A 115,343-nucleotide genomic window follows, 5' to 3' on the forward strand; every position below is an offset into this window, starting at 1 on the left:
CCAGGGTCTGATCTCGGTACTGGATACGGTAAGATGGCTTAAACGTTCTGCATGAACCGCCGTGGTACGGAACCGTACGTACGGTGGTGTGGGAGGGCGCCGGGGGTGACCCCGGCCCCTACCCGATGCTCAAGGTTTGGCAGGTGGCATTTGCGGTGGCGCAGAGGTAGCTTCAACCGACCGGCGTTTCAGCCTCCGCTGGCTGATCCAACATTGCGGTGCAGTGACCACAGTGGGTCGCTTTGATCGGCACCATAATTAAACAGTAAGGGCACGGCTGCTCCATAGGGATTATCAGTAGGACTTGTCGTCGCTAAGGGATCTCTGCGGCCACTTCCAACGCCGTCCTTGCCTCATGCTTTGCCGAGCAGCCGATAGGCCACGCTGCGGCCATTGATGGTATGAAAGGCCATGCTACCTCCGTTAAACGCGTTCAATCAGCGTGGCAACACCCTGACCCACACCTACGCACATGGTACACAGTGCGTAGCGCTTGCCGCTGTTTTTCAACTCATGGGCGGCGGTCAACAATAGGCGGGCTCCAGACATGCCCAGCGGGTGCCCCAGAGCAATCGCACCGCCGTTCGGGTTGACGCGAGGGTCGTCGTCGGCCAGTCCCAGGTCGCGCATGCAGGCTAACGCCTGGGCGGCGAACGCTTCGTTGAACTCAAACACATCGATCTCATCCATCGAGATCCCCGTGCGCTTGAGTAGTTTCTGCACTGCCGGTACCGGCCCGTAGCCCATAATCCGCGGCTCTACGCCGGCCGTGGCCATGCCGATAATTTTCGCCATCGGTGTCAAGCCATGCTGTTTAACCGCCGCTTCGCTGGCCACCAGCATCGCCGCCGCGCCGTCGTTGACGCCCGACGCATTGCCTGCGGTAACGCTGCCGCCTTCACGGAAGGGCGTAGGCAAACCTGCCAGTTTTTCCAGTGTGGTTTCCCGCAGATGCTCATCCTGGTCAAAGGTCAGCGGCTCCTGCTTGCGGCGCGGGATCTCGATTGCCGAGATCTCCTGGGCAAAGCGCCCCGCTTTTTGAGCGGCAGCGGCTTTCTGCTGGGAGCGCAGGGCAAAAGCGTCCTGATCTTCGCGAGAGATATTGAACTGCTCGGCGACGTTCTCTGCGGTCTCCGGCATGGATTCGACGCCGTAGGCGTTCTTCATCAGCGGGTTGATAAATCGCCAGCCAATGGTGGTGTCCTCAATCTTCTGCCCGCGTGCGAAGGCGCTATCGGCCTTGCCCATCACGTAAGGCGCGCGGGACATGGACTCCACGCCGCCTGCCAGCGCCAGCTCCATCTCACCCGCTTTAATGGCGCGAAACGCAGTCCCGACTGCGTCCATACCCGAGCCGCACAGGCGGTTCATGGTCGTGCCGGGCACTGAGGTAGGAATGCCCGCCAGCAGCGACGACATGCGCGCCACATTACGGTTATCTTCCCCGGCCTGATTGGCGCAGCCCATAAAGACTTCTTCAATGGCAGCAGGGTCAAGATCCGGCGCCTCCGCCAGCACGGCTTTAAAAATCGTTGCAGCAAAATCATCCGGACGCACGCTGGCCAGGGTACCGCCAAAGCGCCCAACGGCCGTGCGGCGAGGATGACAAAGATAGACATCACTCATAACAGACTCCTTATTCGCCAGCGTGGGCACGCTCGGTGCGCGCTTTGAGCTCACGTAAAATCGTCAACTCGTTTTCGCTGGGCTCTGGCGTGCTTTCGAGCTGTTCGGCAAAGCGAATCTCCCAGCCGGTCGCCTCAATCACGTCTTCGCGGCTGACACCTGGATGCAGTGACACCACCACCAGCTCTTTGCTGTCCGGGTCGGGCTTCATCACGCACAGGTCGGTAATCACGCGAGTGGGGCCTTTACCGATATTGGGAACATTGTCCCGACCTTTGCCGTCGCGGCCAAAGCCTAGCGTGGTGACAAAGTCGACATCTTTCACAAAGGCGCGCTTGGAGTGCTTCAGGGTGATAAACACTTCGCCGGCGTTGGTGGCGATTTCCGGCGCACCGCCGCCGCCCGGCAGGCGCACTTTAGGCGCTTTGTAATCGCCGATCAGCGTGGTATTCAGGTTAGCAAAACGGTCGATTTGCGCAGTGCCTAAAAAGCCCACATCCACTTTGCCGCCCTGGAGCCAGTAGCGGAACATCTCCGGCACCGCCACGGTAGTGAGCGCCGATTCGCACAGCTCACCATCGCCAATAGATAACGGCAGAATATCGGGTTTGGTCTGCAGCGTGCCGGACTCGTAAATCAGCACCACATCGGGGGCGTGGGTCAGCCGTGCCAGATTGGCGGCTTCCGAGGGCAGCCCGATACCCACAAAGCAGGTCATGCCATTTTCCAGCGCCCGCGCAGCGGTCACCGACATCATTTCAGAAGAGGTATATTCCAGACTCATTAGATGCTCTCCCCTGCATGATTTTGAACAGCGTTAAAGACGTTGTCGTCGAGCCACTGGGTGAAGGTGTCGCGATCGCGAGCGATGGCATCCCACTCTTTATAGAAGCTGTTGCTGCGGCCGTAATAGCCGTGAGTGTACGAAGGCAGAGCGCCCTTCTCGGCCACCGCAATGGCGCTGATGGCCCAGCCGGGAATTACGCAGGCATTGGGGTGGGCATTGAGGTCATCGACAATTTCCTCCACCGTCACGATACTGTGCTTGGCCGCCAGTACCGCCTCTTTCTGTACACCAACGATACCTTCCACCAGCACGTTACCCTGACGATCCGCCCGCTGGGCGTGGATGATCGAGACGTCCGGGCGCACCGAGGGCACGGCGGCCAGGCGCTCCCCGCTAAACGGGCACTCGATGAATTTGATTTGGTCGTTCACGCTGGGAAGCTCGCTGCCGATGTAGCCGCGAAAAACCGCCAGCGGTAGACCGGCGGCGCCCGCCTCAAAAGCGCAGGCCATGGCGGCGTGGCTGTGCTCAAGAATATCGACCTTATGCGGCCAGCCTTTCTCAACCGCATCGCGTAGGCGGTGCAGCGAGCCCACGCCGGGATTACCGCCCCAGGAGAAGATCACTTTTTGGGCGCAGCCCGCACCAATCAGTTGGTCGTAGACGATATCTGGGGTCATGCGAATTAGCGTCAGATCGCGCTTTTTCTGGCGGATCACTTCGTGACCCGCTGCAAACGGGATCAGATGGGTAAAGCCTTCCATGGCAACAGTGGCGCCGTCTTGAACGTAGCGCGCTACTGCGTCATGCAAGCTAAGAAACTCGGCCATGATGGGTGCCTCAACAAAATTTATAATTTGTTCGCAATACGAATATTGATTCAATGTACGAACAATAAAGTATGGAAAGAATGAACACCAGTCAATCCAAAACTGCGGTAAATTGAGGCTTTGCAAGCTAATCAATGTTCTTAAAAACCAATACTGATGTATTTTTATTATACTTTGGTATGAAGATTGACGGGTAAAACTCTTTTAAAACAAAGCTTTAAAAATTAGTTCGCAATGCGAACTCTAATTCTCTTGACGAACTGCACCTCTAAACACATTCTCGTATTCATTAAAGGGCTTTGCGAAGGCCTACAAAAGCTTTTATGTACTGTAAGGAGTTACTCTAATGTCTAATAAAGAAAATAAGAGCATTGCTTCAATTTTTGGTGAAGGAGGGCGACCAAAAAATAGTCAACGCGAAATTAAGATTATTGATACGACTTTTCGTGATGCACATCAGAGCCTATGGGCGACGCGAATGCGTACTGAACATATGATGGGTATTGCAAATTCAATGAATAGTGCTGGTTTTCATCACATAGATATGATGGCACCTATTCAGTTTGATGTGTCTGTGCGCTATTTAAAAGAAGATCCTTGGGAGCGTGTAAGAGAATTACACAAAGCAGCTCCCGAAACTAAGTTTCGTGCATTAATTCGTTCAAAAAATATCGCTTCATTCGACTTCCTTCCTGATGATGTAATTGATGGGTGGGTCGATCAGTTATACAACAATGGTTTCCGAGTTATTGGCGCATTTGATGGTTTAAATGATGTTTCCAACATAGTAGGTTGCTTAAAACGAGCCAAAGCATTAGGTGCATATACTTTTGGCGCTCTTTCTTTCTGTGAAAGCCCTGTACATACAGATGAACTTTTCGTAAAAACTGCTGTTGAATTGATTGAGCAAGCTGATGTAGATGCAATTATGCTTAAAGATGCAGGAGGATTACTTACCCCAGAGCGCATTCGCACTTTAGTTCCCGCTATAAAAAAAGTAATTGGGGATCGTCCTCTTGAACTTCATAGCCATTGTCTGACTTCATTATGCCCATTAGTATATTTAGAAGCTGTCGAGTTAGGCTGCGATCTTTTACATACCTCTATTGCACCTTTAGCCAACGGTGCTGGACAGCCAGCAACCCAAACCATCGTCAAGTCATTACGAGAGCTCGGGTATGTAGTAAATGTTGACGATGCAAAAATTGAAGAAGTTAGCAACTATTTTAAAAATATTTGTGAAGTAGAAGGAAAGCCAGAAGGTAAGCCCGCTGAATATAACCCATTACATTATAAACACCAACTGCCCGGGGGAATGCTGTCGAATTTTCATGCTCAGCTAGAAACAGCTGGCCTGGGTAATCGGTATGAAGAGCTCCTAGAAGAAATTGCCCTAGTTAGAAAAGAGCTCGCATGGCCTATTATGATTACTCCATTTGCTCAATTTGTTGGAACTCAAGCAGTAATGAACGTTATTTCTGGTGAGCGCTACGGGACGGTACCTAACGAAATTAAAAAGTACGTTTTGGGTTACTATGGCCGTCTATTAGGTCCTGTTGATACAGAAGTGTATAAAAAAATACTCGAAAATGGTTCCTCAGAAATAAGTGAGGAACCTACCACTCCTGAACCAATGATGAAAGACCTCGCTCAACAACATCCGAACGCTACAAAAGATGAGCTTTTGTTACGAGCAATGTTTGCAGGCAATCAAGTTGATGGGATGAAAGAAGCTATTGCCAACGGCGAATCTGGAGATGACTACAGTGGAGAGTTAGTCTCTTTTATCAAAGACCTCGCTAGCGGTAATGAAAAGCAAATCAAACTATCAACTGAAAACTTAAAAATTTCAATTTCACGCTAACCCTAACAAATACAGGAGAAGTAATAATGAAAGATTTTGATATCAGCTTGAATGACTTAAAACAACTTACTAAGTGGGTAAAAGAAAGTAGCGACATACGTGAGCTATCTTTATCTTATAATGGCCTTGAGCTTTTTATTAGTCGTAATGAAAACACGCAACGTACAGCACCTAATCAAGCTTCTTCAACGCCTGCAACGGTTGAATCAGCTGCCATTAATGATGTTAAAACTGAATTAAACAAACCAGCCAGCGTTGCAACTGAAAGCAAATCATCAAAGACACCTGACATATCAGTCGGCGAGGACGAGCATTTAATCACTGCTCCGATGGTTGGTACTTTCTACATGTCGCCAAAGCCTGGTGCACCTGCATTTGTTGAGGTTGGCCAACAAGTTGAGCCAAAATCCGTTGTATGCATTATCGAGGTTATGAAATTGATGAATAACCTCGAAGCTAAAGTTAATGGGCGTGTAAAAGAAATCTATGTGGAAGACCAACAGCCCGTAGAGTATGGGCAACCCATTATGCTTATTGAGAAAGAATGAGGTTCTTCTCGATCAAACGGGAGTTTTCATGTTAAATAAAATTAAAAGCGTAATGATTGCTAACCGGGGCGAAATATCGCTCCGCATTATTCGAGCTTGTCAAGAGTTGGGGGTGAAAAGCGTAGCTATCTACTCTGAAGCTGACAAAGATACATTACCTGTTAAGTTGGCTGATTCAGCTGTGTGTATTGGCCCTGCTCCCGCTCAAGCGAGCTACCAAAATCAAGAAGCTATCATTAGCGCGGCTTTGGCTTTTGGTGTAGATGCTATTCATCCAGGTTATGGGTTTCTTTCAGAAAAGGCAGACTTTGCAAAGAAGTGTGAAGATAATGGGATAATTTTTATCGGCCCTTCTGCTGACATCATCAGCAAGATGGGGGATAAAATTGAAGCTAGGAAAATAGCCGACTCAGCTTCAGTACCTACAATACCCGGCTCAGATGGGGTTGTTACTGAGTTCCAAAAAGCACTAGAAATAGCAGAAAACATTGGTTTCCCTCTTTTGATCAAAGCATCCGCGGGTGGCGGCGGCAGGGGCATGAGGGTTGTAGAGTCTAGAGATACCTTAGAACAAGACCTGAATGAGATTATGTCTGAGGCAGAAGTAGCATTTGGCGATTCATCTGTTTATATCGAGAAATATCTTACAGACATTCGCCACATAGAAGTGCAACTTCTTGCTGACGGTAATAATTGTATTCATCTTGGTGAGCGCGATTGCACTGCTCAACGACGCAATCAGAAGCTAGTTGAAGAGGCCCCTTCTCCTGCATTAAGCTCCACCCAGCGTAATGACTTGTGTCAATCAGCTGTACGTCTAGCTAAAAAAGTTAAGTATAAAAGTGCTGGAACAGTTGAATATGTTTACGACAATATTGATAAAAAATTTTATTTTATCGAAATGAACACTCGTGTTCAGGTTGAACACCCTGTATCTGAAATGATTACTGGCATCGATATTATAAAAGAACAAATTAAGATAGCAGATAATCAAGTTTTAAGCATTAAGCAGGAACACATAGTGCTCTCTGGCCATGCTATTGAGTGCCGACTCAATGCGGAAGATCCAGAAAATGGATTTTCTCCTTGCCCAGGCACAATCAGCTATTATCGTGCGCCTGGTGGTTTTGGCATTCGTATGGATAGCCATTTAGAAAGTGGCTATAAAATTCCACCATATTACGACTCGATGATCGGTAAGCTAATTTGTTGGGGAGCAGATCGTGACGAAGCCATCATTAGAATGACACGTGCGTTATCTGAAATGAAAGTTGAAGGCATTAAAACGACAGCTAAGTTTCACAGTAAATTGATTAACAGCGAACAGTTTAAATCTGGGAATTTTAACACTGTTTTTGTGGCCAGTTTACTTGAAAAGAAGCACTAACATAAAAACAAGGAGCATTACAATGAAATCACTAAAGAAAAGTATTAAGAGTTGCGCTATAGCTTTAGCAGTTGCAGGTACAGCTGGTACCGGTTTTTCTTCCGAGTTGGAAGCCCAAGAGCTTAATATGCTTGCTGGCTACCCTTCTAATTTTGCATGGTATAGAGAAATTGGCCCTCAATTTATCGACATGGTGCATGAAATGTCAGCCGGTGATATACAGATTAATGTGCAGGGTCCTGATGTAGTGCCAGCTTTTGAGCAATTACAGCCTGTTCAAGTAGGTGCATTTGACCTGCTTTTCACACACCCAGCATATCATTCTGGTACTACTGCGATAGGCCTCTCTCTTGATGCTATTGACGTTGATCCTATCAAGCGGCGTGAAGAAGGCCTGATCGATTATATTGATGAACATTACCAAGAACGCGGCCTAAAGCTGATTTCTGCACCATCCACAGGTACAAAAGGTTTTCGATTTTATCTCCGTGATCCTATTAACGGTGAACCAGGCTTAGATGGTCGACGTATCCGTGGAACAGTTTCTTATCAATCTATGATTGAAGAACTTGGTGGTGCTCAAGTGAATATGCCTGTAACTGATATTTATACAGCATTACAACGGGGTGTAATTGATGGTGCCGCCTGGGGTTTAACAGGTGCAAGCGATCTTCAATGGCATGAAATTATTGACTACATGACTGATCCAGAATTTGGTCAGGTTGGTGTAATGATTTATATGAACCTTGATCGCTGGAACGCGCTAGACAACGAAGCTCAGAAAGTACTTACCGAAGCAGGTAAACAGATTGAGATTGATTCTGTAGCTCACTTTGATGCCTTACAGGAGCAGGAGACTGCTTTCCTCAAGGAAAATGGCATGGAAATTACTTCATTCAGCCAGTCAGAGGCTGATGATCATGAGCGGCTTTGGGCAGAAGGTGTATGGAAAGTAGCTGAAGAGCAAAGTGGTGATGATGCTCGCCGATTACGAGAAATGGCAAAATCAGCTGGCATGACCTATTAGTAGCTGTCGTCATTTGGCTGGGGTATATACCCCAGCCATTCAAAGGTTTGCAAATATGTTTACAAAAATTATTGATGCTATAACAAGGGCCTTTTTTTTCTTAGCTTCGGTAGCTTTAGGGCTGATTGTTGTTATTTTCTCCATTGAAATTATAATGCGTTACTTTTTTGCAGCCCCTACTTCATGGGCTACTGATACGGTAACCTTTCTTTTCTGTGCATCATTAATGTTAGCTCTGCCTGAAGTCACAAGAACAGACGGAAATATCGCTGTATCTATCATTTTAGATTTTTCTGCACCAAGCGTTGCTAACAAGATTAAATTAGTTATCTATGCAGTATCTTTGTTAATAGTTTCTTACGTGACTTACATTACAGGTATGGAGTTTTTACGTTTATATGAAACCGGAATTAACACATTAGGCTCATTCCGTATCTCCAAATGGATAGTATTTGGTTTCATACCTCTTGGTTTTGGTTTATCTGTACTGCAATTGATGATCTTATTCAAAAAACAATTATTCGAAATTTCTTCAAATAGAAAAGGAGCTTAAAATGGAATGGTATTGGATACTTATATTTTCTTTTCTATTTTTACTCAGTTTGATGGCAACAGGAATGCCTGTTTTTATAGCCTTTTTGATTGCGAATGTGACTGGAGTATTAGTAACTTTAGGGGAAAGAGGTTTTGGCATGTTTAGTAATAGCATGTACGAAACTTTAACGTCAGAAAGTTTTATTACTATACCTTTATTTGTTCTTATGGGTGAGATTTTATTTAGATCTGGATCAGTAGACGTTTTATCGTCGGCACTTGATAAGTGGATTGGTAAGGTTAATGGACGTATGTACTATTTAGTTATCGCCTTATCAACTATTTTTGGAGCACTTTCGGGTGCTGCCGCAGCAGTCGCTGCAATGCTAGGACGCTCTATTTTACCTCAAATGCAAAAGCTTGGATATGATACTAACTTAACAAACTTTACGATCCTTGGCGGCGCGTCTCTTGCCCCCATTATTCCTCCTAGCTTACTTGTCATCGTAATCGGCTCATTAGTTCGTGATACTTCAATCGCAGGGTTACTTATAGCAGGTATTATTCCTGGCCTTCTTATATCAATAATTCTTTTCCTGTATATTTATATTCGTGTTTCAAGGAATCCTGAGCTTTCTCCAGATAATCATGAAAATGTAAAAATTTATCCTATGCAAGAGAAGCTAATCGAAATAATTAAAGTTTCGCCTTTTTTCATCGTTATTTTTTCTGTTATGGGTCTTATTTTACTTGGTGTTGCTACGCCCTCAGAAGCAGCAGCGACTGGTGTTCTAGGGGCTATAATTACTGCAGCAATCTATAAATCATTCCACCTAAAAATGCTATGGGAAAGCTTGCAATCATCAACCAAAATAAGTTTAATGATTGTTATAATTGTTGCTAGCTCTAAGCTATTCGGCCAACTGTTATCTTTTATGGGTGCTACTTCAGGTCTGATTGGCTTTGTGAGCACATTAGAACTTAGTGATTGGATGATGTTTTTTGTATTAATGTTAATACCTTTCGTGTTATGTATGTTTATTGATCAATTCGCTTTTATATTATTGGCAATACCCCTGTATGCGCCTGTTGTAAGTGCATATGATTTTGATCCTATTTGGTTCTGGACTATTTTCTTAATTAACTTAACTGTAGGTAGTTTAACTCCACCTTTCGGTTATACACTTTTTGCTCTAAAAGGCTCTGCAGACAATGTTTTGATATCTGATGTATACAGAAGCGCTTGGCCAGTTGTTTTACTTTTCATGTCTTCGATTTTGCTTTTCTATTTTTTCCCACAAATTATAACTTTTTTACCTAATGTTCTTTAAAATACGATAACGCTGTCATCAGTATGACTACAATTTTAACTACCTTGAATAAAGGCTTTTTATGATCGAAGAGTTTGTCTATGACTTTAGCGTTAGTGAGTCACAAAGCTTATGTGTCAAAGAATTTTTTTGTAAAACTTCATTTGACAAGAAAAAACATCCCATATTACTTATTCATGGAGCAACTATTGCTTCTGAACTTTGGGTCAACGACTGTAGAAAGCTATCATGGTGCCATAGATTAGCTGGCTTAGGGTACCATGTTTTCACTTGTGACTTACTTGGGTTTAGGGCATCTAGTAGAAATATCAATTTATTAAAAATATCAGACACTCGTGCTGATAAAGCTGCTAAACATATTTTAAAACTATTAGATCATATACTTTACACTACCTCACAGGATAAGGTAGATGTTATTGCTTGCTCTTGGGGAACAGTAGTTTTAACTAATGTTTTATCAGAAAACAATCACAACATTAGTAAAGCTGTTTTTTATGCTCCTATTAGCTATGATATAGATGCAGGCAATTATTGGAAGCCAAAGTATAATGCTATACCTATAAACAACGATGGTGAAAAATCGGGACATATTTTTGTCGACACAAATAGCTTTACCTCTAGATGGAATGAAGAGATTCCTGTTGACGACAAAACTGACTGGCGTAATCAAAGAGTTTTAATTTCGATCATTAAAAACACAATGTTAAACTCTGTAAAGCAAAATTCATCATTTCTTATTCCTTCTGGCCCACTGGCAGATTTATTTGATATTTTTTCTAACCAACTTATCCATCAGCCTGAAAGAATAAAAATACCTTCATTGGTTATTAGAGCGGATCATGATCAGACATCAACTGAAAAATCATCGTTAGAATTTTATCATTCGATCCATAGTTTTGAAAAAAATTATATCAAAATAAAAAACGGCACACATTTTGCTATTTTGGAAAAAAACATGGAAAAAATTTTTTTCGAAACCACGTCATTCCTTGAAAAGGAGTTTTAAACTTAAAAAATTAATACCCATATGGCTATTAAACTATTGATTAGGTAAAAAAATGAACGATGAAGATGCTATCCCTTATCAGCTTTCCCAACCTAGTTATATGAGTTCTGACCTTATTCTTCCTAATGTTCTCAATGAATGGGTGAAGGATGACAATTTATGGGTGCCTACTACAACCTCTGTTTCTTTTAAACCTTTATTGCTCCATGCTAGCAGTGGTTACTATATTAATTTATTAAGAGTTAGGAAGAGTGGGGTTCTCTCTCGCCATCGACACTCTGGAGATGTACATGCTCTTGTACTTAAAGGTAGGTGGTATTATCTTGAACATGAGTGGGTAGCAGAGGAAGGTTCTTTTGCCTATGAACCTCCCGGAGAAACGCATACCCTTTTTGTTCCTACTGATGTTAAAGAAATGATCACCTGGTTCAGTGTCAAAGGCGGCTATACCTATGTCGACAAAATGGGGAAAGCAATTGGTTATGAGGATGTTTTTACAAAAATTGAAGCTGCAAGCTCCCATTATAAAAAAATTGGCTTAGATGACGATTTTTTGAAAAAAATAATTAGATGATGACTAGCATATTGGATACCCCTACTATAAGCCACTGAAAAATTCTCTGTGGCTTATTGTTCTAACTATCGGACATAGATAAAATATAAAAGAACATTAATTTTTCTTTTTATTCATAAGCACCGGCATTGATAACTGCATTTAGTGCTATCTGATACCCTTGTGTTCCAAATCCAGCAATGATGCCATCTGCACGCAAAGATACATAAGAATGATGTCGAAAGCCTTCACGCTTATACACGTTCGAGATATGTACTTCTATGACCTTTCCTTCAAACGCATTAAGTGCATCTAAGATAGCAACTGACGTATGAGTATATGCGGCAGGATTAATTATAATCGCAAAGGAACCATCTAATCGTGCTGCATGAATCGCCTCTATCAACTCACCTTCATGATTGCTTTGAAAGCAACTAATATCCAAGCCCACCATCAATGCTGTTTCATGTAAAGAAGTATTGATATTGTCTAACGTCTCATATCCATAAACGTCTGGCTGTCGTACCCCTAAAAGATTCAAGTTTGGCCCATGAAGCACCGTTACTTTATGTTGATTCATTTCAAAGTTTCCTCATGCAGTGTAAGGTCACAATTTTTTAAGAATGCTTATAATAGCGTGTTGCTGTCTCATCGTCATACATTCATCAAACCTTATAAAACGCCCAATTGTTCGCCATTCGAACAATATGCTATATTTATGCTCAAATTTACGTCTATTTCGACGAGTGGACCCTTGTGGAAGAACAACTCCAAGATGAAATGTTAACCCCCGACGACCGCGACTTTGTGACTGCGCTAGCGAGTGGCCTGGAGGTTATTTTAGCGTTTGACGAGAACCATCCTCGTATGACGCTTAGCGAAGTGGCCTCGCGAACCGGCATGAACCGCGCCAAAGCGCGACGTTTTTTGCTGACATTGCACGCGTTAGGCTACGTACGCAAACAGCAGCGCTACTTTGAGTTAGCCCCACGCGTGCTGCAATTGGGTTACTCGTTTTTGTCCGCCAACAATTACCGCAGCGCTATTCAACAGTATCTAGAAGAGATCACCAACGAATGCGGGGAGTCTTCCTCCCTAGGTGTCCTTGATGGCGATGACGTCATTTATATCGCGCGTTCAGCAGCGCGTCACCGTTTAATGGCGATCACCTTGTCGATTGGCACCCGTTTACCTGCCGCTTATACTTCCATGGGCCGCGTATTACTCGCCCAATTACCAGAAGCCGAATTGGACGCTTTCCTAGAGCGGCTAACGTTGCAACGCTATACCGATAAAACCTTTGCAACAAAAGGTGAGCTTAAAAAGTGTATCGATAACGCGCGCCAGCAAAGCTATGCCGTTGCCGACCAGGAGCTCGACTCCGGCTTGCGCTCACTGGCAGTGCCAGCCTTTGATGCAAACGGCAAACTGCTGGGCGCTATCAATATTAGTACCAACGCGGCACGTATCGATCTAGACACGCTACTCAAACAGTACCTGCCCCTGCTCCAGTCAAAAGCGCGTCTTATCCGCACCACCATTAGCTGCTAACCCCCCAACAGTGCCAGCGCCTGTTCAAGCGATGCCTGCTGGCGCTGGGCATACAGCTCAACTTCGTCGACCACAGCCGTTCCCAGGGCCTGTTCAAACTGCTGTTGGCTTGCGCTGCTAGCGTACTGATCGTGGCTGCTCCCGCCCAGGTTGGATTGAAAAATACCGGCTGCGCTGACGGGCAAGAAATCTTCATAAATCATCGGCGTCACTCTGAGAGCGCCCTGCTCGATCAGTTTATCCACCTGCTCATGGGAAACACGCCCTTGCACGGGTGCCCCTTGCACCGCCTGATAGTAGAAAAACGCTAACCCATCGCGCCGCAGCGTGGCGTAATCATCGGGGAAGGCATTAAACACTTCTGCTAAATGCGCTTGATGAGCGTCATTATCCACGGCCTTTGGTGCGTTTTCCCGGGCAGCCGCGAGCAGGCGGTCATAAAGCGCGCGCCCCTTATGTGTTAGGGCGATACCGCGCTGTTCGATTTCGCCAAAGCGAGCGGTGTGCTTGCCCTCGGCTGCTTCAGCAAAAGTGATCGTCTCCTCCAGCGCTTTAAAGCTGGTCTGGCGCAGCAGTATCGGGCAATTCCGGCGCGGCGGGCCTTCAATGATGGCTTTGGGGTCAATGCCGACACTTGGCATACGACGCTGTACTTCATCAATATCCAGCGTTCTCGGCGTTAGGTGGTTAATGTGCGGGCCTCGGAAGCAGACCACATCGGCGATTAAGCGGTGCTCGTTATGCAAACGCTCATAGGTAGCCAACTCCACCGTGGCGTTGTCGTGCCAGCGGAACGTTTCCAATGCTTCCTGCACAAACTGTTTGGCATCGTCGGCACTTAGGCCGCCCTGCTGCTCAAAACGCTCAATAAGCGTTTTCACCTGGGCCGTAAAGATATCGCGGGCACTCAAAATTTCACTCGCCTGCTCTCTTAGTTCAGCTTTTTCGATCAGTTCAAGACGCAGTAACGAGGTAAAGACGCGGAAGGGATTACGCTTGAGTGCCCTGTCCGCTACGGGCCGAAACGCCGTGGAGTGAACCGGCACGCCCGCCGCAGCCAGGTCGTAATAGCCCACCGGCTCCATCCCCATGACCGCAAACATGCGCCGCAGCATGGCGAGCTCGGCTGGGCTGCCGACACGGATAGCGCCGTGGCGCTCGACGTTGATACGGGCTAACTCATCGCTATTTTGCAGTTCACTATTTAGCCCAGGGTTAGCGGCTAGCACCTCCTGGTTAACCGCCTCAACCAGCGACAGCAAAGTGCCGTATTGCGGCACCTCCTGCCGGTACATCGCCGACATCGCCTTGGAAAACTGGTCACGAATATCGTCGCTGCCAACGTAAGCTGAGCACATAGCGCAATCCTGATGTTTAATGAACGTGATTGCATAGTAGCGCTATTAGCGCCTGATGAATTTCATATTTTCATCGCCTTGCTACACATAAAAGCCATGCATAAACACCTTGCCAAAGCCGCTCTCACGCTTAGCGGACAGGCACCTTAGGCTGTTACATTAGTGGTTAATCTTATTCACATAGGCATGGCATCCATGACGCTTCCGCTTTACTTAGGTTTGCCCATGTGGGCCAATCAGGATTGGCTCGGCAGCCTTTACCCACGCCATGCCAAAACCGAGCTATTAAGCGATTACGCGGCGGTGTTTTCCAGCGTTGAGGGCAACACCACATTTTATAGCGGCACCCCCAAACCAGAAACGGTGGCCGCCTGGGCTCGCCAAGCGCCCTCGCATTTTCGTTTTTGTTTTAAATTACCCGCCGGTGTGACCCACGAACAACGGCTGACGCGGTTAGAGGATGCCTGGGCATTTTTAGCAGCGCTAGAACCGCTGCACGACCGCCTTGGGCCAACCATGGTGCAGTTGCCGCGAGATTTCGGCCCCCAAGAGCTTCCCCAGCTTGAAGCGCTGCTCGCCGCTTGGCCTGCCCATTTGCCTTGCGCAGTCGAGGTTCGTCACCCTGAGTTTTTCCACAAAGGGGCAGCCGAAACCGCTCTTAACCGCCTGTTGATAACTTATTCGGCCAACCGCGTGATGCTTGACGTGCGCCCGGTCTTCTCAACCTTGGCCGATGGCCATGCCGGGCTGGCCAACGCCCAGCAAGAAAAGCCCAAACTCCCATTACACGTACTTTCCACGGCAAATTTTCCGGTGATTCGCTTTATTGGCCATATTGACAAAACGATTAATAGCCGTTATTTCGACGCTTGGAAATTGCGCTTAAAGCTGTGGATAAATCAGGGGAAAACCCCTTTCTTATTTGTGCATACTGCGGATAACCGCGAGTCTCCCCACATGGCCCGATTACTCTATAACGCCTTGAGTGAAGTCACCCCGTTAACACCTCTTAACCCCTTCGCCGAAGAGAAGCAGCGCCTGCTATTTTAGCCGCCTTTTTGGAGAGCTAACTGGCATGCGCGGCGTTGATCATATAAATTGCGCTAGCTTTCGGAAAAGAACGCTAGTAATGGAGTGATTTTCCGAAAACTAGACTGACAATAATCGACTCAGTGGGGAATATATGGCAAAACTTGCACATGCGCAGTGGTCATCACGGATGACCTTTGTGCTGGCCGCCGCGGGTTCAGCGGTTGGCCTGGGAAATATTTGGCGCTTTTCTTATATGGTGGGCGATAGCGGCGGTGCGGCGTTCGTTCTTGTTTATTTAGCGTGTGTGGCGCTGGTGGGCTTACCCATTTTGGTCGCAGAGTGGATGATTGGCCGTCGCGGTCAGAAAAATCCAATCAATACCATGGCCGAGCTGGCCGCGAATCACGGTAAATCACCTGCTTGGGCATTAGTGGGCATTAGCGGTGTCTTAGCGGCCTTTTTAATACTCTCGTTTTACAGCGTTATTGGCGGCTGGTCGCTTAATTACACGCTAAGCTCGGTGATTGGTACCTTTAGCGGCCAAGATGCGGACGGTATTAACGCCTTATTTGGCAATATGCTGGGCAGCCCAATCACGCTGCTGTTGTGGCACACGGCCTTTATGGTGCTTGTGGTGGGCATTGTGGCTCGCGGCGTCACCAAAGGGTTAGAAAGCGCGGCGCGCCTAATGATGCCGGCGCTTATCGTGCTGATGTTAGTGTTGGTCGGCTATGGTGTCGCAAGCGGTTACTTCGGCGAAGCGTTAGCCTTTATGTTTCGTCCGGATTGGAGCGCGCTAACGGGCGGTGTGGTGCTGGCGGCAATGGGCCAAGCATTTTTCACCCTGTCGTTGGGCATGGGCATCATGATGGCCTACGGCTCCTACCTCGGTGAAGACGTTGACCTGATCAGCACCGCTCGTACCGTTATTATTTTAGACACCGTCATTGCATTGCTGGCGGGCTTGGCGATCTTCCCCATCGTGTTTGCTAACGGCTTAAGCCCAGGCGAAGGCCCAGGATTAATCTTTGTCACCCTGCCGCTGGCGTTCGGCAACATGGCCGGCGGTGCAATTCTGGCGCTGATGTTCTTCCTGCTGCTCACCTTTGCGGCGCTAACCTCGGCGATTTCACTGCTTGAACCGGTCGTGGAAACGCTCGAAGAACGCTCCCCGATGAGCCGTCTGGTGGCTACGCTGGTAAGCGGGATCGCCGTATGGTTATTAGGCGTGGCGGCGTTGCTGTCGTTCAATGTGTGGTCCGACGTGCTGTTCTTCGGTCTGAACATTTTCGACTTGTTAGACACCTTTACTAGCAAAATCCTGCTGCCGCTGACCGGCTTAGGCGCGATTGTGTTTGTAGCTTGGTGTTTGAAGCGCGAAACAGTGGAAGCCGAACTTGGGCTTTCAGCAACAGGCGTGAGCGTATGGAACATCATCGCACGCTATGTAGCGCCCGCTGGTGTTATCGCCGTCTTCGTGACAGGACTTATCTAAGCCAAGCTTACGCTAAAGCTAAGCTGTCATTGCCCTGCTAATCGGCAGGGCAATGTAATTTGCGTTTTTAGAACGAGTGCCCTTCTCGAACTAGTGCACTTCGCTCTCTTGCCGATTTTCATCGGGCAAGGGGGCGATGTCCCGCGATAACTTCTGAAACTCCCGATGAAGCTCAATACCCCGGCGCGCCCTTAAACTACGCTGGGCAGCGCTACGTTGGCGTTGCTCATGCTCATCGACTTGCAGGCTCATAAAAATATCGAGCAGTTCGCTCTTAACCGAGGTAATTCGTTCGACGTTTCTCATAATCGACGTTCCTCTAGGTGAATATGCCTTCGTCCACCTGCATCCGTGACGACTGATATGATGCAGTGCGGCACTTCAATTATTACTATAACCTACTTGACAAAATGATGACTAATCGAAAAAAGAACTGAATACCCGATAAATGCTAACCGCCTCGTGGGCTTTCCTTACCCATTTGCCCGATCAGTCAGGCATACTGTGGCCAATGTTGTAACAACCCCCATGCTACAAACACAGCGCAGCGGTTATTGGTTGGCGTCGATGACGGATAACCAAGAGTGTGCTGGAAGCCAAGGAGCTGAACGTGAGTCGCGCCCTGTTCGATGAAATGAGACGCCGCATGGAGCACTTTCGTCGCTCCGAGCAAAAAGTGGCGCGGTTTGTACTGCGCAACCCCGAAGAGGTCATCCACATGCGCATTGTGGATCTGGCCACCGAAGCCAAGGTCAGCGAACCTACCGTGGTACGTTTTTGCCGCGCGCTGGGCTGTAACGGCTTCCAAGACTTCAAGCTGCAGCTGGCACAAATGCTGGCCAGCGGTAGCCAGTTCGCGCAATTTTCCATGAACGACAGCGACTCGGTCGCTGAGTTTTCCCACAGCATCTTTGACTCGACCGTGGGCACGTTGCTGTCGGTCCGCGACCGGCTGGATAACGAGGCCCTGGGCCGTGCGGTTAACGCCTTGGCGGTCGCCAACCGAGTAGAGTTCTACGGCTTTGGCGCCTCCGGTGCGGTGGCCTTTGATGCCCAGCACAAGTTTTTCCGGCTGCAAATCTCCACCTCCGCCTATGCCGACCCGCATATGCAGAATATGTCAGCGGTGACACTCAACGAAGGCGATGTGGTGGTGGCGATTTCGCAAACCGGCCGCACCAAAGCGCTGGTCGCCAGCGTGCGCCTGGCACGTGAGGCGGGCGCGACGGTGATTGGCTTGTGCCCTAGCGGTTCACCGCTGGCCGATGAGGTAAGCCTGCCGCTGTATATTGATGTCCACGAAGACACCGAAATCTACACGCCGCTTAGCTCGCGCATTGCCCATCTGGTGTTGATCGACGTACTTGCCGTCGGTGTGGCCAAAACCCGCGGGCCAAAACTCGCCGAACAGCTGAAAGCGGTTAAAAAGAGCCTCAATACGCTGCGCTTTCCTGAAGAGCCCTAATCGTTAACCTGTATACACAGCCAGTTGGCTGGCTGTGCTAGACTAGCCGCCTATTTTTTGATCCGGCAGCGGCTACTATGGACGACGTCACGGCGATTCTCGATCAGCTAAACCCCGCTCAGCGCGAAGCAGTGAGCGCCCCTCAAGGCAACCTGTTGGTGCTCGCAGGGGCAGGCTCAGGCAAAACCCGCGTGCTGGTCCATCGCATCGCCTGGCTGATGCAGGCCGAAGGGCTGTCTCCCTACGCCCTGCTGGCGGTCACCTTTACCAACAAAGCCGCCAAAGAAATGCGCACGCGCCTTGAGACGCTGCTCAGCCTCTCGCTACGCCATGTCTGGGTAGGCACCTTTCACTCCATCGCCCACCGCCTGCTGCGCACCCACTGGCAAGACGCCAAGCTGCCGCAGCACTTCCAGATCATCGATTCTGACGATCAGCTACGCCTGGTCAAACGGCTGCTGAAAGATTACTCCATCGATGACGAACGTTACCCACCCCGCCAAGTGCAGCACTTTATCTCCGGCTGCAAAGAGGAGGGCCTGCGCCCGCATCAGGTCAACGTCGATGGCGATGCCTACCTGGGCCAGATGGTTGAGCTCTACGAGCGCTACCAACTAACATGCGAGCGCGGCGGACTGGTCGATTTCGGCGAGCTGCTGTTGCGCAGCCTGGAACTCCTACGCGACAACCCCGCACTGCTTAACCACTACCAGGAGCGCTTTGGTCACGTCTTGGTCGATGAGTTTCAAGATACCAATACTCTGCAATACGCCTGGCTAAAACTGCTCACCGGCATGAAGACACCGATGACCGCGGTGGGCGATGACGACCAATCGATCTACGGCTGGCGCGGCGCCAAAGTGGAGAATATCAGCCGCTTTGAGCAAGAGTTCCCAAACACCCACACTGTGCGGCTTGAACAAAACTATCGCTCCACCAGCGCGATCCTGGAAGCTGCTAATACGCTGATCAGCCACAACAGCGAGCGGATGGGTAAAAACCTGTGGACCGACGGCATCGAAGGCGAGCCGATCTCAATCTATGCCGGGTTTAACGACCTGGAAGAAGCCCGCTATATCGTCGATACGATCAAAGAGAAAGTCGACGAAGGCTTTAACCGCCAAGATATTGCGATTCTTTACCGCTCAAACGCCCAGTCTCGCTTGATGGAAGAGACGCTGATTCGCCAAGGCATGCCCTACCGTATTTACGGCGGGCACCGCTTTTACGAGCGCTTAGAGATCAAAAATGCGTTGGCCTACCTGCGCCTACTGCTCAACCGCGACGATGACGCCTCGCTTGAGCGGGTGATCAATGTACCCACCCGAGGTATCGGCACGCGCACGGTGGAGATTGTCCGCCTGCGCGCCCGTGAACAAGGCATTCAGCTGTGGCAGGCACTCCACGATGCGATTAACGACGGCACCTTGAAAGGCCGCGCGGCTAACGCGGTGCAAGCCTTCGCCAACCTGATTGAGCAGTTGGACAATGATTGCTCGGGCATGGCGCTGCACGAAATCATCGACCACGTGACGATCCACACCGGCCTAATTGAGCATCATAAAAGCGAGCGCGGCGAGAAAGGCCAGGCGCGGGTAGAAAACCTGGAAGAGCTGGTCAACGCTGCCCGCGCCTTCACCCAAGGCGATGTTTTCGAAGCCCCCGAAGCGGGCGAGGGCATGGCAGCGTTGGAAGCGTTTCTCTCCGAGGCGGCGCTTAACGCTGGCGACCACGAAGCCGAAGAGTTTGAGGACAGCGTCCAGCTAATGACGCTGCACTCGGCCAAAGGCCTGGAGTTCCCCGTGGTGTTTATTGCCGGTGTTGAAGAAGGTTTGTTTCCGCATAAGATGTCCCTTGAAGAACCGGGTAGGCTCGAAGAGGAACGTCGACTCTGTTACGTTGGCGTCACTCGCGCCATGCAGAAACTCTACCTGACGCACGCCGAAACCCGCCGCCTCCACGGCAAAGAGGTGTTCCCACGCCCGTCGCGCTTTCTCCGCGAGCTACCGCCGCACCTGCTCGAAGAGGTTCGCCTACGTGGGCATATTTCCCGCCCGGTTACGGCAGGGCGCACCTCCTTTGCTCAGCAAAGTGTCGAGAGCGACGGCGACCTGCCCACGTTGCACGTCGGCCAGGGGGTTGAGCACCCGGTATTTGGCGAAGGCATTATTCTTAACGCCGAAGGCGAAGGCGCACGTGCGCGGGTACAGGTCAGCTTTGAAGGCGAAGGCGTCAAATGGCTGGTACTCGGTTTTGCCAAGCTAACGCCGCTTTAACCTTTGATGCTTTAAGCCCTAAGCTTTAAGCCCTAACGCTCTAAGCCCTGAACAGGTAAATCCTCATGAAGCAACGCTTGAAACGCCTCTTTCCAGAAGTGTGTCACGGCTGGGATACGCTGAGCGGCTACCAGCGTTTCGAGCGCTTGGTATCGCTGGTGCTAACGCTGGCGATTGGCGGCGCGGTATTGGTGGCCATGTATTACCTGGTGATCCATGTCGTGCAGCTGCTGTTTATTCAAAGCCGCGACCCCTTCGATTATCGCGTTTTTCAGGCGGTTTTCGACATGATTCTCACCGTGTTGATCGCCATGGAGTTCAATAATTCTATCGTGCGCACCATGACCAGCGGTAAGGGCTTTATTCACGTCGAAATTGTGGTATTGATTGCGATTATGGCGCTGGTGCGTAAGTTTATGGTCTTGGAGGTCGACGCCGTCGATCCCTGGAAAATTGCCGCTCTGGCGGCGGCTGTTCTCGCGTTAGGCCTGTGCTACTGGCTAGTTCGTCACGGTAACAGCATTCAGGCATCTAAAGACGACTGAGTGGCGCTTGCTAGCCAAATCGGCTTTAACGCATACTGCACTAGCCAAACATGGTGCCGTCAGGTGCCCTCACATAAAAAAATTGTTTAATCCCCGGAGTTTTGCCCGCCATGCAACGTCGTCACTTTCTCAAAACCGTCGGCTATAGTGCCGCCGGTGTCGCTGCTGCCCCTTTTGTCACCCCTTCAAGCGCACGCGCACAAGACACTTATACCTGGGACATGGTGACGTCTTGGCCAAAAAACTTTCCCGCCTTGGGCACCGGGGCAAACGACTTTGCCCGCCGGGTCGAGCAGCTTTCCAACGGCCGCATGACAATACGCGTTCACGGCGCGGGGGAGTTGGTGCCCGCCCTGGAAGTCTTCGATGCGGTGGCTGCCGGCACCGCTGAAATGGGCCACTCAGCGTCTTACTATTGGCGCGGAAAAGTGGCGGCCTCGCAGTTTTTTACGGCCGTGCCGTACGGCATGACCACCACTGAAATGAACGCCTGGTTGTACCATGGGGGCGGTCAGGAACTGTGGGACGAGATCTACACCAATCACAACCTGAAACCCTTTGCCGTCGGCAATACCGGCCCTCAGATGGCTGGCTGGTTCAAGAAAGAGATTAACTCGCTCGACGATATGCAAGGTTTGAAGCTGCGCCTGCCAGGCTTGGCCGGGGAAGCCATGAACGGCATTGGTGTCAGCACCGTTAACATGCCGGGTTCGGAAATCTTTACCTCATTACAAACCGGGGCACTGGATGCCGCTGACTGGGTAGGCCCGTATAACGACATGGCTTTTGGTTTGCACCAAGTGGCGGACTACTACTACACGTCGGTGTGGAACGAGCCCTCTGCCGTGCTCGAAGGCACGATTAACCTGGACGCCTGGAACGCGCTGCCGGAAGACCTTCAAGATGTCATCCGCGAAGCCGCACGGGCGTCGAACCTCGCGATGAGCAGCGAATTCGCCTATCGCAACGCTCAAGCACTGGATACGCTGGTCGATGAACACGGCGTACAGCTGCGCACTTTCCCGGAAGAAGTGATGGCAGCGCTTTACACTTCCTCGCAGGACGCTATTCAGCGCCAGGTAGAAAACGACGAGGAGTCCCGTCGGGTGTACGAGTCATACGCCGCCTTCCAAAAACTGCTACGGCCGTTTAGCGATGTCGGTGAATACGCCTACTTGAAGAGCCGCGACAATGTGGCGGGTTAATTGAACATTCCGGCGCTAACGCTGCAGAGCGGCGGCTAGCATGGCACAAGGGCGCGTAAGGCGCCCTTGTGATTGAGGAATGACTAGGTGATGTAGTGGCTAGAGTAAGGTGTGGCCCGGCGTCGTCAATTACTCGCCATGCACCGCGCGAATACGCCCATTGTCGTCCAGCGCAACCATCACAAAACGCGCTTCGGTGACTTTTTGGCGCTCTTCTAAGCGCTGAACATGGGGCGCGCGCACCCACACTTCTACGTCTATTTTGATAGAGCTATGTCCGATCTCCTGAACCTGGGTATACACGCTGACCATGGAACCGATGCGCACCGGGCTTAAAAAGTCCATGGCTTCAATTGCCACGGTCGCCGTACGGCCGCCCGCTTCACGCCCAGCAGCCAATTCGGCCGCCTGATCCATTTGATTCACTAGCCAGCCGCCGGATATATCACCGTAAAGATTGGTATCTTGGCGTGATGCCAGTAATTTTAAGGTGAGCTGCCCCTGAGGGGCGGGTACGTCGTCCAAATCGGTTTCCAGAAGAGTCATGGTTTCGTCGCTTAGTCAGTTTATTGTTGTAAACGTTGCACAAAGAAAATTGTCGGTGGCTGTTGCTGCGCCGCAACACGTTGGCATGGATTAGTTAACCATAAGAGGACGCTCGTTTGAATACTCTTTTAAACGCTCGCCTAAATAATAGCGGCACACCGTTAGCCTTAAAAAACGTCCTAATGCGCGGCGCTATGATACTTCTGCTGCTGATCACGCCGTTAGCGTCGGCACAGTCGCAGACGATTAGCGGCACCTTAGGCGCTGTCGGCTCCGACACCATGGCGGGGCTGATGCTGCGCTGGGGCGAAGCGCTCACCACCCAACATCCCGACGTAAAGCTGCAGTTTCAAGCTAGCGGTTCCGCCAGTGCCCCAACGGCACTGGTGGCAGGCACTACCCGGCTTGGGCCGATGTCGCGACCAATGACAGCACAAGAGCGCGATAACTTTATTGAGCGCTATGGCTACCCGCCGCTGGAATTAACGGTGGCGCGCGATGCCTTGATCATTATCGTGCATCGCCATAACCCGTTGCGCGCGCTAACGCGCCAGCAGGTCGATGCGATTTTCTCGACTACGCGTGCTTGTGGTGCCGATTCGCCCATCAGGCGCTGGGAACAACTTCCTGCGACTCGTGATTGGTCGTTCGGTGATATTGCCCTGCATGGGCGTAACCTTGCCTCAGGTACCCACGGGCTGTTTCAAGAACGTGCCTTGTGCGACGGCCAGTTCCGCAACGATATCAGCGAGCACCCGGGCTCCTCTGCGGTGGTCGCCGCCGTGGGGGAATCCGCCAATGCGATGGGCTACGCTGGGTACAACCACCTGACGCCAGCGGTGCAGGCGTTAAGCCTTTACAACGATGAAGGTATTGCGGTGGCTCCTGATGAGGCCGCCATCAAAAACGGTGACTACCCCCTGGCGCGCGACCTTTATCTCTACGTCAACCTGCCCCCTGGCGAAAAGCTGCCTCCCGCTGAACAAGCCTTTCTGGAACTGATTATGTCTGACGAAGGCCAACAAATTATCCGCGCCTCAGGCTTTGTTGCCCTGCCTCAAAGCAGCTTGACCCGACAGCGGACACTCCAGGCCCCTGTCATTTAAATGTCACAAGAATGCCTTAGGGTAGGAAGTAATTCTATGCATTCTATGTCCCATAAAGGCGTTCTCACACGGCTCTGTTTTGCTACCCCCCGAGTTTTGCCATGATATCGACATGATCCCACCTCGATTAACCTCTACTCGGCAGCCACTGCGCCAGCTGCAGGATCGTGTCGCCACCGGTTTAATCACCGCGGGCGGCTTGGGCGTGTTGCTCGCCATCCTGGCTATCGGCGTTTTTTTAGTCTGGGAAACCCTTCCGCTGCTGGCAATGGGCGACACCTTAGCGCTAGCAAAGCTCTCTCCCCTGGCTTGGGGCACCCTCAAAGCCGCGCTTGCTGCGCTGCTGTTTGCGGTGCCTGTCGCCTTAGGCGCTGCCATTTACTCGGCAATGTTTATGTCACCGCGCCTGCGCAGCCGTATCAAGCCCGCGCTGGAAATGATGGAAGCGATTCCCGGCGTGGTGGTGGGCTTTATTGCTGGGCTTATTTTAGCCCCTTGGGTAGAGCGCCACCTGGCAAGCGCCTTGGTGCTGATTGTATGGCTACCACTGAGTGCCGCCCTTGCCGGTTTACTCTGGCAGTGGGCGCAAACCCGCCTGCGCGGCCGTTTGTCGTTCTCCTGGGCCGGGTTATGGTTGGTTCCCTGGTTAGTATTAATGGTGGCGATAGCACTCTGGTTAGCTCCTTGGATAGAACAACAGTGGCTAGGCGGCGACCTGCGTCAGCTGCTCGACCAGCGCTTTGGGGTCGATTACGCCACTCGTAACGCGATGATTGTCGGCATTGCCATGGGCTTTGCCGTTATCCCCAGCATCTACTCACTGGCAGACGATGCGCTTGCCGATGTGCCCTCATCGTTACTTGAAGGCGCTCAGGCGTTGGGTGCCAGCCGCTGGCAAGCACTATGGAAAGTCGCCCTAAAGGCAGCGGGCCCAGGCGTTTTCTCGGCGGTGATGATTGGGGCAGGACGCGCGGTGGGCGAAACCATGATTGTATTGATGGCCAGCGGCAACACCGCGCTGTTTAGCGTCAGCCCCTTTGAAGGTATGCGCTCGATGGCCGCTGCTATCGCTATCGAATTGCCAGAAGCTTCACCCGGCGGTCAGACGTATCACCTACTGATTTTAGCCGCGCTGGTACTGTTTATCTTCACGTTCCTGGTCAACACGCTCGCTGAAGTCGTCCGCCAGCGTTTGCGGCGCCGTTATCATCAGATGGAAGGCACGTCATGACCCCTGTGTCGGCTTCGTTCCGTCGTTTCCACTGGCTAAATGGCCTATGGCCCTGGCTATGCGCGGCCAGCGTTGCGCTTTCCCTGCTCATGCTCGGTGCGCTACTGTCACTACTGCTTGTGCGTGGGCTAGGCCACTTTTGGCCCGCGACGCTGGAAGAAGTCACTCTCCGCTCGGGGGATACCTTTGCAGGCCACGTCGTGCGCGAGGTGTCACTACCCCAGCAGGCCGGAGATGAACGCCTGTACTTCACCGGCAATCGCGATATTGAGGGGGTTCGTTGGCGCTGGGTAGCCATTGATGAGATTACCGAGCGTGCCCAGCCGGTAGATTTAATTCGCCTGGAGCGCAGCCCCTGGGGGGACTTTATCGGCCGTTTAGTGGCGCTTGAGCAACCCGATCAGCGTTGGGAAGGAAATGCTGCCTGGCAGCGCTTAACAGCGCTTTTGGCGCTCCCCGCCAATCAGCGCCAGGATAGCCAGTTGCTGCTGACGACTGCCGACGGCCAAACCGTGCGCCAACCGCTGGCCAATGTGGTGAGCGCACAGGCCCCGAACGCCATGTCGTGGTGGCAGAAAACCGTCGCCTGGAGCGAGGGCGTTTGGCTATTTTTGAGTGAAGGGCCACGAGCCGCCAATACCAGTGGCGGCGTGTGGCCAGCCATTTTTGGCACCGTGCTGATGGTGATTTTAATGTCCGTCATCGTCACCCCCTTTGGGGTGCTGGCCGCCATTTATCTCAATGAAATCGCTCACCAGGGGCGGTTGACGCACGTTGTCCGCGTCGGCGTGCGCAACCTTGCGGGCGTGCCGTCGATTGTGTATGGGGTATTTGGCTTGGGGGTGTTTGTTTATGGAATTGGCGGCTCGCTGGATACGTGGTTTTTCAGTGACACCTTGCCCTCGCCCACTTTTGGCACTGGCGGCCTGCTATGGGCATCGCTGACGCTCGCCCTGCTCACCCTACCGGTGGTCATTGTGGCCACCGAAGAGGGGCTAGCGCGGATACCCGATGACCAGCGCGAAGGCGCCGTCGCGCTAGGTGCCACGCGCTTAGAGATGCTAACCCGCATCGTGCTACCCACGGCGGCGCCAGCCATGCTGACGGGGGTCATTTTAGCCGTGGCCCGCGCCGCAGGTGAGGTGGCACCGCTAATGCTGGTTGGCGTCGCTAAGCTAGCACCGCAAATGCCTCTCGACGGCGAGTTTCCTTATCTACATTTAGAGCGCAAGTTTATGCACCTTGGCTATCATTTATTTGATACCGCGTTTCATGGCGAAGATGTTCAGGCCGCCATACCGCTGGTTTACGCCACGGCGCTGCTGCTAGTGTTAATTGTGTTGGGGCTTAATCTAACTGCCATATTTTTGCGTCATTATCTTAGGCGTCAACGGGGAAACGAATGCTAGCGTCATTACATTCAGCCAATAACTCTCAGGCACCAGTGGCGCACTTTTCGTCCGAGCAAAGCTGCCTGAGCATTGATCACTTTAGCCTCGCCTACGCGGGGAAAGTGGCGTTGCGCGAGTTAACCCTTAGCGTTCCCCGGCATCGTGTAACGGCTTTCATCGGCCCGTCAGGTTGCGGTAAGTCGACGCTGTTACGGGCGATTAACCGTTTGCACGATCTTAATGAGTCGGTCACCCACAGCGGCCAAGTCACACTGGAAGGTCAGGATATTCATGACCCGCAAATGAATGTGACCGAGCTGCGGCGGCGGGTTGGGATGGTATTTCAGACCCCAAACCCTTTCCCCATGTCGATTTATGAAAACGTTGCGTTTGGTCTGCGTTTGCAACATCGCCTGCCCAAGCGCAAAAGAGACGACATTATTGAGTGGGCGTTAACCTCCGCCGCACTGTGGGATGAAGTCAAAGATCGTTTGCACCGCTCCGCCTGGCAGCTTTCCGGGGGTCAGCAGCAGCGCTTGGTCATTGCCCGCACCTTAGCCGTCCAGCCCGACGTGCTGCTGCTTGATGAGCCCGCGTCAGCGCTAGACCCGATTTCCACGCTCAAAATTGAGGAGTTGATCCGCAATCTCAAGTCTGAACTGACTTTGGTACTGGTCACCCACAATATGCAACAAGCGGCGCGCGTATCCGATTACACCGCCTTTTTGCACCACGGCGAGCTGGTTGAATACGGACCCACCGACCAAGTTTTCACCAACCCCCGTTTGCAACATACCGAAAACTACATTACCGGCCGCGTCACCTAGGCCCTACCGACACAAACGTCAGGAGTGCTCCATGGATATTACGAGCGATACCCACAGCAAGCATATCTCTCGCCAGTTCAATCAGGAGCTGGAAGAGCTAAAAACCCACCTGATGGCCATGGGCGGTCTGGTGGAAAAGCAAGTCCAGGATGCCGTCTTTGCGCTACTGGAGGGCGATACCCGCTTGGCAGAGCAAGTGCGCGATAATGATCGTCAGGTCAACGACCTGCAGCTACAAATTGACGACGAATGTACCCGCGTCCTGGCACGCCGTCAGCCTGCCGCGTCTGATTTACGTCTGGTACTTGCCGTTATCCGCGCCACCTCTGACCTTGAGCGAATTGGTGATGAAGCCAGCAAAATCGCCCGTAACGCCATGCTGTTAGGCGAAAATGGCAGTGCCGTACGCGGCTTGGTTGAAGTAAGGCATATCAGCGAGCACGTGCGCAAAATGCTCCGCGATGCGCTCACTGCCTTTGCCCGCTTTGATACCGACCTGGCGATGCAGGTCGTGCGCGAAGACGAGCTGGTTGACGACGAATACAGCAGCGCTATGCGCTCGTTAATGACCTTTATGATGGAAGACTCGCGCTCTATTACCTCAGTCCTCAGCGTCATGTGGGTACTGCGCGCACTGGAGCGGGTAGGCGACCACGCCGACAATCTCGCCGAGTACGTGGTCTATCTGGTCAAAGGCCTGGATATTCGCCATAGTGACACCGACGCGCTTGAACCTAAGGTGCTAAAAAAGCCTTGACCTAACAGGGGTTTCCTCCTGCAATACGTCTGGGCGGCCTGGTGCCGTCTGGACGTTTGAACGACAAGGAGCAAACCCGCCATGCTGGATGCTGTCACTGCGCTTACCCGAGGCACACGCTGTGTGTATCAGTCGGGTATGCGTCGCTATATTTTTCTGCCTATTCTTATTAACTTGGTTGTCTACGTGAGCATGCTCAGCTTTGTGCTCAATCGCTTTGATGGCTGGCTGGCGCATTGGATGGCGATGGTGCCTGCTTGGCTTGAGTGGCTATCGTGGCTCATCTGGCCGCTCTTTGTTATCAGCCTGATCGTCGTTGTATTTTTTACCTTCACGCTAGTGACCAGCTTTATCGCCGCTCCTTTTTACGGCTTTTTGGCCGCCAAAGTGGAAGTCCAAGTCACCGGCCGAGAACCTTTGGATGACCGCGGCCTTGCCAAAACAGCCATTGATGCGATTGGTCGGGAGTTCGTCAAGCTCGCCTACATCCTACCTCGCACCGCCGTTCTGTTTGTGATTAGCTGGATTCCCGGCGTGAATTTAGTTGCCCCGCTACTCTGGGCGCTGTTTTCGGCCTGGGTAATGGCGATCACCTACTTGGATTATCCAATGGATAACAACAAGGTGACGTTTACCGATATGCGGCAGCGCTTGGCTAAACGCTGGTGGCCAAGCCTGACCTATGGCGGATTAATCACCCTCATTACCTGGATTCCACTGGCCAATTTATTCCTGATTCCCGGCGCGGTGGCGGGCGCTGTCCTTATGTGGGATGCCCACTACAGAAGCGCTCGTGAGACGACATCACCGTGACACCTCGCTTAACGTATAACGCTCGCCAAACCACGTTGCTACCTTTTGATTAACGCTTATCTACCGGGGAACAAACCTGTGTTAAAACCTCTATTAAAACCTGTGTTAAAACGTATCTCCTGGCTGGGCGGTGCACTCTTGATTGGGGCTATGTCGATTTCCCTGGCATCGATGGCGATGGCCCACGACGTGCAAACAGACACACTGCGTATCGCCCACCCCTTCGCCACACCGACGCCACCAGGCGCTATCAACGGTGCTGCCTATGTGGATATCACCGCCTTTTCAGTCCCTGTTACCCTGGTCAGCGCACATAGCCCTGTCAGTGCTGATGTAGAACTGCACGACATGCAGATGGATGGCGATATGATGCAGATGCGTCATGTCAATGAGCTGCGTATCGAGGCAGGTGACACTTACACCATGCGCCCTGGTGGGGGCTATCACTTAATGTTGATTGGATTAACCAAGCCGCTTAAAGAAGGTGCGCAGTTTCCTCTCACCCTAACTTTCGCGGAACAGGGTGATGTTGATATAGAGGTCTGGGTACAAAGCGCCCAAGAGGGTAGCGAAGCCGCTGACGGGCACCACCATTGATATGCTGGCAAAAATTAGGCCCTGCGTAACAGCAGGGCCTAAGGACACAACGTGTAGACAATAACTAAGGCTAGCTTCCTTTCCTTTTGCGGGGCTCCAACCTTGGATTTTAACCCTGACTAGCGTTTTGATTGCCGTCTGATTCATTCCATGAATCGCTATGTATCCCTATCAATGTGACATCCTTGAGCATTTTTCTTTGCCACTTAATAGTAGTGTATTTCGCGACAAATGCAAAGATTTGTTACCAAACGTTTCCGTCATGCTTGTCTTTCATTAAGCCAGCAGGCATCAGCGTAAGGAGCGAAAATAAGTAATCGCACAAAAATTAGGCCCCAACAATGTGGGGCCCGATATCAGAATAAGTATAGGTAGTAACTAACGCTAGCTTCCACTCCTTGTGCGGGGATCCAACCTTGGAATTAACCCTGACCAGCGTTTTGACCACCTACCGATTCATCCTTGAATCCTGTGACATCCTTGCCTTTCAACATCCTGTTGTTCGCTTCATCGTCCTATGGTGAAGCATTCTTTGATATCTTAACTGATTGAATAAGACTGTTTTTACAGTACTGTCTATTCACTTAACCATTATGCTGCAGAAGATATGCCAAGCAGCCAAAATAAAAAAATTATCTATTTAAAAACAGAGAGTTAATAAATAAAACAATACCTAAAGGAGTGCCTCAATGACACAATAAACCCTTTAGAAGTGTGTAAAAAAGGCACATGCGTAACACTGAACCACCCTTACATGTCAATATTACATACTTCTACAAATATCGTGCGGCGAGACATTTGCTAAATTAAAAGAGTCGCGAGGCGGGGAAGAGGCAGCGAAACAGCGCGCCTTTACCGGGGTGGGATTCAATCTGCAGTTGGGCATCGTGGCGTAACAACACATGCTTTACGATTGCCAGGCCTAAACCGGTGCCGCCGGTCGCTTTGCTGCGGCCCTTATCAACGCGGTAGAAACGTTCGGTTAAACGAGGTATATGCACCGGGTCAATCCCTTCACCGTCATCTTCGACATCGATGCAGCCGTCGCCGTTAGCAGTCGCTTTCCAGCGTAAGGTAATGTGACTGCCCGGTGGCGTGTAGCGCACGGCATTGAAGGCAAGGTTAGAAACGGCACTGCGGATTTCTTGTTCGCTACCCAGCAAACGGGCGTCGTTCTCAACCGCCACGCTGATGGTATGACGCTGGTGTGATAGTGCCAACGCATCGTCGCATACACTCTGGAGTAGCGGCCCAAGCGACAGAGGATGGTGGTCCTTTCCGCCTTGATCAATTTCCAAGCGTGACAGCAGCAATAGATCATTGACCAAATTTTGCATGCGCTGGGTTTGTTCCTGCATTTGCTGAATACTGCGCCCTAAACGTGGCGGCAGCTGATCGCTAATATCACTATAGGTTTCCAAATAGCCGGAAAGCACCGTTAATGGCGTACGCAGCTCATGCGACACATTGGCGACAAAGTCGCGGCGCATTTGCTCCAGGCGATGCAAACGGGTGATATCGCGAGCCATTACCAAACGCTCGTCGTCGCCGTACAGGGTGATTTGGTACTGCAGGATACGCCGCTCGTCTATCGGCGAGGTTAGCGTCAGCGGTTCGCTGTAATCGCGGGAATTAAAGTAGCGAATAAAGCTCGGGTCACGCAGAAGGTTGGTAATATGCTGGCCGCGATCATGGGCGGTTTGTAGCCCCAGCATGTTCGTCGCCGCGCTATTCCACCACTCTAAATCGCCGTGGCGATCGAGCATCACTACACTGTCGCGCATCGCTTCCGACGATTCTTGAATACGCGCTAAGGTCGCGCGCAGTCGACTTTGGGTGATGCGCTGGCTTTTTTGGTAGCGGTATAAACGGTCAAACAGCTCACCCCACATCCCGCGGGCGGCGGGTGGTTCATCGTGGGGTTGAAGGGTTAACCACAGGTAAAGCTCACGGAGCCGGCGCAAATGGTAAAAGAGACATACCGCAAGCCCTGCCGAAAGCCCCAGCCCAGCCGCGCCTAGCAGCCAGCCAATGCAAGTACCCAGCGTTGCCAGCCAGGCTAGTCGCCACAGTTCACGGCTCCATAAGCGCACATTTACACCCGTGCGGAGAAACGGTATCCGGTACCCCGAACCGTTTGAATCAGGTTTTGATGCACATCGCCCAGCGCCTTACGCAAGCGCCGAATATGCACGTCGACCGTGCGCTCTTCAACGTAAACGTTGCCGCCCCATACTTGGTCAAGCAACTGGCTACGCGTGTAAGCGCGCTCTTGGTGCGTCATAAAAAACTGCAGCAAACGGTACTCGGTGGGCCCCATTTCCAGCGCTTTGCCGTGAGCACTGACCCGATGGCTCACGGGGTCCAGCAGCAAGCCATTGATCTCGATGGGATCTTCAACGCCACGCGGTGTGGCACGACGCAGCACGGCTTTTAGACGCGCCACCAATTCCCGCGGCGAAAACGGCTTAGTAATATAGTCATCGGCACCGGCCTCAAGCCCCTGAATTTTATTATCCTCCTCGCCTTTGGCGGTCAGCATAATAATGGGTATCTCGGCGGTTGCCTCTTCACGCTTTAAGCGCCTAGCCAGCTCGATGCCGCTGGTGCCGGGCATCATCCAGTCAAGTAACAATAAATCAGGTTGATGGTCGACCACCATGGCATGGGCATCTTGGGCGTTATCCGCTTCCAACACGCGATAGTCAGCCATTTCCAGCGCCACCGCAATCATCTCGCGAATCGACGCTTCATCATCGACAATCAGAACGGTTTTGGCGGTCATACCAGAGCCTCACGGTGTTCAAAGAAAACTGGCTCAAAGAAATCTAGTTCAATGAAAACTAGCTCAGAGAAAAAAGTTTAATGACATGTCAGTGACGATCACACCATGACTTGATGACAGTTACATGACAACCATCACTATTAGCCCACCGCCGGCCACCAACTTAATATAATACCCGCAAAAATCAGCAGGCCCGACCAAAAATTATTCAGAAACGCTTGAAAGCACGCGCCTCGTTCGCGCCGGTAAATCAACCGCTGCTGATGTATAAACGTTGCCGCCATGGCAGCAAGCCCTAACCAAAAGAACCCGCCTAACGCTACCTGCCAGCCCACCCACGCCAGCAACCCTAACGTTGCCAGCTGGAGTAAACCAATTATCAAACGATCGGCGTTTCCAAACAGCACGGCCGTGGATTTAATGCCCACTTTTACATCATCGTCGCGATCCACCATGGCGTATTGGGTATCGTAGGCCACTGTCCACAGCACGTTGGCGCCAAACAGTAACCAAGCCTCCAGCGGAACATGGCCCTGCACGGCGCCGAAGGCCATCGGAATCGCCCAGGAGAAAGCCGCCCCTAGCACTACCTGCGGGAAGTGGGTGTAGCGCTTCATAAACGGATAAATAATCGCCAGCGCGACGCCGCCCAGCGAGAGCAAAACGGTAAACCAGTTGGTCAGTAAAACCAGTACAAAGGCAGCGGCCACCAAGGCGGCAAACAGCGACTGGGCTTCGGTTTCGCTAATCCGCCCCGTCGCCAGGGGGCGATTTTTAGTGCGCTTCACATGGCCATCAAAATGCCGATCGGCGTAGTCGTTGACCACGCATCCCGCCGCGCGCATGACATACACCCCGGCGATAAAAATCAGCAGCACATTGCGTTTGGGCACTCCATCCGCAGCAATCCACAGGGCCCACAGCGTCGGCCACATCAGCAGCCAGGTGCCAATGGGTCGGTCTAAGCGCATTAAGTGTAGAAAATCAGCCACGCGAGCAAATCCCTTCGGCCGCAGCAGTGAACGATCCATGCTTACCTCTCGAAATGAGACACTATAATTCAACGACTTTAGCGCGAAGGCAGACCAAGGTCATCCGTCATCGCCGGCAAAAAGAACTCCTGCACTAATAGTGACAGGCCACCGTGTTGATAGCCGTGCTTAGAGCCATGATAAAAAACGGAGCGACGGCCCCAAGCGCAGTCGTTTTGTATACCGCTAACGCTAGCAAACGAGGGAGAGTGAGTCGTTACTTCCAGCGGCCCGCGCACCACACCTGGCTGGCGAAATAGCCAGCTGCCTAGCGAGCGTTCGCCCAGGCGCTCCAAACGCTGGCCCTTTAGCTGCGCAAGCGGGGCGACCGAGCGAGCCACCACCCAAGGCGTTTCATCTAGGCACAGCGCTACTTCCCGTAGCCAGGCATAGCGGCGGGGCGCAAGACTAAGTGCTAACGCTTCGTCGCGCTGCGGCAAGCCGATGCATTGGCGTAACACCCGCACACGAAAAGATTTTCCATTCCCAGCGGCGATTAAGCGAGCGGTCAATGAGTCGGTTGAGGCCACCCACTGCCACCAAGCGCTGCTCATTGCTGGCCGCGCAGCGTGAATGGGGCGCCAACGCGGAAATAGCGGCGGTTGCCGAAAAGCAGCAGGCGTCACCGAGTTCTCCAAGACAATAAACGGAGCAGCTAGTGTAACATGGGGCATTGGTAGGCTTTTGTTCCCGCGCTTTTTTTAGCGTCCCTTTTTGGTGTCTGCATGTCAGCATCCTATACCCAGAAGACGTCAACGACCCAGAGAACGTCAACGAATAAGGTATCTTCAATGTCTCACGCTGCGCTGGTGATTATAGGCACGGGCATGGCGGGGGTCGGTCTTGCGCGCGCGCTTCGCCGACTGGGTGAGCAACGTACAATAACGCTGATTAGCGCCGACAGCGGTGACGATTACAGCAAACCACTGCTGTCCACCGGCTTTGCCAAGGACTTGAAACCCGACAAGCTGGCTCAACGAAATGCCGCTCAACTGGGCGAAGAGCTAGATGCCCGCGTTGTTATCCACGCCCAGGCAAACGCACTGGATGTGGATAACAAAACCGTTCTTCTTAGCGACAGCCAAGCGCTAGGCGGTGATCGCCTGCGCTACGACACCTTGGTACTAGCCACCGGCGCGGCGCCACGGGTGCCTTTCAGTATCGACCCTAGCGTGGCCCCACGTTGCTTTACCATCAACGATCTAGACGATTACCGCCGCTTTCATACCGCCTTAGGCGGCAACCCGGGTCGAGTGGCGATTATTGGCGCGGGTCTCGTTGGCTGTGAATTTGCCAACGACCTCAACACCGGCGGCCACCAGGTTAGCGTCGTTGCCCCTGAAGCGACGCTGCTTCCCCGCCTGCTACCGCCGCCATTGGGTAATGCCTTAGGCGATGCTTTCAGCGAGGCAGGCATCCGTCTCCACTTAGGCCGCACGATTGATTCAATAGCACCAAGCAGCGACGACGGTGTGGCATTAACGTTGGATAATGCCGATACGCTCGATGCTGACGTCGTGCTGATGGCCACCGGTCTAGCCCCGCGGACAGCGCTAGCCGAATCAGCAGGCTTAACGGTATCGGCAAGCGGCGTTGAGGTCGACCGTCAGCTACGCACATCGCACCCCGACATCTACGCCCTGGGCGATGTGGCCTGCGTGGACGGCGTGAATGCCATGTACGTACAGCCGCTACAAGCGAGTGCAAAGGCGCTGGCGGCTACCCTGGCTGGCACGCCAACCCCCGTCAACTTTGGCGCTTGGCCCGTTATCGTTAAAACCCCGCTGCTGCCAGTGGTCGCTTACCCGCCAAAAACCACGCCAGAACACTGGCGGATTGAAGGCGAAGACGGTAATTTCAGTGCCTTAGCCGAAGATAAATACGGACGTTTGATTGGTTTTGCGTTGACAGGCAGCTGCGTGAGAAGGAAAGTGGAGCTTTCCAGAGCGGCACCTGCGCTGCTAGGCTGATTTTCGCCGCGTTCACGACTAGGCTAGAGACGCTAACCTAATCGTGGTGTCGTGCCCAACAACATGCATGTGTTTAACGTTCGATAATTAATCAAGGGAGATTCCTTATGCGCAAACCTGAACTCGCTGCTGCTATCGCTGAAAGTGCCGACTTGTCCAAAGACAAAGCGGGCCAAGTGCTGAATGTTATTCTGGATGAAATCACTAATAGTGTTTCCAAGGGTGAAGACGTTGCTCTGATCGGCTTTGGCACTTTTACCGTGCGCGAGCGCGCGGCGCGCACTGGCAAAAACCCGCAAACCGGTGCCCCGCTACAAATTCCGGCCAGCAAAAACGTTGCCTTCAAGCCAGGCAAAGCACTTAAGGACGCCGTTTCCTAATGAAACTCAAGCTGACGCTGTGGCTGCTGGGCTTTTTGCTCAAACGTGCCTTGCGCCGCAAACCGCGCTTTCGTGAACAGTTAGAACGAATGCGCGGCCTGGACTGGGGGATTGCCACAGAAGATCTAAGTATTGCCCGCCACTACCGGATGACACCGAAAGGTATTAGCACTGGTAAAGGGCTGCCCGTCGACTTAGATCTTGAGCTGCGCTTCCGCGATCAGGATACCGCCTTGAAAGTCCTCAAAAAGCCAACCCAGCAGGCGTTTCTTGACGGTATGATGAACGGCAGCGTGCGGTTAGTGGGTGATTCCGCCGATATGAACAAGCTGCAACGGCTACTCAAGTATTTGTAGTCTCCACCCGCCACGACAGCGTGGCGGGGGATTCAACATGCTTTGCGTTTCACCCAATCTTCACGGCTTTCTTTCTAGCGTTACTTAAAGACAAACCAAGCCCAAACCCTCTATACTAAGCCCTTATACTAAAGTCTAATAATCACCTATAAGAGCTTCTATGCCCCTATCTTTGCCGCTGCGGCGCCTTTGGACCCTGGATAAATTCGCCTACAGCCTGCGCGTTTTTATCGCGTTCAGCGGTGCGTTGCTGTTTAGCGGCTTAATGGGCGATGTGGCGCTGGTCATTCCGCTATTTCTGGGCATTATCGCCTGCGCCCTGTCTGAAACTGACGACAGCTGGCAGGGGCGTTTGCAGGCCCTACTGGTAACACTGGTATGTTTTACCTCGGCGTCTTTTATTGTGCAGTGGCTGTTTCCATGGCCGTGGCTGTTTGTAGTGGGACTAGGGCTTTCGACCTTTTGCCTGATCATGCTCGGCGCTATCGGTCAGCGTTACGCCACTATCGCCTCTGGTACGCTGATTCTGTCGATCTATTCAATGATCAATATTGAACAACACGGCGGGGTGGATGAAGACGTGGCCGCGCGTCAGTTGTTGCTGCTGGCGGGGGCCGTCTGGTACGGGCTTATTTCAGTGCTGTGGTGCGCGCTATTTTCGCGCCAGCCAGTCAAACAGAGCATGGCGCGGGTATACAAGGCGCTGGGCGAGTTTCTGATTTTGAAATCAGCATTGTTTGAACCGGTGCGCGGTGTCGATGTGGAAGCACGCAGGGTGGCCCTAGCACGCCAGAACGGCAAGGTTGTGGCGGCGCTTAACCAAGCCAAAGAGATGATTTTCAGACGCCTGGAAGGCCAGCGCGGCGACCGCAAGCTCAACCGTTACCTGCGCATCTATTTTATTGCCCAGGATATTCATGAACGCGCCAGCTCTACCCATTACCCGTATAGCGCGCTCAGCAAAGCCTTTTTCCACCACGATGTGCTGTTCCGCTGCCAGCGACTATTGGATCAACAAGGGCGCTCCTGCCGCCAGCTGGCCAAATCCCTGCTGCTCAATCGCCCGTTTGATCACCAGCAGAGCGAAGAGGCGCTGGCCGACCTGCACGCCTCCATAGAGAACCTGCGTGACCGGGGCAAACCCGAGTGGCGCCCGCTGCTGTACCCGCTGAGCGCGCTGGCAGAGAATCTAGCCACCCTGGAAAGCCAGCTGGCCAGTGCCCACAATCCCAGCGTCAGCGATGAGCGGCGCGACAGCGCTCTTTTTGACCGTTCGCCATCGAATTTACTGGAAGCCTGGAAGCGGGTACGCCTGAACTTTACGCTTGGTTCCCCCACGTTTCGCCACGCAGTGCGACTTTCTATTGCGCTAATGACCGGCTACGGGATCATGCAGTGGATCGACCCCGCGCAGGGCTTTTGGATTCTGCTCACCACGTTGTTCGTTTGTCGCCCTAATTTTGCCACCACGCGGCGCTTTTTATCACAGCGGATTATGGGCACGGTATTGGGCTTGGTGGTGGGCTGGGCATCAATCAGCTTGTTTCCCCATCCGCTGGTACAAAGCATGATCGCCGTGGCCGCCGGGGTGTCGTTCTTTGCCAATCGTGAGAAACACTACGTGATCGCTACCGCGTCCATCACGCTGCTGGTGCTGTGTAGCTTTAACCAGGTGGGCGACGGCTATGACCTAATCTTACCCCGATTATTCGATACCCTGATTGGCTCGTTGATCGCGGGCTTAGCAGTGTTTTTTATTCTGCCCGACTGGCAGGGGCGCAGGCTATATCGCGAGGCATCCAACGCGCTGAACAACCATCGCCGCTATCTTGAAGAAATTATTCACCAATACGAGGAAGGCAAGCAAGATGACTTAGCCTACCGTTTGGCACGGCGTAATGCCCATAACGCCGACGCAGCGCTCTCTACGCTGCTGACCAATATGCTCCACGAGCCGGGGCACTACCGTAAGCAGGACGCCGACAATGGCCTGCGCTTTCTGGTGCTCTCAAACACTCTGCTAAGCCACCTTTCTGCGCTGGGCGCCCACCGTCACCAGCTGGCTGACGATGAAGACGATGCCACATTGATACCGGTAGCAAAACGCATTGGTGAGCTGTTGGGCCTAATCGCTGAACGGTTAAAACAGCGCCAGCCGGTTGAGCCGTTAACGGACCAAGCCACTCAACTATTGGTCCAGTTGGAAGGGCAGAACGCGGTAGCCGCGGACGACCCAATGATGACGCTCTACCGCCCTATCCAAAGTCAGCTGCGCCTGATTACCGAACAGCTAGCCCCGCTGGGCGAGGCCGCTAATCGGTTAGTCAGCACATCGCAAAATTTGACACCTGCGTTAGATAGACATCAGCATTCAGTTTAGCCAGTTAAACGCGCCCCTTTTCACAGCGCACACCACTTAAGCTACGTGTACAAGCCGCCTTTTTGTAAGCCATGGCTTAAAATCTTGTAAGCGACCTCTTACACGCGTAAGAGATCGCTGTCACTTGCCCTTCAGGCCTTGCTCTCTGGCCCCCGCTCGCTATTCTGACCGCTTCTCATTTACTGGCAATGGTCCAAGGAGCGGCGCGATGGCGGATAATACCGGCCTGCAATTTACCCTGACCCTACCCGGGGCCGATGACACCGCCGTGGTGCGCTTTACCCATCGTGAGGCCCTGTCTGAGCCGTTTGCGCTCTCGGTTGAGTTTGCCAGCCGCACCCACGACCTGTCGCCCAGCGACTGCTTGGATCAAAATGCCACCCTGACCATTTGGCAAGACGGCGAGCCGCTACGCCGCGTGCATGGCATTATAAGTGAGCTGCACCGCGGCGATAGGGGGCACCGTCGCAGCTTCTATCGGGTGGAGATTCGTCCCGCGCTGTGGCGGCTATCGCTGCGCCATAATTCGCGGATCTTTCAGGACACCTCGCCGTTTGACGCCATCAGTACCCTCGCTAATGAGCGCAGCCTCATCGATATCGGCTTTGCCACCATCCGCACGCCCCTTGATCGTGAGTATTTGGTGCAGTACCGGGAGACCGACTTAGCCTTTATCGAGCGTTTAGCCGCCGAAGAGGGCTGCTTCTATTTCCATGAGTTCGAGAACGCCGAGGGCGGCAAGCACCAGCTGGTGTTTGCCGATGCCACGGTGGTGCTGCCCAGCGTGGGTGAGCGCACCTACCACGGCCGCGCCGGGGGCACGCCGCCCCGACGCCACCTGCGTAAATTGCGTCAGGCCAGCCGCGTGCGCCCCGCCTCGGCGATGCTCAAAGACTACACCTTTAAAAACCCCGCTTACGCCCAACGACACGAACACCACGCTCCCAACCTGGGCGAACACGCCCAGCGAGAGGATTACGAGCACTTTGATTACCCCGGCCGTTATAAGAAGGACGCCTCCGGCAAGCCCTTCACCCGCCACCGGCTAGAGTCCCTGCGCGCCGACGCCACCACCGCTGAGGCCGAGAGTGACCTACCGGAACTCGCCCCCGGCATCTGCTTTACCCTCACCGACCACGATATCGATAGCCTTAACCGTGCCTGGCAGGTGGTCTCTGTGGTACACCACGGCGAGCAGCCCCAGGCCCTGGAAGAGGACGGCATGGCACGGGGAGGCTATGACAGTAACAATGGGGGGGCCAGCGCCGCGCAAGCAGGCGAGCTGATGACCCGCTACCATAACGAGGTGGTGATCATGCCCCGGGATCAGACCTTCCGCCCGGTGCCCAACCCCAAGCCGCGCGTCGATGGCCCCCAGGTGGCCTTTGTGGTCGGCCCCGAAGGCGAAGAGATCTACTGCGACGAACACGGCCGGGTCAAGGTGCAGTTTCCCTGGGATCGTTATGCCGAACCCAACGAGACGGCGAGCTGCTGGGTACGGGTCGCCCAGGGCTGGGCAGGCGGTGGCTACGGCAGCATGGCGATCCCCCGGATCGGCCATGAGGTCATTGTCTCGTTTTTAGAGGGCGACCCCGATCAGCCGCTGATTACCGGACGCACCTACCACGCGGTGAATACCCCGCCCTACCCGCTGCCGGCGCATAAGACCCGCACGGTGATCCGTACCCAAAGCCATAAGTCAGCAGGCTTTAACGAACTGCGCTTTGAGGACGCCACCGACCAGGAGCAGATCTGGCTGCATGCTCAGAAAGACCTGGAGCTACTGACGCTTAACGACCGCACCGAGGAGATCCGCCGGGACAGCCACCTCAAGCTGCATCGCAACCGCCTCAGTGAGATCGACAACGACGATCACCTGACGGTACACGGCAAGCGATACACCCAGATCAAGGGCGATGACCACCTCCAGGTGGATCAAACCCGCCATGAGGTCTACGGTGAAGCCCAACTGGTCGAGATCGGCCGCGAGCTGCACCACAAGGCGGGCAGCCAGATCGTGTTGGAAGCAGGCAGCGAGATCACCCTGAAAGCCGGGGGTAGCTTTATCAAGCTCGACCCTGGCGGGGTGACCATTGTCGGCCCCCAGGTCAAGATCAACTCCGGCGGCAGCCCCGGGCGCGGCCAGGGCCACGCCATTGTGCTGCCCCGCTTACCCGGGGAGGCCGAGCCCGAGGAGAGCGAGGACGTCACCCTCGAACCGCACCAGACCCCACTGCTCAGCAGCGATATCACCGCCGCCACGCCGTTAGCGCTGGACGATATCGATATCACCGACGGCTTAGCCGACGACTGCAGCGCCTGCCAACCCGCGGTGGGCAGCCCGGTTAATCCACTCTTGGGCGCCAAGCTGCTGCCCGCGGAGACCGATTTTGCGCTACCTGCGCCCCGACCCTTTGTGTTTAGCCGGGGTTATCTCTCCAGTGACGGGCGAATTGGGGTACTCGGTCAGGGCTGGTCGGTACCCGGCGAAAGCCTCTCCATCACCCTTAACGATGATGCCTGTATTGTCCACGATGCCCAGGGCCGTGCGATTACCTTTGGGCCACTGGCCCCCGGTCAGGCGCGCTTCTCGCCTACCGAACAGCTGTGGATCCGCCGTGGGGGCGCTTCAGCCGATGAAGAGAGTCACGCGCCCCGCTGGCAAGCACTGGATGAGGCGCTGCGCCAGGATCCCGAACGTATCGTGTTAAGCGACGCCAGCGGGCTTTACTATGTGTTTGCCAGCCCAGCCTCTCCCAATCCAGCAGATACGGCGACCACCTCGGGTACGCCTTCAGGTGATAGTTCAAGAGATAACCCTGCCCGCTGGCCCTTAATCGAAGAGCGCGACCGCAACGGCTATGCCACCCAGTACCGCTGGGAGGGTGAGCTATTGGTGCGGGTGATCGACAGCGCCCAGCGCCACTACCAGCTGGTCTACGATGCCCTGTTACCCGCCATGCAGGGCGATAACGGGCAACGCTTGACCGGCATTAAGCTGGTGCGAGCCCACGGCGGCGAAGCAGCGGACGACTGGCTGGTGCGCTACTCGTTTAGCCCCGCCGGTGACCTGATTGCAGTACGCCAACGCCACGGCGAGGTGGTGCGCGAGTTCGAGTGGCAAGACCATATGCTCACCGCCCACCGGGTATCTGGGGGTATGGAAGCCCACTACAGCTGGGATCGCCACGCCCCGGATGGCCGCGTGGTGGGCCAGCAGGAAGCCGGTGGCCTGGCGCGCTCTTATACGTATCATGTCGATCACACCCTGGTCACCGACAGTCTGGGCCGGGAGGAGCGCTACCACTTTGTGGGCAGCGGCCCCGGTCGCCGCTGGACGGCCCACACCCGCGCCGACGGCTCGTGTATTGAGTTCCGCTATGACCGTGCCGGTCTCAAAGTAGCCACCGTGGATCCGTTGGGTCACGAGGCATTGATTGAACGGAACGACCACGGCCAGGTGATCGCCCAGACCGGCCCGGACGGCACCCGCTGGGTCATTGAGCGGGATGCTCTCGGCCAGCCGGTGAGCATCGAAGGCCCTGACGATCAGCGCTGGCAGATCACACGTAACGACCTCGGCCATCCGCTGGCGGTCACCGGGCCGGAAGGCACCACCGCCTTCGCCTACGACAATACCGACCTGCCCGACCGTCCGACCACCGTCACCGATGCGGGCGGGGCTACCCACCAGCGTGAGTGGAACGCCCTGGGTCAGATTACCGCCCAGATCGATTGTTCTCAGCAGCGCACCGAGTACGCCTATGACAGCCACGGCTATCTGGCCAGTGTCACCAACGCCCTGAACGAGACCACCCGCACCCAGCATGACAAAATGGGCCGGCGCATTGCCACCCAGCTTCCCGACGGGCTCTACTGGCACCATCATGTAGATTCTTTAGGGCGGCTGGTAGAGCTGGAAGGCCCGCAAGGGTTTCGGCAGCAGTTCTTCTTTGATGACCACGGCCGCCCGGTGCAGCGCATCGAGGCCGATGGCAGCCAGCAGTTCACCGCCTATGATGACGTGGGCCGCCTCAGCGAACTCACCCTGGGCAACGGCGCCGTCTACCGCTTTGCTTACGATGAGATGGATCGCTTAGCCAGCGAGACCGGCCCCGACGGACGGGAGCAGCAGTACCGCTACGATGACGCCGGACGACTGATCGAACGCATTGAGGCCAACCGCACAGGCCCCGACGGCCAGCCGCTGGTGACCCGGTACGACTACGACGAAGCCGGTCGCCTCACCGCCCGGCACCTGCCCGCCACGGAACACGCCCCGGCCAGTAGTGAAAACTATCAGTGGGGTGCGAACGGCCAACTCATCAGCGTTACCAATGACCACGGCGAGGTCACATTCAGCTACGACGACGCCCAGCGGTTAATCGGCGAACAGCAGCAACATGCGGGCCTAACAGGTGAGAGTAGTTGGAGCTGGCAACACCAGCATAGCCTGACGGCGACCGGCGCGCCCCAGGCCAGCCAGTTCGGCGACCTCCCGGCGCTTAACTGGCACACCTACGGCAGCGGCCACCTGCACGGCCTAAGCGCCCCCGGCTTGGATCTTGAGATCGCCCTGGAACCTGATGCCCTACACCGGGAAACCCAACGCCGTCTCAGCACCAGCGCCAGTGCGCACAATCAGCCGCTGGTGCTGGAGCGCGGGTATACGAACCTGGGCCAGCTGGATCACCTCACGCTGCGCAGCCCGGACACCGCCAGCCAGCAGAGCTATCAATACGACGCCCTGGGCCGGATGAGCTTCCGCAGCATCGAAGGCGATCCGGGTTCCAAAGTCATTGCTTACAGTTACGATGCCGCCGGGCGTTTGATCGGCAGCCAGCACGGCGATCACGCCCACCGCTACAGCGTAGACGCGGCGGGCAATCGGTTAGAGCAGCAGCAGGCGTTGCCTGACAACCGCCTTACTCAGCTCAACGGGGCGCGCTACCGCTACGACGGCGCCGGTAACCTGATCGAACGCCAACAGCCAAACGGTGAACGCTTAACCCTGGGCTATGACGGCGCGAATCGCTTAGTGCACCTGATCCACGCCAGCGAGTTGGGCGCTACCCGCGAAGCCACCTACCGCTACGACGGCCTGGGCAGACGCATCAGCAAAACCGTGCGCCACACCAACGGCACCACGGCCACCACCCACTACGGCTGGGACGGCGACCGCATCGTGCGGGAAGAAACCGATAACCAGCGCACCACCGTGGTCTACGAGCCGGGTAGTTTTGTGCCCATGCTGCGTATTGATGACACCCAGCAAGGCCAGGTACTCAGCGCCTACGTCACCGACGCCCTGGGTACGCCGATGCAACTAGTCACCCCCAGCGGCCAACCCCGCTGGCTGGCCGAACCGGACGACTGGGCGGCAATCAAAAACCAACGCGCCGTGCGCAATGTCACCCAACCGATCCGATTCCAGGGCCAATGGCACGATGAAGAGTCAGGGCTCTACTACAACCGCCACCGCTACTACGATCCGCGGCAAGGGCGGTATATCAGTCAGGATCCGATTGGCCTCAACGGCGGCACGAATTTGTATGGCTATGTGACCAATCCAACGGGGATGGTGGATCCGTTGGGGTTGAGTGCTTGGGAAACTATCAAATTTCACTCAAGAATGATTCCACGCTTTATTCGGGATGAAGGTATGGATGTGCTCACACGTACAGCCACTGTCGTGGGTGGCGGCGGGCAGGTTTTATTGGGAGGAGCCCTCTGTGAAACTGTAGCAGGCTGTATAGTTGGCGCGCCTATTGCGGGTCTAGGCATTAGCAATATTCAGGAGGGTTATTCTGAGAGTGGAAAGGGATTTGCACGCGAAGCGGCTGTCAACCAGTTGGGAGAGCAGTGGGGCAATCTAGCTATCGATGGCGCGAATTTAGGCACTTCTGTCGGTGGATTGCTAAGGCCCATACAAAAGCCTGGAACCTTTCAGCTATTTAGAAGTTTACCTGAAGACTTTATTCCAGCTTATCAAAGTGCAACTGCGACAGGTCTAACAATTGAAGCTGGCTCAGCAGCAATAGGAACTTACAGCGGAGTTGATAGTTATGTAAAAAGTAATGAGGAGTGTCGAAAGTGATAGACCTGATATTAATAATAATTTCATTCTTGGTTTTTTTAGCGGCAAAACTTCTAAAAGAAAATGTAAAAACCCTGGGGAAGAGCATAACTTTGCTAGCTTACTCGGCAATGTTTTGTACCATATTTGTAATAGGGGGAACGGTAGATGAAGAGGTTTTTTTTAAAAAAACAGCTTTTTCTATCATTTTAATCTACGTGATGGTAATTACATGCGCAGTCTATGTTTGGAAGGCTGTCAGTAAACTACAGGATTTATAGAACAATCACTATATGGCCTACGCTCAATCAACAACATGGACATGTTCTATTCCTGGACTCAACCAATAAATGCAACACGGATGTTGCTCCATTCAACATTCGTCAGGGAAGGCGTATGCTGTTTTCTTTGGCGGTAGCGTGGCAGTGAGCGCCTTTCATAATGACTCACATCAATCTTAGACATATCGTCGATAGCGGCCAAGCAAACCCCGACGGCAGCCGCTGGCAGATTCAGCACAACGAGTTTGTCCATCCGCTGGAAGTCACCGGGCCGGAGGGCACCACCGCTTTTGCCTACGAAGACGATGCTTTGCCTGATCGCCCCACGACCATTACCGATGCGGTGGGGGCCACCCACCAGCGTGAGTGGAACGCCCTGGGCCAAGTTACCGCCCAGATCGACTGCTCTCAGCAGCGCACTGAATACGCGTTTGATCGCCACGGCTATCTGGCCAGCGTCACCAATGCGCTGAACGAGACCACCCGCACCCAGCACGACGAGATGGGCCGGCGCATTGCCACCCAGCTTCCCGACGGGCTCTATTGGCACCATCATGTGGATGCGCTTGGTCGCTTGGTAGAGCTGGAAGGCCCCCAAGGGTTTCGGCAGCAGTTCTTCTTTGATGACCACGGCCGCCCGGTGCAGCGTATCGAGGCCGACGGCAGCCAACAGTTCACCGCCTACGACGACATTGGCCGCTTGAGCGAGCTGACCCTGGGCAACGGCGCCGTCTACCGCTTTGCTTACGATGAGATGGATCGCTTAGCCAGCGAGACCGGCCCCGACGGACGGGAGCAGCAGTACCGCTACGATGACGCCGGGCGACTGACCGAACGCATTGAGGCCAACCGCCCTGGCCCTGACGGCCAGCCGCTGGTCACCCGTTACGATTACGATGAAGCCGGCCGCCTCACCGCCCGGCACTTGCCCGCCACCGAACACGCCCCGGCCAGCAGTGAACAATATCAATGGGGCGCCAATGGTCAGCTACTCAGCGTCACCAACGATCATGGCGAAGTGGCCTTCAGCTACGACCACGCCCAGCGCTTAATCGGCGAACAGCAGCAACATGCGGGCCTAGCAGGCGAGAGTGGTTGGCAGTGGCAACACCAGCACACGCTCACTGCCACCGGTGCGCCCCAGGCCAGTCAGTTCGGCGAGCTGCCGGCGTTTAACTGGCACACCTATGGCAGCGGCCACCTGCACGGTATGAGCGCCCCCGGCCTGGATCTGGAGGTCGCCCTGGAACCCGATGCCCTGCACCGGGAGACCCAGCGCCGCCTAAGCGGTAGCGAGCAATCACAGCCATTAATTTTAGAGCGCGGTTATACCCACCTCGGCCAGTTAGACCATCTCACCCTGCGCAGCCCAGACGCCGCCAGCCAGCAGGACTACCAGTACGACGCCCTGGGCCGGATGAGCTTCCGCAGCCTGCAAGGCGATCCAGCAGAAAAAGTCATCGCCTACAGTTTTGATGCCGCCGGACGCTTGATCGGCAGCCAGCACGGTGATCATGCCCACCGCTACAGCGTGGATGCGGCAGGCAATCGGTTAGAGTCTCAAGACAATCAGCAGGCGCTGCCTGATAACCGCCTCACCCAGCTCAACGGGGCGCGCTATCGCTACGACGGCGCAGGCAACCTGATCGAACGCCAACAGCCCAACGGTGAACGCTTAACCCTGGGTTTTGATGCCGCCAATCGCTTAGTGCACCTGATCCACGCCAGCGAGCTGGGGGCTACCCGCGAGGCCACTTACCGTTACGACGGCCTAGGCAGACGCATCAGCAAAACCGTGCGCCACACCAACGGCACCACGGCCACCACCCACTACGGCTGGGACGGTGACCGCATCGTGCGGGAAGAAACCGATAACCAGCGCACCACCGTGGTCTACGAGCCGAGCAGTTTTGTGCCCATGCTGCGTATTGATGATACTGAACAAGGCCAAGTGCTCAGCGCCTATATCACCGATGCCCTGGGCACCCCGATGCAGTTAGTCACCCCCAACGGCCAACCCCGCTGGCTGGCCGAACCGGACGACTGGGCGGCAATCAAAAACCAACGCGCCGTGCGCAACGTCAGCCAACCGATCCGGTTCCAGGGCCAGTGGCATGACGAAGAATCGGGCCTCTACTACAACCGCCACCGCTATTATGACCCGCAGCAGGGACGGTATATTAGCCAGGATCCGATTGGGTTGGCTGGAGGTGAAAACCTGTATCAATATGTGGCTGCGCCAAATTTAGAAGTAGACCCTCTTGGTCTCAGGGGAGTCTATGGGCTTGGCGGAGGACCTTATAGTCAGTCCAACATGGTTAGCAGATCAGCAATTTCTCAAGGACCAGAAAGCAAAGTCGTTGCTGCTGGATTGGAGGCAGGAGGAGAGATATTTGGGGGCGTTTTTGGAACCTCATTGTCTACAGGAACGCAACTAGATACCAATGGAAATGCATGTTTAGTCACAACTGCTTGTACAAAATTTGGTCTTGGTTCTTATGCAGGAGCGGGGGTCACAGGCGGAGCGTCGATTAATGATTCTGTTGAAACGGGCGTCTCGGATAGCTGGGGATTTTTTATGCAAGGCGGTAGTGGTCTAGCTTCCGGAGCCTCAGCTAATTTTGGCGAAGGCAGCTTAGGGGGCGCAAAAGGCTTTATGGGGGTAGGTGCAGGTGGGGCTGCAGGAGTTCAATTTTGCCGTATCTCTACCGTATGTGACGGGGAGTAAAAAAATGAATAGGAATATCAAAAAAGAGACCATCATCGCCGCTGTTGCTTTCATGGCTACGGCGCTTGGATTCAAACTAGCTGACTTCGGATTTGAAGCATCTGGTAAATTCATAATGCTTATAAGTATTTTAACTGGAATAGCTTTCATTACCATTGGAAATATAAAATTTTGGTTTGGTAAGGAGCCATCAGATCCCTTAAAGAATAATAGCGATCATAGTAAGCGATAAGTGGTGGGTGTAAAACTTTTAACCCAACCAATATGCTTTACCGAAAAAGTACCCGCAAAGGAAAGCTTTGCTGTTTTAGTTGAAAGCGCGACTGATTGTAACAGTACTCGAATGAATCGTGCGCGAAGAAACCGACAATCAGCGCACCACCGTGGTCTATGAGCCGGGCAGCTTTGTGCCCATGCTGCGCGATGATACCCAACAAGGCCAAGCGCTCAGCGCCTACATCACCGACGCTCTCGGCACGCCCATGCAATTAGTCACCCCCAACGGCCAACCCCGCTGGCTCGCCGAGCCCGACGACTGGACCACGGTCAATAACCAACGCGCCGTGCGCAACGTCACCCAACCGATCCGGTTCCAGGGTCAATGGCACGATGAAGAATCGGGGCTTTACTACAACCGCCACCGTTATTACGACCCGCAGCAGGGGCGGTATATTAGCCAGGATCCGATTGGGCTCAATGGCGGCACGAACTTGTATGGCTATGTGACCAATCCGACGGGGATGGTGGATCCACTGGGGTTGAGAGGTGGATTTTCTCGCACGGTGCCTTCCCCAAATGGCTCACCAAGACCCCCTCAAGTTGATGATGACAGCACCTTTTGGGGGCGTGTAGATGGAGATTTAAAGTGCAGAGTCTATGGTGACTGCTTACCGGATGACCATATCATGTGCACTAAAGCCACCTATGACAATGACGCAGGGGAAGGGGAAATTGAGTACTTAGATAGTTACCCACAATGGATTCCTTTGGATCAAGAGCCCTACCCACCGGCACCTGATGATATGCCTGAAGGATTAGAATGCACTGAGAGTGTGGTTCGCCCTTATCGCTGTACCCTTCATAGAGCAAGGGTTAAATAGGAGAATATCGTGACAATAACTAAAGTCATACTAATCCCAGCATTAATAGCTTTGCTATTAGGAAGGTGATCCCGCCTCCAATGTGATTGCTTACAGCCAGCATGGCGATAATGCCCACCGCTACTCTGTGGACGCGGCGGACAATCGGTTAGATGACCAACAAGCGCTATCCGATAACCGCCTCGGTCAATTAAACGGCACCCGTTACCGGTACGATGGCCAGGGTCGTCATATCGGCCTTTGCGCAATACCAACGGTACCACTGAAATCTTAAGGTCAATGGTAGCAACCCTTACATTATCTACACCTGCCCATAGCGTCCTGCCGCTTCGCCAAGCCAGCGGCGTACCAGAACGGCGGTGACGTCGGGGTTGCCCTGCAGCGTTTGCGCCATGGCGCTGACGCGTTCCAGTAAATCGGCATCGCGTTCCAGATCGGCAATTTTCATCTGCGCAAGGCCGGTTTGGCGGGTGCCGAGCACTTCGCCAGGGCCGCGGATTTCCAGGTCTTTCTCGGCGATGCGGAAGCCGTCGGTGGTTTCGCGCATGACCGCCAAACGCTGGCGGGAGCTTTTCGACAGCGGCGGATGGTAGAGCAACACACAGAAGCTTTCCGTGCTGCCGCGTCCTACCCGGCCGCGCAGCTGGTGAAGCTGGGAAAGTCCCAGGCGCTCGGGGTTTTCGATAATCATCAGGCTGGCGTTGGGTACATCCACCCCGACCTCGATCACCGTGGTAGCCACCAGCAAATCCAGCTCGCCCGCTTTGAAGGCGGTCATCACGTCGGCTTTCTCGCTCGACTTCATGCGCCCATGAACCAAGCCCACCGCCAGCTCGGGCAGCGCGACGGTTAGCTCATCACGGGTAACCTCGGCGGCCTGGCACTGTAGCACCTCGGATTCGTCAATCAGCGTGCACACCCAGTACGCCTGACGGCCTTCGCTGCAGGCCAGTCGAATGCGTTCAACCACTTCCGGTCGGCGTTCGTCGGGCACCACCACGGTTTTTACCGGTGTGCGGCCGGGGGGAAGCTCGTCGATCACGGAAACATCCAGATCCGCGTAGGCGCTCATGGCCAGGGTGCGCGGAATCGGCGTGGCGGTCATGATCAACTGGTGCGGGGTGAGCCCGCCCGCCTCGCCTTTCTCACGCAGCGCCAAGCGCTGGTGCACGCCGAAACGGTGCTGCTCGTCAATAATCGCTAACCCTAAACACTGGAAGTGCACATCATCCTGAAACAGCGCATGGGTGCCCACCACCATGCGCGCGCGGCCGTCGGCAATCGCCGCCTTGGCATCCAGCCGTGCCTTGCCTTTGAGCTTGCCCGCCAGCCACGCCACTTCGATACCCAGTGGCTCAAACCAGGCTTTAAACGAGCGGTAGTGCTGCTCGGCGAGGATTTCAGTGGGTGCCATGATCGCCGCCTGGCAATTGCCCGCCAGGGCGCTCAGCGCGGCCATGGCGGCGACCACGGTTTTCCCCGAGCCGACATCGCCTTGGATCAGCCGCAGCATCGGCGCCGGGCGACTTAAATCGTGGCTGATTTCCTCCAACACGCGGCGCTGGGCACCGGTTAAGGCAAACGGTAGTTGGGCCAAAAAGCGCGCCTGTAAACTGCGTCCGGAGGGTAACGTCGGTGCGCCATCCGCCTGAATACGCAAGCGAACTTCACGCAGGCTTAGTTGGTGGGCGAGCAGCTCCTCCAGCGCCAGCCGCCGCGTGGCCGGGTGCTGGCCGCTGGTCAACTGCTCTATATTCACATCGGGCGGCGGCTGGTGGAGCAAGTGCAGGCTAGCGTGCAAGCCCGGCAGCTGAAAGCGTTGAAGCAGGGCATCGGGTATTACATCGGGCAACGCCTCGGGGGCGTTGTCCAGTAACCCCAGCGCCTGCTGCGCCAGAGCGCGAAGCCGCGACTGGTTCAAGCCCTCGGTGGTGGGGTAAATGGGCGTGAAGTACTCCTCCACCGGGGTTTCACTGCCACCGCTGAGCCGGTATTCGGGATGATAAATCTCTAACCCCGTCGCCCCGGACCGCGCTTCGCCAAAGGCGCGCAATATTGCGCCGGGGCGCATCTGCTGTTGCTGGGCCGGTGAGAAGTGAAAAAAGCGCAGGCTCAAGATACCGCTGGCATCGCGCAGGCGCACCAGCAGGCTGCGGCGGCGCCCTTTCACTACGTCGCAGGCGGTCACTTCGCCCTCAATCACGGCTTCTTGCCCGGCACGCAGTAGGCCAATGGGCGTCAGCCGCGTGCGGTCCTGATAACGTAGCGGCAGGTGAAACAGCAGGTCGCTCACCCGCTCAATCCCCAACCGGCCAAGTTTTAGCGCCAGCGCTTCGCCCACGCCCTTCAGCGCGGTTATCGGCGCGGAGAGCTCGCTCATGGGGCGCTTTTCACGGCTTTGGCAGGTTGGCGACAGTGGCTGATCGCCTGAATCAGCGCCTCAATGGCTTTGGGCCGAGGAAAGCTCGCCCGCCAGGCGATTGCCACGGTGCGCGACGGCGCCGGGTCCACAAAGGGCCTGCTGACCAGCATCGCATTTTCGTATTGGTCGGTGCCCAGCGCCGACTGCGGCAGCACGGTGATACCCAGCCGCGAGGCCACCATATGGCGGATAGTTTCCAACGATCCACCTTCGGCAATCAACGTATTGTTGGGGCTATTGAGCTTTTGGATAATCGCCGGGCAGGCTTCCAGAATTTGATCCCGAAAGCAGTGGCCTTCGCCAAGCAGCAGAAGGCGCTCCTCCAGCAAATCCTCTTTATTGATCGCTTCGCGCTCCACCCAGCGGTGGTTGGCAGGCATTAACACTTCAAAGGCTTCGTCGTAGATCGGCTTGGTGACCACATCGGTTTCGGTAAACGGCAGCGCGACAATGATCACATCCAGCTCGCCGCTTCTTAATTTGGCGCGCAGCGTGCCGGTCATGCCTTCTTCAATATACAGCGGCATTTGCGGGGCCGCGGTCGCCAAAGCAGGCACAAGATGGGGAAATAGGTAGGGCCCAATCGTATAAATTGCGCCAATGCGCAGCGGGTTAGCCAACTGGTCTTTACCCGCACTAGCCAGTTCAAAAATCAGGCTGCTCTGCTCCAGTACACGCTGGGCCTGAGCAACGATTTTTTCGCCCAGCGGGGTAACCTGCACGGTGGACTTGGAACGCTCAAACAGCGGTGTCTCGAGCTCATCTTCCAGCTTTTTCACCGCCACCGAGAGCGTAGGCTGAGAGACATGACAACGCTCTGCCGCGCGGCCAAAGTGGCGTTCTTGGGCGAGGGTTACGATGTAGCGAAGTTCTGTTAAAGTCATAACGGTGCCAGTGGCATCCTCTCGTAGCTGCTTGTGACAGTGTTTTGTACGTAACTGGGGCTTGTACGAAGAACCCAGCATCATGACAGTCAGCGGGATGGAAAAGGACAAACGGGCTCTGCCGACGCTCATCTCAATTGACGTGTTCTAAACCGACAATGTCATATTTGGTAGAGACTATGTATCTAATAGGGAATATTAATCAAGAGGAGTGAGCACGGTGAAACTAACCGTACTGATTATCGGCTGTGGCGATATTGGGATCAACCTTGGGCGCGAATTGCTGGAAGAAGGGCACCATGTCATCGGATTACGTCGCAACGTGGAGCCCTTAGAGGGTACCGGCATCAAACCGCTAAAGCTGGATTTAAACGATCTTGACGACGCCGGCGCTGCCAGCCTTCCCCAAGCCGACTATGTGGTTTATACCGTCAGCGCTGATCATTTTGAAGAGAGCGCCTATCAAAGCGCTTACCCCGACGGCTTAAAGCGCGTGCTGAACGTGATGGAGCAGCACAAAACGCCGCCCCGGCGGGTGTTTTTTGTCTCTTCGACCAGCGTGCACGGCCAGCAGGAAGGCGAAGTGGTCAACGAAGAGAGCCCCACCGACCCCTCAAGCTTCTCGGGGAAACTGATGTGTGAAGCCGAGCAAGCGTTGATCAATCACCCGCTTCCCGGCACGGTTATTCGCTTCTCAGGGATTTATGGCCCGGGCCGTGATCGGCTAATTCATCAGGTTGCCGAAGGCCGCGTGGCTGCCATCACCCCGGTGATTTACTCCAACCGCATTCACCGCGATGATTGCACCGGTATTATCGCCCACTTGATCCGTTGCCAAGAGAGCGGCAAACCGCTGGCGGATATCTACCTGGGCAGCGATTGCGAACCCGTCACCATGCATAACGTCATGATGTGGTTAGCCCAGCAGCTGAAAGTAGACGCTACCGACACCATGCAATCGCCTTTACGTCGCCGTACCAGTAAGCGTTGCGATAACCAGCGCATCATTGACACTGGTTATCAATTCCGCTTCCCTACCTACCGCGAGGGGTATGCCCAGGTATTAAAAGCGGGAGGCTTTCTCGATGTTAATAAGGCTTAGTCGCCGATAACCATCACCGCTTCTGCTTCAACCTGACTGCCTTTGGGCAACGCTCTCACACCCACCGCAGCGCGAGCAGGGAAAGGGGCAGTGAAGAACTCCTCCATGACCTGGTTAACAATGGCAAAGTTATCCAAGTCCACCAGATACAGATTCAGCTTAACGACATCGCTGAGCGAGCCCGCCGCTTCTTCACACACCGCTTGCAGGTTGGTGAAGACTTGGCGGGCCTGGGCTTCAAAGTCCTCAGAGACAATCGCCATGGTCGCTGGGTCCAACGGTATCTGACCAGAGAGATACACCGTGTTACCTGCTTTAATCGCCTGGGAGTAGGGGCCAATCGCCGCGGGGGCTTTGCTGGTATTGATAACAGCCTTATTGCTCATGCGATGTCTCGCTCCTGCAGTGGGTGATAGTGTGTAGTATTAATTAGCGAGCCGGGTAATTTTGCCGACGTTGGGAAGATTACGGATACGTTTGATAATCCCCGCCAGGTGTACGCGCCCTTTGACTGCCAGGGTCAGATTCACCGTCGAAAGATGGGCGTCGCGCTCTTCAATGCCAATACGCTCGATATTGGCATCGGCATCGGTGACCAGACCGGCAAGCTCTGCGACCAACCCACGACGACTCTCGATCTCAATGCGCAGCGCGACCGGGAAATCTTCGTCAATGGTGTCTGACCATTCCAGCGCGAAGAGCTTATCGGGGTCGCTTTTATCGGCAAAGCTCTTATCAACAACGTTCTTACACTCGGCGCGATGCACCACCAGGCCTTTGCCCGTCGAAAGATGCCCCACCACGGCGTCGCCCGGCAACGGATGGCAGCAGCGGGCAAAGTTGATCACCATGCCTTCACTACCGCTAATCACTACCGCTTTGCTACCGTCGTCAGACGCCGAGTGTTCATAGGCATCTCCGTGCGCCGCCTCGACTAACCGACGTGCCACCACGTGAGTCATGCGGTTGCCAAGCCCCAGCGACTCCAGCAAAGAGTCTTCGGAAGACACATCCAACTCTTTAAAAGCGCGTTGAAGGGCGCTTTCATCAAGCTCTTCCAGGCTGGTATTAAAGGGCGCCAGCGCTTTGTTGAGCAAGCGACGCCCTAGCATGATCGCCTCGGTCTGCTGCTGATGTTTCAGCGCATGACGGATAGCCGAGCGCGCTTTGGCCGTGGATACAAAGTTAAGCCAAGCAAGATTAGGCTTCGCCCCGGGGGCGGTAATGATTTCCAGCGTCTGGCCGCTCTCTAAGCGCGTCGAGAGCGGCGCCAAATGGCGGTCAATACGGCAAGCGATGCAGTTATTACCGATATCCGTGTGCACGGTGTAAGCGAAATCGATGACGGTAGCACCCTGCGGCAGCTCCATAATGTCGCCTTTAGGCGTAAAAACGTAGATATCGTCGGGGAAAAGATCGTTTTTAACGTGTTCGATAAACTCTAACGAATCGCCAGCGTGGCGCTGCATTTCCAACAGCCCTTTCACCCAGGCGCGGGCGCGGGCGTGACTGCCCTCGGCAATCGGGTGCGAGGTCTGCCCCGCCTTGTAAAGCCAATGGGCGGCGATGCCGTTATTGGCCATGGCTTCCATTTCGCGGGTACGTATCTGCACTTCGATCGGCATACCGCGGGAACCAAACAGGGTGGTATGCAGGCTCTGGTAGCCATTGGCTTTGGGTATCGCAATATAGTCTTTAAAGCGACCCGGCACGGGCTTATAAAGATTATGTACAACACCCAAAATACGGTAACAGCTGGCCACGTCTTCGGTGATAATGCGAAACCCAAACACGTCCATGATTTCAGCAAAGGGCTTGCGCTGGTCGCGCATCTTTTTGTAGATCGACAAAAGATGCTTTTGCCGACCAATGACCGTGCCGTTGAGCCCGTCGTCGTCCAGGCTTTTTTGTAGCGAAGATTGAATTTGGCGCATAGCGCTGCGCCGATGCCCGCGTGCGCTAGCCACCGCGCGCTTAATACGCTCAGACCGCATGGGATGAATCGCGTGGAAGGAGAGATCTTCTAGCTCAACGCGGATAGTATTAATACCCAGCCGCCCAGCGATACGAGCGTAAATTTCCAGGGTTTCCCGAGCAATGCGGCGCTTTTTATCCGGGCGCAGCGCGCCAAGCGTACGCATGTTGTGTAGCCGGTCGGCAAGCTTGACGATGATGACGCGAATATCCCGCGACATCGCCAGCACCATTTTCTGAAAGTTCTCCGCCTGGGCGACGGCTTTGTCTTCAAAGGTGATTTGGGTCAGCTTCGACACCCCATCCACCAGCTCTGCCACTGGTTTACCGAACTGCATTTCCAAAGCGTGTTTGGAAACACCGGTATCTTCGATAACGTCATGCAGCATGGCGGCCATCAAGCTTTGATGGTCCATGTGCATATTGGCAAGTATGTTCGCCACCGCTAGTGGATGGGTGACATAAGGCTCGCCCGAACGACGCCGCTGGCCGTCGTGAGCCTGCTCGGCGTAGTAGAAAGCGCGTTTGACCTGCTGGATCTCATCCGAGGGTAAGTAGCCGCCAAGTCGATCGGCCAGGTCATCAATGGTGAACATCTACCGCGCCTCTATCGGTGCGTTGGAAACGTTAGTCGTCGATATGCGGCGCCATCGCCGGACGCGGACGCACAGCGGCTTCAACAGGCTCATCCAGCACGGTGTGATCGATCAAGCCGCCGGCGATTTCGCGCAGCGCCATCACGGTGGGCTTATCGTTTTCCCAAGGCAGCAGGGCATCGCGCGAGCCGCGGGCCAGCTGACGGGCGCGCTGGGTGGAAATCATCACCAGCTTGAAGCGGTTTTCAACGTTTTCTAGACAATCTTCAACGGTTACGCGAGCCATGGGAGCCTTCCTGTAATGACGGAACCGGGCCGACGCCGTTATAGAGTTGAAAACGGCGCCGACCCAGCGAAAAAACGTATTTAAAACTAACAGTACGACCAGATAGATTACTCGACCCTAGGCGCCTGTGACAAGAGCCCAGCCAACAGCGGCGCATGACTCTCGCTCATTCTCGCACAACTTAAGCGACGGCTGATCACCAATGACTGCAACTCTTGCAGCGCCGTGGTGAAGTCATCGTTGACAACGAGGTAATCATATTCGTGATAGTGGGACATCTCGCTTACCGCATCGCGCATGCGTCGGGCGATGACAGCATGCTCATCGGTGCCGCGGCTAGCCAGGCGGCGCTCTAGCTCGTCCCGCGAGGGCGGTAGAATAAAAATCGACATCGCTTCGGGCATTTGCTGGCGTACCTGCTGCGCGCCTTGCCAGTCGATTTCAAGGATCACATCCTGCCCTGCCGCCAGTAGAACCTCTACCGCCTGACGCGAGGTGCCGTAGTAATTATCAAATACTTTGGCATACTCAAAAAACTCACCTCGCGCGATCATCGCTTCAAACTCGGCTACATCGGTGAAATGATAATTGACGCCATTCACCTCACCCTCGCGCTTGGCACGCGTAGTGTGCGATACCGACACTTGAATCCCATCCAGGCTTTCGATTAGCTCGCGCACCAAGCTAGTCTTGCCAGCACCTGAGGGGGCAGAAACGATAAACAGCGTACCTTGGGACATGAAGTACTTTCCCTTCAGTTAGCGAAATAGGTAACAGAAAACGTAGTCAACACAAGTAAAACGACTGCAGCAGAGCAGCAAGGCTGCGCAGTATCGCACAACCATCGCTGCGACTGTAGCGTTGGCAGCGACATAGGTTGGCAACGACATAGAGAGAGGCAGGGATGCGCCGTACACTGTTTTTATTAAGCCTGATAGCGCTGGGCGTTGCGCTGCAAAAAGGCATCATCGAGATTCCCCGTCACTGGTCGCCTTGGGCGCCGCTGCACATTGACGACCCGATTACACCCGTTACACAACTCAAGCTAAGCCGCTTGGCGGATAACCGCGAAGGCTGCCTAGCAGCATTGGATACCGTGCCTAATGGCCAGTTACGCTACACGCCGATGGCCGATTACACTCCCACAGCAAGCTGCCCGCTCGAAAATGTGGTGCGAATGCACACAAGCAGCGTCGCCTTCAATCAGAGCTTCGTTGCCTCCTGCCCATTAGCACTAGCGTGGGTGATGTATGAACGCCACGCGTTACAACCTGCCGCCGAGGAGATTATGGGCAGCCAAGTGAGCCAGGTAAACCACGTGGGTAGCTTTGCCTGCCGTAATGTGTATGGCCGCGAAACCGGCAGGCATAGCGAACACGCCACCGCCGAAGCGCTGGACGTAGTAGGTTTTCGATTCGAAAACGGCGAGCAAATTTCATTCGCTAATGATTGGGATGATGACGGCAAGGCGGGAGAATTCTTACGTGCTGCGCGCGACGGCGCTTGCGATACCTTCGGTAACGTACTGGGCCCCGATTACAATGCCGCGCACGCCGATCACTTTCATCTGGGCATGCGCGGATTTAGGCTGTGTCGCTAATCAACGCTCATTGAAAACCTTCTGCTGTTTGAAAAGTATGTTTCTCCAACCAACGCCCAGCGGCAAAAATCACCAAGCCGCAGAGCGCCAACCCCGCACCGACCAAGCCCGTACTCGACCAGCTAAAGCCAGCGCTGATGGCCAGGCCAGCAAGCCACGCCCCTAAGGCATTGGCACCGTTAAAGGCGGCGTGGTTCAGTGAGGCCGCCATGGTTTGGGCGTCTTCCGCCACATCCATTAAGCGGGTTTGCAGCGAAGGCGCCAGCGCCATGCTGGTACCTACCAAGCCAACGAACAGCAGCCCCGTCCAAACGTTATTGGCGGCAAAATAAAACAGCCCCTGGATCACCCCACACCAGAGCAGGATGGTGGGTATGGCGCGCATCAGGTTTTTATCCGCCATGCGCCCACCGATTAAATTACCGGCAATGGAACCCAGTCCAAAAATGACCAGCACCAGCGGCCCCAGCGCTTCGCTCATGCCCGCCTGCTGGGTTAACGTCGGCATCACATAGCTAAAAATGGCGAACATACCGCCGCAGCCGATGCAAGCAAGGGCCAGGGTGACCAATACCCGCTGTTTAAGCAGCGCGGACAGTTCACGCACCGGGCTTGCGAGGGTATCAACGGGCTGCACCGGCACATAAAGCCGAATCAACAGGGCGGTAAGCAGCGCAATACCACCGACACCCGCAAACGCAATTTGCCATCCAAACAGGTTACCCGCCCAGGTACCCAGCGGCGCACCGATCAAAATCGCCACGGTTAAGCCCATCATTACCCGGGATATAGCTCGCGCCCGTTGGTCTATCGGCACGGCTCCCGCTGCTACCAGCGCAGCGATGCCAAAATAGGCCCCATGGGGCAAGCCCGCCAGAAAACGCAGGCCGACGAATGACCAGAACCCCGGCGCCATGGCACTGGCAATGTTGCCCACCGCAAAGACCAGCATCAGAATGATTAACAGTGGCCGCCTAGGCACCCGCGCGGCCAGCGCCGAAATCAGCGGCGCGCCGACCACCACGCCCAGGGCGTAGCTACTGATTGCGTAACCCACTTGCGGCACCGTTACCGCTAAATCTCCCGCCACGCGATTCATCAGGCCCATAATGACAAACTCGCTGGTGCCTATCCCAAAGCCACCCAGCGCCAACACAAATTCTGCCAAGCGCGGGTTACGCGCCAGCCCTTGAGACGACGATGCTGTCGAATCCTGCATGTTTGACTCCTAGGGATACCATCCCGTTGGTATCACGATGGCGCAAATGATCGCAGGATTAGACGAAAGTAGAAACATACTGCGTTTAAAAAGTTAGCGGGCGAACACAATCATTAAGTTGGGCTGAATAGGAAATGTTTGGATAAGGTGCTTGGCGGTCAGACGCTCGGGGGTTCCACTGAAAGCAAACGCTCACGCAGATGACGGTTACGCGGCACCAAGCCTGTTTGCAGACCTAGCGGGCGGAATACTTGGTTGAGCAGAGCCACGGTAGGGCTTGCCTTATCGGCTTCCAGATCAGACAAGGAGCGACGGCTGATACCCACCAACTCGGCATATTGTGTCTGCGACATTCCCAACACTTCGCGGCGTAGTTGGCGCAGCACCTGCCCTGAGCTGATCTCTTCACGCAGCAGTTGGGACAATAGCGCCATAAGCAGTGCCTCGCGCTCAATACTAGAGAGTTCTTTGCGTTTCATACCAGCCCCCAGCGGCGCAGCTTAGCGTCCAGATAATCCAACCCCAACGCATTCGATGCTAACAACGATTCGGGGACACCCCGAGCAGCAAGTCGTTCTTTTAGCCCGACTAACTGATTCCCCAGCGCTTTTAGCTCTGCCATCAATTGTTCGGGGGGCAGATAGACATTTAAGTTCTCCGCAATGGCTACCCAGTTGAATTCAGAACCCTCTTCAAACGGCGAGCCCCAAGTGGTGGTGCGAATAATGCCCTCTGGGTCAGCCTTCATGGGCGCAAAATCGTAGACTGGCGCCAGCCAGATCCCTTGAGGCGTTTTCAACAGCGCTGTATTGCGGCCATGGTTATCGCTATTAGCAAAAGCGATATTAAGCAGATCACGTTTCACCCACTCGCTCACGAAACGCGGCGTATCAAAATGATCTCCTAACTCGCGAACGCGGTATTGCTGACTCAACAGACCAACCAAAGCCTCAATCACGGCAAAATGGTTTAAGAAGCTTCCCGGCTGACACTCCATGACGGAATAAACCGACTCCAGCCCATACAGCGTTCGCTTCCCAGTGGGGTAATCAACATCAAAGCGGGGCAACCACAGCGATGGATAGCGCTCACCTTCTATTAACCGCATTCCTTGAGTGGCAATGGTCGCTACGCCCATTGACGCCAGCTCATGATAGAAATGGTATTCGGCGCGAAGGATATTGTTATCAAGCTCGGTGCGCTGACCGCGAGGAAATTTCACCAGATAGTGCTGGTCGGTATTCGCCGTATCATCCTGATAGGTATCGATCCAGGCCTGATCGTCTGGCGAACAGCGTAGCAGTAGCTTAGGCGCTTCGCCGCCAGCCCCGGTAGCTCCCCCTCCGGCGGCGCCCATCTGCTGTGCATAGGCAAGAAAATCACTATCCCGATCCACAACATCGCGTAAAGCAAAGCGCTGCTGCTCTAGCGTGCTGCCTGCGGGACGCTCGGGAAGCGCCTCTTTAATACGTAAATTACCCACCGGCGCAATCGTCCCTTTCGCCAATAGCGCGTAATCTTGTTCAGCCTCGGTAAGCGCCGATATTCCCAGCTGCGTGACCCAGTAACGACGGCTGGCCCCAGAAGGCATGATATCGTCTAAAAAAGCGAACCAGCGCGGCGATTGATGGGTATTCATTAGCTCAATGGGTAAACGCAGGCTGCAAGCATGCTCGTCATCGCGATCCAGCCATTCAAGGGCATAATCGGTGATATAGCCCAAGCGCGCAGGCCCTCGGCGACCTTGCGCTGGATGCTCAATCACCAGCTCGGCGGCATCGTGCCACTGGCCATGATGAAATGTCTGGATGGTTAGCAACATGGGCCACCTTAATTGAACAGTTAATAACTGAGTAGTTTAATGCTCAATAGTGTAGTTCAAGGCACCATAATGTGCATTTTAATGCACATAAATATATTAAAAACCAAATAGTGCGCAATATAATACTCATTTTAGCCAGGAGTCATAATGTCACCTGATAACCCATCCTTTAACACAATCGAGCACGCCATGGCGGCACTTGCCAAGGCCGACCCCGATATCGCCCGGGCTCTGCCGCTAGTGGGGGCGCCCTTGCCTCGGGAGCGCGATAAAGGCTTTGCGACGTTCTTCTCCACCATCGTTAGCCAGCAGATATCTACCGAAGCGGCCCGTGCGATTATGGGTCGAGTAAATACATTGTTGCCCGAACTGCACGCCAAGGCTGTGATGCAGGTAGAGGGCCAAGCGCTGCGCGATGCGGGGCTCTCCTGGCGTAAGATCGAGTATGCTAAAGGGCTGGCTGAAGCAGAGTTGGCAGGCACTTTTAGCGCCGAGGGGCTTGAGCAGCTAAGCGATGACGAAGCCATTGCCGCGATTACTGAGCTGCGCGGCTTTGGCCGCTGGAGTGCCGAAATCTACCTGATGTTTTCGCTGAAACGCCCGGATATCTTTCCCGCTGACGACCTCGCCCTGCGAGTGGCGCTTGGCCGCCTAAAAGGCATGGATGAAAAGCCCACACCCAAGCAGGCCCGTCAGTTGGTGGAACACTGGGCGCCCTGGCGCAGCGTGGGCTCGCTGTTTTTATGGCATTACTATCGGGGCGAACCACTGTAGTGAATGATCCCTTTGAGCACACAATGTCATCACCACCGTTATTTACAAGGAGTCATGATCAATGGCCAACCGAGCCCCAGCCTACCGCGCAAAACCAGGCTCTCCTCTTTTCGTTGACCCGGCTTTTTACAACCGGATTGCCAAAGCGACCGATCAGCGGAAGCTGGTAGAAACCATAGAGGTGCCGATTCGTGACGCCCGCGCCTGGAAAGTACCCGCTGGCCACGTAATGCGCCTGTGCACGCGTCAAGGCCCTCAGGTGGGAGATTTCAACCTGTGGTCTTTGCACAACCCGCGAGAACGCTTCTGGGCATCACGCACCCGCCAGCTACAGCGCGCTCATGTCAGCGTTCACGACCGGTTATGGTCTTCACTGCCCTATCTTCGACCCATGGCGACCATCACCGCCGATACCTTGGAGAACTACGGTGTCGATGAGGATGGCGGTCGTGTTCACGATCTCTTAGGTACGCGCTGTGATCCCTATGTGAATCATTTGTTGACCGGTGAGGATTTTGACTTCCACTGTCACTCCAACTTAACCCGTGCGGTGGCGCCTTTCGGGCTCACCGAGTTTGATGTCCACGATGTGCTTAACGTTTTTCAGTGCACCGGCCTGAATGAGCAGGACCAGTACTTCATGAAGGCTTGCCCCGCAAAAGAAGGCGACTATCTGGAGCTATTTGCCGAGATTGACTTACTTTGTGCCCTCTCCTGCTGTCCGGGTGGCGATCTATCGGTGGACCTATGGGGTACTGATGCCACCGATGACGACCTGCTGGCCACCTGTCACCCTATCGGCATCGAGATTTACGCGCTTGATGCATCACTTTTAGAGAGCTGGTCGCCGCCGACATCGCCTAACTATCGCGGCAACCATGGCTTGCGCCTGCCTGAAGAGGATTGGAACACCAAACGCAGTCGATGCTGCTGACGCTCATATCATGCGTCGAGTCCGCCAAATTTGCCGTTTTGATAATCCTCGACCGCCTGAACGACCTCTTCACGGGTATTCATCACGAAGGGGCCATGGGAGTAAACGGGCTCATCAATCACTTCGCCGTGACCAAACAGCAGCCGCGCATCGCTACTGGCTTCAATGTCGAGACTATCGCCATCGCGATCCACTTCAATTAGATGACGAGACTGAACGGGCTCACCGCCTACCTCAACGTCACCATCCACCACGTAAAGAAACACCTGCCGACCAGGCGCCACGGTTAACTGTTCGTGGCTATCGGCAGGCAGCCATAGCGTTGACATAAACACGCCGGTCAGCGAGTTGATAGGGCCAACGCTGCCCTGCCACTCACCGGCGATCAGGTTCAGCTCACCGCCACCCGGCAACGCGATAGCGGGAATGGATTCTTGTTGCAGCCCTACGTAGTGTGGCTCGGTCATTTTTAAATGCGCGGGCAGGTTGACCCACAGCTGCAGAATTTCCAACGGGCCGCCGTCGCGCAGAAACGCCTCCGGCGAAATTTCCGCATGCACAATGCCGCTGCCCGCGGTCATCCACTGCACACCCCCTGCGTTGATCACGCTTTGATGCTTAGCGCTATCGGCATGGGCCAATGAACCTTCCAGGATAAAGGTGACCGTTTCAAAGCCCCGGTGCGGGTGCGGACCGAACGGCAGGCCCCGGTTGTTAGGCGGGTACGTCTGTGGACCATGGTGGTTAAGAAACAGGAATGGGTCGAGCTGTTCAAGCTGCGGCCCCGGCAGCGGGCGCCGAGTGGTTAAATCGCCGATATCATCGCGCTTGGCTGGGTGCTGGGCAATCACGCGGCGTGCTGATGGGGTAATGTCTGATGGCATATTTTACTCCTTATCAATACTGCCCAGCGTAGAACCTACAGCCGCCAATGAGGAGCGAATAATTTGCCTCGTTTCATTGCAGGAAATTGTTATCTAACGCCTCAGCGGATTCCTTAAAACTCGGTCACCACCGTCACGCCCGCCCCTTCGAACTTATCCATGTTCATCAATGCATCAATGGACTGCTCCAGTGTGATCCGTTTACCGATCAGTTTTTCAGGCGCCAGCTTTCCCGACTCGATCATCGCCAACATGGCCTCGTAACGGTGCGCCTGCATACCGTGACTGCCGAGTATCTCAAGTTCATTGGCGATCACCTTATTCATGGGAATGGCCGGTGTGCTGTTCTCGGCCAGCATTAACCCGACCTGAATATGCTTGCCACGTTTACGCAGGTTGCTGATGGAGTTAAAACAGGTCGTCGGGTGCCCCAGCGCGTCCAGTGATACGTGAGCACCTCCTCGGGTTATTTCCGCCACCGCCTCAACCACATTGGCTACCTGGGCCGCGTTCACGGTGGCAGTGGCGCCCAATTGACGGGCCAGATGAAGCGCCTCTTCGGAAATATCAACGGCGACAACGTTAGCGCCGATGGCGTTGGCAATCATCACCGCCGATAGACCTACACCGCCACAACCATGGACGGCTACCCATTGGCCCGCCGTTGTTTTGCCCTGATCCACCACCGCCCGAAATGAAGTGGCGAAGCGGCAGCCCAAGCTGGCTGCCGTTGCGAAGTCGAGTGTCTCTGGCAGCGCGACCAAATTCACATCGGCGTAGTGAATGCCCACATACTCAGCAAAAGAACCCCAGTGCGTAAAACCAGGCTGAAACTGGCTATCGCATACCTGATGATTGCCAGAGTGACACTCTGGGCAAGTTCCGCAGCCGCCCACGAACGGCACTGTGACGCGATCGCCAATACGCCACTGTTTTACGTCTCTCCCCACGGCTTCGACAATGCCTGCCAGCTCATGGCCCGGCACGTGTGGGAGCTGGATATCAGTGTCATGCCCCACCCAGCCATGCCAGTCGCTGCGGCAAACCCCGTTCGCCGTTACCTTCACAATCACGCCATGTGGCTCAGGGGTAGGATCGGGCAGTTGCTGAATGGTCGGCGGGGCGGAAAACTGCTCAAAAACAACGGCTTTCATAAAGAAGTCCTAAGCTATATCGTTTTTTACTTTATAAAGCCCCATGCGGATAAGAAGCAAATTATTGACCGCTAACGCTTAAACGTCCCACGACCTGCAACGATTCGTTCTTTGGGCGCACCACGATCATCTCACCCGAGCCTACACCGCTACCTACCAATGCCGTGATATTCACCTGATGCGTGACCAGCAGCAAATTGCCCGGCCCTTGCCACGCGGTAATCTGCTCCTGAGCGGTTTGGGTAATTAACGCTCGATCACCGCGCCCGCGAAAGAACGAATCCAGCCAGGGCACCGGTTCAACACTACCAAGGGCCATCAACTCCGCAGTATCCAGCGCTCGGCACCAGCTTGATGAATACACCGCCGCAATAGGAATATCCCGCGCACGAAATGCACGACCAGCGGCTTGCGCCTGATTACGGCCAGCCGTTGAGAGATTGCGCTGAGTCTCGCATCGGCCACGCTCAAATCCCGGCGGGTCGCCAATCCCAGGGGCCAGTGAGTGGCGCATTAAAATTACCAAGCCGCCCTCTTTAAGCGCTTGCCAGGTTGCCTCGTTTGCTTGGGCAGTGGTCGAGAATATGCTTAATAAAACGAGCAGCAGGGTTAACGTATTGTGACGTAGGGAGGGCATAGGAAGGCATCCTCTATCAGTATGGGCAGACAACCGCGCTATGGGCTTCACAGCCTATCGATGCAGCTAATGTTAATCCGGCCATTTAAATCGGCAAAATTTGATATTTACCGAGCGTCTGGGAAAAGGCTTTGGTGTTACAAACTTGCGCAACAAATCCTTTCCACTACTCAATATTCTGAATCTGCTCCCGCATCTGTTCGATCAGCACCTTAAGCTCCACCGCGCAGCGGGTCGTCTCTGCCACCACGGATTTTGATGAAAGCGTATTGGCTTCGCGGTTAAGCTCCTGCATCAGGAAGTCCAGGCGGCGGCCTTTGGGGCCTTTCTGGGCGAGTTGGTGGCTCACTTCTTCGATATGCGCGGCCAGGCGGTCTAACTCTTCATCCACATCGGCTTTTTGCGCCACCAGCACCAATTCGGCCTCCAAGCGCTGGGGGTCGAGTTCGGTCTTGGCAACCTCCAGGCGTTCCAGCAGTTGAGCGCGCTGGCGCTCCAGAATCTGCGGGAGCAGGCTGCGCACGGTGGCGACCTGTTCGCTGACTGCCGCTAGGCGGGTAGTGATCATCTCGCCAAGCTTTTCGCCTTCTCTTGCGCGGGCATCAATCAGCTCATCCAGCGCTTGGTCAAACAGCGCTTTTGCGGCCACCTTGATGGCGTCCTGATCCAGGTGCTGGGTTTCCATCACGCCTGGCTGGTTGAGTAGCTCGAGCGTAGTAGGCGGCACGGCGCTAGGCACCTGATGCTGGATAATGGCGAGTGCCTCACTAATAGCGGTTAGCCTTGCGCTGTTAACAGCAGGAGCCTGAGCCGTTTCGGCGCTCTCGAAGCGCACGCTGCATTCGACCTTGCCCCTAGCCAAACGCCCACGCAGCGCATCACGCAGCAAAGGCTCCAGGTCGCGCAGACTATCAGGCAGGCGAAAATGTGGTTCTAAATAGCGCTGGTTCACCGAGCGCATTTCCACCTGCAGAGTGCCAAAAGGAGCGGCCTGCTCGGAGCGGGCAAAGGCGGTCATGCTGTGTACGCGAGATGCGGTGGCCATAAAGGCTCCTGTGGTCAATCGTAATGGGGGAAGTCTACCCAGTATCGCCGCTGCGCTGCGTTAACCCTATAACAGTGCTTAATGAGTTAAGAAAACAGCGATCTTAAGCCAAAACTTGCCTCCCTGCGGAATTGGCTACTACGTTTTTTAGTACAGGTTTTCAAGAGCCCTTTTCAACAGCAAATCAACGGTGAGCGATATGATGGAAGTAAGAGAGGTCATGACGACTCGTCCTCAATACCTTTCCGATGACGTGACCATTCGAGAAGTCGCACAAGCAATGCGCGAAAATCAAACTGGTTTTGAGCCACTTGCCAATGGCAATAAGGTTGTCGGTACACTCACTGACCGAGACATTGCGGTTCGCGGCGTTGCCGAGGGTAAAGGCCCTGACGACAAGGCAAGTTCAATTGCCACTGAAAACGTCCTTTATACCTTTCAGGATACCGATGTGAAGGACGCCCTGCAGAATATGCAGGAAAAAAATGTCCAACGCTTGATTGTGCTCAACAACCCGCAGGATAAGGATCTCGTCGGCGTTGTAACGGTGGGTGATGTGGCTGATAAGTGCCATGGCGAGAAAGAGATCGCTGAAATGTTAGTAACGGCCAGCCGCCACTACGGTTAATTCATCCGTTGAACAGTTAGAGCGCTTTAACAAGAAGCGTTTAAAAGACGCATGAGAACAACAAGCCTGCGATAAAAATTTCGCGGGCTTTTTTTATCATCCATTCACGCTCATCTCACCTCTATCGCCAAAGTCGGCGGCACAGACGTGTACAATACTCAGTCCCCCTATGTAGCGATCAACACTATCCATGATGAAGAGAGATACTATGCGTCCTGATGTTGTGCGCCCCAGTGGTCGTGAGGCTAACCAGCTTCGCGACATCCGCCTGACCCGCGATTTTACCCGCCATGCGGAAGGCTCGGTACTGGTGGAATTTGGCGATACCAAAGTGCTGTGTAATGCGAGCGTGGAAGCGGGCGTGCCGCGCTGGCTGCGTGGCAAAAATCAGGGCTGGGTCACCGCTGAGTACGGTATGTTGCCCCGGGCGACGCATTCGCGCAGCAACCGCGAAGCGACCCAGGGCAAGCAGGGCGGTCGCACATTAGAAATTCAGCGCTTAATTGGTCGCAGCCTACGCGCCGCAATGGATCTTAAGAAGCTCGGTGAGTTCACCATTACCGTGGATTGCGATGTCATTCAGGCGGATGGTGGTACCCGCACCGCGGCGATTACCGGTGGCTGCGTGGCACTCATTGATGCTGTCCGTTACCTGCAGCGCGAGAAGAAGATCAAAGGCGACCCCTTCAAGCAATTGGTCAGCGCGATTTCCGTCGGCATTTATAAAGGCATGCCGGTGCTGGATCTGGACTACCCGGAAGACAGCAAAGCCGATACCGACCTAAACGTAGTGATGACCGAAAGCGGCGGACTCATCGAAGTGCAAGGCACCGCCGAAGCAAGCCCGTTCAGCCGAGCCGAGCTAAATGCTATGCTCGATTTGGCCGAGAAAGCGGGTGACGAACTACGCGATCATCAGCGCGAGGCGCTGGGTGTTCGTGGGTAAACGCTGACGCGCCACAAAGCAATAAGCCGACCCAAAAGTCGGCTTATTGCTTATTACCACTACTAACAGACGGCGACGCGGGAAAAATTCGCTGCCTTGCGCCTAAAGCGCCAGGTCGTACTCAACGATTAGCGGTGCGAACTCGGAGAAGGTTGCATCGTAATCGATCCATGCGTCGACCACGTGGCGGCGGAAGTTGGGGCCGACTAGTTGATAGTCGATCCGCCAGCCTTCCTGGCGCTCACGGGGCACGTCTTGGTCAAGCTTCGGCCACCAGGTGTACTCACCTGCATCGCGGTTGATTTCGCGGAAGGTGTCGATAAACCCGGTGGGGCCAAGCACCTGATCCATCCAGGCGCGCTCTTCCGGGCGGAAGCCTGAGGTCAATTGATTATCCGACCAGTTAGCCAAATCGACGGTTTTATGGGCAATATGCCAAGTACCGCAGAGGATGTATTCGCGGCGTTTGCGCGACATCTTCGTCAGGTACTCTTGGTACTGCTCCATAAATGACTGTTTGGCTTTTTGGTCACTTCCGTCAGGCATCAGGAAGGAGACGATACTGAAGCGTTCATAATCCGCCTGCAGGAAACGTCCTTCATGGTCACACTGAGGAAACCCTAGGCCATACATAATTGCCTTGGGAATTTTACGGCAATAGAGTGCCACACCGGAGAAACCGTCCTCTTCGGCATCCAGGAAATAGCCTTCATAGCCTTCCGGATACAGAATATGGTCACCTAATTCAAAACTTTTTGCCTTGATGTTCTGCACGCAGACTACGTCGACATCCTGCTGAGCCAGCCAGTCCAGGAAGCCACGCTCGACGGCATCACGAATACCATTGACATTGATGCTGGCAATTTTCATAAATCGTCCCTTTTGCGTCGCTGCTGTATGATACCCGACGTTTAGACGTTTGGGTAAAGGCAGCGACTAAAACTTGCCATTTACCCTACTTTTATTGTTGCTTTCGTGTCGATTTAAACCTAACGCCTAGTGAGGAATGCCGTGGCCACCACCCTACAACCCTACCAGCGCGATTTCATTGCCTTTGCCATTGAGCAAGGCGTGCTTAAGTTTGGCGAGTTTACGCTTAAATCCGGCCGCGTTAGCCCCTACTTTTTCAACGCCGGGCTATTCCAAACCGGACGGGCGCTGGCCAAATTGGGGCGTTTTTATGCCCAGGCGATTGTCGATAGCGGCTTAAACGCCGATGTGCTGTTTGGGCCGGCATACAAAGGCATCCCACTGGCCGCAGTGACGGCGGCGGCGCTGGCCGATCATCACGACCACGATATGCCCTACGCCTTTAATCGCAAAGAGGCGAAAACTCACGGCGAAGGCGGCAACATCGTCGGGGCGCCGCTTGCCGGTGATATTTTGATCATTGATGACGTGATTACCGCGGGCACCGCGATTCGCGAAGTGATGACACTGATTGAGCAGAGCGATGCCCGCGCCGCCGGGGTGATCATTGCCCTTGATCGGCAGGAGCGCGGCCAGGGCGAGCAGAGCGCGATTCAGGAAGTGCAGGCTCAGTACGCCATGCCCGTGGTCAGCATCGTGACTCTTGAGCAAGTGCTCACTTACCTGGAAGAGCATGTTGGCGGGGATATGATCGCCTATGCCGAAGCCATTAGAGCTTATCGTGACCGTTACGGGATCGCCAACTGATCAAAGCGACCTGTTTATACTAACCCTGCGCCAGCAAACCCTTGCTGGCGCCACGCTTCGTAGCTCACAATAGCCACGGCGTTGGAAAGATTCAGGCTACGGTTATTGGGCTGCATGGGAAGGCGCAGTTTGTGTTCAGCGGTGAGCGCTGCGTGTACTTGCGGCGAGAGCCCTGCGGTTTCAGAGCCAAACAGCAGTACATCGCCTGGGGCAAAGTCAGCATCGCTGTAGGTGCGGGTTCCCTTGGTAGTAATCGCCCAGATACGCCGCCCCTGCATCGCCTGCTGAAAGGCGCTAAAATCCGCGTGGCGAGTGACGTTATCGAGATCGCGGTAATCCAGCCCGGCGCGACGCAGCTTTTTCTCTTCCAAGTCGAAGCCAAGCGGCTCAATCAGGTGTAATCGGCAGCCATTATTGGCCACTAAGCGCATAATATTGCCCGTATTGGGCGCCATACGCGGTTCAAAAAGCGCTACTTCAAACATCGCCACCTGCCTAGTTAATCATGCATTCGCCAAGCGGCCGATTGTAATCGAAAACGCCCGTGAAACCGCACTTGAAAACGTCTAGCAACACTCGCAGAGGATTGCCTTCGCCATGATGCCTGCCACGCCCAAGAGTATTCTTAGCCGCATCAAAGGGCTAAACCCGCGCCAGCAGGAAGCCGTGCGCTATATTGATGGCCCCTGCTTGGTACTGGCGGGCGCAGGTTCCGGTAAAACCAGCGTAATTACCACCAAAATTGCTTACCTGGTGCAAGAGTGCGGAATGAGCGCGCGCAAGATCGCCGCGGTGACGTTTACCAACAAAGCCGCTCGGGAAATGAAAGAGCGTGTAGGCCAGATGCTCCACGGCAAAGAGGGCCACGGGTTAACGGTCTCCACCTTCCACACCCTGGGGCTGAATATTATCCGCGGCGAGCTGAAAACCCTCGGCTATAAACCGGGCTTTTCGCTATTTGACCCGGAAGACGCCAAAGCGCTGCTACGTGATTTGATGAACAAGGACGCCCAGGTGGACGCCGAGCAGATCAATGCCGTGCAGAGCAAAATTTCCACCTGGAAGAACGATTTAGTGCTGCCCAGCGACGCACTCTCGTTTGCTGCGGATGACGATGAGCACTTTGCCGCCCGGGTCTACGAAGCCTACGTACGCCACCTTAAAGCCTACAACGCGGTGGATTTCGACGACCTGATTCTGCTGCCGGTGGTACTGCTCAAGAACGACCCGGAAGCGCTAGAGCGCTGGCGGCGCAAAATCCACTACATGCTCGTCGATGAGTACCAGGACACCAACGTTTCCCAGTACTTGCTGGTGAAACTGCTGATGGCGGAGCGCTCCACGTTCACCGTGGTCGGTGATGATGATCAGTCGATCTATGCCTGGCGCGGCGCACGTCCTGAAAACCTGATTACCCTGGGTGAAGATTTCCCGCGCCTGAAAGTCATCAAACTAGAGCAGAACTACCGCTCTACCGCCACGATACTACGCGCCGCCAACACACTGATCGCCAATAACCCCCACGTTTACGAGAAAACGCTGTGGTCGGATATGGGCGACGGCGCGCCTATTCGGGTGATTGTGAATCGCCATGAAGAGGCTGAGTCTGAGCGGGTCGCCAGCGAAATGCTCACCCGGCGTATCAAAGAAAAAGCCGAGTGGCGGGATTTTGCGGTCCTTTATCGGGGCAACTTCCAGGCCCGCTTGTTGGAGCTTAAACTGCAGCACTACCAAATTCCTTACAAGCTCTCCGGTGGTACGTCGTTTTTCTCGCGCAACGAAATTAAAGACACCATGGCTTACCTGCGCCTGCTGATTAATCCCGCTGACGACAACGCTTTTTTGCGTATTGTGAACGTGCCACGCCGTGAAGTGGGCCCCGGCACTGTCGAGAAGCTTGCCAACTACGCCACCGAGCGCTCAATTTCGCTGTTTGCCGCCTGCCATGAGCTGGGGTTGGAACAAGTATTACCGACCCGAGCTACGGAGCGGCTGTCACGCTTCACTCACTTTATCGACGGCGTGCGTAAGCGCATGGATCAAGGCGATGCGATTGCCGCCATTCGCGACATGCTGCGGGATATGGACTATGAGGCGTGGCTGTATCAAAACGCCAGCGCGCCCACCGTCGCCGAGCGGCGCATGGCCAATGTGTGGATTCTCATCGACCAGCTAGAAAAATCGCTCAATCGCGACCCAGAGGACGATACAGATTCTACCGAGACCGAAACCGACGGCGTTCAAGCGGCTATTTCACGCCTGGTACTGCGCGATATTCTCGAACAGCAGGCAGAAGAGGATGATTCTGATCGCGTGCAACTGCTCACCATGCACGCCTCTAAAGGCCTGGAATTCCCCCACGTCTATTTAATGGGCTTAGAGGAAGATCTACTGCCCCACCGCAACGCCATTGAGGTAGGCACCGTAGAAGAAGAGCGGCGGCTGGCCTATGTGGGCATTACCCGGGCACGACGCACGCTGACGTTAACACTCGCCCGCCAGCGCAAAGCCTACGGCGAACTAATGGACTGTGCGCCCAGCCGCTTTTTAGACGAATTGCCTGGAGAGGATTTAGAGTGGGAAGGCCGGGCCGACAAAGAGGATCCAGAGAAGAAGCAAGCCCGTGGCAAAGACGCCATTGCCGGATTGCGTTCGCTGTTGGGGTGATAAAACATGAGTGATAAAACGAGGCCTTTAAAATAAAAATACCCACAGGGCGAGTATTCAAACACCCTGTGGATAAATTTAACAAACTGAATCAGAGCCTGCTTGCCGCTACTGAGCTTCAGCCATCATGTAATCAACGATGGCCATAACCTCTTCGTCAGCAAGGTTGGGGTTACCGCCTTTGGCTGGCATAGCGCCGATGCCGTTAATAGCGCTGGAATAGAGCGCATCAGCCCCCTTGTCTAAACGCGCTGCCCAGGCTTCAGAATCGCCCAGCATCGGTGAACCGGCAACGCCGGAGGCATGGCAAGCCATACAGCCAGAGCTTGCGTAGAGGGCTTCACCATCTAGACCGTTGCCGCCACCGCTAGCTTCTTCGGATGCAGCCGCGTCTTCTTCACTCGCTGCACCGTCGTTTGAAGCCATTGCTTCTTCACTTGCCGCTTCTTCACCTTCAGCAGCGGTTGTCTCGTCGGTAGCAGCTTCGTCGCCACTACTCAACTCGGGTACTTCCATAACCGGCTCAACCATATAGGCAACCGCTGCTTCCATTTCCTCATCGGAAAGGTTGGGGTTACCGCCTTTCGCTGGCATGGCGCCGATACCATTGATAGCGTGGTCTAGCAGCGTGGCAAAGCCTTGTTCAGTACGTTCAGCCCAAGCCGCTTCATCACCGCGAATAGGCGCGCCCGCAGCGCCCGATTCGTGACAGGCGCTACACACATTGCCGTAGATACCCTCGCCGTCGATATCACTGCCGCTACTAGCGGCTGCCGCCGGTGCTGCCGCGGTGCCACAGTCTTGGCCTTGTAAACAGAGTTGCCCTACCGGCGCCAAACGCTCGGCAATCGCATTACGTGCGGCGTCATCTTGGGCATAAACACTCGATGTGCCCGCCATGAAACCAAGGGCCGCCAGCCCGCTCATGATCAGCTTAGCTTTCACTCTCACCACCTCTTGAGTATTGTCATCAAACGTTTGTTCTCAACTTCTGCCTTACTCCCTTTGCGCAGCAGCGCTAAAATCAACGATGCACCGCCGAGACGCCAAGACACGCGTTTAGAGCTAGTATAACGGCAACGCAAAGCGCAAGAAAATGCTACTAAGCGCGGCGATTCAACCGTTGACGACTATTGTCGCCTTATTTTGGCGATTAGCGCCTACCATCATTGCCTTTCCAAGCGAATAAGTGCTGCTGCGTATAGCGCATAAAACCTGCCTGCTGATACAACCGCTTGGCGGGTAAATTGACCGCGTCCACCGCTAATATGATCTCCCTCGCCCCAGCTTGCTGGGCGAGGTTCAGGGCTTTATTCAATAGCGCACGCCCCAAACCTTGACCCCGCCACTTAGGCTTCAGCCCCATTAGCATCAACTCCCACCGGCCTGATGCGGCATCGGGCGCCAACAACAGTACGCCCACGATAACCCCTCGATAGCCAACCGCGTACCAATGCTGTGGTGCCTGCAGGTCCTGTTGGTAAAAACCCGCTAATAGTTCTTCTACAGAGAGTATCTCGCGCAGGGGACGGCTATCTAGCGAATCGTGTCCTACCGCTGCCAATAGGGCAAGCTGTTCGGCATTGGAAAGCTCATCAAACGCTGTTAATGACAATGCCGTTGGTTGTTTTACCCATAACCGTTGGTCGCTGCTGCCGATTAAATGCTGCAAACAGGCCAACCGCTGCATCCCGTGTGCGAGCAGAATAGCAGCTGGAAAGGTCGCCTCTGGTGAAAGCACTACATGGCAGAGTCGAATATCTTGCTTTTTTACCCACTGATGAGCTGCGCGTAATAGGGCATCAACCTTTGGCGCTTCGGCTTTCGGTAGCCATAGCTGAGCAAACTTCATAGGTAAGCGCTGCACCCAGATAGCGCCGGTGAGCAGGCCTGCCTGCTGAGTTACCCACAGACCCTGCCACTCTTCATCCGACGCATTCGCCATGGGTGTTAATGCCGTGTTAAGCGCTTGTTGCATAGCGGGATCGTGGGCTGCCGCTAACTGTAACAGCGCGTCACGTCGCCGTAATGGTGGACAAGGAAAAACGCTTGAGTCGTGCTGATGCTGCATGGGGATTCAACCAAAGGCCGGACTGCCGAAACAGTGAGAAAGCGTGCTAGTTTATTATCGCACAGCCTATAACCGACATCCTGACGGTACGCGCCTTTCCACGCTAGCCTTTTCAGTGTTTAGTGGCGTTTTAGAGGAGGCCCGGTGATGCGTATATTATTAATAGAGGACGACCCCAGTTTGGCCTCAGGTATTCGCTTGGCGCTAAAACCCGAGCATTACACGGTGGATCACCTTAACGATGGCATCAGTGCACTGGCGGCGTTAAAAGAAGGAGAGCCCTTTGATGCTGTCATTCTCGACCTGGGCTTACCCCGTATGGATGGCATGCAGATGCTCGCAGCCGTTCGCCGACAAGGCAATCGCGTGCCGGTTTTAGTATTGACCGCGCGGGATGCCGTCGATGATCGCATCGCCGGGTTGGATGCGGGCGCCGATGACTATCTCACCAAGCCCTTTGAGGTTGCTGAGTTAAAAGCCCGCCTGCGCGCCCTGCTGCGGCGAAGTAATGGCCAGGTTAACAGCGCGCTGGAGTGCCGCGGGATTCGCCTTGATCCGTTAACCATGCGAGTCAGCTACCAGGGTCACGCCGTGGCGTTGTCGCGTCGGGAATTGACCCTCCTGCAAGAGTTTATGACCCACCCAGGGCGAGTATTCACCCGCGATACGCTAACGCGCTTGGTGTACGGCTGGGATGAAGACGTGGAAAGTAACGCTATTGAGGTGCATGTTCATCATCTGCGCCGCAAATTTTTTCCTCACCTTATTCGCACCCTGCGTGGCATCGGTTATGTCATGGATAAAACCGATCAGGATGGGCGCTCATGACGTCTATTCGTCGACGCACGCTGGGCCTAGCGCTACTGGTGTTTGGTCTTAGTATGCTGGTAATTGGGTTTATCAGCTACCGTTACGCCGCCCATGAAATCGAAACGCTCCACGATGCCAGCCTGACACAGAACGCGCGTTTATTGGAGGGCTTACTGCAGACCTCATTGCCCGACGGCTACCGCGACACGCTGCTCAACAGCCTGGAAAGCGCCTTAGCGCGTGCGGAAGTTCCTAATAATACACGCTTTGGTGGGCACCCCTATGAAAGCAGGTTGACCTTCCAGGTTTGGAAAGAGGACCGTTTGCTGGCCCGCTCCACCGGCGCCCCCGACGTGCCTTTGGCAGAATACCCTGCCGGTTTCACCAGCCAGCCTATTGGCGACCACGATTGGCGTATTTATGTCATGGAGGTGCCAAATACCCACCAGCGGATCGTGGTCAGCGAACGTGAGGATGTGCGCGGAGAAATCATCAAGGCCGTGGCGCTACGCACGCTGCTGCCCGATCTGGTCGGTCTTCCCCTACTCACCGCGCTGCTATGGTGGTCGATTGGCTGGGGCTTGGCCCCCCTGCTGCGCATGGCCGAGCAGATTCGCAATCGTGATCCGCATAACTTACAGCCTCTAACGCTTAGCCCTCTGCCCCGTGAGTTAGCCACTATCGCCGGGGCGCTTAACCGGCTGTTAGAACGAATCCGTATAATGCGCGTGCGCGAAAAACGCTTTATCGCCGATGCCGCCCATGAGCTGCGCACCCCCTTAGCAGTGCTTGATTTACATGCGCAAAATGCCCTGACCGCTGATAATGTCGAGGATCGCCAGGAAGCGTTAGGCCATTTACGCAGTGGCGTTGCCCGTTCGACGCGCCTGGTTACGCAGCTACTGACGCTCGCTCGCTTGGACCCCGAAGAAGATTCACTACCCGAATACCGCCGTACCCACTTGCTCAGCGAAGTACGTGAAAGCTTGGCCAAACTGTCGCCATTGGCGGCAGAACGCGACCAACAGCTGATATTAAACGCCGATGAGCTGACCGCTTGGTCAATGCTAGAAGAACCCGGCACCATTGAAACCTTGGTACAAAATTTGGTCGGCAATGCCATGCAACACTCCCCGGAGCAAAGCGTGATCAGCATTATGCTGGTAGCGACTGCGCAGGGGTTCGAGTTAATTGTCGATGACCAGGGCCCTGGCATACCCTTCGATGAGCGAAAAAAAGTCGTTGAGCGCTTTCAACGCGCCGGCCCGAGCGCGGGCTCAGGGTTGGGGCTGTCTATCGTTGAGCGGCTTGTGACGCGCCATGGTGGCACGTTAGAGCTTGACGAGGCGCCCAACGGAGGATTACGCGTGAAGATGTGCCTGCCCTCAACGGAATAATGATTTTGGATCTCTTAAGGTTGCGATAAGAATTACCTGCAACTGTGGAGCTGTACAGTGAACCAGATGCCCACGGTTCGCCTTTTTCTCCACATGGAGGTCCCTGATGAACCAGATTGTTTTTTCTCCAAAGCCCTTGATCCAATTAGGCTCAGCTCCCCTACTGACGAAGCCTGCAGCGAAGCGGCTATCGCCGTCCAGCCCTGCGATGAACGTTCTCACCGATTTCTCCCAGGTAGCGCCTCAATCCGTTAGTGCCGACACACCCATCGACGAGGCACACCTCAAGATGCGTTATAGTGGCGTAAGACTGCTGTTCGTGATGGATAGCCAGGCACACTGCATCGGTATTATTACCTCAAAAGAAGTGATTGGTACTCGGCGTATCAACATCGCCATGCAGCAGCGCAATCTCAGTCGCGAAGAGGTGACCGCTGAAATGATTATGACTCCGTGGCATAAGCTTAGCGCCATGCCCGTCGCCCAGCTGGCATCGCTGACAATTGAGGATCTGGTGATGTCGATGGAAACCGTGACCGATCAACATCTGTTAATCACTGAGCAAAACGATAACCACGATATTAGAATTCGTGGGCTTATCTCAGCCAGCGATATACAGAGTGCCGTGGGGAAAGAGATTAACCCAGTGCCTAGAGCGAAAAGCTTCGCCGACATCTGCCAAGTCATTACCGGCCACGACCTGTAATAAGGCTTTAATAATGTCGTTAAGTTAACCACCCCTAGATCCTGATTTCCTAAAAAGCCAACGCCCTTCACCGACTCATCGGTGAAGGGCGTTATAGGTGTTAGCGTAATGACCGCTAGTGGGAAACGAGCGTCTAAAACAAGGAAGCGTTAATCAATAGATGCGCCACAATGCTGGCAGCGTAGCCCAATAAAATGGCCGGCATCCAGCGTAAGTGAACAGCAAACGTATAGATACCGCGCGCCTGGCCCATCAGGGCAACACCCGCAGCGGAGCCCATCGAAAGCAAACTGCCCCCCACACCGGCGGTTAGGGTAATCAACAGCCAGTTACCCTCGGACATATCCGGCGCCATGGAAAGTACCGCGAACATCACCGGGATGTTATCGACCACAGCCGAGATAAGCCCAAGCACGACGTTCGCCCACACCGGGTTCCAACTGCCGTAGAGCGTTTCGGAAAGCAGGCTGAGATAGCCCATAAAACCCAGGCCGCCCACGCACATAACGACCCCGTAAAAGAACAGCAGCGTGTCCCACTCGGAACGGGCGATACGGCTGAAAATATCAAACGGTACCACGCTACCCAACTGCTCGAGTTTCTTCCAGTCGCCGCGGCGCGAATAGCGTTCCCGCTTTCGTTCAAGCGAGCGCGGCAGGCTGCGGCGCAGGTAGTAGCCAAAGAATTGCAGCAGGCCTAGGCCAAACATCATGCCCATAGCGGGCGGCAAATGCAGCACCGAGTGGCACAGTACCGAGATGGCGACGGTGATCAAAAACAGCACGATAATCCGCCGCGCCCCGCGCTTGAGCCAGACATTTTCTTTAAGTGAAGCGGGCTGTTGATTAACGATAAAGAAATTCATGATGACCGCAGGCACCATGAAATTAACCATTGCAGGAATCAATAGTGCGAAGAAGCCTTCGAACGGCACCTGACCCGCCTGCCATACCATTAGCGTGGTGATATCACCAAACGGACTAAAGGCACCGCCCGCGTTAGAAGCCACCACCACGTTGACGCAGCAAAGGCTGATAAATTTATTATCCCCCTCGGCCACTTTGAGTACCACCGCGCACATCAACATCGCCGTGGTCATATTATTGGCGATCGCCGAAATACCGAATGCCATGACCCCGGTAATCCAGAATAGGCTGCGGTAGCTAAAACCTTTGCGCACTAGCCAAGAGCGTAGCGCATCAAATACCCGGCGTTCCTCCATGGCGTTGATATAGGTCATCGCGACCAGCAAAAACAGCAAAAGCTCGGCGTATTCAAGCAGCGTTTCGCGGAAAGCGGTTTCCGCCTCTTCCGGCATCCCCGCTTGTACATAGACCCAGGCCACTAGCGCCCAGATAAGCCCTGCTGCGACCAGCACCGGCTTAGACTTACGCATATGCAGTAGCTCTTCACTCATCACCAACGCATAGGCGAGCACGAAGATCACGACAGAAGAGATACCGGCTAGCGAAAGAGTAAGATCGAGGGGCCCGGCGGCGGCATAAGAGAGAGAAGGAACGACAAAAAGCGTGCAGGCGAGCAACAGCCAAGCGACCCGGCTAGCGTAAAGCCGGGTTACGAGGACGTTTGGTGGTTTCATGGCGATGTTATCCAATCAGGAGGGAGAAAGACCGCCACGATAATAAGCACCCTAACGACATGCTGCAACGCAACGGCTGCACATAAGATGCGACTTATTGCCGCATCTTGTAAAGCGTTTTTATGAGTTAACTAATACGCGGGGGATCGACGTATCAATCACTCCACCGTCACACTTTTAGCCAAGTTACGCGGCTGATCAACATCGGTCCCTTTGAGGACGGCGACGTGGTAGCTCAGCAGCTGTAGTGGCAGGGTATATAGCAATGGGGCCAGTGCTTCATGCACGTGGGGCAGGGTTAACACGCGGATGTCTTCCTGGGCGTTAATGCCCACGCTTTCATCAGCAAACACAAACAGTTGACCACCGCGGGCGCGGACTTCCTGCAGGTTGGATTTAAGCTTTTCGAGTAAATCATCGTTGGGCGCCACCGAGATCACCGGCATTTCGCTGTCGACCAGCGCTAACGGGCCATGCTTCAATTCTCCTGCGGGGTAGGCCTCGGCGTGAATATACGAGATTTCTTTAAGCTTAAGCGCGCCTTCCAGCGCAATCGGATAGTGAGCGCCGCGCCCCAGGAAAAGCGCGTGGTGTTTTTCCGCAAACGCTTGGGAAAGTATTTCTATCTGGCGATCCAGCGCCAGCACCCGCTGACAGACCTCGGGCAAGGTACGCAGGGCGGCAATAATATCGGGATATTCAGCTTGGTCTTTGGCTTTACTGACTGAAAGCGTTAGCAGCATTAGCGCTACTAGCTGAGTGGTAAAGGCTTTGGTCGAAGCGACGCCAATTTCAGGGCCTGCGCGGGTCATCAGTGACATATCCGACTCCCGCACCAGCGAGCTGCCGGGCACGTTACAGATCGCCAGCGAGCCGATATAGTCGAGCGTTTTAGCAAAGCGCAGCGCGGCCAGCGTGTCGGCGGTTTCACCAGACTGGGAGAGGCTGACAAACAGCGTGCCTTCAGGCACCACCGGATGACGGTAGCGGTATTCAGAGGCCACCTCGACCTGCACCGGTACGCCGGCGTAGCGCTCTAGCCAATAACGCGCCACCATCCCCGCATGGTAGCTGGTGCCGCAGGCAATAATATGCACCTGGCGAGTACGCTGGAAAAGCGCTTGCGCATCGGGACCAAAGCTCTCCACTAATACGCTATGCGCGCTCAGCCGCCCCTCTAATGCCGCCTCAATCACCGTTGGCTGCTCGAAAATCTCCTTGAGCATATAGTGGCGGTACTCGCCCTTACTGGCCGCACCATCGCCGTGCTCAAAGGTATGGATCGGGCGCTCGATGTCGTTACCGTGGCGATCTACAATGTGAATGGCACCCTGCTCGCGCAGCTCGACCAAGTCGCCTTCTTCAAGGTAGATAAAGCGATCCGTGACCGGCAGCAGCGCCAGCGGGTCAGAGGCTAAAAAAGCCTCATTAATGCCCACGCCCACCACCAGCGGGCTACCTTGGCGTGCGCCAACCACGACACCAGGCTCTTTAACGCTCATTACCCCCAGCGCATAGGCGCCGCCTAAGCTGTTAACAATCTGCTGCGTAGCATCAAACAGGGTGAGACCATCGGCCAGCTTTTCAGAGAGTAAGTGAGCAATCACTTCGGTATCGGTTTCGGAGCTAAACGCATAGCCGCTGCGCTGGAGCCTCTCTTTTATAGACTCGTAGTTCTCAATAATGCCGTTATGTACAACGGCAACCTGATCGCTACTGTGGTGCGGGTGTGCATTGGCCTCAGAGGGTTTACCGTGGGTTGCCCAACGAGTATGTGCAATGCCCGAAAAACCCGGCAGCGCGGCCGTCTCCAATTGGGCGGCAAGCGCCGCGACTTTCCCAAGCGCACGATGGCGGGTTAATACGCCGTCGCTGAACACCGTCATACCGGCTGAATCGTAGCCGCGATACTCCAGGCGTTTTAGTCCTTCTAATAGAATTTCTTGGACGTTGCGCTGGGCAACGGCGGCCACAATGCCACACATAGAGTTTCTCCTAGGTTTTTAACCACGCTATCAATCAGCCCAGCGGTATCGCGTTAATGCCACCATTTTAATCATGATGAAGAGCTTTTCATTTACTGGGGCGCAGCCAGTCAATCTTTTCAAACTGGCGACTCCGTGATATTGCCAAGGTGTCGTCGGTAACGTCTTGCACAATGGTAGAGCCCGCCCCTACGGTGGCCCCTTTGCCTATAGTGACCGGCGCTACCAAGGACGAATTAGAACCCACAAAAACGCAATCACCAATCTCAGTATGGTGCTTGTTGGCCCCATCGTAATTGCAGGTAATCGTGCCAGCCCCCACGTTCACATCGCGGCCTAACCGCGCATCCCCCACATAGCTTAAATGGTTAATTTTGCTACCTTCACCCACGTCGGCATTTTTGGTTTCAACAAAATTGCCCACCTTGGCTTTTACCGCCAATCGTGTCCCGGGTCGTAGCCGCGCAAAGGGGCCTATCTGGTTGAGGCCTGCTGCCACGGCGCCCTCTATTACACTGTGACTGGCTATTACGCTTTCGGCACCAATGGTGCTGTTTTTGATCACGCAGTAGGGGCCAATATGCACGCCCTCGCCTAGCTCAACCTCGCCTTCAAACACACAGCCCACGTCGATAAACACATCGTGCCCACAGGTCAATCGCCCGCGCACATCGAGCCTTTCCGGGTCGGCAAGTGCCACTCCTTGCGCCATTAACTTATCGGCCAACTGGCGTTGATAAGCCCGCTCCAAGCGGGCCATTTGCGCACGGTTGTTGATGCCTTCCACCTCAACAGCGTTAGCCGGTTGGGCAGTACGCACTTTTGTACCTTCATTGGCGGCCATGGCAATCACATCGGTCAGGTAGTACTCGCCTTGGGCATTGTCTGAAGAGAGCTGGGGCAACCAGCGCTTTAGCTGGGCACTGGTCATGGCCATAATGCCGGTATTGCACTCAGTGATTGCAAGCTCGGCGCTGCTGGCGTCTTTTTGCTCAACAATCGCCACCGCGTCGCCTGCGTCGTTACGCACAATGCGCCCATAGCCCGTGGGATCAGCTAGCGTTACCGTTAATAGTCCCATGTGTTGCTCATCCACATGGGCCAACAGCTCGCTCAGGGATTCCCGCTTCAGCAGCGGTACATCGCCGTAAAGGATCAATACCTTGCCGCTCCCCAACTGCTCAAGTGTTTGCGCCACCGCATGCCCGGTGCCCTTCTGCTCGGCCTGAACGGCAAACTGCACGCTATTGTCGACAAGCGCTGCGCGCATTTGCTCGGCGCCATGACCAATCACCACGTGCGTGCGATCGGGCTGCAGCCCAGAGGCGGTATCCAGTACATGCTGCACCATGGGCTTTCCAGCCAAGGTATGCAGCACCTTGGGGGTTTGTGAACGCATCCGCGTACCTTTACCCGCGGCGAGAATGACGATATCCAGTTCTTGCATACTATTCACCTGTTACCGATGGGTCAGCGGGCGCTGGGCTGGCTGTGGCGGGACTGCTGGACGTTGGGGTTCTGCGTTGTTCAATGCCCAACTCATTAACCAGCGTTTCACCAAAATAATTAACAAATTCAGGTGTAACAATGCTGCGCCACTGTTCACCATCACGAACGAGCAGAAGTACCTTGAGGTGATTTTCAATAGCCATCTGCATGGCATCCTCTTCACCCACCACCAATAACGCGGTTGCCCAGGCATCTGCCCAGGCATTGGAAGGATGGAAGACCGACACCGACGCCACCTGATGGGTCACCGGCCGCCCCGTACGCGGATCAATGGTATGGGAAAATCGTTCCCCTTCCACTTCAAAATAGTTGCGATAATCACCCGAGGTAGCCACTGACATGTTCGCTAGCGGAAGAATATGCTGAGCACGCTGCTGGCCATCTTCAGGCACTTCTATACCAACCTGCCATGGTATTTGCGCTTGTTCATCACGCAGGCCCCGAGCGATCAGTTCACCGCCAATATTGACCAAGTAGTGTTCCATGCCCTGCTGATCCAGGTATGCGGCTACGCGGTCTGTGCCATGACCTTTCGCCACACCGGAAAGATCGACAAACACATCGCGGATACGCCGCGCCTGCATTTTTTGACTATCGACTTCTACCGCATCAAAGCCTACCTGGGCCAGCTTCTCGGTGAGGATATCATCAGCGGGCACTTCTTCAGGTCTTGCACCAGGGCCAAAGCTCCACAAATTAACCAAGTCGCCTACCGTAATATCAAAAGCGCCGTGGCTAGCTTCAGCGACGGATTGGCTAATCGCAAGCACCTCAATAAGCTCATTGGAAAGCGGCTGCCACTCATCTAAAGGCGCTTCGTTAAAGGCGATCAGTTCGGAATCATCACGGTAGGTCGACATCGCCTGATCAACGCTTTCAAGCTCTGCCAAAAAGCCCTCTTCCAATTTAAGGGACTCACCCTGAGTGAGCGGATCCATAATGGTGACCTGATAGAAGGTGCCAAAAATATTGCCCTCAAAACGAACAGGAGGCTCCAAAGGTCGGTCATTTTCTGAACAGCCCACTAACAACAGCGCTATAAGCACCAGCCCACTTAACCGCCTGGTCGTGCACCCAACCGCTTTTTTCATAGTTGCTTTGCCCTAAAAAAGCCCTTAAAAATGAAAGAACCACAGCAGCCAGGCGCCGAATAGCACGCGATAAATCACAAAGGGCTGCATCCCCAGTTTTTTAATAACCACTAAGAAATAGTGGATACACAGGTACGCGCTGAGCCCGGATAGCACGGTGCCCACCAGCATCGCTACCCAGTCGATCGATTGCGGCGCCTGCAATAACTTCACAGCTTCTAAGCCACCGGCCAGGACAATCACCGGAATCGAGAGTAAAAAAGAGAAGCGAGCTGCGCCTTCACGGCTCATGCCCACCATTAGCGCCGCCGTCATGGTAATACCTGAGCGCGAGGTGCCTGGGATCAGCGCCAGCGCCTGCGCAACGCCAATAATCAGCACATCCTTCCAACGCAGTTGGTACTCGCTGCGCGTTCCCCTTTTGCGCCAATCGGCATATCCCAACAATAGCCCGAAACCAATTAAACTGACGCCGATAATCAGCGTCGAGCGCATATAGTGAGAAATAACATCGTGCAGTAGTAAACCGATGATACCTACCGGCAATGTCGCCAGCATGACCCAAAACGCCAGTCGCGCGTCGTTATTCACCCCTTTTCCGCTCAACGCGGCGAGGCTGCTCACCGACATTTGCCAAATTTCCTGGCGAAAATAGATGATAACCGCGGAAAGACTGCCTAAATGCAATGCTACATCAAAAGCTAACCCTTGATCTTCCCAGTCTGTCAGCACCGGTACCAAAATCAGGTGAGCGGAGCTTGAAACGGGTAAAAATTCTGAAATGCCCTGAACAACCGCTAACACCACCACCTGGAGCCAATCCATAGGTAATCCCGTATGTAAGGTTAATGTATTCGTTTGTAATGGTGCTTAAGGATACACACCCGCTAATTTTTTGTCCGCCATTCACTGCATTAGCACTAAAAAGCAGTGTTTTACACCACGATCGCAAGTCGAGACTATAAGCGAGCCAGTGGAGTGCGCTACAATAGCCTTCTAATGAAAGCGTGCGTCCTTGCAAGGTACCCATGACTCAGACCATCGAAACCCCAGTTGTTCAAGACCCGGCACGACTTAGCCAAGAAGCTAAGCGTGTCACCTATGTTGGCGCTTGGCTGGATGCCCTGTTGAGCATCGTCAAAGTCATGGTCGGCTTTATGGTCGGCTCAGCGGCGTTAATCGCCGACGGCATTCATTCATTGTCTGATTTAATTACCGATGGTTTCGTGCTGACGGCTATTCATTACGGACGCCAAGAGCCCGATAAAGACCACCACTATGGTCATGGACGCATCGAAACTCTCACCACGCTACTGCTGGGGAGTGTACTGATCTTCGTCGCCGGCGGTATTGCTTGGTCAAGCCTGGACCGCTTGTTTAGCGGTGCCGAGGTCAACGCCCCAGGCGCGCTGGCCATTGTCATTACCGTCATCGCGCTGTTTAGCAAAGAGTGGATCTTTCGCTACACCATGCGTGTTGCCAAGCGGGTTAAGTCTAAATTACTCGAAGCCAATGCCTGGCATTCGCGCAGCGATGCGCTATCCACCGCCGTGGTGCTGGTGGCCTTGGTAGGCGCCCAGTTTGGGGTGGGCTGGCTGGATGCCGTGGCTGCCATCATCGTGGGCCTTTTGGTCGGCAAGGTAGGTTTGGACTTGCTGTGGGAGTCCGCCCGCGAGTTAGTGGATACAGCGCTGCCGGAAGATGTACAGGATCAGATGCACGATGTGGCTTGCAGCGTACCGGGTGTGGATAGCGTGCACGATCTGCGTACGCGCCAGTCGGCGGGCTGGGTAATGGTCGACCTGCACGTGGTCGTGGGACCGAAAATAACCGTCTCAGAAGCCCATGAAATTGGCAATGAAGTCAGCCGGCGCCTACGCCATGAATTCCCCGCGCTGACCGACGTTATCTTCCACGTGGACCCCGAAGATGACGCCGGCGCGGGCGATCCCAGCCGTTTTCCTGGGCTACCGCTACGCCCCGAGGTAGAGGAAGCGCTCAATGCCCGCTGGTACAAACACCCGGTTTGGCGCACGCTGAACGAGCTTCAGCTGCACTACCTGGACGATAAAGTTTCGGTATCACTGATCATTGATGATGCGGTACATCAGCCGCCCCAATGCCTGGCCAGCCAGCTAAAGGCGCTGGCGAGCGATATCGAGTGGCTCGGCCATGTGGAAGTACTGTTTATTACCCGCGCCGCCAGCAGTTCAATGCGCTAAGCGCTTGTTCAGCGAAACGTCAGGAAAGCAGCAGGGTGGCGATACTGAAATAGATCACTACCCCTGAAGCATCAATAAGCGTTGTGACCAGGGGTGCTGACGCCGTGGCGGGGTCGATTTTAAAACGCTCTAGCACAAAGGGAAGGCACATCCCCAGCAGGCTACCAAACAACACGATGGTCACCATGCTCAAGGCAACCACCATCGCCAGCGCTTCGCCCCCACGCATAATACCGATAGGCGTTACCGCGATCGCCATGGTAATGCCTAGCGATCCCGCCACAAGAAGCTCGCGGCCCAGTAGTTTGCCCCAATCCTTGACGCCTACGTCGCCTGTCGCCATGCCGCGCACCATCAAGGTAGCGGCCTGAGCACCGGCGTTACCGCCACTACCGATCAACAGCGGTAAAAAGAATACCAGCGCCACCTGTGCGGCAATGGTCTCTTCAAAATAGGCAATCCCGGCGCCTGAAAAGAGGTTAGCGAAGACCAGCAGTACCAGCCAGAACACGCGCTTACGGTAAAGATTCCAAAGCTTCACGCGGCTTACGCCATCTTCCAGTTGGCCGATCGACATCCCCTTGTGAAAATCTTCAGTGGCCTCGGATTCAGCCACGTCCATGGCGTCATCGTGGGTCACAATGCCCACCATACGGCCATCCGCATCAATCACCGGCAGCGCTAACAGGTCGTACTTCGCCACAATACGGGCAACGTCCTCCTGGGCATTGTCGACACGGGTGCTGATAACGTCCTTGATCATAATGTCATCAACAATGGTCCTGGGGCGCGCGACCATCAGTTGGCGCAGCGACATGGTTCCGATTAATTGCCCATCGCTATCGAGAATATAAAGCTGGTAGACGGTTTCCGCATCCGGAGCGGTTTGGCGTACCCGCATCATCGCTTGCGACACCGTCATACCACTGGCTATGGACACATAGTCAGAGGTCATGATGGCGCCTGCGGTGCCCTCTTCGTAACTGGCAAGCCGCTTTAGATCTTCACGCTCACGGTGGGCCATGCGACGCAGCAGCGCTTCGCGGCGGTCTTCGCCCAACAAATTAAATAAATCGGCACGTTCGTCCGAACCCATCTCTTCCAGCAGCTTGAGTACCTGGCTGTCACTTAGTTCGCCGACGACTTCAAGCTGGCTCTCCCCAGGCAAATAACCCAGTACATTAGCGGCACGCTCGGCTGACAGAATATCCAACAGTGCGAGCGCCGCCGGCAGCTCTTCGTCGTCTTCGATCATCTCTTCAAGCACTTCACCGATATCCGCTGAGCGGGTTTCGGCTAAACGCAAAGAGAGCATCGATTTACTAGGCACTTCCTTGGCCAACTCATCGAGCAGTTCGGCTTTTAATTCCTGTAGGCTTTCTTCATTCAATGCCATGGCTCTCCCCTTCACGCTAACAAACGTCGTGTTACCGCCTTAATCTCACCTACTTACTTATCATACCGTTAAACAAAAAACGCCCCTTAAACCCTGGTAGCGGGTTCAAGAGGCGTTGGATACACGCCAAGCGCGTGAGTATTAGCCTTTACCCGCCTTTTTACGCAGCTGCTGAATCGTTCGCAGTTGAGCAACGGCTTCGGCAAGTTCAGCGGCAGCTCGAGTGTAATCAAGCTCCGATGACTTCTCATTAAAGGCTTTCAGCGCCTGCTGACGCGCTTCTTCGGCAGCGGCCTCATTGAGGTCGCTGGCACGCGAAGCAGCATCAGCCAGTATCGTCACCACATCCGGCTGGACTTCCATGAAGCCGCCAGTAACGTAGAAGTTCTCTTCAGCGCCACCATCATAGATCACGCGAACCGGACCCGGCTGAAGCTCAGTCAGCAGCGGAGCGTGACCTGGCAAAACGCCCAGATCACCCATCACCCCCGAAGCAATCACATGCTCAACGGTACCTGAGAAGATGGATGCTTCAGCGCTGACGATATTGCAAGTGAAGCTATTCGCCATAGCGAATCCCCCTAATGGACGGGATTACTTCTTCATCTGGTTAGCTTTCTCGACAGCTTCGTCGATTGAGCCGACCATATAGAAGGCCTGTTCCGGCATATCGTCGTATTCGCCAGCAAGAATGCCCTGGAAGCCACTGATCGTGTCTTTCAACGAAACATACTTACCGGGAGAACCGGTGAATACCTCAGCCACGAAGAACGGCTGCGACAAGAAGCGCTGGATTTTACGCGCCCGGGAAACGGCCAGCTTGTCTTCATCAGACAGCTCGTCCATCCCCAGAATGGCGATAATATCCTTAAGTTCTTTGTAGCGCTGGAGCACGTTCTGCACACCGCGCGCGGTGTTGTAGTGCTCTTCACCAACGACCAGCGGATCCAACTGACGCGAGGTGGAATCCAGCGGATCAATCGCCGGGTAGATACCCAATTCGGCGATTGAACGTGCCAATACCACGGTGGCATCCAAGTGCGAGAAAGTGGTCGCCGGCGACGGATCGGTCAAGTCATCCGCAGGCACGTAAACGGCCTGTACGGAGGTGATCGAACCGGTTTTCGTCGAGGTGATACGCTCTTGCAGAACGCCCATCTCTTCGGCGAGCGTCGGCTGATAACCTACCGCTGACGGCATACGACCCAACAGGGCGGATACTTCGGTACCGGCCAGGGTGTAACGGTAGATGTTATCGACGAACAGCAGCACGTCGCGGCCTTCATCACGGAATTTCTCAGCGATGGTCAAGCCGGTCAATGCAACGCGCAGACGGTTACCCGGCGGCTCGTTCATCTGACCATATACCAGCGATACCTTATCGATAACGTTGGATTCGGTCATTTCATGATAGAAGTCGTTACCCTCACGGGTACGCTCACCAACACCGGCGAATACGGAGTAGCCGCTGTGCTCGGTGGCAATGTTGCGGATAAGCTCCATCATGTTAACGGTTTTACCCACACCCGCACCGCCGAACAGACCGACCTTACCGCCCTTGGCAAACGGGCAGACCAAGTCGATTACCTTGATGCCGGTTTCCAGCAGCTCACTAGAGGCTGCCTGGTCGGCATAACCCGGTGCTTTACGGTGGATCGGCATGCGTTCGTCTTCGCCGATTTCGCCCGCTTCATCAATGGGCTCACCGAGTACGTTCATAATACGGCCCAGCGTGGCTTTACCCACGGGGACCGAAATCGCAGCACCTGTGCTGGTTACGTCCATGCTACGCTTCAAGCCCTCGGTGGAGCCCATAGCGATGGTGCGCACCACCCCGTCGCCCAGCTGTTGCTGGACTTCGAGGATGGTCTCTACATCAGAGACTTTTAGCGCGTCGTAGACCTTGGGCACAGAGTCCCGCGGAAACTCTACGTCAATCACCGCGCCGATGATTTGTACGATACGTCCGCTCATCTTGGTTCCTCTCTAAAACCTGCAAATGAAACCTGTCAACCGAGAGTCCGATGTTGCTACCGGACTCTCTAGGCGTTATACGGCAGCAGCGCCGCCGACGATCTCAGAAATTTCCTGGGTGATGGCGGCCTGGCGGGCCTTGTTATAAACCATCTCCAGATCGTCGATCAGGCCGCCTGCGTTGTCAGTGGCACTTTTCATAGCGATCATTCGGGCGGCTTGCTCACAAGCGCCGTTTTCCACTACCGCCTGATACACCTGCGATTCGATGAAGCGAACCAACAGGCTATCAAGCAACGCCTTGGCATCCGGTTCATACAGGTAGTCCCAACTTCCGGGACGGGCGTTTTCGTCGTCTTGCTCAGCGTCGGCGCCCATATCAGGCGACAGCGGAAGAAGCTGCCGTACGACTGGCTTTTGAGTCATGGTGTTGACAAACTCATTGTGCACCACGTAAAGCCGGTCAAGACGTCCTTCATCGTACGCTTCGAGCATGACCTTAATACTGCCGATCAACCCATCAACGGTGGGCTTTTCGCCTAAACCACTTTTCGCCGCCACCAAATTGCCACCGTAGTTGCGGAAAAAGGTGCTGGCCTTGGCGCCAAGCGCGCAAAAATCTTGCTCTGCGCCCTGTTTTTTCCACTCGCTGGCCTCTTTGAGTAAGGCTTTAAACAGGTTGTGGTTCAAACCACCGCACAGACCACGATCAGTGGAGACCACAATATAACCAACGCGCTTCACCTCGCTACGCTCGACCATATAGTCGTGCTTATATTCGGGGTTGGCGTCGGCAATGTGGCCGACCACATTACGGATCTGGCGAGCGTAAGGCTGACTGGCTTTCATCAGATCTTGCGCTTTACGCATTTTCGACGCAGCGACCATTTCCATGGCACTGGTGATTTTCTGCGTATTTTTAATGCTCCCGATCTGGGTGCGTATCTCTTTTGCAGCTGCCATAGCGATCTACCCTTCGTTCGTGGCTCTCAGAAAGCATGCAAACCCGCCCATCACAGGCGGGCCAGACATTACCAGCTCTGAGTCGCCTTGAACTTCTCGAGACCCGACTTCAAGCTGTCCTGGATCTCACCGTTGTAGTCGCCGCTCTGGTTGATCTTGTCGAGCAGATCAGCGTGTTCTGACTTCATGTAATCATGCAGCGCACGCTCGAAGTCCAACACTTTGTTGACATCGACATCATCCAGGAAGCCTTCGTTGGCGGCATACAGCGAGAGCGCCATCTCAGCAATCGACATCGGCGAGTACTGGTTCTGCTTCATCAGCTCGGTAACACGCTGACCGTGTTCAAGCTGCTTACGTGTGGCTTCATCAAGGTCCGACGCAAACTGCGAGAAGGCTGCCAGTTCACGGTACTGGGCCAAGGCTAGACGAACACTACCGCCGAGCTTTTTAATGATTTTGGTTTGCGCCGAACCACCTACACGAGAAACCGATAGACCGGCGTTAATGGCCGGACGAATACCCGAGTTAAACAGGTTGGTTTCCAGGAAGATCTGGCCATCGGTGATCGAGATCACGTTGGTCGGAACGAAGGCCGAAACGTCGCCGCCCTGGGTTTCGATGATCGGCAGCGCGGTCAAGGAGCCGGTTTTGCCTTTCACTTCGCCATTGGTGAACTTCTCGACGTAATCGACGTTAACCCGTGCCGCACGCTCGAGTAGACGCGAGTGGAGGTAGAAAACGTCACCGGGATAAGCTTCACGGCCCGGTGGACGACGCAGCAGCAGCGATACCTGACGGTAAGCAACGGCCTGCTTGGAAAGGTCGTCATACACAATCAGCGCGTTCTCACCGCGGTCGCGGAAGTATTCGCCCATGGTGCAGCCGGAGTAGGCGGCCAGGAACTGCATCGGTGCGGGGTCGGCAGCACCGGCGGCGACGACGATAGTGTGCTCCATGGCGCCATGCTCTTCGAGCTTGCGCACCACGTTGGCAATGGTCGACTGCTTCTGACCAATCGCCACGTAAACACAGGTTACGCCTTTGCCTTTTTGGTTGATGATGGCATCAATGGCAATGGCGGACTTACCAATCTGGCGGTCACCGATGATCAGCTCACGCTGACCACGGCCGATTGGCACCATGGCATCAATCGACTTCAGACCGGTTTGAATCGGCTCATCAACAGATTGGCGAGTGATAACGCCCGGCGCCACTTTCTCAACGGCATCGGTCATCTTGGCGTTAATATCGCCTTTACCATCGATAGGATTACCCAGCGCGTCGACAACGCGGCCAATCAGCTCAGGGCCTACCGGCACTTCAAGAATGCGACCGGTACATTTAGCGGTCATGCCTTCTTCAAGCAGCAGGTAGTCACCTAGCACGACGGCACCTACGGAGTCACGCTCCAGGTTGAGTACCATGCCAAAAACGCTGTTGGGGAATTCAATCATTTCACCAAACATCGCATCTTCGAGGCCGTGAATTTTCACGATACCGTCGGAAACAGTGACGATGGTGCCCTGATTACGGGCTTCGGATGCGACGTCAAGCTTTTCAATTCGCTGCTTGATGATGTCGCTGATCTCGGAAGGATTCAGTTGCTGCATGCCATGTCCCTCAGACTCAAGCGGTTAGCGCTTCGGAAAGGCGGTTCAATCGACCACGTACGGAGCCGTCAATAACGGTGTCGCCAGCACGCAGGATGACGCCGCCGATAAGCGACTTGTCCACCTGAGTAGTAATGGAGATTTCGCGATTCAGACGTTTCTTGAGCGCGTTCGCTAGCTTGGTTTTCTGCTTACTATCTAGCTTGTAAGCAGAAATGACGTTCACTTCAACACGCTGCTCATGTTCGGCACGTAGGTGCTCGAACTGTACAGCGATTGATGAAAGTGACATCAAACGACCTTTGTCTGCCAAAATATCTAAAAAACGCTGTAAAGCGTCATCTTGCTCGCCAGGTATCATATCGGCTAGTAGAGATGCTTTTTGCGCGTTTTCGATTTTTGGGCTGCCCAGCAAACGACGAACATCGCTGTCAGCGACCACAACGCTTAAAAAACTTAGCGCCTGTGACCAGCTATCCAGCGCATCATGATCACGCGCGTATTCGAACGCTGCATTAGCGTAAGGACGAGCGACGGTCAGTAATTCCGCCATGGTTCACCTCCTTACAGTTCAGCAGCAAGCTCATCGAGTAACTTGCGATGCGCTTGTTCGTCGACCGACGCTTCAAGAACACGCTCGGCACCCATAACGGCGAGAGATGAGACCTGGGCACGAAGTTCATCCTTAGCGCGATTCACTTCTTGCTCAATCTCTGAACGTGCGCTGGCTACAAGGCGTTCGCCTTCTGCGCGGGCCTGTTCGCGGGCTTCTTCAACTATCTGGGCAGAGCGCTTGTTGGCCTGCTCAAGAATTTGCGAAGCTTGCTCCTTGCTTTCACGCAACGTCTGCTCAGCGCGTTCTTGAGCAAGCTCAAGATCACGGTTAGCACGACTAGCTGCGTCCAAGCCATCAGCAATTTTCTTTTGACGCTCATGAAGCGCGTTGCTGATCGGAGGCCACACATAATTAATGCAAAACCAGACAAAGATCGCGAAGGCGATCGTCTGCCCGATTAGCGTCATGTTGATATTCACAGGAATGTACCTCTGACAAGTTCGTGGCGACCGGAGTGAAACAAAACCGAGCGTTTAACGCTCGGCTCAGCAGTCATTAACCGGCAACAACGAAGATCAGGTACATTGCGATACCAACACCGATCATCGGAACGGCGTCCAGCAGGCCGGCCATTAGGAAGGTTTTGGTTTGCAGTTGGTCACCCAGTTCAGGCTGACGCGCTGTAGATTCCAACAGTTTGCCACCCAAAATGGCGAAGCCAATGCCGGTACCTAGAGCGCCGAGACCGATCATGATGGAAGCTGCAATGTAGATAAGTTCCATGGTAATGCTCCTAGTTTTTCAAGTTATCTAAGGTTGAGGGTTTAAGGGTGTTGTCTTACAAACAGTGCTTACTTCAGTGATGTTCGTGCGCTGCGCTTAGGTAAACAATGGACAGCACAGTAAAGATGAACGCCTGTAACGTAACGATCAAAATATGGAAAATAGCCCATGGCACATCCAGTACCCAGATAGCCCAGAACGGCAGCATGGCGATCAAGATGAAGATCACTTCGCCGGCAAACATATTGCCGAATAGACGCATCGCCAAACTGAAGGGCTTGACCAGCAAAGCGACGATTTCCAATACAAGGTTGAAGGGAATCAGTGCCCAGTGATTGAAAGGCGTGAAAGACAACTCTTTGGCAAAACCGCCTACACCTTTAACCTTAAAGCTGTAGTAGAGAATCAGGCAGAAAACGCCCAGCGCCATACCAAGGGTGGCATTGACGTCCGTGGTAGGGACGATTTTCATGTAATCAACGCCAAGCTTGGCAAACAATACCGGGAAGAAATCCACCGGAATTATTTTTAGCGAGTTCATCAAGAATATCCACACGAACAGCGTTAAGGCCAATGGGGCAATAATCGGATTACGCCCTTTAAACGTTCCTTGGATCATGTTCTCGATAAATTCAAACACCATTTCAACCGCATTTTGCAGCCCTGATGGCACGCCGGTAGTGGCCATTTTACCTGCTTTGCGAAAAATCCAGATAAACAGCAAACCCATGGCGATGGACCATCCCATGGTGTCTAAGTGAATGGCCCAAAAGCCCATTTCACTTGCTTCTTCCGCAGAGTGTGCCAGCGACCAGCCATTTTCAGGATGGTTGCCAAAGGTTAGGTTCTGCAAGTGGTGCTGGATATAGTAAGTCGTTGAGACTTCGTTTCCTGCGGCCATGGATGTATCACCTCAATCAGTTGTGCAATTTTCTAGACATTAGCGTTTTTTGGCATTAACCAAGGCGTAAGCCAATGCGTTAGAACAACCGCAACATAAGCATAAAAAAAGAAAGCGGGGTTTGAGGGGGGCGCTGCCACGAACACTGTTACAAACAGTGCCACCGTCAAACCAAACTTGCCTGCTTCGGCGCGAAATAGGCGCATCGCAGCTTTCGAAGGACTACTCGCACGTAAAACGCCCATTCGCTTGATAAAAAAAGCATGTGGTAATAAAGCTACCAACGCTCCTTTAAAAACCGATGACATGCCTTCCGTACCTGCGACGAGGTAAGCTGCCAACATGCCAATAAACGTAATTATCAGTTGCGAGATAGTAAGTCGAAAGACATAGGCTTTTCGTCGCTGGGTTTCGTATCGCTGCATACCGGCCCAGCCTCACTGATTAAAAACCAATACCTCGACAAGCTGATGATTCGACAAACCAAGGCAACCTGCACAAATCTTGCGCGATTATAGGGAAGCGCTACCACACCTTCAACCGAAGTCGCACCAATTTTGCATGCTTAAGGCCTTATTTGCGACCAAAGGGGGAAAACATGCGCCCTTCTTACGCGATATTGTATAGCCTGCTATTTAATATGATTTAAGATGCCATCCAACTCTTCAAGGCTGGTATAGCGTATTATTAATTTCCCTTTGCCTTTTTGGCCATGATCAATGGAGACAGGCGCACCCAGCAGCTCACCAAGATGCGTTTCGAGCTTGGCCACATCGGGCTGCTTGCTTTGCCGACTAGGCGTTTTGGTCGGTGCTTGGCTGGTTTGGACTTTTTTTACCAGCGCTTCGGTGGCCCGCACCGTCATGTCATTATTGACCACTTCATGGGCTACCTGACGCTGTTGGGCACTGTTGAGCGATAACAACGCCCGTGCGTGGCCCATATCAAGATCACCGCGCTCAAGCAGAGTTTGCACTTCCGGGTCTAACGCTAACAGGCGTAACAGGTTAGCCACCTGGGTGCGAGATTTACCTACCGCGTCGGCGATCTGCTGTTGGGTAAGCTCAAATTCTTCACCCAAGCGTTTGAGCGCCATGGCTTCTTCGATGGCGTTGAGGTTTTCACGCTGAATATTTTCAATTAACGCCAGTGCCAGGGCAACTTCATCGCTGACTTCACGAATAACCGCTGGGATGACGTCTAGCTCAGCAAGCTGGGCTGCCCGCCAACGGCGCTCACCAGCAATAATTTCGTAGCGATCCACACCGATTGGGCGCACGACGATGGGTTGCATTACACCCTGTGCGCGAATGGAGTCCGCTAACTCTTCTAGCGCTTCGGGCTGAATATCGCGGCGCGGCTGATACTTACCGCGGGTCAATTGCCCTAACGGCAGACGTTCAAGGCGATCTTCGCTAACGTCGTCGGCCACAGCATTATGCGCTGTTTCAGTAAGCGCTAAAGGCGTGCCGCTACCGGCAGGTTCTAAGCTGTCACGGCGACGGGCACCGGCACCAATCAGGGCATCCAGGCCACGTCCCAGCGCGGGTTTACGCGTCATTCGCTTTCCCTCATTTTTTCAGCGCCCCTTTTTTGAATTGAAGAGTTGAAGTGAAGAGTATTACAGTGAAAGACGACGAATCATCTCTTTTGCCAGCACACGATAGGCTTGGCTGCCACGTGAGAAACGTGCATATTGGGTCACGGGTAAACCATGGCTCGGCGCTTCGGCGACTTTAACGTTGCGGGGAATCGTGGTTTTTAACAAGATTTCACCGAAGTAGTCGCGCAACTGTTTGTCGACTTCACGCGTTAAGCTGGTGCGCTTGTCGTACATCGTGCGCAAAATACCCGCAATCGCTAGGTCAGGATTTACGTTTTGCTTAATCTGCTCAACGGTATCAAGCAGCGCCGATAACCCTTCTAAGGCATAGAACTCGCATTGTAGCGGGATCAGCACGCTATCGGATGCTGCTAGAGCGTTGACAGTGAGCATATTCAGCGAAGGGGGGCAGTCAATTAACACCACATCATACTCATTGGCCACCGAAGAAAGCGCGGTGGTTAAGCAGCTCTCGCTTTTGTCGCGGTCTAAAAGCTCGACTTCGGCGGCGGTGAGATCGCCGTTCCCCGGCAGCACGTCGTAATTGACCGCCAGCTTTTTAATAATGGTCTCAGCAGCCGTTGCTTCGCCTAGCAGCACATCCAGCACGCTTTTATCGAGCTCGTATTTGTCGATGCCGCTGCCCATGCTGGCATGGCCTTGCGGGTCAAGATCGACTAACAGCACACGACGGTCGAGTGTTGCGAGACTGGCCGCCAGGTTAACAGCCGAGGTGGTTTTGCCCACGCCGCCTTTTTGGTTGGTCAGGGCAATAATTTGGCTCACTTACTCAACTCCTTCCTGGGGTCAGAATCAACGTTCAGCTTTCAATATCAGCAGTTGCCGCTGGGCCGTTTCAAAGGGCACTGCGAGCAGATGGCGCGAGTGCAATTGAATACCCGGGGGCAGATCGCGCAGTTCGTCGTCCGCTCCCGGCCCTTTCATGGCAAGCCATTGGCCATCGTCAGTGGGCAGTTCACGGGTAAGCGTGACAAAATCCACTAGGCTGGCAAAGGCTCGGGAAATTACCTGATCGAAAGCGGCAGCCTTAAACTGTTCCACCCGCGCCTGAACAGGCGTTACGTTTTCAAGCCCTAGTTCCATCACCGCTTGGCGCTGGAAGCGTACTTTTTTGCCATTACTATCCAGCAGTGTCACCGCAAGTTCCGGCATCAAAATAGCTAATACCAACCCCGGGAGCCCCGGTCCCGCACCCACGTCCAGTAGGCGAGGCCCTGACACGAAAGGCCTAACGGCGGCGCTATCTAGCACATGGCGCGACACCATTTCATCAATATCGCGTACCGCCGTGAGGTTATAAGCCCGATTCCACTTGTGCAACAGTGCTAGTAAGCCTAGCAGCTGTTCGCGTTGACGCCCGTTGACGCTTAACGCTAATTGGCTAAGTCCTTGATCCAGGCGTGGCGCAATGCTGGCAGGTAAATCTTTCGTCAACCCGGTAAGCGAACTCATCCGTTCACTACCTCAGCCGCTGCCACCAAGCGACGCTTTTTGAGATGCACCAGCAAAATTGAAACTGCCGCTGGCGTAACGCCTGAAATACGCGCTGCATGAGCGAGCGTTTCCGGCCGCGCTTCGGCCAGTTTTTGGCGAATTTCGTTGGACAAGCCTTCTACTTTCAAATAGTCCAACTCTGCCGGCAAGGGTGTCGCTTCATGGCGCTTGAGTTTGTCGATTTCATCCTGCTGGCGATCGATATAGCCTTGATACTTAGCCTGAATCTGCACTTGTTCGGCGACTGCTGGATCGGTGACCAGGGTGCCCTCGATGCCGGGAAGATTGGCCAAATCGCGGTAACTCAGTTCAGGGCGTCTGAGCAGATCACTCAGACGATATTCACGCGTCAACGGCGCACCGGTTTTTTCGGCGACTTGTTGAGCGGCTGGCGTTCCCGGCTGAATCCATATCGTACTTAACCGCGCGTTCTCTTGCTCGATGGCTTCGCGCTTTTGACTAAAGGCGGCCCAGCGGTGGTCGTCGACAAGACCCAGCTCGCGACCCGCTGCGGTTAAGCGTAAATCTGCATTATCTTCACGCAGCAGCAAACGATATTCCGCGCGGGAAGTAAACATACGGTAGGGCTCTTTGGTACCCATGGTAATCAGGTCATCGACCAATACGCCCAGGTAGGCTTCGTCGCGGCGAGGGTACCAAGCGTCCAGCTCCTGGGAACGGCGAGCGGCATTCAGGCCTGCTAGCAAACCTTGAGCACCGGCTTCTTCGTAGCCGGTCGTGCCGTTGATTTGACCAGCAAAAAACAGGTTGTGGATAAATTTGGTTTCTAGCGAGTGTTTTAAGTCTCGTGGATCAAAAAAATCATACTCGATCGCGTAGCCAGGCCGCGTGATATGGGCGTTTTCCAAACCCTTGATGGAGCGCACTACTTGAATTTGCACGTCAAACGGCAGCGAGGTTGAAATCCCATTGGGATACAGCTCGTGAGTATTTAAGCCTTCGGGTTCAATAAACACCTGATGGCTGGATTTATCGGCAAAGCGATGAACTTTGTCTTCGATTGATGGGCAATAGCGCGGCCCAATCCCTTCGATGACGCCCGAATACATCGGCGAGCGATCAAGATTTGCCAAGATCAGCTCGTGGGTCTGCTGATTGGTATGCGCGATATGGCAACTGACCTGCTGGGGGTGATTATCTCGTGAGCCGAGGTAAGACATTACCGGCGTTGGCGTATCGCCTGGCTGCTCTTCCAACTGAGAAAAATCCACGCTTTTGGCATCGATGCGCGGTGGGGTGCCGGTTTTTAACCGGTCAACGCGAAACGGCAGCGCCCGAAGCCGTTCGGCCAGTGCGTTGGAGGGCGGGTCGCCCGCTCGGCCGCCTTTGCTTTGATCCATGCCAATGTGAATCACACCACCTAAAAACGTTCCGGTACTCAGCACAACGCTGTCGGCGTGAAAGCGAATGCCGGTTTCCGTTACGACTCCACGCACGGTGTCGTTATCCACAACGAGATCGCCAGCAGCTTGCTGGAAAATCGTTAAATTTGGCTGGTTTTCCAACAGGCTACGGATCGCGGCTTTGTAAAGAATACGGTCTGCTTGGGCACGGGTTGCCCGGACGGCAGGCCCTTTGCTGGCATTGAGCACGCGAAATTGGATACCGGCTAAATCCGTGGCAAGCCCCATGGCGCCGCCCAGTGCATCAATTTCCTTGACCAAATGGCTTTTGCCGATGCCGCCAATCGCGGGGTTACACGACATTTGGCCCAGCGTTTCGATGTTATGGGTGAGCAGCAGGGTCTGACAGCCCATGCGAGCAGAGGCCAGTGCGGCTTCAGTTCCCGCATGGCCACCGCCGATGACAATCACGTCAAAGCGGTCGGGGTAGTTCAAGAGACACCTCGTCTTGTGCCTATCGGCACGGATGATGTGAACCGGTGCAGTCGGTTCCAGACATGAGCACCGTAGATCAATGAGCGGGGCAGTATAAACCCCCTGTGGGTAACCGTCAGGTTTTTCCACACCCCAATTCACCAGAGAGCCTCTATTAATAACAACATAAATATAAATTAAAAGAAGTTCTGTAAATGTTGTAATTACTAGTGTGGACAATTTCTGTGTATAACCAATTTATTCTTTCAAATTTCATTAGTTTATATTGTTGACTTCTACGTGTTTGAAAGCGGGACTGCCTGGGCAGAAAGGGGGTTAAGCCTGTGGATGAAATGCGGCCTTATCCACAGAGATAGTTAAGCACGCTTTATCCACTGGCCAGTACCTGGGTTGTTACCGTATCTGTGAACAACCTGAGCGTGTTGTGGAGCTAACGCTAAGCGACTCACAGGGTAGGCCTTACAGAGGATTAGATGAGCAAAGTAAAAAAAGTTTATCCACAGGCAAAAAAAAGCCTGTCACGTGGACAGGCCGGTAAAAAAGCGCAATTTAGCATTAGCAAATGAGGTATTTAGGTGCCGAACGCAGGCCTTCGCTAGTGCATTATGTGATTACATCTAGTGCTTAAGTACCCGTGCCAGGAAGGATTGGGTGCGCTCATGTTGCGGTGTATCGAACAGCTTTTCAGGGGGGCCCTGTTCAGCAATTTCGCCTTTATGAATAAAAATAACCCGGTCGGCGACTTCGCGGGCAAAGCCCATTTCATGGGTAACAATCACCATGGTCATACCCTCCTTGGCCAGCTCGCGCATGGCATCAAGCACTTCACCGATCATTTCCGGGTCAAGCGCCGATGTGGGCTCGTCAAACAGCATAAGGCGCGGTTCCATGGCCAAGGCGCGGGCCAGCGCCACACGCTGTTGTTGGCCGCCTGAGAGATGGCTGGGGTACTTGTCAGCTTGGTCGGCGATACCCACGCGATCAAGTAGCCGTGTGGCGCTACTGATGGCGTCATCACGACTCAAACCGCGTACTTTCATGGGGGCTAGGGTAACGTTGTCGAGCACACTGAGATGGGGGAAAAGATTGAACTGCTGAAAGACCATACCCACCTCCGTGCGAATAGTTTGCAGCGCTTGGGTGCTCTTTCCATAGGGCAGAAGTTCGCTGCTATCGACGACCAGATTGCCCGACTGAAACTCTTCCAAGCCGTTTATACAGCGAATCAGTGTCGATTTACCCGAGCCACTGGCACCGATAATCACGACCACTTCGCCAGGCACAATGTCGAGGTCAATGTTGTTGAGTACGTGCAAGTTGCCAAAATGCTTATTGAGCTGTTGCATACGCACAATTGGCGGCGTTGTATCGTTCATTACGCGTGTCCTTATTATCCAGCCAAGCCTCTGCGCTCTAGCTGGCGCAGCAGGATTGAGAGCGTCCAGGTGATCGCTAGATACATCAACGCGACCATGAAATAGACCTCAAGGGCGGTGAAGGTTGTGGCGATATAAATTTGTCCCTGGCGTACTAATTCGCCAACACCAATGACTGAAAATAGCGATGTGTCTTTGATACTGATAATGCTCTGATTACCCAGCGCGGGAATCATACGCCGGAATGCCTGTGGCCAAATTACATAGCGAAACGCCTGAGTGCGGGAGAGTCCTAGCGAGAGCGAGGCCTCGCTCTGGCCGCGTTCGATAGACTGTACACCGCCCCGTACTATTTCAGAGATGTAAGCCCCCGAGTTGACGGCAATGGCGGCGATACCGGCCACTAGGGCGTTAATGGGGCCTCCCAATAGCTGTGGCAAACCGTAAAAAATAAACAGCACCTGGACCAGGATGGGCGTACCGCGGAAGACTTCGACGTAAACAATGGCTGGCCAGCGTAGCCAACGCAGGGGGCTAATACGTAATAGGCCAAAGAATATTCCGATAAAGAATCCGATGGCGAGGCCGCCAAACGAGATAAGCAGCGTCCAGGGAATACCCGGCAGCAGGTAAGGGATAGACCCGAACGCTGCCGACCAATCAAACTGAAAGGTGACTTCCACGCATAATCTCCTGAAACAAAAAACAATTAAGAACGCAGCAGGGCCGGGGGCTGTGGCCACCCGGCCCTGTAAAGTTATTACGCTAACAGTGAGTTGTTACACTCACTCTTCGCTAGGTGCTTCACCAAACCACTTTGCGTAGATTTCGTCGTATGTGCCGTCTTCTTGCATAGCGGCGAGGGCTTCATTGGTGGGTTCTACCCATTCACTGCCTTTGTGGAAGACGATGCCGTATTGTTGGCCTTCATAGAGCGGGCCAACGACCTTGGTGCGGCCTTCTCCGCGGGTTTGCGAGAAGTAAGCGACGTTAGGGGCATCATAAAGAACAGCATCGACGTTACGGCCTAATAGCGCCATGTACATGTCGGCAGTAGCGGGGTAGGGGGTGATGTCGGCGTCATCGCCTAGCTCTTCTTGAAGAAAGTCGTAGCTAGTCGAGCCGATTTTGGTCGCTACGCTGTGCCCTTCCAGGTCTTCAAGTGTAGAAATATCGTCGTTATCGGCGCGTACGATAATCCGCAGACCCGAATCATAGTAGGGGTCGGAGAAATCGACGACTTCCGCGCGTTCTTCGGTAATGGTGGTACCGGCAATGGCGATCTCCTGACTACCGGTTTGCACGGCAGGAATAATCCCGGAGAACTCCATGGTGGTGAGGTTGACTTCAAAGCCGGCACGATCGGCCACCTCGTTGATGATGTCCATATCGAAGCCGATCATTTCACCGGTTTCTTGATCCATCATTTCAAACGGCACAAAGCTTGGGTCAGTGGCCACATTAACGGTTGGCGTCTGAGCCATGGCCGCTGTGGCACTGCCCAATCCGAGTGCCAGCGCCAGCGACGTTTTAGTAAGGCTGATTGGTAATACTGTTTTCATACGTTTCCCCGTGTTTTTTGAAGCTTATAGCAGAGTTCTGCACGATGAGCTGTGTCAATAACCCTTTAAGCCGATGTTGACCTATCAACCTTGGCGAGAAACCGACAAGGCGTCAAGTCACGGGGGGCGTTGTTAACCAACGCTGTTTAGACCATGAAGGAAGCGCCGCAGCCGCAAGTGGTTGTGGCGTTAGGGTTCTGTACGCGAAAACGGGCGCCCGCCAGGCCTTCTTCGTAATCGACGGTGGAACCGACTAAATATTGGTAAGAGAGTGGATCGACTACCAAGGCAGCGTTACCAAATTGTATGATGGTGTCATCGTCGGCGACATTGTCAGCAAAGTCGAAGCCGTACTGAAAACCCGAACAGCCGCCACCGGTCACGTAGACCCGCAGCTTTAAGGCCGGATTATTCTCTTCTGCAATCAGTGCATTAATACGTTTTCGTGCACTGTCAGACAAGAGTAGTGGCGTTGGAACAAAGGCTTCTGCACTGCTCATGGGTACCTCCCGCGAGCTTAAAGAACGAATAAATCGGCATTGGGTAGTGATTATGGGTAATTCCCAGCAAATTGGTCAACTATTGCTGGGAATGAGTTGGCACTACCTGCTGATTTGTGAAGTGTTTAAGGCATTATCGCGGGAGCGGTGAGGCCGGTATCCTCTTCAAAGCCAAACATCAGGTTAAGGTTTTGAATTGCCTGACCCGAGGCGCCTTTGACCAAGTTATCAATGACCGATAGCACCACAACCGTGTTGCCGCCGCTGGGGCGATGGACCGCCAGGCGACAAGTGTTAATCCCTTTGACACTGCGCGTTTCCGGGTGGCTTCCTGCGGGCATCACATCGACAAACGGCTCACTGGCGTAGCGCTGCTCAAAGAGAGCCTGCAGGTCGCCCGGCTCGGCGTTTAATTGGCTGTATAAGGTCGCGTGAATACCGCGGATCATCGGCGTGAGGTGAGGCACAAAGGTTAACCCAACGGCGGATTGCTGAATATCTTTAAGCCCTTGGCTAATCTCCGGCAGGTGGCGGTGTCCCGAAGCCCCGTAGGCTTTCATTGATTCGCTGGCTTCGGCAAGCAGTGAACCCACCTTAGCGCCACGGCCCGCACCAGTAACGCCAGATTTACAGTCGGCAATCAGTTGCTGGTGATCGATTAATCCCGCTTCCAATAGTGGCAAATAACCCAGTTGAACCGCCGTGGGGTAGCAGCCGGGAACGGCAATTAGCTGCGCGGTTTTGATTTTATCCCGGTGCATTTCGGGTAAGCCGTAAACGGCCTGTTCAAGACGCTCGGGTGCGCCATGGGGCTGGCCGTACCAGTGGCTCCACTCGTCGGCATCGCGTAGGCGGAAATCGGCCGACAAATCGATCACCCGGGTGCCGTTATCAAGTAACTCACCGACAAGCGTGTGGGCAACGCCGTGGGGAGTGGCGAAAAATACCGCATCCAGGGCGCCTAGCTGTTTGCCATCTGGTTGGCTAAACGCCAGCGTGTCGTAATGGCCGCGCAGGTTAGGATACATATCGCAGACTTTGACGCCTGCTTCCGAGCGCGAGGTAATCGCGGCGACGTTGACGTGGGGGTGCTGGGCGAGTAACCGCAGTAATTCAACCCCGGTGTAACCGGTACCGCCGACAATGCCGACCTTAATCACAAATAACTCCTTGCGGGTTACGCAGAATGGTTTCTAAAGCTGTTAGTTACGTTTGCCTCAATTGTAACAGCCTAAGCGCATTACTGAGGGCTGTCGAAGCGTATCTAGCTATGATACACAAGAGGATAAATAGATAAGAACATTCAGACCAAGTGAATAATCAGACCCAGGTAAAATACTAAATCCAAAACAAGGAAGGTCGCTGTGGCGCGTTTTTCCCGCTCGGATTTCACTCTAGAGAGTTTCCGTCGTCAGTTGGCCAATGTCGATGCGCTTCCGCAGCTGTGTGTGCTGGGGCTCGTCTCCGGGGTCATTACGGGCGCCGTGATGGTCGTCTTTCGGCTGTTATTGGAAACCGGTGCTGCGCTGTATATGACCGACGGCGACCCCGAAGCGTTTGAAAGCATGGCACCGTGGTTGCGTTCGCTGCTACCCATGTTAGCGGTCACCATCGTAGGGTTGCTGCTTTATCGCCAAAAGCCAGCGGCGCGAAAGCTGGGCGTCGGCCATGTCATCGAGCGGTTAACTTACCATCAAGGGCGTTTTCCACTTCGCAACTGGCTAAATCAGTGGTGGGTAGGGGTGGTGGTGGTATTGGGCGGACTTTCTGCGGGCCGGGAAGGCCCGGCCATTCATTTAGGCGCAGCCGCGGCCAGCGGATTAGGCCAGCAGATTCGCTTACCCAATAACAGCCTGAGAGTGCTGGTGGCGTGCGGCACCGCTGCGGGTATTTCAGCTTCCTTCAACACCCCTATTGCCGGGGTGATCTTCGCCATGGAAGTGGTGATGATGGAGTACACCTTGATGAGCTTTATGCCCGTCATTTTGGCCTCCACGATGGGCGCGCTGGTGGCGCAGCTGGTTTATGGCAATGAGCCGGCCTTTCGTATTCCTGAGGTCGCACTGGGCTCGCTGGTTAACCTACCGTGGATTGTGGTCACCGGATTGGTCATTGGTCTGCTCGCCGGTCTGTTTATCCATATTTCGCGCAGCGAGCGGGTGCAAGCGTGGCCGCTTTGGGTGCGTTTGGGGCTGGTAGGGATTGCCACTGGCGCCGTCGCTTGGTGGTTCCCCCAAGTGCAAGGCATTGGTTACGACAGCGTTGCGGCAGCGCTTAACAATCAGTTGGAAATTAAAGTGCTTGTGGCACTAATGATTGCCAAACTGTTGATTACTGCACTGACGGTGGCGGGCGGTGTGCCCATCGGTATTATCGGCCCACTGCTGGTTGTGGGGGCTGCCACTGGCGCGCTGTTTGGTTTGTTGGGTGCCTGGTTATGGCCAGACAAAGCGGCTAATCCAGGTATTTATGCCATGCTAGGAATGGCCGCAATGATGGGTGCGGTGTTGCAGGCACCCCTTGCCGCGCTGATGGCGCTTTTGGAGTTAACCCACACGCCGAGTATCATGCTCCCTGGAATGCTGGCGGTGGTCGTCGCGTGCCTTACCTCGCGTCAGCTTACTGGTTGCGAAGGCTTTTTTATCAGCTCTGTGCGTTACGGGCTGCACCCTCTGCAACAGCCCTTGATGCAGGCACTCTCACGCGTGTCAGTTCCCGCGGTAATGGAACGAAAACTGGTGCGTACCGCACGCATGATTACGCCGGACCAAGCGCGCTTTTTGCTTGAAACGAACCCGGTATGGCTAGTGATTGAACGCTCAAGCGAAGAAAAACCGGTGTTGGCACTAAAAGCCGCCGAGCTGGCGCGCTGGCTGCTTGAGCACGATGAGGCGCTGCAGGGTAAAGAACCGCCTGAAGATGAACTTATTGATCTACTGGAAATTCCTGGGCAGCGCTTGGAGCTGGCGCCGATTGGCTTGCAAGCAACGCTTTCCGAAGCGTTCTTAAAGCTCCAGGATAACGCCCTGGGGGCGTTGTATGTTGTGCATGGGTACCGCCCTAAACAACGGCGAATTTCAGGTATTATCACGCGTGACGCCATTGAGCGTTATTATCATTACACTGACCCGCGCAGTGCCGACACCCGTGACCGTGACACTGATAAAAGCAAGCAGGATTCATCACTTTAAGGAGCAACAATGTACCTATGGGTAAAGGCTATTCACTTAATCGCCGTGGTGACCTGGTTCGCTGCGCTGTTCTATTTACCCCGGCTTTATGTGTATCACGCCACTGCGCGTGATAATGGTGATGAGCAGGCGATCAGCTATTTCAAAACCATGGAGCGTAAGCTTTATCGGGGTATCATGACGCCATCAATGATTGCGGTACTGGTGTTTGGCGGCTGGATGCTCTACCTGGTGCCCGAGTGGTTTAGCCAGGGGTGGATGCACGCCAAACTGGCGCTAGTGGCGCTACTGATTGCCTATCATCACGTTTGTTTGATCTATTTGAAGCAGTTTGCCCAAGATCGTTGCAGCAAAAGCCATGTTTTTTTCCGCTGGTTTAACGAAGCGCCGGTAATTGCACTATTGGCGATTATTCTGCTTGCCGTTGTGAAGCCCTTTTGATGCGCCGACCGCTTCCTCCCGTGGTGTTGGTACTCGCCGGGCACGACCCGACCGGCGGCGCCGGCTTAATCGCTGATAGTGAGGCGATTGCGGCCTGTGGTGGCTGGGCGGTCACTATCCCTACTGCGCTAACGGTACAGAATTGCCACAACGTGACACGCGTGATACCCAGTGATCCTAACGCAATGCGCCAAATGGCCGAGGTGCTTAGTGAGATGCAAGTAGCGGCGATTAAAATTGGCTTGCTTGCTGACGAAGCGACGTTGCGTGCAACAGAGCAGATAATTCGTCGTTTTCCCGGTATCCCGGTAGTGGCAGATCCCGTCTTTAGTGCCGGTGGAGGCACTGAGTTATCCACAGCCCAATTACGCCAACTGTATGTCGATCGCTTATTACCTCTTGTGGATATCTTAACGCCCAATCGCTCTGAGCTAGGGCAGCTCACTCCCACTCTGATGTCACCTTTCGATGATACCGCCCGGGCCGTCGCTCTAATGTCCCAAGGGTGCCAAGCTATCCTAGTAACGACCACGGATGAGCCGTTAACCAACAATGATCAGCAGGTAGTGCATACCCTGCACTCGCCTGACACTACCCGCCAGTGGCAGTGGCCGCGCTTGCCTGAACAGTTTCATGGTTCTGGCTGCACGCTTGCTTCGGCTATTGCAGCTCGATTAGCCGTCGGTGAACGTTTATTAACAGCGTGTGAGCAAGCACAGCACTTTACCTGGCAAAGTTTGTCTCAAGGTTTTCAGCCATCTAGTGGCCAGTGTTTGCCTAACCGCGTTACACACGCCTTTCGCTTTTAACCTTATCGTCTTACGCTTTTTATTTAGAGGATGCCATGTCCACATCAGCTGAACTATTCGATCTAGCCAGTCGCCACATTCCAGGCGGCGTGAATTCACCTGTTCGGGCGTTTAAAGGTCTACACCGTCCGCCGGTGTTCATGGAGCGTGCTCAGGGAGCCTACTTATTTGATGTGGAAGGGAACCGTTACGTTGATTATATCGGCTCCTGGGGGCCCATGATTACCGGCCATGCTGATCCAGACGTATTAGACGCGGTGCGTACCCGTTTGGATAATGGGCTTTCGTTTGGCACCCCAACGGCAATGGAAACCACCATGGCGGACCTCATCTGCGAGATGATTCCTTCCATGGAGATGGTGCGTATGACGAGCTCAGGCACCGAAGCAACAATGTCAGCCATTCGCTTAGCGCGAGGCACCACCGGGCGCGATAAAATCGTTAAGTTTGAAGGCAATTATCATGGTCACTCGGATTCGCTACTGGTAAAAGCCGGTTCGGGAGCGCTTACCCACGGCGTTCCCAGCTCACCGGGGGTACCCGCTTCGCTGGCCGAACACACCATTACGCTATCGTATAACGACCCTGAAGGGGTAGAAGCGTGCTTTGCCGAGATAGGTGATCAGATTGCCTGCATCATCGTTGAGCCGGTTTCTGGCAATATGAACTGCATCCCCCCGCAGCCAGGGTTTCTTGAGACGCTGCGCCGGGTGTGTAATGAGCACGACAGCCTGCTAATTTTTGACGAAGTAATGACCGGGTTTCGTGTCGCACTGGGCGGTGCTCAGGCGCATTACGGTGTCATTCCTGATTTAACCTGCTTGGGTAAGATTGTGGGTGGCGGCATGCCGGTGGGTGCTTTTGGTGGTAAGCATGAGATTATGCAGAATATCTCGCCACTAGGGCCGGTTTATCATGCGGGCACGCTGTCGGGGAACCCGCTGGCCATGGCCGCAGGTGTTACCCTGTTGAAAAAGCTACAGGTGCCGGGGTTTCACGATGCGCTAAGCCAGCGGGTTAATACCCTCTGCACCGGTCTGCAAGAGCGTGCTAATGCGGCGGGAGTGCCGATGATGACGCAGTCGGCAGGCGGCATGTTCGGTGTCTTCTTTACCTCTCAAAGCCGTGTGGATAATTTTGCCCAAGCCACCGCTTGTAACCCGGATGCTTTCCGCCGCTTCTTTGGGGCGATGCTTGATCATGGCGTTTACTTGGCACCTTCGGCTTTTGAGGCGGGCTTCATGTCTAGCGCCCATAGCCCGGAAGATATTCAGTTCACCTTAGATGCGGCCGAAAAAGCCTTTGCCGTTATGTGACAGAAAGCAACTTTAAGCTTGTACTGTTTCAAAAGTAAAAGCGCCGCTCTCAATGAGCGGCGCCTTTGTTAGGTGATAGTTAGTAAGCTAATTTAACCATTGGTTTGGCGGTGTATGTTCCACCCAGCGTTGCTACTCAGCCTTCTTAGCGCTGATTAGCACAAATCCCTGGAAAGGTAGCTCGATAAACTGAATGGGTGACCGGCAGGTAAAACGTGGTTATGACTTTCCTACATGTGCTTAATGTTATTTATGGCGCTGCAAGCTGCGTGCGGTTTCAATGTTAGGCAAGATGGGACCTAAATTTTGATGAATCCAGTTGAGCGCTTGAATTCGGTTGTGCACATTGATTTTTCGGAAAATATTATAAAGATGAGATTTAACGGTATGTTCACTGACAAAAAGTTTCTCGGCAATTTGCTGATTAGATGAGCCAGCGCTAAGCAACGAAATGATCTCCATTTCACGATTAGTCAAACCACAGGTGGGGCGGAAGGCGTTACTTTGATACTTGCGATAAAACAGAATCAAACGTGCCATTAATTCCCGTGACATCCACAGGTCCCCGCCCAATAGAGCGTGAATACCTTTGCAAATCACTTCAAGGCTTTCGTTACGGTAAAAAACACCTTTCAGTTGGGCACAAGAAAGGGCCTCAAGGGCGTGATCTATATTATTTATATTAATAGCGGCTAATGGTGTTTTCGCCATCGCTTCTGGAAGCTGCTCTTGCCATTCGGGTAAGGCGTCCACACCAATGTGATCACTGTCAATAAGGATCAACGCACTTCCTTCAGAAGAAGTAGGCAGGGGTTGGCTTGGCGGATAAATATGTACCGGGCAGCCAGTGTGGTCGTTTAAATATTCAGCAAATAGCTGAACCTGTGGGCTTTTTTCGGTAATAATGTACACCGTCCCAGTAGGTTTATCTTGCGACATTGAAAGGCCCTCATGAAATGAAAAAGTCGGCAAGCTATGGTTTTAGTGTTGCCTATAAGACGCTCTGCGTAAAGTTATGTTATTAAAATAATGGAAAAAGTAAATATAATTGCTTGGTATTTTTTGATTAAAAATATATTAAATATATGAAAAATATAGTTATTTTAAGGAAAAATTCGACATCGTGGCAAGTTTACGACGTGTAACATTTTGCTGGCTTTTGATACTTTCAATGAGCGCGTAAACTAATGTCCTATTGTTTGGAGTGAACGTCATGTCAGCAGTCAATACCCTTGTACTTGCCAGCGGAAATTCGGGAAAATTAATTGAATTCAATCAATTACTTTCACCTTTGGGTTTTAATATTCGCCCTCAAGCAGACTTTGGTGTTCAGGATGTCGAAGAGACCGGCTTGACCTTTGTAGAAAATGCACTGTTGAAAGCCCGTGAAGCGAGCTTGGTCAGTGGTTTTCCTGCGCTGGCTGACGATTCAGGGCTTGAAGTGGATGCGCTGGACGGTGCCCCCGGTATTTACTCAGCACGCTACGCTGGCGAACCTAAAAGCGATGAAAAAAATAATCAAAAATTACTCGCTGCGTTAAGTGAGTCTGCAGAAGGTCAGCGCAGTGGCCGCTATTGGTGTGTGTTGGTGTATTTACGCCATCCCGAAGACCCGGTACCCGTGATTGTACAGCGCAGTTGGGAAGGCGAGATTCTTGCTCATCCGAGAGGAACGGGAGGATTCGGCTATGATCCACTGTTCTGGCTACCCGATCAGGGTATGAGCGTTGCCGAGCTACCCAGCGAAAGCAAAAATCGGCTGAGTCATCGTGGGCGTGCCTTGCAAGGGTTGGTGGAGTTACTGAAGGTGGCGCATGGTTGATACGCTACCGCCCTTGTCGTTGTATATCCACACGCCGTGGTGCGTGCGTAAATGCCCATATTGTGATTTCAACTCTCACGAACCGGGTACCCACGGGTTTACGCCGCGTGAATTACCCGAAACCGCTTATCTTGATGCATTGCTACAAGACTTAGACGGTGACCTTGCGTTGGCGGCAGGACGAGAAATACACACCATTTTTATTGGTGGTGGCACACCGAGCCTGCTTTCACCTCGGTTTTATAACCGCCTACTGACAGAAATTAACGCCCGGTTGCCCTTTGCGAATAATATCGAGATTACCTTAGAGGCCAATCCTGGCACCACCGAGCAAGCGCGTTTCATTGGCTATCGGGACGCTGGTATTAATCGCCTCTCGTTGGGCATTCAGAGTTTTAACCCGGCTCAGCTTCATGCGCTTGGACGTATCCACAGCGGCCAGGAAGCCGTTACGGCGGTGGCTCAAGCGCGACAGGCGGGATTTACCAATATTAATATTGATCTAATGCACGGCTTGCCGAGGCAAACGCCTCAATTGGCGATGGACGATATCGAGCAAGCGTTGGCGCTGGCGCCAGAGCACCTTTCTTGGTACCAACTAACGTTAGAGCCAAACACCGCCTTTCACTCCAATCCGCCGCTACTTCCGGAGGAAGAAGCGCTTTGGGATATCCAGGATAGCGGCCATCAACGTTTAGAGCGTGCTGGATTTGAGCGCTACGAGATTTCGGCGTATGCCACCGCTGGCTACCAGAGCCGGCATAATCTTAACTATTGGGAATTTGGCGACTACCTGGGTATTGGTGCCGGTGCCCATGGCAAGCTGAGCCATATTGATGAAAATGGGGAATGGCGCATTGAGCGGCGTTGGAAAACCCGCCAACCAGATGCTTACTTAAAACGTATTAATGACTTGCGCGGTTTTACTGCGGGTAAGCAGTTAATAAATCCACAAGAGCTGCCGCTTGAGTTTGCCATGAACGCTCTGCGGCTTACCCAGGGTGTTACTCTGGGCACCTGGGCAGCCAATACCGGGCAACAAGATGCTATGTTGCTAACACGGTTACAATCTGCCCAACAAAAAGGACTTTTAATGCAAATGCCTGAAAAACTGCGTGCATCGCCCCAAGGTCTATTATTCTTGAACGAGTTGCTGGCATTGATCAGTGATGATTGAGCAGCGATAAGCGATAAACAAAAAGACATACCGAAGACAAACAAGGAGTGAGTGATGCGTATTTCTCGACTACTAACACCGTTGGCCGCCGCTATTTTAGTAGCAGGCTGTGCGACATCGGATCCTTACGGTGGCCAAACGCAACGCTCTAGCACCGCGATGGGCTCTGGAATTGGCGCCGTGGTCGGTGCTGCTGCTGGCGCGCTTTCCGGTGATGGCAGTACTAGCCGCCGTGATCGGGCCTTGATTGGCGCAGCAGTGGGCGCTGCAGCCGGCGCGGGTATTGGTGTTTACATGGATCGTCAAGAGCAACAGCTGCGTGAAAACCTGCAAGGGTCACGCATTGAGATTGATCGCCGAGGCGACGATATCGTGCTCAATATGCCTAGCGGCGTTACCTTTGGCTTTGACTCTGCCGATCTTACCAGCGAAGCGCGTAGCTCGCTTAACCAAGTCGCTAATGTGCTCACTCAGTATCAGGATACCCGCGTTAATATTGCTGGTCATACCGATAGCACTGGTAATGCGAGCTACAACCAGCGTCTCTCAGAGCGCCGTGCTCAGGCGGTAGGTAGCTATTTATCCCAGAACGGTGTTTCCTCTACCCGTCTTAACACTTCCGGTTATGGCGCCACTCAGCCGGTTGCCAGCAATGATACCGAGCAGGGCCGAGCCCAGAACCGTCGTGTCGAAATCACGCTGACGCCAACCGGCGATGGCCAAGGCCAAGGTTAAACGCGTCCGGTTAATCTGACCATTGCCGCTCAAAGCCCGCTATGCTCCCATAGCGGGCTTTTTTTATTTTTTCTGCGGACGATTTACCATGCTGTCTTACCAACATGCTTACCACGCCGGTAACTTTGCCGATGTGCATAAACACCTGACACTTTACGCGACGACTGATTACCTATTACGTAAAAAAACCGCCATTACATATATAGACACACATGCGGGTCGAGGCCTTTATCCATTAGCGACCAAAGAGACTCAACGGCTACAGGAATACCGTGAAGGCGTCTGGCCACTATGGCAGCAGCGTGAACGGCTTACCGGCACGCTACTCACCTCTTGGCTAAGCACTATTGCCAGCGCGCAGTCAGCTAATCATGAATTGACGCACTACCCTGGTTCCCCGTGGTGGCTGAGCCAGCCGCTGCGTAAACAAGATCGGCTGCGGCTTTATGAGCTCCACCCAGGCGAGCATCAGCACTTGAACGCCCAGGCGCTCCCCATGCAGGCCCAGCGCGTTTATGGCGATGGGCTGGTAGGGCTAACCGCGATGCTGCCGGTGACCACGCCCAGGCTTTGCGTATTGATTGACCCAAGCTATGAGCGCAAAGCGGAGTACCAGGAGGTCGCCGATGCGGCTATCTACACACTGGAAAAGGCCCGCCACGGCGTGGTGTTGATCTGGTATCCGCTGCTGCCCGCTGACCATCATCACGTTTTGTTAGATGCGTTAAAGGCGAGCGGCATACGTAAGATATGGCGCAGCGAGCTGTTACTGCGTGAACCCGATGCGCAGGCTCACGGTATGTACGGTAGCGGTATGCTGGTGATTAACCCGCCTTGGGGGCTGGAAGAGCGCCTAACCACTGCTATGGCGGAAATTACCCCGTTACTAGGCGCTACCAGCCGCTACCAGGCGGATTGGTGGGTGGGAGAGTAGCGGTATATCCAGCAGCGTTGCTATTTACCGATACAGAAACTACTGAAAATCTCGCCCAACAGGTCATCGGCGCTGAATTCACCAGTGATCTCGCCCAATGCCTGCTGAGCATCGCGTAGATCCTCAGCGAGCAATTCACCTGCGCCATAGCCATCAAGCTGGGCGCGACCAGTATTAAGCGCGGTCATGGCCCGATCTAGGGCGTCAAGGTGGCGCCGGCGAGCGGAGAAGCGACCCTCGGTCGTGGCGGCAAAGCCCACCACATCCTTCAGGTGCGCTTTTAAGTTATCCACACCCTCGCCTGTTTTAGCAGACAACCTTACGGTGGGGGGCGTTGTGGATAAATCTAATCCAGGCGGTTCTGCGTTGGTATCGATCTTATTACGTACTAACGTCAAGCGCTGCTGGTCGGGCAGGCGGGCGACAAACTCGGGCCAGATAGCCATGGGATCAGTCGAATCGGTGATGCTGGCATCCACCAGTAGCAGCACCCTGTCGGCTTTCTCTATTTCGACCCAGGCGCGAGCGACACCAATTTTCTCGACCGCATCAGGTGTATCACGCAAACCTGCTGTATCGATAATATGCAGCGGCATACCGTCGATATGGATATGCTCACGAAGTACATCCCGGGTCGTGCCTGCGATATCCGTCACAATGGCAGTATCTTGTTCGGTCAGCGCATTGAGTAGGCTGGATTTACCGGCGTTTGGCCGCCCGGCAATGACCACGCTCATACCTTCGCGCAGCAGTGCACCTTGGCCTGCTGACTGGCGTACGTCGCTCAGCGCCTGCTGGACGCTGCTTAAGTGCTGGGCAACGTGGCCATCGGCCAAAAAGTCGATCTCCTCTTCCGGGAAGTCTATCGCTGCTTCAACGTAGATGCGCAGTTCGATCAACCGCTCCACCAGCGCAGAGACGCGTTTTGAAAACTCGCCTTGCAGCGAGCGCACGGCGTTTTCTGCCGCTGAGCGTGAGGTGGCATCAATAAGATCGGCGATTGCTTCCGCCTGGGCCAGGTCGAGCTTATCGTTCAAAAACGCTCGTTCGGAAAACTCTCCCGGCCGCGCCAAACGCGCCCCCAGAGCCACGCAGCGCTCCAGCAGCATGTCCATAATAATTGGGCCGCCGTGGCCTTGGAGTTCAAGTACATCTTCCCCGGTAAAAGAGTGGGGGCCGTTGAAGATTAAGGCGATGCCTTCATCAATGCTGCCTTCAGCGCCTTGGAAGGTGCCGTAGTGAGCGTAGCGAGGAGCAGGGCAGTGCCCAATCACGGCGTGGGCGATTTCCCGGCAGGCGGGGCCAGAAACGCGAATAATCCCCACACCGCCACGTCCAGGGGGGGTTGCCAGCGCCGCAATGGTGTCAGGTGTGTAGAGGCGTTCGGCCATGGTAAATCTCTTAGTCAATTAGCAGAAATATCGTTTGATCGGTTTAGTCTGAATTTGTCGACCTTAAAACGCCAGACCCCCGCTCGGGGCGGGGGTCTGGCGGTGTCGGTCTACATGGCAGACTACTTTGTTTCTAACTACTTGGTCTTCATGCCTTTGCCGATGGTCGGATCATTCTCGATCTTGCGCGTAATATAATATTGCTGCGCTACCGAAATGATATTGTTGACCACCCAGTAAATGACCAGACCGGCCGGGAACCACAGGAAGAAGAAGGTAAAGATGATAGGCAGCATCTTCATGATCTTCGCCTGCATAGGATCCGGGGGCGTCGGGTTCAACATCTGCTGAACGAACATCGAAATACCCATTAAAATCGGTAAAATGAAGTACGGGTCCTTCACCGATAGATCCTGAATCCAGAAAATGAACGGTGCGTGACGCAATTCAACTGACTCTAGCAACATCCAGTAAAGCGCGATGAAGACAGGCATCTGGATCACAATAGGTAGACAGCCCCCCAGCGGATTGATCTTCTCCTTCTGGTAGAACTTCATCATCTCCTGCGACATTTTTTGCCGGTCGTCGCCGTACATCTCTTTCAGACGCTGCATTTCAGGCCCGAGTTTACGCATCCGACCCATGGATTTGTAAGCTTTGGCAGAAAGCGGGAACAGCACGGTTTTAACCAGCACGGTCAATAGAACAATCGACCAACCCCAGTTACCGACGATCTCGTGGATATGATCCAACAGCCAAAACAGCGGGTTAGCAATAAACCACAGCCAGCCATAGTCCACGGTTAAGCGCAGATTAGGCGCTACTTGCTCCAGGTAATCCTGAACCTTTGGACCCATATAAAGCGTAGCACCGAGGGAGGCTTCACTTTCCGCCGCAATGCTATTGGTAGGGCCAGCAAAGGCGACAACATTACGATTACTGGAGTCAGTAGTGACGTAATAAAGGTTCTGCTGATCCTGCTGGGGTGCCCACGCCGATACAAAGTAGTGCTGAATAATGGCAATCCAACCGCCCTGAGCTTCGCGGTTTTCAAAGTTATGGCTTTGGATATCCTCGAAGTCAATTTTCTCGTAGCGCGCATCCGGCGTTGAGTAGGCAGCCCCTAGATAGGATTTCATGCCCATGGATACACCGCTTGACGGGTCTGGGCTGTTGTCACGTGCTAACTGGCCGATAAAACGTGCGCTAACTGGCTCATCGGTGTTGTTGGCCAGGTAGTAATTAACGTCAACCGCATAGCTGCCACGCTCAAAGGTGAGACGTTTAATCACCTCAATACCATTGACCTCAGCGGTTAAGTCAACGCTGAGCTCGTCGTCGCGATCGCCCAAACGATACGCTGAGTTTTCAGGTGTGAAGGCAATGCGGCTAGCCTCACCGTTTAACTGTAGCCCCGAACGCGCTACGTAGCTTCGGCTGTCGTTATCGGACAGCAAAACATAGTTACGTTCTGAATCGAGAGAGAGTTTGTGCTGCGGTAACGCCGCA

General features: G+C 54.0%; 105 protein-coding genes and 1 pseudogene (1 of these 106 running past the window's edge). 51 read left to right on the plus strand and 55 right to left on the minus strand.

Going from position 1 to position 115,343, the window contains the following annotated elements; translation table 11 throughout:
- Positions 1–423 precede the first annotated feature (423 nt).
- Genes pcaF through RZA33_RS11470 form a run of 3 tightly spaced genes read right to left on the minus strand, consistent with a single transcriptional unit; the run spans position 424 to position 3,243 of the window.
- Complete coding sequence (gene pcaF, locus RZA33_RS11460) at positions 424–1,626, minus strand: 3-oxoadipyl-CoA thiolase (RefSeq protein ID WP_317507850.1); 1,203 nt, start codon at positions 1,624–1,626, stop codon at positions 424–426.
- Positions 1,627–1,636: 10 nt separating this feature from the next.
- Positions 1,637–2,404, minus strand: coding sequence for a CoA-transferase subunit beta (locus RZA33_RS11465; protein ID WP_317507988.1), 768 nt, complete (start codon positions 2,402–2,404; stop codon positions 1,637–1,639).
- A gap of 5 nt (positions 2,405–2,409) precedes the next feature.
- Positions 2,410–3,243 (minus strand): CoA transferase subunit A, encoded by an 834-nt coding sequence (locus RZA33_RS11470; protein ID WP_317507851.1) that lies wholly within the window; start codon positions 3,241–3,243, stop codon positions 2,410–2,412.
- 346 nt (positions 3,244–3,589) lie between these two features.
- Between RZA33_RS11470 and RZA33_RS11475 the strand changes: the two genes are divergently transcribed.
- From RZA33_RS11475 to RZA33_RS11510, 8 genes are all read left to right on the plus strand, one after another.
- Positions 3,590–5,107, plus strand: coding sequence for a pyruvate carboxylase subunit B (locus tag RZA33_RS11475; RefSeq protein WP_317507852.1), 1,518 nt, complete (start codon positions 3,590–3,592; stop codon positions 5,105–5,107).
- A 26-nt stretch (positions 5,108–5,133) separates the two neighbouring features.
- Positions 5,134–5,655 carry an acetyl-CoA carboxylase biotin carboxyl carrier protein gene (gene accB / locus RZA33_RS11480; protein ID WP_317507853.1) on the plus strand — a complete coding sequence of 174 codons (522 nt, stop codon included), beginning with the start codon at positions 5,134–5,136 and terminating at the stop codon, positions 5,653–5,655.
- Positions 5,656–5,683: 28 nt separating this feature from the next.
- Positions 5,684–7,042 carry an acetyl-CoA carboxylase biotin carboxylase subunit gene (gene accC, locus RZA33_RS11485; RefSeq protein WP_317507854.1) on the plus strand — a complete coding sequence of 453 codons (1,359 nt, stop codon included), beginning with the start codon at positions 5,684–5,686 and terminating at the stop codon, positions 7,040–7,042.
- A gap of 22 nt (positions 7,043–7,064) precedes the next feature.
- Positions 7,065–8,069 (plus strand): TRAP transporter substrate-binding protein DctP, encoded by a 1,005-nt coding sequence (dctP, locus tag RZA33_RS11490; protein ID WP_317507855.1) that lies wholly within the window; start codon positions 7,065–7,067, stop codon positions 8,067–8,069.
- 55 nt (positions 8,070–8,124) lie between these two features.
- Positions 8,125–8,622 (plus strand): TRAP transporter small permease, encoded by a 498-nt coding sequence (locus RZA33_RS11495; protein ID WP_317507856.1) that lies wholly within the window; start codon positions 8,125–8,127, stop codon positions 8,620–8,622.
- Between the two features lies 1 nt (position 8,623).
- Positions 8,624–9,934 (plus strand): TRAP transporter large permease, encoded by a 1,311-nt coding sequence (locus RZA33_RS11500; protein ID WP_317507857.1) that lies wholly within the window; start codon positions 8,624–8,626, stop codon positions 9,932–9,934.
- Positions 9,935–9,995: 61 nt separating this feature from the next.
- On the plus strand, positions 9,996–10,940 hold the full coding sequence (locus RZA33_RS11505; protein WP_317507858.1) for an alpha/beta fold hydrolase: 945 nt from the start codon (positions 9,996–9,998) through the stop codon (positions 10,938–10,940).
- A gap of 52 nt (positions 10,941–10,992) precedes the next feature.
- On the plus strand, positions 10,993–11,514 hold the full coding sequence (locus tag RZA33_RS11510) for a 2,4'-dihydroxyacetophenone dioxygenase family protein (protein WP_317507859.1): 522 nt from the start codon (positions 10,993–10,995) through the stop codon (positions 11,512–11,514).
- Between the two features lie 109 nt (positions 11,515–11,623).
- Here the strand turns inward: RZA33_RS11510 and aroQ are convergent, their stop codons facing one another.
- A complete protein-coding gene (gene aroQ, locus RZA33_RS11515) occupies positions 11,624–12,073 on the minus strand; it encodes a type II 3-dehydroquinate dehydratase (protein ID WP_317507860.1) in 450 nt (149 codons plus the stop codon).
- A 200-nt stretch (positions 12,074–12,273) separates the two neighbouring features.
- On the opposite strand from aroQ, the gene RZA33_RS11520 reads away from it, so the two are divergent.
- Positions 12,274–13,044, plus strand: a complete 771-nt coding sequence (locus tag RZA33_RS11520) for an IclR family transcriptional regulator domain-containing protein (RefSeq protein WP_317507989.1) — start codon at positions 12,274–12,276, stop codon at positions 13,042–13,044.
- Here the strand turns inward: RZA33_RS11520 and RZA33_RS11525 are convergent.
- Positions 13,041–14,402, minus strand: a complete 1,362-nt coding sequence (locus RZA33_RS11525; RefSeq protein WP_317507861.1) for a VOC family protein — start codon at positions 14,400–14,402, stop codon at positions 13,041–13,043. The genes RZA33_RS11520 and RZA33_RS11525 overlap by 4 nt on opposite strands.
- A gap of 195 nt (positions 14,403–14,597) precedes the next feature.
- Here RZA33_RS11525 and RZA33_RS11530 point away from each other — a divergent pair, with 195 nt between their 5' ends.
- Positions 14,598–15,452: a DUF72 domain-containing protein gene (locus RZA33_RS11530; RefSeq protein WP_317507862.1), complete on the plus strand. Its 855-nt coding sequence runs from the start codon at positions 14,598–14,600 to the stop codon at positions 15,450–15,452.
- Positions 15,453–15,585: 133 nt separating this feature from the next.
- Positions 15,586–16,929, plus strand: a complete 1,344-nt coding sequence (locus RZA33_RS11535) for a sodium-dependent transporter (protein WP_317507863.1) — start codon at positions 15,586–15,588, stop codon at positions 16,927–16,929.
- Between the two features lie 90 nt (positions 16,930–17,019).
- Here RZA33_RS11535 and RZA33_RS11540 read toward each other — a convergent pair whose 3' ends face one another.
- Entirely contained in the window at positions 17,020–17,235 is a 216-nt protein-coding gene (locus tag RZA33_RS11540) for a PA3496 family putative envelope integrity protein (RefSeq protein ID WP_317507864.1), read from the minus strand.
- 304 nt (positions 17,236–17,539) lie between these two features.
- Between RZA33_RS11540 and hexR the strand changes: the two genes are divergently transcribed.
- The 4 genes from hexR (at position 17,540) to RZA33_RS11560 (ending at position 22,420) form a co-directional block, all read left to right on the plus strand.
- Positions 17,540–18,394 carry a transcriptional regulator HexR gene (hexR, locus tag RZA33_RS11545; protein ID WP_317507865.1) on the plus strand — a complete coding sequence of 285 codons (855 nt, stop codon included), beginning with the start codon at positions 17,540–17,542 and terminating at the stop codon, positions 18,392–18,394.
- Positions 18,395–18,471: 77 nt separating this feature from the next.
- Positions 18,472–20,670 (plus strand): DNA helicase II, encoded by a 2,199-nt coding sequence (gene uvrD / locus RZA33_RS11550; protein WP_317507866.1) that lies wholly within the window; start codon positions 18,472–18,474, stop codon positions 20,668–20,670.
- 65 nt (positions 20,671–20,735) lie between these two features.
- Entirely contained in the window at positions 20,736–21,215 is a 480-nt protein-coding gene (locus tag RZA33_RS11555) for a phosphate-starvation-inducible PsiE family protein (RefSeq protein ID WP_317507867.1), read from the plus strand.
- Between the two features lie 110 nt (positions 21,216–21,325).
- Positions 21,326–22,420 carry a TRAP transporter substrate-binding protein gene (locus tag RZA33_RS11560; protein WP_317507868.1) on the plus strand — a complete coding sequence of 365 codons (1,095 nt, stop codon included), beginning with the start codon at positions 21,326–21,328 and terminating at the stop codon, positions 22,418–22,420.
- Positions 22,421–22,549: 129 nt separating this feature from the next.
- On the opposite strand, the gene RZA33_RS11565 is transcribed toward RZA33_RS11560, so the two are convergent.
- Entirely contained in the window at positions 22,550–22,966 is a 417-nt protein-coding gene (locus RZA33_RS11565) for an acyl-CoA thioesterase (protein ID WP_317507869.1), read from the minus strand.
- A 194-nt stretch (positions 22,967–23,160) separates the two neighbouring features.
- Between RZA33_RS11565 and RZA33_RS11570 the strand changes: the two genes are divergently transcribed.
- The 7 genes from RZA33_RS11570 (at position 23,161) to RZA33_RS11600 (ending at position 29,688) form a co-directional block, all read left to right on the plus strand.
- Positions 23,161–24,072: a phosphate ABC transporter substrate-binding protein gene (locus tag RZA33_RS11570; RefSeq protein ID WP_317507870.1), complete on the plus strand. Its 912-nt coding sequence runs from the start codon at positions 23,161–23,163 to the stop codon at positions 24,070–24,072.
- Between the two features lie 112 nt (positions 24,073–24,184).
- Entirely contained in the window at positions 24,185–25,303 is a 1,119-nt protein-coding gene (locus RZA33_RS11575) for an ABC transporter permease subunit (RefSeq protein WP_317507871.1), read from the plus strand.
- Positions 25,300–26,712 carry a phosphate ABC transporter permease PstA gene (pstA, locus tag RZA33_RS11580; protein ID WP_317507872.1) on the plus strand — a complete coding sequence of 471 codons (1,413 nt, stop codon included), beginning with the start codon at positions 25,300–25,302 and terminating at the stop codon, positions 26,710–26,712. Before RZA33_RS11575 ends, pstA begins: the two co-directional genes overlap by 4 nt.
- Positions 26,706–27,521 carry a phosphate ABC transporter ATP-binding protein PstB gene (gene pstB, locus RZA33_RS11585; protein WP_317507873.1) on the plus strand — a complete coding sequence of 272 codons (816 nt, stop codon included), beginning with the start codon at positions 26,706–26,708 and terminating at the stop codon, positions 27,519–27,521. Before pstA ends, pstB begins: the two co-directional genes overlap by 7 nt.
- A 31-nt stretch (positions 27,522–27,552) precedes the next feature.
- Complete coding sequence (gene phoU / locus RZA33_RS11590; RefSeq protein WP_317507874.1) at positions 27,553–28,278, plus strand: phosphate signaling complex protein PhoU; 726 nt, start codon at positions 27,553–27,555, stop codon at positions 28,276–28,278.
- 81 nt (positions 28,279–28,359) lie between these two features.
- Positions 28,360–29,091, plus strand: coding sequence for a sulfate transporter CysZ (cysZ, locus tag RZA33_RS11595; protein ID WP_317507875.1), 732 nt, complete (start codon positions 28,360–28,362; stop codon positions 29,089–29,091).
- A 78-nt stretch (positions 29,092–29,169) separates the two neighbouring features.
- On the plus strand, positions 29,170–29,688 hold the full coding sequence (locus RZA33_RS11600; RefSeq protein ID WP_317507876.1) for a copper chaperone PCu(A)C: 519 nt from the start codon (positions 29,170–29,172) through the stop codon (positions 29,686–29,688).
- Positions 29,689–30,494: 806 nt separating this feature from the next.
- Here the strand turns inward: RZA33_RS11600 and phoR are convergent.
- The 4 genes from phoR to RZA33_RS11620 form a co-directional block, all read right to left on the minus strand.
- On the minus strand, positions 30,495–31,781 hold the full coding sequence (gene phoR / locus RZA33_RS11605; RefSeq protein ID WP_317507877.1) for a phosphate regulon sensor histidine kinase PhoR: 1,287 nt from the start codon (positions 31,779–31,781) through the stop codon (positions 30,495–30,497).
- A gap of 2 nt (positions 31,782–31,783) precedes the next feature.
- On the minus strand, positions 31,784–32,473 hold the full coding sequence (phoB, locus tag RZA33_RS11610) for a phosphate regulon transcriptional regulator PhoB (RefSeq protein WP_007112280.1): 690 nt from the start codon (positions 32,471–32,473) through the stop codon (positions 31,784–31,786).
- A gap of 140 nt (positions 32,474–32,613) precedes the next feature.
- Positions 32,614–33,504 (minus strand): 4-hydroxybenzoate octaprenyltransferase, encoded by an 891-nt coding sequence (gene ubiA / locus RZA33_RS11615; protein ID WP_317507878.1) that lies wholly within the window; start codon positions 33,502–33,504, stop codon positions 32,614–32,616.
- A 38-nt stretch (positions 33,505–33,542) separates the two neighbouring features.
- A complete protein-coding gene (locus RZA33_RS11620) occupies positions 33,543–34,178 on the minus strand; it encodes a chorismate--pyruvate lyase family protein (protein WP_317507879.1) in 636 nt (211 codons plus the stop codon).
- 51 nt (positions 34,179–34,229) lie between these two features.
- Here RZA33_RS11620 and RZA33_RS11625 point away from each other — a divergent pair, with 51 nt between their 5' ends.
- From RZA33_RS11625 to RZA33_RS11665, 9 genes and pseudogenes are all read left to right on the plus strand, one after another.
- Complete coding sequence (locus RZA33_RS11625) at positions 34,230–35,474, plus strand: NAD(P)/FAD-dependent oxidoreductase (RefSeq protein WP_416337864.1); 1,245 nt, start codon at positions 34,230–34,232, stop codon at positions 35,472–35,474.
- A gap of 107 nt (positions 35,475–35,581) precedes the next feature.
- On the plus strand, positions 35,582–35,854 hold the full coding sequence (locus RZA33_RS11630) for an HU family DNA-binding protein (RefSeq protein WP_317507881.1): 273 nt from the start codon (positions 35,582–35,584) through the stop codon (positions 35,852–35,854).
- Positions 35,854–36,210, plus strand: a complete 357-nt coding sequence (locus RZA33_RS11635; protein ID WP_317507882.1) for a hypothetical protein — start codon at positions 35,854–35,856, stop codon at positions 36,208–36,210. Before RZA33_RS11630 ends, RZA33_RS11635 begins: the two co-directional genes overlap by 1 nt.
- Before the next feature lie 160 nt (positions 36,211–36,370).
- Complete coding sequence (gene yccS / locus RZA33_RS11640; protein ID WP_317507883.1) at positions 36,371–38,590, plus strand: YccS family putative transporter; 2,220 nt, start codon at positions 36,371–36,373, stop codon at positions 38,588–38,590.
- A 208-nt stretch (positions 38,591–38,798) separates the two neighbouring features.
- Positions 38,799–40,826 (plus strand): annotated as a pseudogene (locus tag RZA33_RS11645) (type VI secretion system Vgr family protein); the annotation flags it as partial.
- 96 nt (positions 40,827–40,922) lie between these two features.
- Positions 40,923–44,687, plus strand: a complete 3,765-nt coding sequence (locus RZA33_RS11650) for an RHS repeat-associated core domain-containing protein (RefSeq protein ID WP_317507990.1) — start codon at positions 40,923–40,925, stop codon at positions 44,685–44,687.
- A 420-nt stretch (positions 44,688–45,107) separates the two neighbouring features.
- A complete protein-coding gene (locus tag RZA33_RS11655; RefSeq protein ID WP_317507884.1) occupies positions 45,108–47,675 on the plus strand; it encodes an RHS repeat-associated core domain-containing protein in 2,568 nt (855 codons plus the stop codon).
- 4 nt (positions 47,676–47,679) lie between these two features.
- Entirely contained in the window at positions 47,680–47,907 is a 228-nt protein-coding gene (locus RZA33_RS11660) for a hypothetical protein (protein WP_317507885.1), read from the plus strand.
- 118 nt (positions 47,908–48,025) lie between these two features.
- Positions 48,026–48,775 carry an RHS repeat-associated core domain-containing protein gene (locus RZA33_RS11665; protein ID WP_317507886.1) on the plus strand — a complete coding sequence of 250 codons (750 nt, stop codon included), beginning with the start codon at positions 48,026–48,028 and terminating at the stop codon, positions 48,773–48,775.
- Between the two features lie 301 nt (positions 48,776–49,076).
- On the opposite strand, the gene recG is transcribed toward RZA33_RS11665, so the two are convergent.
- On the minus strand, positions 49,077–51,155 hold the full coding sequence (gene recG / locus RZA33_RS11670; protein WP_317507887.1) for an ATP-dependent DNA helicase RecG: 2,079 nt from the start codon (positions 51,153–51,155) through the stop codon (positions 49,077–49,079).
- Entirely contained in the window at positions 51,152–52,081 is a 930-nt protein-coding gene (locus tag RZA33_RS11675; RefSeq protein WP_317507888.1) for a hydrogen peroxide-inducible genes activator, read from the minus strand. The genes recG and RZA33_RS11675 overlap by 4 nt, the downstream gene beginning before the upstream one ends.
- A gap of 220 nt (positions 52,082–52,301) precedes the next feature.
- On the opposite strand from RZA33_RS11675, the gene RZA33_RS11680 reads away from it, so the two are divergent.
- A complete protein-coding gene (locus RZA33_RS11680) occupies positions 52,302–53,183 on the plus strand; it encodes an SDR family oxidoreductase (protein WP_317507889.1) in 882 nt (293 codons plus the stop codon).
- On the opposite strand, the gene RZA33_RS11685 is transcribed toward RZA33_RS11680, so the two are convergent.
- From RZA33_RS11685 to gmk, 4 genes are all read right to left on the minus strand, one after another.
- Entirely contained in the window at positions 53,180–53,569 is a 390-nt protein-coding gene (locus RZA33_RS11685; RefSeq protein WP_317507890.1) for a RidA family protein, read from the minus strand. The genes RZA33_RS11680 and RZA33_RS11685 overlap by 4 nt on opposite strands.
- A gap of 39 nt (positions 53,570–53,608) precedes the next feature.
- Positions 53,609–55,753, minus strand: coding sequence for a RelA/SpoT family protein (locus tag RZA33_RS11690; protein WP_317507891.1), 2,145 nt, complete (start codon positions 55,751–55,753; stop codon positions 53,609–53,611).
- A 31-nt stretch (positions 55,754–55,784) separates the two neighbouring features.
- Positions 55,785–56,039 (minus strand): DNA-directed RNA polymerase subunit omega, encoded by a 255-nt coding sequence (rpoZ, locus tag RZA33_RS11695; RefSeq protein ID WP_317507892.1) that lies wholly within the window; start codon positions 56,037–56,039, stop codon positions 55,785–55,787.
- A 107-nt stretch (positions 56,040–56,146) separates the two neighbouring features.
- Positions 56,147–56,779 carry a guanylate kinase gene (gene gmk, locus RZA33_RS11700; RefSeq protein WP_317507893.1) on the minus strand — a complete coding sequence of 211 codons (633 nt, stop codon included), beginning with the start codon at positions 56,777–56,779 and terminating at the stop codon, positions 56,147–56,149.
- A gap of 164 nt (positions 56,780–56,943) precedes the next feature.
- Here gmk and RZA33_RS11705 point away from each other — a divergent pair, with 164 nt between their 5' ends.
- Positions 56,944–57,639, plus strand: coding sequence for an extensin family protein (locus RZA33_RS11705; RefSeq protein ID WP_317507894.1), 696 nt, complete (start codon positions 56,944–56,946; stop codon positions 57,637–57,639).
- 7 nt (positions 57,640–57,646) lie between these two features.
- On the opposite strand, the gene RZA33_RS11710 is transcribed toward RZA33_RS11705, so the two are convergent.
- The 3 genes from RZA33_RS11710 to RZA33_RS11720 all read right to left on the minus strand — a co-directional run bounded on the left by RZA33_RS11710 (position 57,647) and on the right by RZA33_RS11720 (position 60,680).
- On the minus strand, positions 57,647–58,858 hold the full coding sequence (locus RZA33_RS11710) for an MFS transporter (RefSeq protein WP_317507895.1): 1,212 nt from the start codon (positions 58,856–58,858) through the stop codon (positions 57,647–57,649).
- Positions 58,859–59,016: 158 nt separating this feature from the next.
- Positions 59,017–59,337 (minus strand): helix-turn-helix transcriptional regulator, encoded by a 321-nt coding sequence (locus tag RZA33_RS11715; protein ID WP_317507896.1) that lies wholly within the window; start codon positions 59,335–59,337, stop codon positions 59,017–59,019.
- Positions 59,334–60,680: a type II toxin-antitoxin system HipA family toxin gene (locus tag RZA33_RS11720; RefSeq protein WP_416337865.1), complete on the minus strand. Its 1,347-nt coding sequence runs from the start codon at positions 60,678–60,680 to the stop codon at positions 59,334–59,336. Before RZA33_RS11720 ends, RZA33_RS11715 begins: the two co-directional genes overlap by 4 nt.
- A gap of 147 nt (positions 60,681–60,827) precedes the next feature.
- Here RZA33_RS11720 and RZA33_RS11725 point away from each other — a divergent pair, with 147 nt between their 5' ends.
- A complete protein-coding gene (locus tag RZA33_RS11725) occupies positions 60,828–61,454 on the plus strand; it encodes a DNA-3-methyladenine glycosylase 2 family protein (protein WP_317507897.1) in 627 nt (208 codons plus the stop codon).
- 61 nt (positions 61,455–61,515) lie between these two features.
- Positions 61,516–62,388: an urea carboxylase-associated family protein gene (locus tag RZA33_RS11730; protein WP_317507898.1), complete on the plus strand. Its 873-nt coding sequence runs from the start codon at positions 61,516–61,518 to the stop codon at positions 62,386–62,388.
- An 8-nt stretch (positions 62,389–62,396) separates the two neighbouring features.
- On the opposite strand, the gene RZA33_RS11735 is transcribed toward RZA33_RS11730, so the two are convergent.
- From RZA33_RS11735 to RZA33_RS11750, 4 genes are all read right to left on the minus strand, one after another.
- Positions 62,397–63,272, minus strand: coding sequence for a pirin family protein (locus RZA33_RS11735; RefSeq protein ID WP_317507899.1), 876 nt, complete (start codon positions 63,270–63,272; stop codon positions 62,397–62,399).
- Between the two features lie 113 nt (positions 63,273–63,385).
- Positions 63,386–64,426, minus strand: a complete 1,041-nt coding sequence (locus RZA33_RS11740; RefSeq protein ID WP_317507900.1) for a zinc-dependent alcohol dehydrogenase family protein — start codon at positions 64,424–64,426, stop codon at positions 63,386–63,388.
- A 61-nt stretch (positions 64,427–64,487) separates the two neighbouring features.
- Positions 64,488–65,063 carry a histidine phosphatase family protein gene (locus tag RZA33_RS11745; protein WP_317507901.1) on the minus strand — a complete coding sequence of 192 codons (576 nt, stop codon included), beginning with the start codon at positions 65,061–65,063 and terminating at the stop codon, positions 64,488–64,490.
- A 166-nt stretch (positions 65,064–65,229) separates the two neighbouring features.
- Complete coding sequence (locus RZA33_RS11750) at positions 65,230–66,108, minus strand: YicC/YloC family endoribonuclease (RefSeq protein WP_317507902.1); 879 nt, start codon at positions 66,106–66,108, stop codon at positions 65,230–65,232.
- Positions 66,109–66,328: 220 nt separating this feature from the next.
- Here RZA33_RS11750 and RZA33_RS11755 point away from each other — a divergent pair, with 220 nt between their 5' ends.
- Positions 66,329–66,736, plus strand: coding sequence for a CBS domain-containing protein (locus tag RZA33_RS11755; RefSeq protein WP_317507903.1), 408 nt, complete (start codon positions 66,329–66,331; stop codon positions 66,734–66,736).
- Between the two features lie 208 nt (positions 66,737–66,944).
- Positions 66,945–67,682, plus strand: a complete 738-nt coding sequence (gene rph / locus RZA33_RS11760; RefSeq protein ID WP_317507904.1) for a ribonuclease PH — start codon at positions 66,945–66,947, stop codon at positions 67,680–67,682.
- Between the two features lie 102 nt (positions 67,683–67,784).
- Here the strand turns inward: rph and RZA33_RS11765 are convergent, their stop codons facing one another.
- Positions 67,785–68,552: an exodeoxyribonuclease III gene (locus RZA33_RS11765; protein WP_317507905.1), complete on the minus strand. Its 768-nt coding sequence runs from the start codon at positions 68,550–68,552 to the stop codon at positions 67,785–67,787.
- A 141-nt stretch (positions 68,553–68,693) separates the two neighbouring features.
- Here RZA33_RS11765 and pyrE point away from each other — a divergent pair, with 141 nt between their 5' ends.
- Entirely contained in the window at positions 68,694–69,359 is a 666-nt protein-coding gene (gene pyrE / locus RZA33_RS11770) for an orotate phosphoribosyltransferase (protein ID WP_317507906.1), read from the plus strand.
- Positions 69,360–69,373: 14 nt separating this feature from the next.
- On the opposite strand, the gene RZA33_RS11775 is transcribed toward pyrE, so the two are convergent.
- Positions 69,374–69,844 (minus strand): tRNA (cytidine(34)-2'-O)-methyltransferase, encoded by a 471-nt coding sequence (locus RZA33_RS11775; RefSeq protein ID WP_317507907.1) that lies wholly within the window; start codon positions 69,842–69,844, stop codon positions 69,374–69,376.
- Positions 69,845–69,956: 112 nt separating this feature from the next.
- Between RZA33_RS11775 and rep the strand changes: the two genes are divergently transcribed.
- Positions 69,957–72,026: a DNA helicase Rep gene (gene rep, locus RZA33_RS11780; protein WP_317507908.1), complete on the plus strand. Its 2,070-nt coding sequence runs from the start codon at positions 69,957–69,959 to the stop codon at positions 72,024–72,026.
- 108 nt (positions 72,027–72,134) lie between these two features.
- Here rep and RZA33_RS11785 read toward each other — a convergent pair whose 3' ends face one another.
- Positions 72,135–72,971, minus strand: coding sequence for a c-type cytochrome (locus RZA33_RS11785; protein ID WP_317507909.1), 837 nt, complete (start codon positions 72,969–72,971; stop codon positions 72,135–72,137).
- A gap of 208 nt (positions 72,972–73,179) precedes the next feature.
- Positions 73,180–74,004 carry a GNAT family N-acetyltransferase gene (locus RZA33_RS11790; protein WP_317507910.1) on the minus strand — a complete coding sequence of 275 codons (825 nt, stop codon included), beginning with the start codon at positions 74,002–74,004 and terminating at the stop codon, positions 73,180–73,182.
- 240 nt (positions 74,005–74,244) lie between these two features.
- On the opposite strand from RZA33_RS11790, the gene RZA33_RS11795 reads away from it, so the two are divergent.
- From RZA33_RS11795 to RZA33_RS11805, 3 genes are all read left to right on the plus strand, one after another.
- Positions 74,245–74,925, plus strand: coding sequence for a response regulator transcription factor (locus tag RZA33_RS11795; protein ID WP_317507911.1), 681 nt, complete (start codon positions 74,245–74,247; stop codon positions 74,923–74,925).
- Positions 74,922–76,304, plus strand: coding sequence for an ATP-binding protein (locus RZA33_RS11800; protein WP_317507912.1), 1,383 nt, complete (start codon positions 74,922–74,924; stop codon positions 76,302–76,304). The genes RZA33_RS11795 and RZA33_RS11800 overlap by 4 nt, the downstream gene beginning before the upstream one ends.
- A gap of 106 nt (positions 76,305–76,410) precedes the next feature.
- Positions 76,411–77,010 carry a CBS domain-containing protein gene (locus tag RZA33_RS11805; RefSeq protein ID WP_317507913.1) on the plus strand — a complete coding sequence of 200 codons (600 nt, stop codon included), beginning with the start codon at positions 76,411–76,413 and terminating at the stop codon, positions 77,008–77,010.
- Between the two features lie 133 nt (positions 77,011–77,143).
- Here RZA33_RS11805 and nhaD read toward each other — a convergent pair whose 3' ends face one another.
- The 5 genes from nhaD to RZA33_RS11830 all read right to left on the minus strand — a co-directional run bounded on the left by nhaD (position 77,144) and on the right by RZA33_RS11830 (position 84,020).
- Positions 77,144–78,610, minus strand: a complete 1,467-nt coding sequence (nhaD, locus tag RZA33_RS11810; protein ID WP_317507914.1) for a sodium:proton antiporter NhaD — start codon at positions 78,608–78,610, stop codon at positions 77,144–77,146.
- A gap of 158 nt (positions 78,611–78,768) precedes the next feature.
- The gene (gene glmS, locus RZA33_RS11815; RefSeq protein WP_317507915.1) at positions 78,769–80,595 is read right to left on the minus strand and encodes a glutamine--fructose-6-phosphate transaminase (isomerizing); all 1,827 of its coding nucleotides are present in this window, start codon (positions 80,593–80,595) and stop codon (positions 78,769–78,771) included.
- Between the two features lie 88 nt (positions 80,596–80,683).
- Positions 80,684–82,042: a bifunctional UDP-N-acetylglucosamine diphosphorylase/glucosamine-1-phosphate N-acetyltransferase GlmU gene (glmU, locus tag RZA33_RS11820; protein WP_317507916.1), complete on the minus strand. Its 1,359-nt coding sequence runs from the start codon at positions 82,040–82,042 to the stop codon at positions 80,684–80,686.
- Position 82,043: 1 nt separating this feature from the next.
- The gene (locus tag RZA33_RS11825) at positions 82,044–83,195 is read right to left on the minus strand and encodes an FAD:protein FMN transferase (RefSeq protein ID WP_317507917.1); all 1,152 of its coding nucleotides are present in this window, start codon (positions 83,193–83,195) and stop codon (positions 82,044–82,046) included.
- A gap of 24 nt (positions 83,196–83,219) precedes the next feature.
- The gene (locus RZA33_RS11830; protein WP_317507918.1) at positions 83,220–84,020 is read right to left on the minus strand and encodes an undecaprenyl-diphosphate phosphatase; all 801 of its coding nucleotides are present in this window, start codon (positions 84,018–84,020) and stop codon (positions 83,220–83,222) included.
- A gap of 203 nt (positions 84,021–84,223) precedes the next feature.
- Here RZA33_RS11830 and RZA33_RS11835 point away from each other — a divergent pair, with 203 nt between their 5' ends.
- Positions 84,224–85,417 (plus strand): cation diffusion facilitator family transporter, encoded by a 1,194-nt coding sequence (locus RZA33_RS11835; protein WP_317507919.1) that lies wholly within the window; start codon positions 84,224–84,226, stop codon positions 85,415–85,417.
- A 19-nt stretch (positions 85,418–85,436) separates the two neighbouring features.
- On the opposite strand, the gene mgtE is transcribed toward RZA33_RS11835, so the two are convergent.
- The 19 genes from mgtE to argC form a co-directional block, all read right to left on the minus strand.
- Complete coding sequence (gene mgtE / locus RZA33_RS11840) at positions 85,437–86,813, minus strand: magnesium transporter (RefSeq protein ID WP_317507920.1); 1,377 nt, start codon at positions 86,811–86,813, stop codon at positions 85,437–85,439.
- A gap of 141 nt (positions 86,814–86,954) precedes the next feature.
- Entirely contained in the window at positions 86,955–87,383 is a 429-nt protein-coding gene (locus RZA33_RS11845; RefSeq protein ID WP_317507921.1) for a F0F1 ATP synthase subunit epsilon, read from the minus strand.
- Positions 87,384–87,407: 24 nt separating this feature from the next.
- Entirely contained in the window at positions 87,408–88,787 is a 1,380-nt protein-coding gene (gene atpD, locus RZA33_RS11850) for a F0F1 ATP synthase subunit beta (protein WP_317507922.1), read from the minus strand.
- 75 nt (positions 88,788–88,862) lie between these two features.
- A complete protein-coding gene (gene atpG, locus RZA33_RS11855) occupies positions 88,863–89,750 on the minus strand; it encodes a F0F1 ATP synthase subunit gamma (protein WP_317507923.1) in 888 nt (295 codons plus the stop codon).
- Between the two features lie 68 nt (positions 89,751–89,818).
- Positions 89,819–91,363 (minus strand): F0F1 ATP synthase subunit alpha, encoded by a 1,545-nt coding sequence (gene atpA, locus RZA33_RS11860; RefSeq protein ID WP_317507924.1) that lies wholly within the window; start codon positions 91,361–91,363, stop codon positions 89,819–89,821.
- Between the two features lie 16 nt (positions 91,364–91,379).
- Positions 91,380–91,916 carry a F0F1 ATP synthase subunit delta gene (locus RZA33_RS11865; RefSeq protein ID WP_317507925.1) on the minus strand — a complete coding sequence of 179 codons (537 nt, stop codon included), beginning with the start codon at positions 91,914–91,916 and terminating at the stop codon, positions 91,380–91,382.
- An 11-nt stretch (positions 91,917–91,927) separates the two neighbouring features.
- The gene (locus RZA33_RS11870) at positions 91,928–92,398 is read right to left on the minus strand and encodes a F0F1 ATP synthase subunit B (protein ID WP_317507926.1); all 471 of its coding nucleotides are present in this window, start codon (positions 92,396–92,398) and stop codon (positions 91,928–91,930) included.
- A gap of 76 nt (positions 92,399–92,474) precedes the next feature.
- Positions 92,475–92,702 carry a F0F1 ATP synthase subunit C gene (atpE, locus tag RZA33_RS11875; protein ID WP_022521051.1) on the minus strand — a complete coding sequence of 76 codons (228 nt, stop codon included), beginning with the start codon at positions 92,700–92,702 and terminating at the stop codon, positions 92,475–92,477.
- Between the two features lie 73 nt (positions 92,703–92,775).
- Complete coding sequence (gene atpB / locus RZA33_RS11880; protein WP_317507927.1) at positions 92,776–93,603, minus strand: F0F1 ATP synthase subunit A; 828 nt, start codon at positions 93,601–93,603, stop codon at positions 92,776–92,778.
- Between the two features lie 32 nt (positions 93,604–93,635).
- Entirely contained in the window at positions 93,636–94,028 is a 393-nt protein-coding gene (locus RZA33_RS11885) for an ATP synthase subunit I (RefSeq protein ID WP_317507928.1), read from the minus strand.
- 206 nt (positions 94,029–94,234) lie between these two features.
- Positions 94,235–95,164 carry a ParB/RepB/Spo0J family partition protein gene (locus tag RZA33_RS11890; RefSeq protein WP_317507929.1) on the minus strand — a complete coding sequence of 310 codons (930 nt, stop codon included), beginning with the start codon at positions 95,162–95,164 and terminating at the stop codon, positions 94,235–94,237.
- A 60-nt stretch (positions 95,165–95,224) separates the two neighbouring features.
- Positions 95,225–95,992, minus strand: coding sequence for an AAA family ATPase (locus RZA33_RS11895; protein ID WP_317507930.1), 768 nt, complete (start codon positions 95,990–95,992; stop codon positions 95,225–95,227).
- 27 nt (positions 95,993–96,019) lie between these two features.
- Positions 96,020–96,679, minus strand: a complete 660-nt coding sequence (rsmG, locus tag RZA33_RS11900) for a 16S rRNA (guanine(527)-N(7))-methyltransferase RsmG (protein ID WP_317507931.1) — start codon at positions 96,677–96,679, stop codon at positions 96,020–96,022.
- Positions 96,676–98,580 (minus strand): tRNA uridine-5-carboxymethylaminomethyl(34) synthesis enzyme MnmG, encoded by a 1,905-nt coding sequence (mnmG, locus tag RZA33_RS11905; RefSeq protein WP_317507932.1) that lies wholly within the window; start codon positions 98,578–98,580, stop codon positions 96,676–96,678. The genes rsmG and mnmG overlap by 4 nt, the downstream gene beginning before the upstream one ends.
- A 617-nt stretch (positions 98,581–99,197) precedes the next feature.
- Positions 99,198–99,956 carry an amino acid ABC transporter ATP-binding protein gene (locus tag RZA33_RS11910; protein WP_317507933.1) on the minus strand — a complete coding sequence of 253 codons (759 nt, stop codon included), beginning with the start codon at positions 99,954–99,956 and terminating at the stop codon, positions 99,198–99,200.
- Between the two features lie 14 nt (positions 99,957–99,970).
- A complete protein-coding gene (locus tag RZA33_RS11915; RefSeq protein WP_317507934.1) occupies positions 99,971–100,639 on the minus strand; it encodes an amino acid ABC transporter permease in 669 nt (222 codons plus the stop codon).
- 102 nt (positions 100,640–100,741) lie between these two features.
- The gene (locus tag RZA33_RS11920; RefSeq protein WP_317507935.1) at positions 100,742–101,518 is read right to left on the minus strand and encodes a transporter substrate-binding domain-containing protein; all 777 of its coding nucleotides are present in this window, start codon (positions 101,516–101,518) and stop codon (positions 100,742–100,744) included.
- A 146-nt stretch (positions 101,519–101,664) separates the two neighbouring features.
- Positions 101,665–102,018: an iron-sulfur cluster insertion protein ErpA gene (erpA, locus tag RZA33_RS11925; protein WP_317507936.1), complete on the minus strand. Its 354-nt coding sequence runs from the start codon at positions 102,016–102,018 to the stop codon at positions 101,665–101,667.
- A 125-nt stretch (positions 102,019–102,143) separates the two neighbouring features.
- Entirely contained in the window at positions 102,144–103,178 is a 1,035-nt protein-coding gene (argC, locus tag RZA33_RS11930; RefSeq protein WP_317507937.1) for an N-acetyl-gamma-glutamyl-phosphate reductase, read from the minus strand.
- 204 nt (positions 103,179–103,382) lie between these two features.
- Between argC and RZA33_RS11935 the strand changes: the two genes are divergently transcribed.
- The 4 genes from RZA33_RS11935 to hemL are packed head-to-tail and all read left to right on the plus strand — an operon-like array spanning position 103,383 to position 107,775.
- A complete protein-coding gene (locus RZA33_RS11935; RefSeq protein ID WP_317507938.1) occupies positions 103,383–105,209 on the plus strand; it encodes a chloride channel protein in 1,827 nt (608 codons plus the stop codon).
- Positions 105,210–105,218: 9 nt separating this feature from the next.
- Positions 105,219–105,650 carry a protoporphyrinogen oxidase HemJ gene (gene hemJ / locus RZA33_RS11940; protein WP_317507939.1) on the plus strand — a complete coding sequence of 144 codons (432 nt, stop codon included), beginning with the start codon at positions 105,219–105,221 and terminating at the stop codon, positions 105,648–105,650.
- Positions 105,650–106,459, plus strand: coding sequence for a hydroxymethylpyrimidine/phosphomethylpyrimidine kinase (locus RZA33_RS11945; RefSeq protein ID WP_317507940.1), 810 nt, complete (start codon positions 105,650–105,652; stop codon positions 106,457–106,459). The genes hemJ and RZA33_RS11945 overlap by 1 nt, the downstream gene beginning before the upstream one ends.
- 35 nt (positions 106,460–106,494) lie before the next feature.
- Positions 106,495–107,775 (plus strand): glutamate-1-semialdehyde 2,1-aminomutase, encoded by a 1,281-nt coding sequence (gene hemL, locus RZA33_RS11950; RefSeq protein WP_317507941.1) that lies wholly within the window; start codon positions 106,495–106,497, stop codon positions 107,773–107,775.
- Between the two features lie 246 nt (positions 107,776–108,021).
- Here hemL and RZA33_RS11955 read toward each other — a convergent pair whose 3' ends face one another.
- Positions 108,022–108,714: a response regulator transcription factor gene (locus tag RZA33_RS11955; protein ID WP_317507942.1), complete on the minus strand. Its 693-nt coding sequence runs from the start codon at positions 108,712–108,714 to the stop codon at positions 108,022–108,024.
- 274 nt (positions 108,715–108,988) lie between these two features.
- Here RZA33_RS11955 and rdgB point away from each other — a divergent pair, with 274 nt between their 5' ends.
- The 4 genes from rdgB (at position 108,989) to RZA33_RS11975 (ending at position 112,443) form a co-directional block, all read left to right on the plus strand.
- Positions 108,989–109,597, plus strand: coding sequence for an RdgB/HAM1 family non-canonical purine NTP pyrophosphatase (gene rdgB, locus RZA33_RS11960; protein WP_317507943.1), 609 nt, complete (start codon positions 108,989–108,991; stop codon positions 109,595–109,597).
- On the plus strand, positions 109,590–110,774 hold the full coding sequence (gene hemW / locus RZA33_RS11965; RefSeq protein WP_317507944.1) for a radical SAM family heme chaperone HemW: 1,185 nt from the start codon (positions 109,590–109,592) through the stop codon (positions 110,772–110,774). The genes rdgB and hemW overlap by 8 nt, the downstream gene beginning before the upstream one ends.
- Before the next feature lie 54 nt (positions 110,775–110,828).
- Positions 110,829–111,509, plus strand: a complete 681-nt coding sequence (locus tag RZA33_RS11970; RefSeq protein WP_317507945.1) for an OmpA family protein — start codon at positions 110,829–110,831, stop codon at positions 111,507–111,509.
- Between the two features lie 88 nt (positions 111,510–111,597).
- Positions 111,598–112,443 carry a 23S rRNA (adenine(2030)-N(6))-methyltransferase RlmJ gene (locus tag RZA33_RS11975; protein ID WP_317507946.1) on the plus strand — a complete coding sequence of 282 codons (846 nt, stop codon included), beginning with the start codon at positions 111,598–111,600 and terminating at the stop codon, positions 112,441–112,443.
- Positions 112,444–112,463: 20 nt separating this feature from the next.
- On the opposite strand, the gene mnmE is transcribed toward RZA33_RS11975, so the two are convergent.
- Positions 112,464–113,834, minus strand: coding sequence for a tRNA uridine-5-carboxymethylaminomethyl(34) synthesis GTPase MnmE (gene mnmE / locus RZA33_RS11980; protein ID WP_317507947.1), 1,371 nt, complete (start codon positions 113,832–113,834; stop codon positions 112,464–112,466).
- Positions 113,835–113,971: 137 nt separating this feature from the next.
- Positions 113,972–115,343, minus strand: partial view of a membrane protein insertase YidC gene (gene yidC / locus RZA33_RS11985; protein ID WP_317507948.1) — the 3' portion only. The gene runs 317 nt beyond the window's last position; 1,372 of the gene's 1,689 nt are visible here — the last part of the coding sequence; the start codon falls outside the window, past its right edge; it ends in the stop codon at positions 113,972–113,974.

Source organism: Halovibrio sp. HP20-59, from assembly GCF_033052795.2.
Classification (GTDB): Bacteria; Pseudomonadota; Gammaproteobacteria; order Pseudomonadales; family Halomonadaceae; genus Vreelandella.

Excerpts from the sequence above, each read along its gene's own strand:
- pcaF (WP_317507850.1), bottom strand. The coding sequence starts at position 1,626 with ATGAGTGATGTCTATCTTTGTCATCCTCGCCGCACGGCCGTTGGGCGC.
- RZA33_RS11470 (WP_317507851.1), bottom strand. The coding sequence starts at position 3,243 with ATGGCCGAGTTTCTTAGCTTGCATGACGCAGTAGCGCGCTACGTTCAA.
- RZA33_RS11475 (WP_317507852.1), top strand. The coding sequence starts at position 3,590 with ATGTCTAATAAAGAAAATAAGAGCATTGCTTCAATTTTTGGTGAAGGA.
- accB (WP_317507853.1), top strand. The coding sequence starts at position 5,134 with ATGAAAGATTTTGATATCAGCTTGAATGACTTAAAACAACTTACTAAG.
- accC (WP_317507854.1), top strand. The coding sequence starts at position 5,684 with ATGTTAAATAAAATTAAAAGCGTAATGATTGCTAACCGGGGCGAAATA.
- dctP (WP_317507855.1), top strand. The coding sequence starts at position 7,065 with ATGAAATCACTAAAGAAAAGTATTAAGAGTTGCGCTATAGCTTTAGCA.
- RZA33_RS11495 (WP_317507856.1), top strand. The coding sequence starts at position 8,125 with ATGTTTACAAAAATTATTGATGCTATAACAAGGGCCTTTTTTTTCTTA.
- RZA33_RS11500 (WP_317507857.1), top strand. The coding sequence starts at position 8,624 with ATGGAATGGTATTGGATACTTATATTTTCTTTTCTATTTTTACTCAGT.
- RZA33_RS11505 (WP_317507858.1), top strand. The coding sequence starts at position 9,996 with ATGATCGAAGAGTTTGTCTATGACTTTAGCGTTAGTGAGTCACAAAGC.
- RZA33_RS11510 (WP_317507859.1), top strand. The coding sequence starts at position 10,993 with ATGAACGATGAAGATGCTATCCCTTATCAGCTTTCCCAACCTAGTTAT.
- aroQ (WP_317507860.1), bottom strand. The coding sequence starts at position 12,073 with ATGAATCAACATAAAGTAACGGTGCTTCATGGGCCAAACTTGAATCTT.
- RZA33_RS11520 (WP_317507989.1), top strand. The coding sequence starts at position 12,274 with ATGTTAACCCCCGACGACCGCGACTTTGTGACTGCGCTAGCGAGTGGC.
- RZA33_RS11525 (WP_317507861.1), bottom strand. The coding sequence starts at position 14,402 with ATGTGCTCAGCTTACGTTGGCAGCGACGATATTCGTGACCAGTTTTCC.
- RZA33_RS11530 (WP_317507862.1), top strand. The coding sequence starts at position 14,598 with ATGACGCTTCCGCTTTACTTAGGTTTGCCCATGTGGGCCAATCAGGAT.
- RZA33_RS11535 (WP_317507863.1), top strand. The coding sequence starts at position 15,586 with ATGGCAAAACTTGCACATGCGCAGTGGTCATCACGGATGACCTTTGTG.
- RZA33_RS11540 (WP_317507864.1), bottom strand. The coding sequence starts at position 17,235 with ATGAGAAACGTCGAACGAATTACCTCGGTTAAGAGCGAACTGCTCGAT.
- uvrD (WP_317507866.1), top strand. The coding sequence starts at position 18,472 with ATGGACGACGTCACGGCGATTCTCGATCAGCTAAACCCCGCTCAGCGC.
- RZA33_RS11555 (WP_317507867.1), top strand. The coding sequence starts at position 20,736 with ATGAAGCAACGCTTGAAACGCCTCTTTCCAGAAGTGTGTCACGGCTGG.
- RZA33_RS11560 (WP_317507868.1), top strand. The coding sequence starts at position 21,326 with ATGCAACGTCGTCACTTTCTCAAAACCGTCGGCTATAGTGCCGCCGGT.
- RZA33_RS11565 (WP_317507869.1), bottom strand. The coding sequence starts at position 22,966 with ATGACTCTTCTGGAAACCGATTTGGACGACGTACCCGCCCCTCAGGGG.
- RZA33_RS11570 (WP_317507870.1), top strand. The coding sequence starts at position 23,161 with ATGATACTTCTGCTGCTGATCACGCCGTTAGCGTCGGCACAGTCGCAG.
- RZA33_RS11575 (WP_317507871.1), top strand. The coding sequence starts at position 24,185 with ATGATCCCACCTCGATTAACCTCTACTCGGCAGCCACTGCGCCAGCTG.
- pstA (WP_317507872.1), top strand. The coding sequence starts at position 25,300 with ATGACCCCTGTGTCGGCTTCGTTCCGTCGTTTCCACTGGCTAAATGGC.
- pstB (WP_317507873.1), top strand. The coding sequence starts at position 26,706 with ATGCTAGCGTCATTACATTCAGCCAATAACTCTCAGGCACCAGTGGCG.
- phoU (WP_317507874.1), top strand. The coding sequence starts at position 27,553 with ATGGATATTACGAGCGATACCCACAGCAAGCATATCTCTCGCCAGTTC.
- cysZ (WP_317507875.1), top strand. The coding sequence starts at position 28,360 with ATGCTGGATGCTGTCACTGCGCTTACCCGAGGCACACGCTGTGTGTAT.
- phoB (WP_007112280.1), bottom strand. The coding sequence starts at position 32,473 with ATGACCGCCAAAACCGTTCTGATTGTCGATGATGAAGCGTCGATTCGC.
- ubiA (WP_317507878.1), bottom strand. The coding sequence starts at position 33,504 with ATGGATCGTTCACTGCTGCGGCCGAAGGGATTTGCTCGCGTGGCTGAT.
- RZA33_RS11620 (WP_317507879.1), bottom strand. The coding sequence starts at position 34,178 with ATGCCCCATGTTACACTAGCTGCTCCGTTTATTGTCTTGGAGAACTCG.
- RZA33_RS11625 (WP_416337864.1), top strand. The coding sequence starts at position 34,230 with ATGTCAGCATCCTATACCCAGAAGACGTCAACGACCCAGAGAACGTCA.
- RZA33_RS11630 (WP_317507881.1), top strand. The coding sequence starts at position 35,582 with ATGCGCAAACCTGAACTCGCTGCTGCTATCGCTGAAAGTGCCGACTTG.
- RZA33_RS11635 (WP_317507882.1), top strand. The coding sequence starts at position 35,854 with ATGAAACTCAAGCTGACGCTGTGGCTGCTGGGCTTTTTGCTCAAACGT.
- yccS (WP_317507883.1), top strand. The coding sequence starts at position 36,371 with ATGCCCCTATCTTTGCCGCTGCGGCGCCTTTGGACCCTGGATAAATTC.
- RZA33_RS11655 (WP_317507884.1), top strand. The coding sequence starts at position 45,108 with ATGACTCACATCAATCTTAGACATATCGTCGATAGCGGCCAAGCAAAC.
- RZA33_RS11660 (WP_317507885.1), top strand. The coding sequence starts at position 47,680 with ATGAATAGGAATATCAAAAAAGAGACCATCATCGCCGCTGTTGCTTTC.
- recG (WP_317507887.1), bottom strand. The coding sequence starts at position 51,155 with ATGAGCGAGCTCTCCGCGCCGATAACCGCGCTGAAGGGCGTGGGCGAA.
- RZA33_RS11675 (WP_317507888.1), bottom strand. The coding sequence starts at position 52,081 with ATGACTTTAACAGAACTTCGCTACATCGTAACCCTCGCCCAAGAACGC.
- RZA33_RS11685 (WP_317507890.1), bottom strand. The coding sequence starts at position 53,569 with ATGAGCAATAAGGCTGTTATCAATACCAGCAAAGCCCCCGCGGCGATT.
- RZA33_RS11690 (WP_317507891.1), bottom strand. The coding sequence starts at position 55,753 with ATGTTCACCATTGATGACCTGGCCGATCGACTTGGCGGCTACTTACCC.
- rpoZ (WP_317507892.1), bottom strand. The coding sequence starts at position 56,039 with ATGGCTCGCGTAACCGTTGAAGATTGTCTAGAAAACGTTGAAAACCGC.
- gmk (WP_317507893.1), bottom strand. The coding sequence starts at position 56,779 with ATGTCCCAAGGTACGCTGTTTATCGTTTCTGCCCCCTCAGGTGCTGGC.
- RZA33_RS11705 (WP_317507894.1), top strand. The coding sequence starts at position 56,944 with ATGCGCCGTACACTGTTTTTATTAAGCCTGATAGCGCTGGGCGTTGCG.
- RZA33_RS11710 (WP_317507895.1), bottom strand. The coding sequence starts at position 58,858 with ATGCAGGATTCGACAGCATCGTCGTCTCAAGGGCTGGCGCGTAACCCG.
- RZA33_RS11715 (WP_317507896.1), bottom strand. The coding sequence starts at position 59,337 with ATGAAACGCAAAGAACTCTCTAGTATTGAGCGCGAGGCACTGCTTATG.
- RZA33_RS11720 (WP_416337865.1), bottom strand. The coding sequence starts at position 60,680 with ATGTTGCTAACCATCCAGACATTTCATCATGGCCAGTGGCACGATGCC.
- RZA33_RS11725 (WP_317507897.1), top strand. The coding sequence starts at position 60,828 with ATGTCACCTGATAACCCATCCTTTAACACAATCGAGCACGCCATGGCG.
- RZA33_RS11730 (WP_317507898.1), top strand. The coding sequence starts at position 61,516 with ATGGCCAACCGAGCCCCAGCCTACCGCGCAAAACCAGGCTCTCCTCTT.
- RZA33_RS11735 (WP_317507899.1), bottom strand. The coding sequence starts at position 63,272 with ATGCCATCAGACATTACCCCATCAGCACGCCGCGTGATTGCCCAGCAC.
- RZA33_RS11740 (WP_317507900.1), bottom strand. The coding sequence starts at position 64,426 with ATGAAAGCCGTTGTTTTTGAGCAGTTTTCCGCCCCGCCGACCATTCAG.
- RZA33_RS11745 (WP_317507901.1), bottom strand. The coding sequence starts at position 65,063 with ATGCCCTCCCTACGTCACAATACGTTAACCCTGCTGCTCGTTTTATTA.
- RZA33_RS11750 (WP_317507902.1), bottom strand. The coding sequence starts at position 66,108 with ATGGCCACCGCATCTCGCGTACACAGCATGACCGCCTTTGCCCGCTCC.
- RZA33_RS11755 (WP_317507903.1), top strand. The coding sequence starts at position 66,329 with ATGACGACTCGTCCTCAATACCTTTCCGATGACGTGACCATTCGAGAA.
- rph (WP_317507904.1), top strand. The coding sequence starts at position 66,945 with ATGCGTCCTGATGTTGTGCGCCCCAGTGGTCGTGAGGCTAACCAGCTT.
- RZA33_RS11765 (WP_317507905.1), bottom strand. The coding sequence starts at position 68,552 with ATGAAAATTGCCAGCATCAATGTCAATGGTATTCGTGATGCCGTCGAG.
- RZA33_RS11775 (WP_317507907.1), bottom strand. The coding sequence starts at position 69,844 with ATGTTTGAAGTAGCGCTTTTTGAACCGCGTATGGCGCCCAATACGGGC.
- rep (WP_317507908.1), top strand. The coding sequence starts at position 69,957 with ATGATGCCTGCCACGCCCAAGAGTATTCTTAGCCGCATCAAAGGGCTA.
- RZA33_RS11790 (WP_317507910.1), bottom strand. The coding sequence starts at position 74,004 with ATGCAACAAGCGCTTAACACGGCATTAACACCCATGGCGAATGCGTCG.
- RZA33_RS11795 (WP_317507911.1), top strand. The coding sequence starts at position 74,245 with ATGCGTATATTATTAATAGAGGACGACCCCAGTTTGGCCTCAGGTATT.
- RZA33_RS11800 (WP_317507912.1), top strand. The coding sequence starts at position 74,922 with ATGACGTCTATTCGTCGACGCACGCTGGGCCTAGCGCTACTGGTGTTT.
- RZA33_RS11805 (WP_317507913.1), top strand. The coding sequence starts at position 76,411 with ATGAACCAGATTGTTTTTTCTCCAAAGCCCTTGATCCAATTAGGCTCA.
- nhaD (WP_317507914.1), bottom strand. The coding sequence starts at position 78,610 with ATGAAACCACCAAACGTCCTCGTAACCCGGCTTTACGCTAGCCGGGTC.
- glmS (WP_317507915.1), bottom strand. The coding sequence starts at position 80,595 with ATGTGTGGCATTGTGGCCGCCGTTGCCCAGCGCAACGTCCAAGAAATT.
- glmU (WP_317507916.1), bottom strand. The coding sequence starts at position 82,042 with ATGCAAGAACTGGATATCGTCATTCTCGCCGCGGGTAAAGGTACGCGG.
- RZA33_RS11825 (WP_317507917.1), bottom strand. The coding sequence starts at position 83,195 with ATGAAAAAAGCGGTTGGGTGCACGACCAGGCGGTTAAGTGGGCTGGTG.
- RZA33_RS11830 (WP_317507918.1), bottom strand. The coding sequence starts at position 84,020 with ATGGATTGGCTCCAGGTGGTGGTGTTAGCGGTTGTTCAGGGCATTTCA.
- RZA33_RS11835 (WP_317507919.1), top strand. The coding sequence starts at position 84,224 with ATGACTCAGACCATCGAAACCCCAGTTGTTCAAGACCCGGCACGACTT.
- mgtE (WP_317507920.1), bottom strand. The coding sequence starts at position 86,813 with ATGGCATTGAATGAAGAAAGCCTACAGGAATTAAAAGCCGAACTGCTC.
- RZA33_RS11845 (WP_317507921.1), bottom strand. The coding sequence starts at position 87,383 with ATGGCGAATAGCTTCACTTGCAATATCGTCAGCGCTGAAGCATCCATC.
- atpD (WP_317507922.1), bottom strand. The coding sequence starts at position 88,787 with ATGAGCGGACGTATCGTACAAATCATCGGCGCGGTGATTGACGTAGAG.
- atpG (WP_317507923.1), bottom strand. The coding sequence starts at position 89,750 with ATGGCAGCTGCAAAAGAGATACGCACCCAGATCGGGAGCATTAAAAAT.
- atpA (WP_317507924.1), bottom strand. The coding sequence starts at position 91,363 with ATGCAGCAACTGAATCCTTCCGAGATCAGCGACATCATCAAGCAGCGA.
- RZA33_RS11865 (WP_317507925.1), bottom strand. The coding sequence starts at position 91,916 with ATGGCGGAATTACTGACCGTCGCTCGTCCTTACGCTAATGCAGCGTTC.
- atpE (WP_022521051.1), bottom strand. The coding sequence starts at position 92,702 with ATGGAACTTATCTACATTGCAGCTTCCATCATGATCGGTCTCGGCGCT.
- atpB (WP_317507927.1), bottom strand. The coding sequence starts at position 93,603 with ATGGCCGCAGGAAACGAAGTCTCAACGACTTACTATATCCAGCACCAC.
- RZA33_RS11885 (WP_317507928.1), bottom strand. The coding sequence starts at position 94,028 with ATGCAGCGATACGAAACCCAGCGACGAAAAGCCTATGTCTTTCGACTT.
- RZA33_RS11890 (WP_317507929.1), bottom strand. The coding sequence starts at position 95,164 with ATGACGCGTAAACCCGCGCTGGGACGTGGCCTGGATGCCCTGATTGGT.
- rsmG (WP_317507931.1), bottom strand. The coding sequence starts at position 96,679 with ATGAGTTCGCTTACCGGGTTGACGAAAGATTTACCTGCCAGCATTGCG.
- RZA33_RS11910 (WP_317507933.1), bottom strand. The coding sequence starts at position 99,956 with ATGAACGATACAACGCCGCCAATTGTGCGTATGCAACAGCTCAATAAG.
- RZA33_RS11920 (WP_317507935.1), bottom strand. The coding sequence starts at position 101,518 with ATGAAAACAGTATTACCAATCAGCCTTACTAAAACGTCGCTGGCGCTG.
- erpA (WP_317507936.1), bottom strand. The coding sequence starts at position 102,018 with ATGAGCAGTGCAGAAGCCTTTGTTCCAACGCCACTACTCTTGTCTGAC.
- hemJ (WP_317507939.1), top strand. The coding sequence starts at position 105,219 with ATGTACCTATGGGTAAAGGCTATTCACTTAATCGCCGTGGTGACCTGG.
- RZA33_RS11945 (WP_317507940.1), top strand. The coding sequence starts at position 105,650 with ATGCGCCGACCGCTTCCTCCCGTGGTGTTGGTACTCGCCGGGCACGAC.
- hemL (WP_317507941.1), top strand. The coding sequence starts at position 106,495 with ATGTCCACATCAGCTGAACTATTCGATCTAGCCAGTCGCCACATTCCA.
- RZA33_RS11955 (WP_317507942.1), bottom strand. The coding sequence starts at position 108,714 with ATGTCGCAAGATAAACCTACTGGGACGGTGTACATTATTACCGAAAAA.
- rdgB (WP_317507943.1), top strand. The coding sequence starts at position 108,989 with ATGTCAGCAGTCAATACCCTTGTACTTGCCAGCGGAAATTCGGGAAAA.
- hemW (WP_317507944.1), top strand. The coding sequence starts at position 109,590 with ATGGTTGATACGCTACCGCCCTTGTCGTTGTATATCCACACGCCGTGG.
- RZA33_RS11970 (WP_317507945.1), top strand. The coding sequence starts at position 110,829 with ATGCGTATTTCTCGACTACTAACACCGTTGGCCGCCGCTATTTTAGTA.
- RZA33_RS11975 (WP_317507946.1), top strand. The coding sequence starts at position 111,598 with ATGCTGTCTTACCAACATGCTTACCACGCCGGTAACTTTGCCGATGTG.
- mnmE (WP_317507947.1), bottom strand. The coding sequence starts at position 113,834 with ATGGCCGAACGCCTCTACACACCTGACACCATTGCGGCGCTGGCAACC.